Origin of the sequence: Enterococcus quebecensis (genome assembly GCF_001730365.1) — a bacterium.
Lineage (GTDB): Bacteria > Bacillota > Bacilli > Lactobacillales > Enterococcaceae > Enterococcus_L > Enterococcus_L quebecensis.
The window spans coordinates 173014-288356 of the sequence record NZ_MIKB01000016.1; the positions used below are offsets into that span (position 1 = coordinate 173014).

General features: G+C 35.9%; 99 protein-coding genes and 1 pseudogene (1 of these 100 running past the window's edge). 71 read left to right on the plus strand and 29 right to left on the minus strand.

Features of this window, described 5'->3' with window-relative positions:
- The 4 genes from BCR23_RS11990 to BCR23_RS12005 all read left to right on the plus strand — a co-directional run.
- Positions 1 to 1154, plus strand: the 3' end of a protein-coding gene (locus tag BCR23_RS11990) for a glycoside hydrolase family 65 protein (RefSeq protein WP_276205080.1). Its footprint begins 1186 nt before the window's first position; 1154 of the gene's 2340 nt are visible here — the last part of the coding sequence; its start codon lies off the left edge, out of view; it ends in the stop codon at positions 1152 to 1154.
- The gene (gene pgmB, locus BCR23_RS11995; RefSeq protein ID WP_069635722.1) at positions 1147 to 1830 is read left to right on the plus strand and encodes a beta-phosphoglucomutase; all 684 of its coding nucleotides are present in this window, start codon (positions 1147 to 1149) and stop codon (positions 1828 to 1830) included. The genes BCR23_RS11990 and pgmB overlap by 8 nt, the downstream gene beginning before the upstream one ends.
- 148 nt (positions 1831 to 1978) lie before the next feature.
- Positions 1979 to 2992 carry a LacI family DNA-binding transcriptional regulator gene (locus BCR23_RS12000; protein WP_069635723.1) on the plus strand — a complete coding sequence of 338 codons (1014 nt, stop codon included), beginning with the start codon at positions 1979 to 1981 and terminating at the stop codon, positions 2990 to 2992.
- Between the two features lie 206 nt (positions 2993 to 3198).
- Positions 3199 to 5664: a heavy metal translocating P-type ATPase gene (locus BCR23_RS12005; RefSeq protein ID WP_069635724.1), complete on the plus strand. Its 2466-nt coding sequence runs from the start codon at positions 3199 to 3201 to the stop codon at positions 5662 to 5664.
- Positions 5665 to 5764: 100 nt separating this feature from the next.
- Here BCR23_RS12005 and BCR23_RS12010 read toward each other — a convergent pair whose 3' ends face one another.
- Together BCR23_RS12010 and BCR23_RS12015 are read right to left on the minus strand one after the other, a co-directional pair.
- On the minus strand, positions 5765 to 6436 hold the full coding sequence (locus tag BCR23_RS12010) for an NAD(P)H-dependent oxidoreductase (protein WP_069635725.1): 672 nt from the start codon (positions 6434 to 6436) through the stop codon (positions 5765 to 5767).
- 116 nt (positions 6437 to 6552) lie between these two features.
- Positions 6553 to 6900 carry a winged helix-turn-helix transcriptional regulator gene (locus tag BCR23_RS12015; protein WP_069635726.1) on the minus strand — a complete coding sequence of 116 codons (348 nt, stop codon included), beginning with the start codon at positions 6898 to 6900 and terminating at the stop codon, positions 6553 to 6555.
- A gap of 279 nt (positions 6901 to 7179) precedes the next feature.
- Between BCR23_RS12015 and BCR23_RS12020 the strand changes: the two genes are divergently transcribed.
- Positions 7180 to 8376: a multidrug effflux MFS transporter gene (locus tag BCR23_RS12020; protein WP_069635727.1), complete on the plus strand. Its 1197-nt coding sequence runs from the start codon at positions 7180 to 7182 to the stop codon at positions 8374 to 8376.
- 156 nt (positions 8377 to 8532) lie between these two features.
- Positions 8533 to 9441, plus strand: a complete 909-nt coding sequence (locus BCR23_RS12025; RefSeq protein ID WP_083241964.1) for an AEC family transporter — start codon at positions 8533 to 8535, stop codon at positions 9439 to 9441.
- A 37-nt stretch (positions 9442 to 9478) separates the two neighbouring features.
- Here BCR23_RS12025 and BCR23_RS12030 read toward each other — a convergent pair whose 3' ends face one another.
- Positions 9479 to 10999 (minus strand): UDP-N-acetylmuramoyl-L-alanyl-D-glutamate--L-lysine ligase, encoded by a 1521-nt coding sequence (locus BCR23_RS12030; protein WP_069635728.1) that lies wholly within the window; start codon positions 10997 to 10999, stop codon positions 9479 to 9481.
- 449 nt (positions 11000 to 11448) lie between these two features.
- Between BCR23_RS12030 and BCR23_RS12035 the strand changes: the two genes are divergently transcribed.
- From BCR23_RS12035 to BCR23_RS12050, 4 genes are all read left to right on the plus strand, one after another.
- Entirely contained in the window at positions 11449 to 13098 is a 1650-nt protein-coding gene (locus tag BCR23_RS12035; protein WP_069635729.1) for a putative polysaccharide biosynthesis protein, read from the plus strand.
- Positions 13099 to 13162: 64 nt separating this feature from the next.
- Positions 13163 to 13885, plus strand: a complete 723-nt coding sequence (locus BCR23_RS12040; protein WP_069635730.1) for a pseudouridine synthase — start codon at positions 13163 to 13165, stop codon at positions 13883 to 13885.
- Between the two features lie 128 nt (positions 13886 to 14013).
- The gene (locus BCR23_RS12045) at positions 14014 to 14901 is read left to right on the plus strand and encodes an ABC transporter ATP-binding protein (RefSeq protein ID WP_069635731.1); all 888 of its coding nucleotides are present in this window, start codon (positions 14014 to 14016) and stop codon (positions 14899 to 14901) included.
- Entirely contained in the window at positions 14898 to 15719 is an 822-nt protein-coding gene (locus BCR23_RS12050; protein WP_069635732.1) for an ABC transporter permease subunit, read from the plus strand. The genes BCR23_RS12045 and BCR23_RS12050 overlap by 4 nt, the downstream gene beginning before the upstream one ends.
- 73 nt (positions 15720 to 15792) lie before the next feature.
- On the opposite strand, the gene BCR23_RS12055 is transcribed toward BCR23_RS12050, so the two are convergent.
- A complete protein-coding gene (locus BCR23_RS12055; RefSeq protein ID WP_069635733.1) occupies positions 15793 to 16644 on the minus strand; it encodes an NAD(P)H-hydrate dehydratase in 852 nt (283 codons plus the stop codon).
- A 153-nt stretch (positions 16645 to 16797) separates the two neighbouring features.
- On the opposite strand from BCR23_RS12055, the gene pepV reads away from it, so the two are divergent.
- From pepV to BCR23_RS12110, 11 genes are all read left to right on the plus strand, one after another.
- Complete coding sequence (gene pepV / locus BCR23_RS12060; RefSeq protein WP_069635734.1) at positions 16798 to 18213, plus strand: dipeptidase PepV; 1416 nt, start codon at positions 16798 to 16800, stop codon at positions 18211 to 18213.
- Positions 18214 to 18784: 571 nt separating this feature from the next.
- A complete protein-coding gene (locus BCR23_RS12065; protein WP_240482554.1) occupies positions 18785 to 19093 on the plus strand; it encodes a hypothetical protein in 309 nt (102 codons plus the stop codon).
- Positions 19093 to 19407, plus strand: coding sequence for a hypothetical protein (locus BCR23_RS14845; RefSeq protein WP_069635736.1), 315 nt, complete (start codon positions 19093 to 19095; stop codon positions 19405 to 19407). Before BCR23_RS12065 ends, BCR23_RS14845 begins: the two co-directional genes overlap by 1 nt.
- A 198-nt stretch (positions 19408 to 19605) precedes the next feature.
- A complete protein-coding gene (locus BCR23_RS12075; protein ID WP_083241968.1) occupies positions 19606 to 19926 on the plus strand; it encodes a hypothetical protein in 321 nt (106 codons plus the stop codon).
- Positions 19923 to 21134 carry a hypothetical protein gene (locus BCR23_RS12080; RefSeq protein WP_069635738.1) on the plus strand — a complete coding sequence of 404 codons (1212 nt, stop codon included), beginning with the start codon at positions 19923 to 19925 and terminating at the stop codon, positions 21132 to 21134. Before BCR23_RS12075 ends, BCR23_RS12080 begins: the two co-directional genes overlap by 4 nt.
- 20 nt (positions 21135 to 21154) lie before the next feature.
- Positions 21155 to 21466 (plus strand): hypothetical protein, encoded by a 312-nt coding sequence (locus tag BCR23_RS12085; RefSeq protein WP_069635739.1) that lies wholly within the window; start codon positions 21155 to 21157, stop codon positions 21464 to 21466.
- Positions 21467 to 21483: 17 nt separating this feature from the next.
- Positions 21484 to 21753, plus strand: a complete 270-nt coding sequence (locus BCR23_RS12090) for a hypothetical protein (RefSeq protein WP_069635740.1) — start codon at positions 21484 to 21486, stop codon at positions 21751 to 21753.
- A gap of 641 nt (positions 21754 to 22394) precedes the next feature.
- Positions 22395 to 26612, plus strand: a complete 4218-nt coding sequence (locus BCR23_RS12095; protein ID WP_069635741.1) for a WxL domain-containing protein — start codon at positions 22395 to 22397, stop codon at positions 26610 to 26612.
- Positions 26613 to 26806: 194 nt separating this feature from the next.
- Positions 26807 to 27760, plus strand: a complete 954-nt coding sequence (locus tag BCR23_RS12100) for an ABC transporter ATP-binding protein (RefSeq protein ID WP_069635742.1) — start codon at positions 26807 to 26809, stop codon at positions 27758 to 27760.
- 1 nt (position 27761) lies between these two features.
- The gene (locus BCR23_RS12105; protein WP_069635743.1) at positions 27762 to 29282 is read left to right on the plus strand and encodes an ABC transporter permease/substrate-binding protein; all 1521 of its coding nucleotides are present in this window, start codon (positions 27762 to 27764) and stop codon (positions 29280 to 29282) included.
- 97 nt (positions 29283 to 29379) lie between these two features.
- The gene (locus tag BCR23_RS12110; RefSeq protein ID WP_069635744.1) at positions 29380 to 29838 is read left to right on the plus strand and encodes a hypothetical protein; all 459 of its coding nucleotides are present in this window, start codon (positions 29380 to 29382) and stop codon (positions 29836 to 29838) included.
- A gap of 727 nt (positions 29839 to 30565) precedes the next feature.
- Here the strand turns inward: BCR23_RS12110 and BCR23_RS15030 are convergent.
- Positions 30566 to 30880 (minus strand): annotated as a pseudogene (locus BCR23_RS15030) (transposase); the annotation flags it as partial.
- Positions 30881 to 31236: 356 nt separating this feature from the next.
- On the opposite strand from BCR23_RS15030, the gene argR reads away from it, so the two are divergent.
- Together argR and BCR23_RS12125 are read left to right on the plus strand one after the other, a co-directional pair.
- Positions 31237 to 31692: an arginine repressor gene (gene argR, locus BCR23_RS12120; protein ID WP_069635745.1), complete on the plus strand. Its 456-nt coding sequence runs from the start codon at positions 31237 to 31239 to the stop codon at positions 31690 to 31692.
- A 37-nt stretch (positions 31693 to 31729) separates the two neighbouring features.
- A complete protein-coding gene (locus BCR23_RS12125) occupies positions 31730 to 33250 on the plus strand; it encodes a phosphohexomutase domain-containing protein (RefSeq protein WP_069635746.1) in 1521 nt (506 codons plus the stop codon).
- A 44-nt stretch (positions 33251 to 33294) separates the two neighbouring features.
- Here the strand turns inward: BCR23_RS12125 and BCR23_RS12130 are convergent, their stop codons facing one another.
- Complete coding sequence (locus BCR23_RS12130) at positions 33295 to 34155, minus strand: RluA family pseudouridine synthase (protein ID WP_069635747.1); 861 nt, start codon at positions 34153 to 34155, stop codon at positions 33295 to 33297.
- A 332-nt stretch (positions 34156 to 34487) separates the two neighbouring features.
- Positions 34488 to 35444 carry an endo-beta-N-acetylglucosaminidase family protein gene (locus tag BCR23_RS12140; RefSeq protein WP_069635749.1) on the minus strand — a complete coding sequence of 319 codons (957 nt, stop codon included), beginning with the start codon at positions 35442 to 35444 and terminating at the stop codon, positions 34488 to 34490.
- Between the two features lie 493 nt (positions 35445 to 35937).
- Here BCR23_RS12140 and BCR23_RS12145 point away from each other — a divergent pair, with 493 nt between their 5' ends.
- The 9 genes from BCR23_RS12145 to BCR23_RS12185 all read left to right on the plus strand — a co-directional run bounded on the left by BCR23_RS12145 (position 35938) and on the right by BCR23_RS12185 (position 46980).
- Positions 35938 to 38130: a PBP1A family penicillin-binding protein gene (locus BCR23_RS12145; protein WP_069635750.1), complete on the plus strand. Its 2193-nt coding sequence runs from the start codon at positions 35938 to 35940 to the stop codon at positions 38128 to 38130.
- Between the two features lie 68 nt (positions 38131 to 38198).
- Entirely contained in the window at positions 38199 to 38540 is a 342-nt protein-coding gene (locus tag BCR23_RS12150; protein WP_069635751.1) for a YlbF/YmcA family competence regulator, read from the plus strand.
- A 296-nt stretch (positions 38541 to 38836) separates the two neighbouring features.
- Positions 38837 to 39442 (plus strand): CDP-alcohol phosphatidyltransferase family protein, encoded by a 606-nt coding sequence (locus tag BCR23_RS12155; RefSeq protein WP_069635752.1) that lies wholly within the window; start codon positions 38837 to 38839, stop codon positions 39440 to 39442.
- A gap of 21 nt (positions 39443 to 39463) precedes the next feature.
- Complete coding sequence (locus BCR23_RS12160) at positions 39464 to 40333, plus strand: phosphatidylserine decarboxylase (protein WP_069635753.1); 870 nt, start codon at positions 39464 to 39466, stop codon at positions 40331 to 40333.
- Positions 40326 to 41456, plus strand: coding sequence for a metallophosphoesterase (locus BCR23_RS12165; RefSeq protein ID WP_069635754.1), 1131 nt, complete (start codon positions 40326 to 40328; stop codon positions 41454 to 41456). Before BCR23_RS12160 ends, BCR23_RS12165 begins: the two co-directional genes overlap by 8 nt.
- 170 nt (positions 41457 to 41626) lie before the next feature.
- Entirely contained in the window at positions 41627 to 42859 is a 1233-nt protein-coding gene (locus BCR23_RS12170; protein WP_069635755.1) for a metallophosphoesterase family protein, read from the plus strand.
- On the plus strand, positions 42856 to 45552 hold the full coding sequence (locus BCR23_RS12175; RefSeq protein ID WP_069635756.1) for an ATP-binding protein: 2697 nt from the start codon (positions 42856 to 42858) through the stop codon (positions 45550 to 45552). The genes BCR23_RS12170 and BCR23_RS12175 overlap by 4 nt, the downstream gene beginning before the upstream one ends.
- Before the next feature lie 2 nt (positions 45553 to 45554).
- Positions 45555 to 46499, plus strand: a complete 945-nt coding sequence (locus BCR23_RS12180) for a 3'-5' exoribonuclease YhaM family protein (RefSeq protein WP_069635757.1) — start codon at positions 45555 to 45557, stop codon at positions 46497 to 46499.
- 19 nt (positions 46500 to 46518) lie between these two features.
- Positions 46519 to 46980, plus strand: coding sequence for an ASCH domain-containing protein (locus BCR23_RS12185; RefSeq protein ID WP_069635758.1), 462 nt, complete (start codon positions 46519 to 46521; stop codon positions 46978 to 46980).
- 46 nt (positions 46981 to 47026) lie between these two features.
- Here the strand turns inward: BCR23_RS12185 and BCR23_RS12190 are convergent, their stop codons facing one another.
- The 3 genes from BCR23_RS12190 to BCR23_RS12200 all read right to left on the minus strand — a co-directional run bounded on the left by BCR23_RS12190 (position 47027) and on the right by BCR23_RS12200 (position 49149).
- Positions 47027 to 48037 (minus strand): peptidylprolyl isomerase, encoded by a 1011-nt coding sequence (locus tag BCR23_RS12190; protein WP_069635759.1) that lies wholly within the window; start codon positions 48035 to 48037, stop codon positions 47027 to 47029.
- 342 nt (positions 48038 to 48379) lie between these two features.
- On the minus strand, positions 48380 to 48721 hold the full coding sequence (locus BCR23_RS12195) for a YtxH domain-containing protein (protein WP_083241966.1): 342 nt from the start codon (positions 48719 to 48721) through the stop codon (positions 48380 to 48382).
- A complete protein-coding gene (locus tag BCR23_RS12200; RefSeq protein WP_069635761.1) occupies positions 48721 to 49149 on the minus strand; it encodes an HIT family protein in 429 nt (142 codons plus the stop codon). The genes BCR23_RS12195 and BCR23_RS12200 overlap by 1 nt, the downstream gene beginning before the upstream one ends.
- A gap of 135 nt (positions 49150 to 49284) precedes the next feature.
- Between BCR23_RS12200 and BCR23_RS12205 the strand changes: the two genes are divergently transcribed.
- The 5 genes from BCR23_RS12205 (at position 49285) to trmB (ending at position 53891) form a co-directional block, all read left to right on the plus strand.
- Complete coding sequence (locus tag BCR23_RS12205; RefSeq protein ID WP_069635762.1) at positions 49285 to 50022, plus strand: ABC transporter ATP-binding protein; 738 nt, start codon at positions 49285 to 49287, stop codon at positions 50020 to 50022.
- Position 50023: 1 nt separating this feature from the next.
- Entirely contained in the window at positions 50024 to 51241 is a 1218-nt protein-coding gene (locus BCR23_RS12210) for an ABC transporter permease (RefSeq protein ID WP_071870058.1), read from the plus strand.
- A 2-nt stretch (positions 51242 to 51243) separates the two neighbouring features.
- Complete coding sequence (gene dat, locus BCR23_RS12215) at positions 51244 to 52107, plus strand: D-amino-acid transaminase (protein WP_069635763.1); 864 nt, start codon at positions 51244 to 51246, stop codon at positions 52105 to 52107.
- Between the two features lie 234 nt (positions 52108 to 52341).
- The gene (locus BCR23_RS12220) at positions 52342 to 53121 is read left to right on the plus strand and encodes a phosphotransferase family protein (protein ID WP_069635764.1); all 780 of its coding nucleotides are present in this window, start codon (positions 52342 to 52344) and stop codon (positions 53119 to 53121) included.
- Between the two features lie 128 nt (positions 53122 to 53249).
- Positions 53250 to 53891, plus strand: coding sequence for a tRNA (guanosine(46)-N7)-methyltransferase TrmB (gene trmB, locus BCR23_RS12225; protein ID WP_069635765.1), 642 nt, complete (start codon positions 53250 to 53252; stop codon positions 53889 to 53891).
- Positions 53892 to 53945: 54 nt separating this feature from the next.
- Here the strand turns inward: trmB and BCR23_RS12230 are convergent, their stop codons facing one another.
- On the minus strand, positions 53946 to 54284 hold the full coding sequence (locus BCR23_RS12230; protein WP_069635766.1) for a PepSY domain-containing protein: 339 nt from the start codon (positions 54282 to 54284) through the stop codon (positions 53946 to 53948).
- A gap of 271 nt (positions 54285 to 54555) precedes the next feature.
- Here BCR23_RS12230 and pepA point away from each other — a divergent pair, with 271 nt between their 5' ends.
- From pepA to ytpR, 4 genes are all read left to right on the plus strand, one after another.
- Positions 54556 to 55632 carry a glutamyl aminopeptidase gene (gene pepA / locus BCR23_RS12235; RefSeq protein ID WP_069635767.1) on the plus strand — a complete coding sequence of 359 codons (1077 nt, stop codon included), beginning with the start codon at positions 54556 to 54558 and terminating at the stop codon, positions 55630 to 55632.
- Positions 55633 to 55642: 10 nt separating this feature from the next.
- A complete protein-coding gene (locus BCR23_RS12240) occupies positions 55643 to 55954 on the plus strand; it encodes a thioredoxin family protein (protein ID WP_069635768.1) in 312 nt (103 codons plus the stop codon).
- 42 nt (positions 55955 to 55996) lie between these two features.
- Positions 55997 to 56452: a universal stress protein gene (locus tag BCR23_RS12245; RefSeq protein ID WP_141706745.1), complete on the plus strand. Its 456-nt coding sequence runs from the start codon at positions 55997 to 55999 to the stop codon at positions 56450 to 56452.
- A 179-nt stretch (positions 56453 to 56631) separates the two neighbouring features.
- Positions 56632 to 57249 (plus strand): YtpR family tRNA-binding protein, encoded by a 618-nt coding sequence (ytpR, locus tag BCR23_RS12250; protein ID WP_069635770.1) that lies wholly within the window; start codon positions 56632 to 56634, stop codon positions 57247 to 57249.
- A gap of 85 nt (positions 57250 to 57334) precedes the next feature.
- On the opposite strand, the gene BCR23_RS12255 is transcribed toward ytpR, so the two are convergent.
- Positions 57335 to 58654 carry a S1C family serine protease gene (locus BCR23_RS12255; protein WP_069635771.1) on the minus strand — a complete coding sequence of 440 codons (1320 nt, stop codon included), beginning with the start codon at positions 58652 to 58654 and terminating at the stop codon, positions 57335 to 57337.
- Positions 58655 to 59077: 423 nt separating this feature from the next.
- Between BCR23_RS12255 and rlmH the strand changes: the two genes are divergently transcribed.
- The 6 genes from rlmH to BCR23_RS12285 all read left to right on the plus strand — a co-directional run bounded on the left by rlmH (position 59078) and on the right by BCR23_RS12285 (position 63281).
- Positions 59078 to 59557: a 23S rRNA (pseudouridine(1915)-N(3))-methyltransferase RlmH gene (rlmH, locus tag BCR23_RS12260; protein ID WP_069635847.1), complete on the plus strand. Its 480-nt coding sequence runs from the start codon at positions 59078 to 59080 to the stop codon at positions 59555 to 59557.
- 289 nt (positions 59558 to 59846) lie between these two features.
- Complete coding sequence (locus BCR23_RS12265) at positions 59847 to 60356, plus strand: hypothetical protein (protein WP_069635772.1); 510 nt, start codon at positions 59847 to 59849, stop codon at positions 60354 to 60356.
- A 508-nt stretch (positions 60357 to 60864) separates the two neighbouring features.
- Positions 60865 to 61311 (plus strand): hypothetical protein, encoded by a 447-nt coding sequence (locus BCR23_RS12270; protein ID WP_420809729.1) that lies wholly within the window; start codon positions 60865 to 60867, stop codon positions 61309 to 61311.
- 1 nt (position 61312) lies between these two features.
- Positions 61313 to 62671, plus strand: a complete 1359-nt coding sequence (locus tag BCR23_RS12275; protein ID WP_069635774.1) for a Tle-like phospholipase domain-containing protein — start codon at positions 61313 to 61315, stop codon at positions 62669 to 62671.
- Positions 62672 to 62690: 19 nt separating this feature from the next.
- Entirely contained in the window at positions 62691 to 63002 is a 312-nt protein-coding gene (locus BCR23_RS12280) for a hypothetical protein (protein WP_069635775.1), read from the plus strand.
- Between the two features lie 15 nt (positions 63003 to 63017).
- A complete protein-coding gene (locus BCR23_RS12285; protein WP_069635776.1) occupies positions 63018 to 63281 on the plus strand; it encodes a hypothetical protein in 264 nt (87 codons plus the stop codon).
- Positions 63282 to 63795: 514 nt separating this feature from the next.
- On the opposite strand, the gene BCR23_RS12290 is transcribed toward BCR23_RS12285, so the two are convergent.
- Entirely contained in the window at positions 63796 to 64620 is an 825-nt protein-coding gene (locus BCR23_RS12290; RefSeq protein WP_069635777.1) for a hypothetical protein, read from the minus strand.
- A gap of 812 nt (positions 64621 to 65432) precedes the next feature.
- Positions 65433 to 66257 carry a hypothetical protein gene (locus tag BCR23_RS12295; RefSeq protein ID WP_069635778.1) on the minus strand — a complete coding sequence of 275 codons (825 nt, stop codon included), beginning with the start codon at positions 66255 to 66257 and terminating at the stop codon, positions 65433 to 65435.
- Positions 66258 to 67204: 947 nt separating this feature from the next.
- Between BCR23_RS12295 and BCR23_RS12300 the strand changes: the two genes are divergently transcribed.
- Complete coding sequence (locus BCR23_RS12300) at positions 67205 to 67714, plus strand: DinB family protein (RefSeq protein WP_069635779.1); 510 nt, start codon at positions 67205 to 67207, stop codon at positions 67712 to 67714.
- A gap of 82 nt (positions 67715 to 67796) precedes the next feature.
- Here the strand turns inward: BCR23_RS12300 and BCR23_RS12305 are convergent, their stop codons facing one another.
- From BCR23_RS12305 to BCR23_RS12315, 3 genes are read right to left on the minus strand one after another with little or no spacing between them, the layout of a single operon-like run.
- On the minus strand, positions 67797 to 68567 hold the full coding sequence (locus tag BCR23_RS12305) for an ABC transporter permease (RefSeq protein WP_069635780.1): 771 nt from the start codon (positions 68565 to 68567) through the stop codon (positions 67797 to 67799).
- Positions 68560 to 69495, minus strand: coding sequence for an ABC transporter ATP-binding protein (locus BCR23_RS12310; RefSeq protein ID WP_069635781.1), 936 nt, complete (start codon positions 69493 to 69495; stop codon positions 68560 to 68562). Before BCR23_RS12310 ends, BCR23_RS12305 begins: the two co-directional genes overlap by 8 nt.
- Complete coding sequence (locus BCR23_RS12315) at positions 69492 to 69836, minus strand: ArsR/SmtB family transcription factor (protein ID WP_069635782.1); 345 nt, start codon at positions 69834 to 69836, stop codon at positions 69492 to 69494. The genes BCR23_RS12310 and BCR23_RS12315 overlap by 4 nt, the downstream gene beginning before the upstream one ends.
- A gap of 221 nt (positions 69837 to 70057) precedes the next feature.
- On the opposite strand from BCR23_RS12315, the gene truA reads away from it, so the two are divergent.
- Positions 70058 to 70795, plus strand: coding sequence for a tRNA pseudouridine(38-40) synthase TruA (gene truA, locus BCR23_RS12320; protein WP_069635783.1), 738 nt, complete (start codon positions 70058 to 70060; stop codon positions 70793 to 70795).
- A 162-nt stretch (positions 70796 to 70957) separates the two neighbouring features.
- Here the strand turns inward: truA and BCR23_RS12325 are convergent, their stop codons facing one another.
- Entirely contained in the window at positions 70958 to 71863 is a 906-nt protein-coding gene (locus BCR23_RS12325; RefSeq protein ID WP_069635784.1) for an ROK family protein, read from the minus strand.
- Between the two features lie 224 nt (positions 71864 to 72087).
- Between BCR23_RS12325 and BCR23_RS12330 the strand changes: the two genes are divergently transcribed.
- From BCR23_RS12330 to BCR23_RS12375, 10 genes are all read left to right on the plus strand, one after another.
- Complete coding sequence (locus tag BCR23_RS12330) at positions 72088 to 72741, plus strand: DUF998 domain-containing protein (RefSeq protein ID WP_069635785.1); 654 nt, start codon at positions 72088 to 72090, stop codon at positions 72739 to 72741.
- A 281-nt stretch (positions 72742 to 73022) separates the two neighbouring features.
- Positions 73023 to 76613: a GBS Bsp-like repeat-containing protein gene (locus BCR23_RS12335; RefSeq protein WP_069635786.1), complete on the plus strand. Its 3591-nt coding sequence runs from the start codon at positions 73023 to 73025 to the stop codon at positions 76611 to 76613.
- A gap of 13 nt (positions 76614 to 76626) precedes the next feature.
- A complete protein-coding gene (locus tag BCR23_RS12340; protein ID WP_069635787.1) occupies positions 76627 to 77106 on the plus strand; it encodes a hypothetical protein in 480 nt (159 codons plus the stop codon).
- A 297-nt stretch (positions 77107 to 77403) separates the two neighbouring features.
- The gene (locus tag BCR23_RS12345; protein WP_069635788.1) at positions 77404 to 78717 is read left to right on the plus strand and encodes an NCS2 family permease; all 1314 of its coding nucleotides are present in this window, start codon (positions 77404 to 77406) and stop codon (positions 78715 to 78717) included.
- Positions 78718 to 78894: 177 nt separating this feature from the next.
- On the plus strand, positions 78895 to 79263 hold the full coding sequence (locus BCR23_RS12350) for a MarR family winged helix-turn-helix transcriptional regulator (protein ID WP_069635789.1): 369 nt from the start codon (positions 78895 to 78897) through the stop codon (positions 79261 to 79263).
- An 85-nt stretch (positions 79264 to 79348) separates the two neighbouring features.
- Positions 79349 to 80452: an NADH-dependent flavin oxidoreductase gene (locus BCR23_RS12355; protein WP_069635790.1), complete on the plus strand. Its 1104-nt coding sequence runs from the start codon at positions 79349 to 79351 to the stop codon at positions 80450 to 80452.
- Positions 80453 to 80680: 228 nt separating this feature from the next.
- On the plus strand, positions 80681 to 81877 hold the full coding sequence (locus BCR23_RS12360; protein WP_069635791.1) for a DUF998 domain-containing protein: 1197 nt from the start codon (positions 80681 to 80683) through the stop codon (positions 81875 to 81877).
- Positions 81878 to 82385: 508 nt separating this feature from the next.
- Entirely contained in the window at positions 82386 to 86870 is a 4485-nt protein-coding gene (locus tag BCR23_RS12365) for a bacterial Ig-like domain-containing protein (RefSeq protein ID WP_069635792.1), read from the plus strand.
- 103 nt (positions 86871 to 86973) lie between these two features.
- Positions 86974 to 87579: a bacterial Ig-like domain-containing protein gene (locus BCR23_RS12370; RefSeq protein WP_069635793.1), complete on the plus strand. Its 606-nt coding sequence runs from the start codon at positions 86974 to 86976 to the stop codon at positions 87577 to 87579.
- A complete protein-coding gene (locus BCR23_RS12375; RefSeq protein WP_069635794.1) occupies positions 87580 to 89019 on the plus strand; it encodes a helix-turn-helix domain-containing protein in 1440 nt (479 codons plus the stop codon).
- Positions 89020 to 89142: 123 nt separating this feature from the next.
- Here the strand turns inward: BCR23_RS12375 and BCR23_RS12380 are convergent, their stop codons facing one another.
- Positions 89143 to 89730 carry a DNA-binding protein gene (locus BCR23_RS12380; protein WP_069635795.1) on the minus strand — a complete coding sequence of 196 codons (588 nt, stop codon included), beginning with the start codon at positions 89728 to 89730 and terminating at the stop codon, positions 89143 to 89145.
- A 447-nt stretch (positions 89731 to 90177) separates the two neighbouring features.
- Here BCR23_RS12380 and BCR23_RS12385 point away from each other — a divergent pair, with 447 nt between their 5' ends.
- The 6 genes from BCR23_RS12385 to BCR23_RS12405 all read left to right on the plus strand — a co-directional run bounded on the left by BCR23_RS12385 (position 90178) and on the right by BCR23_RS12405 (position 95558).
- A complete protein-coding gene (locus BCR23_RS12385; protein WP_069635796.1) occupies positions 90178 to 91719 on the plus strand; it encodes an ABC-F family ATP-binding cassette domain-containing protein in 1542 nt (513 codons plus the stop codon).
- 344 nt (positions 91720 to 92063) lie between these two features.
- Positions 92064 to 92900 (plus strand): GNAT family N-acetyltransferase, encoded by an 837-nt coding sequence (locus tag BCR23_RS12390; RefSeq protein ID WP_069635797.1) that lies wholly within the window; start codon positions 92064 to 92066, stop codon positions 92898 to 92900.
- Between the two features lie 349 nt (positions 92901 to 93249).
- A complete protein-coding gene (locus BCR23_RS12395) occupies positions 93250 to 93567 on the plus strand; it encodes a PadR family transcriptional regulator (RefSeq protein ID WP_069635798.1) in 318 nt (105 codons plus the stop codon).
- The gene (locus BCR23_RS12400; protein ID WP_069635799.1) at positions 93560 to 94147 is read left to right on the plus strand and encodes a DUF1700 domain-containing protein; all 588 of its coding nucleotides are present in this window, start codon (positions 93560 to 93562) and stop codon (positions 94145 to 94147) included. The genes BCR23_RS12395 and BCR23_RS12400 overlap by 8 nt, the downstream gene beginning before the upstream one ends.
- Positions 94144 to 94299, plus strand: coding sequence for a hypothetical protein (locus BCR23_RS14795; RefSeq protein ID WP_167352178.1), 156 nt, complete (start codon positions 94144 to 94146; stop codon positions 94297 to 94299). Before BCR23_RS12400 ends, BCR23_RS14795 begins: the two co-directional genes overlap by 4 nt.
- A gap of 197 nt (positions 94300 to 94496) precedes the next feature.
- Positions 94497 to 95558, plus strand: coding sequence for an acyltransferase family protein (locus BCR23_RS12405; protein ID WP_240482555.1), 1062 nt, complete (start codon positions 94497 to 94499; stop codon positions 95556 to 95558).
- Positions 95559 to 95633: 75 nt separating this feature from the next.
- Here the strand turns inward: BCR23_RS12405 and fabI are convergent, their stop codons facing one another.
- The gene (fabI, locus tag BCR23_RS12410; RefSeq protein WP_069635801.1) at positions 95634 to 96386 is read right to left on the minus strand and encodes an enoyl-ACP reductase FabI; all 753 of its coding nucleotides are present in this window, start codon (positions 96384 to 96386) and stop codon (positions 95634 to 95636) included.
- Positions 96387 to 96678: 292 nt separating this feature from the next.
- Between fabI and fabF the strand changes: the two genes are divergently transcribed.
- Both fabF and fabZ read left to right on the plus strand, forming a co-directional pair.
- Entirely contained in the window at positions 96679 to 97917 is a 1239-nt protein-coding gene (gene fabF, locus BCR23_RS12415; RefSeq protein ID WP_069635802.1) for a beta-ketoacyl-ACP synthase II, read from the plus strand.
- Between the two features lie 2 nt (positions 97918 to 97919).
- On the plus strand, positions 97920 to 98354 hold the full coding sequence (gene fabZ / locus BCR23_RS12420; RefSeq protein WP_069635803.1) for a 3-hydroxyacyl-ACP dehydratase FabZ: 435 nt from the start codon (positions 97920 to 97922) through the stop codon (positions 98352 to 98354).
- 177 nt (positions 98355 to 98531) lie between these two features.
- Here fabZ and hisS read toward each other — a convergent pair whose 3' ends face one another.
- The 7 genes from hisS to BCR23_RS12455 form a co-directional block, all read right to left on the minus strand.
- Entirely contained in the window at positions 98532 to 99824 is a 1293-nt protein-coding gene (gene hisS, locus BCR23_RS12425) for a histidine--tRNA ligase (RefSeq protein ID WP_069635804.1), read from the minus strand.
- Between the two features lie 105 nt (positions 99825 to 99929).
- The gene (gene hutH, locus BCR23_RS12430; protein WP_205688507.1) at positions 99930 to 101471 is read right to left on the minus strand and encodes a histidine ammonia-lyase; all 1542 of its coding nucleotides are present in this window, start codon (positions 101469 to 101471) and stop codon (positions 99930 to 99932) included.
- A gap of 522 nt (positions 101472 to 101993) precedes the next feature.
- Positions 101994 to 102926 carry a nitronate monooxygenase gene (locus BCR23_RS12435; RefSeq protein WP_069635806.1) on the minus strand — a complete coding sequence of 311 codons (933 nt, stop codon included), beginning with the start codon at positions 102924 to 102926 and terminating at the stop codon, positions 101994 to 101996.
- A 16-nt stretch (positions 102927 to 102942) separates the two neighbouring features.
- Positions 102943 to 104160 carry an L-lactate MFS transporter gene (locus BCR23_RS12440; protein WP_069635807.1) on the minus strand — a complete coding sequence of 406 codons (1218 nt, stop codon included), beginning with the start codon at positions 104158 to 104160 and terminating at the stop codon, positions 102943 to 102945.
- Positions 104157 to 105722: an acyl CoA:acetate/3-ketoacid CoA transferase gene (locus tag BCR23_RS12445; RefSeq protein ID WP_069635808.1), complete on the minus strand. Its 1566-nt coding sequence runs from the start codon at positions 105720 to 105722 to the stop codon at positions 104157 to 104159. The genes BCR23_RS12440 and BCR23_RS12445 overlap by 4 nt, the downstream gene beginning before the upstream one ends.
- 383 nt (positions 105723 to 106105) lie before the next feature.
- The gene (locus tag BCR23_RS12450; RefSeq protein ID WP_069635809.1) at positions 106106 to 107464 is read right to left on the minus strand and encodes a sigma-54 interaction domain-containing protein; all 1359 of its coding nucleotides are present in this window, start codon (positions 107462 to 107464) and stop codon (positions 106106 to 106108) included.
- A 50-nt stretch (positions 107465 to 107514) separates the two neighbouring features.
- Positions 107515 to 108759: a dicarboxylate/amino acid:cation symporter gene (locus tag BCR23_RS12455; protein WP_240482556.1), complete on the minus strand. Its 1245-nt coding sequence runs from the start codon at positions 108757 to 108759 to the stop codon at positions 107515 to 107517.
- Between the two features lie 538 nt (positions 108760 to 109297).
- Between BCR23_RS12455 and efp the strand changes: the two genes are divergently transcribed.
- The 3 genes from efp to BCR23_RS12470 all read left to right on the plus strand — a co-directional run bounded on the left by efp (position 109298) and on the right by BCR23_RS12470 (position 111706).
- Positions 109298 to 109861 carry an elongation factor P gene (efp, locus tag BCR23_RS12460; protein WP_069635811.1) on the plus strand — a complete coding sequence of 188 codons (564 nt, stop codon included), beginning with the start codon at positions 109298 to 109300 and terminating at the stop codon, positions 109859 to 109861.
- A 172-nt stretch (positions 109862 to 110033) separates the two neighbouring features.
- Positions 110034 to 111203, plus strand: coding sequence for a cation:proton antiporter (locus BCR23_RS12465; RefSeq protein ID WP_069635812.1), 1170 nt, complete (start codon positions 110034 to 110036; stop codon positions 111201 to 111203).
- Positions 111204 to 111436: 233 nt separating this feature from the next.
- Positions 111437 to 111706, plus strand: coding sequence for a hypothetical protein (locus tag BCR23_RS12470; RefSeq protein WP_069635813.1), 270 nt, complete (start codon positions 111437 to 111439; stop codon positions 111704 to 111706).
- A 138-nt stretch (positions 111707 to 111844) separates the two neighbouring features.
- On the opposite strand, the gene BCR23_RS12475 is transcribed toward BCR23_RS12470, so the two are convergent.
- Positions 111845 to 113314 carry a peptide MFS transporter gene (locus BCR23_RS12475; RefSeq protein ID WP_069635814.1) on the minus strand — a complete coding sequence of 490 codons (1470 nt, stop codon included), beginning with the start codon at positions 113312 to 113314 and terminating at the stop codon, positions 111845 to 111847.
- A 199-nt stretch (positions 113315 to 113513) separates the two neighbouring features.
- Here BCR23_RS12475 and BCR23_RS12480 point away from each other — a divergent pair, with 199 nt between their 5' ends.
- A complete protein-coding gene (locus BCR23_RS12480) occupies positions 113514 to 113897 on the plus strand; it encodes a YbgA family protein (RefSeq protein WP_069635815.1) in 384 nt (127 codons plus the stop codon).
- Between the two features lie 58 nt (positions 113898 to 113955).
- Here the strand turns inward: BCR23_RS12480 and BCR23_RS12485 are convergent, their stop codons facing one another.
- Entirely contained in the window at positions 113956 to 115056 is a 1101-nt protein-coding gene (locus tag BCR23_RS12485; RefSeq protein WP_069635816.1) for an NAD(P)/FAD-dependent oxidoreductase, read from the minus strand.
- Positions 115057 to 115343 lie beyond the last annotated feature (287 nt).

Below are 115343 nucleotides of genomic sequence, written 5' to 3' on the forward strand. Positions count from 1 at the left end.
TATTGAAATATCGTTACAACCAATTGGAGCAGGCTAAACATAATGCTCGTCAACAAGGGTTAGCAGGTGCCCTATACCCGATGGTAACATTTACTGGAATTGAATGTCATAATGAGTGGGAAATTACCTTTGAAGAAATCCATCGAAACGGTGCGATTGCCTATGCAATCTATAATTACGTGAATTATACAGGAGATCATGAATATTTAAAAAATGAAGGATTACAAGTTCTAGCGGAAATTGCACGTTTTTGGGCAGATCGTGTTCATTTTTCTAAACGTAAACAAAAATACATGATTCATGGTGTCACAGGCCCTAATGAATATGAGAACAATGTTAACAATAACTGGTATACTAACACGATTGCCGCATGGGTGCTGCAATATACACTAGAGAATTACACCAAGTATCAAACTGAAACACCCGTAGTTATTTCAGCGGAAGAACAAGAAAAATGGCAAGAAATTATTGAAAATATGTATTATCCATTCGATGAAGAGCTAGGTGTTTTTGTACAGCACGATACTTTTTTTGATAAAGATTTGATGCCGAGAACAGCACTTTCACCTAAAGATTTACCATTGAATCAACAATGGTCTTGGGATCGGATTTTACGTTCTTGCTTTATTAAGCAAGCAGATGTTTTACAAGGTATTTATTTCTTTAGTGAACGTTATACACGAGAAGAAAAAGAACGGAACTTTTTATTTTATGAGCCGATGACCGTTCATGAATCTTCTTTATCACCTAGTATCCATGCCGTTTTAGCAGCAGAACTTGGGATGGAAGAAAAAGCGGTAGAAATGTATCAACGAACAGCTCGCTTAGATTTAGATAATTACAACAATGATACTGAGGATGGGCTTCATATTACGTCGATGACAGGTAGTTGGCTTGCGATTGTACAAGGGTTTGCACAAATGAAAACCGCTAAAGAACAATTAAGTTTTGCACCATTTTTACCTAGTGCTTGGACAAGTTACGCTTTTCATGTAAACTATCGTGATCGACTATTGTACATCACTGTGGATCAAAAAAATGTACGTGTGCAATTAGTGTCAGGAGCTGAATTGTCCCTTGATTTATACGGGGAAAAAATGGTTTTAGAGGATGAATTAGTTATCAAAATGGAGAAGGTGGATAATGATGTTTAAAGGTGTCTTATTTGATCTAGATGGTGTGTTGACCGATACAGCCGAATATCATTATCACGCGTGGCAGCGTCTAGGTAAAGAGATCGGGATTACGATTGATCGTACATTCAATGAAGAATTAAAGGGAGTCAGTCGTGAAGACTCCTTACAATTATTGCTAGCTTATGGAGGGCGATCTGGAGATTTCACCCCAGAAGAATTTGCTGAACTGGCACAGCGAAAAAATGAATATTATGTAGAAATGATCCAAGAAGTCAGTCCGACTGATGTGTATCCAGGGATTTTGGAACTGTTGAAGACATTGAAAAGCCAAGGAATCAAAATATCATTAGCTTCCGCAAGTAAAAATGGACCGTTTTTATTGGAAAAAATGATGTTGATGGAATACTTTGACGGAATTGCAGATCCAGCCAAAGTAGTAAAAGGAAAACCAGATCCTGAAATTTTTCAATTAGCTGCTGAAGAAGTTGGGCTGACCGCAATAGAATGCATTGGGATTGAAGACGCCAAAGCAGGAATTCAAGCAATTATAGCGAGTGGTGCTTTACCAATCGGGGTTGGACGTTCAGAAGATTTAGGAGCGGATATCAGACTGGTTTCCTCCACAGAAGAATTGACAATAGATTTTTTAAGATCTGTGTGGCAAACAGCAAGAAATAAGGGGGAATTCAGTTAAACGCTGATTGTAGTTGTAATCGTTAAGTCTATCACGTTTTCTTGATTGAAAATGATAATAGCAACTAGGCATCAATCTGTGGTATTATTTTCTACGATAGAATTTTTTGATCATGCACGTATAAATAATTGTGAAAGGAGTGGAATAGATGACGATTACTGTTAAAGATGTTGCTAAAAAGGCCGGTGTTGCTACCTCTACGGTATCCAGAGTGATTAATGATCATTCTAGCATTTCAGATGCTACAAAGAAAAAAGTCTATAAAGTAATGGAAGAAATGGGGTATGTTCCAAATATTGCTGCACGTAACCTTGGCAAGCGTTCATCAGGTGCTGTAGGCGTGATTTTACCTCCTTTGGATTCTCGTGAGCGAATGGGAAATCCGTTTTATTTAGAAATCATTGAATCAATTAACGATGAAGCACGTAAACACGATATGACAACGGCGATCGCTACGGCACAGTCTTTTGAGGCGTTGATGGAAAATGTCCAGCTAATGCATCGTCAAAAACAAGTAGATGGATTTATCCTACTTTATTCAGATAAAGATGATCCAGTGATCGAGTATTTATTCAAAAATCACGTTCCTTTCTCATTGATCGGTCAACCCTATGTAAACGAGGATAAAGTAATTTATGTGGATAATGACAATCAATTATTAGGAAAACATGCAACAGATTTTTTGATTGAAAATGGGCATAAAAATATTTTATTTATTACTAATACAACCCATGAAAATGTCTATTATGAGCGTTATTTTGGCTACCAAAAAGCAATGATGTTGGCAGGATTAGCAGTACTGCCCTCAGTTGATATGGAAAGTCCAGAAGATTATGTGGCATTTGAAGAGCTTTTGAAAGAAACCAAGGCAACTGCGGCTGTTGTGATTGACGATATTTTTGCCATGCGGATGATTCAATTAGCACAAATGTATGGTTATCGTGTGCCAGATGATTTTTCTGTGATCAGTTTCAATAATTCGATTTATGCGACTTTAGTGCATCCATATCTCACAAGTATTGATATTGATATTGCAGAATTGGGCAAAATGGGCATGCAAAAACTGATGGAATCGTTGCAGGAAAAAGAAGCGACAGGTGTTCGTTTGGTCATTCCTCATAAGTTAATCAAGCGTGAGACGGTCCTTTCGTTGAAAGGGTAAAAGCTGTGATAAAACAGAGAAGATTTGAGTTTAATTATCGAATCCTCTCTGTTTTTTTGCATACTATATAAATAAAGCCAACAGTTTTTTATGTTGACAAAGAACTTATTCTATTTTAATATAAAGTAGAAGTTAAACGACTACAATTATAGTCGTGTAGGTTATATAAACATAAAAGGAATAAATAGACAAAGGAGATGGGGAAAGTGGAAACAAAAACGTTTGATATAGAAGGAATGACTTGCGCTTCATGTGCCCAAACCGTAGAAAAGGCAACTGCTAAACTCACTGGTGTTTCAAAAGCAATGGTCAATTTAGCGACAGAAAAACTAAATGTTGAGTATGATGAAAATAGATTGTCGGAAAGAGACATTCAAAAAGCAGTTGCAGATGCGGGTTATGAAGCCTTAAGCAATGTCCAACAACGAACATTTGATATAGAAGGAATGACTTGTGCCTCATGTGCCCAAACGGTTGAAAAAACAACAAGTAAACTAAACGGCGTTACAAAAGCATCGGTTAATTTAGCGACAGAAAAAATGGTTGTTGATTTTGATCCATCTGTTTTAAACATTTCTGATATTACAAAAGCAATTGCAGACGCTGGTTATAGTGCAGTTGAGCAAGTCGATTCAGTAGATACGGTGGATAAAGATCGTGAAAAAAAACAAAAACATATCAAGGATATGTGGCAACGTTTCTGGATGTCAGCTGTATTTACTGTTCCTTTATTATATATAGCAATGGGGCATATGATTGGACTGCCTTTACCGACATTTTTAGATCCGATGATGCATCCAGAAACCTTTGCGGTAGTTCAGTTGGTTTTGACGATACCAGTATTGTACTTAGGTAGAAGTTTCTTTACGGTTGGCTTTAAGGCGTTAGTTAAAGGACATCCCAACATGGATTCTTTAGTTGCGCTAGGAACAAGCGCAGCAGTTGCCTATAGTGTGTATGGCACAGTAATGATTTTTGCTGGAGATCCACAATTTACGATGGCGCTATATTATGAATCTGCAGGTGTGATTTTAACCTTAATCACTTTAGGAAAATATTTTGAAGCTGTTTCAAAAGGAAAAACCTCAGAAGCAATCAAAAAATTGATGGGCTTAGCACCGAAAAATGCGCGTGTTTTACGTAATGGAAAAGAAATGGAAATTCCTGTTGATAGTGTGCAGTTAGAGGATACGATCATTGTTCGTCCTGGAGAAAAAATACCTGTTGATGGCGTTGTGATCGAAGGTTCTTCTGCGATTGATGAATCCATGTTGACGGGAGAAAGTATGCCCGTTGAAAAAAGAGTTGGGGATAATGTTATCGGTGCAAGCATCAATAAAAACGGCAGTTTTCGTTTTAAAGCGACAAAAGTCGGCAAAGATACCGCATTATCTCAAATTATCAAATTAGTTGAAGATGCCCAAGGTTCAAAAGCACCGATCGCTAAAATGGCAGATAAGATTTCTGGTGTTTTTGTACCAATCGTGATGGTTTTATCTGTATTAGCTGGTCTCGCTTGGTATTTCTTGGGACAAGAGTCATGGGTATTTGCTCTAACGATTACTATTTCCGTTTTAGTTATCGCTTGTCCGTGCGCGCTAGGTTTAGCAACACCAACAGCCATTATGGTAGGAACAGGAAAAGGTGCTGAAAATGGTGTACTGATCAAAAGTGGAGATGCACTAGAAACAACTCATAAAATCCAAACAATCGTTTTTGATAAAACAGGAACCATCACAGAAGGCAAACCGAAAGTGACGGATATCGTTACAGCAAATAATATGGTACAAGATGAGTTATTACGTTTAGCGGCATCTGCTGAAAAAGGTTCTGAACATCCATTAGGTGAAGCCATTGTTAATGGGGCTGAAGAAAAAAATCTAGTGTTTTCCTCAACGGAAGCTTTTGAAGCCATTCCAGGTCATGGAATCGAAGTAATGATTGAAGGTAGCCGTTTATTATTAGGGAATAAAAAATTGATGACTGATCGAGAGATTATTTTAGGAGATCTAGGTGCAACCTCTGATGGATTAGCAGAACAGGGGAAAACACCCATGTATATCGCTAAAGACGGTGTTCTTGCAGGAATTATTGCAGTAGCGGATACGATCAAACCTAATAGTATTCCAGCAATCAAAAAATTGCACCAAATGGGTATCGAAGTTGCGATGATCACAGGCGATAACAAACGAACAGCACAAGCCATCGCAAAACAAGTAGGGATCGATCGTGTCTTAAGCGAGGTATTACCAGAAGACAAAGCCAACGAAGTGATGAAGCTGCAAAAAGAAGGGAAGAAAGTTGCTATGGTTGGTGATGGAATCAACGATGCACCGGCCTTAGCCCAAGCAGATATTGGAATTGCAATTGGTTCAGGGACGGACGTTGCCATGGAATCAGCAGATATTGTATTAATGAGAAGCGATTTGATGGATGTGCCGACAGCGGTAGAATTAAGTAAAGCCACTATCAAAAATATCAAAGAAAATCTCTTTTGGGCATTTGCTTATAATACATTAGGAATTCCTGTTGCTATGGGTGTGCTGTATTTATTTGGCGGTCCTTTATTAAACCCTATGATTGCAGGGGCTGCAATGAGTTTTAGTTCAGTGTCTGTCCTGTTGAATGCGTTAAGATTGAAAGGGTTTAGACCTTCAGTGTTAAAAAAATAAATGAGAGAAACAAGCTCATTATTAAGATAAAAAAATTGACTACGTTCTTAGTGATTTGAAGAACGTAGTCAATTTTTTATGTTTAAGCAGATGTTCGTTTCTATTCGACGATCGTTAGAATTTCATCCGTTTTTTGCCGTTTTTTTAGTGGTATTTCATTTGTACGATAACCTAGACCGAGCATATAAGAAACACCGAATTCAGTAGTATCTAACAGTCCTTTTTTACTCAAATAAGTTTCCACCTCAACTCGATTAAACCCTTCAATCGGACAACTATCAATTTCCAACAAAGCTGCAGTGGTCATCATATTAGCTAATGCTATATATGTTTGTTTAGACGCCCAATCGAATAATGAACGTTCGCTGTTTAAGTCGAAATCGTTTGTTTGAAACTGTTTAAACATTTGAGTTTGTGGAGCGTCTGGTGAAAATGGGAGACCAAAAACATCCTCTACCATATGTTTTACATGAGCGCTATCGGATACAACATTTTTACGAGCTAAAGCAATGATAAAATGACTTGCTCCATTTAAACTATTAACTGCTCCCCAAGAAAATTCTTTCAACTCTTCTTTTATTTGAGCGTTCTCTATCAATAGAAACGACCACGGCTCATATCCAAATGAGCTTGGTGATAAACGTGCTGCTTCTAAAATTGTTTCCCAATCTTCTGTTGGGATTTTTTTATTTGGATCAAAAGCTTTTGTAGCATGACGATGTTCAAAAGCTGTTAGAATTTCTTTTCGTTTGTCTTCTTTCGTTCTATTCATTTCATCTTCCTGCCTTCACATGATAGTTTATTGCGCATAGCAATAAGTGACTTTAGTGTAAAGGAAGTAACAATTGTTGTAAATCGGGGAATTTTTTTATACCTTCTCTTAAATGATTATTGAGAGCTTAATTGATGGGCATTAAATGCATTGCCCCAATGATACATTGATTCAATAACAGGAGCCAAAGTTCGTCCGTAATCAGTCACTGAATAGCTTACGACTATCGGTTTTTCCTGTAGGACTGTTCGACAAATTAGTCCATCTGCTTCTAAATCTTTTAATTGTAACGATAGCATTCTTTTTGTAATGCCAGGTACAAAGCGTTGCAATTCACTATAACGATAAGCACCTTCAAAAATTAAATGGTACAGCAACACGCTTTTCCATTTACCTGAAATTAGCTGTAAAGTTGACTCTACAGAACAGCCATCTAAACAATTGTGTATCTTTCGGTTTGCCATTGTGTCACATCCTAATACTTATGTTGTTTAAAAATGCTAGTGATGAATGATATATTATAGCATGAACACATTTAGGGATGAACTAAAATATCTTGAAACCCACGAAAGTGTTGTGTTACTATTTAAAAGATACGAAATGAGTGTATAAAATAAAAGAAAAGAAAAGGAAGTGATAAGCAGATGAATACATACAAATTAATATTGATTATGCTCCCGCCGCTTCCCGGATTTAGATGTTTTTTTTCAACCCTTTAGTATAAGTAATTAGGAGGAAGTATCTTGAAAAAAGACATCGAAACACGTGGACCATCTTTAGCATTACTGATCGTTTTAGTGGGTTTTCCACAGATCAGTGAAACGATTTTTACACCATCATTACCTGATATTGCTCGTGATTTTCAATCACCAATGGCAACGGTTCAGTTAACCTTGAGTATTTATTTTTTTGCATTTGCACTAGGCGTTTTTTTATGGGGGTGGCTGTCTGACTTTATCGGTCGGCGCAAATCTATGTTGTATGGCTTGTTGTTTTATGGACTTGGCAGTTTTCTATGTTTTCAATCGTCAACGATTGAAGTATTATTATTGTCTCGTTTCATTCAAGCTTTCGGTGCTAGTACAGGGTCGATTGTAACACAGACCATGTTGCGGGAAAGTTATTCTGGAAACCAACGCCACGCATTATTTGCGCAAGTGTCAGCAGCTCTTGCATTTACTCCAGCCATTGGTCCTATGATTGGCGGTATTGTTGATCAATATTGGGGATTTAGAACTGTTTTTCTTGTATTGGTATTGATGAGTGTCTTGATTTTTTGTTACGCTTTTTTACGCTTGCCGGAAACTTTCCAAGTGAGTGAACGAGCGCCAGTAAAATTAGTGCCCATCATTCAGAGACTTGTAGCTAGTCCAAAGGTTTTGACCTACGGATTTTTGATTGGTGCGATCAATGGTGTGTTATTCAGTTATTACGCAGAGGCACCATTTGTTTTTATAGAAGCGTTTCATTTATCCACAGCAACTTATGGTTTTTTAGGAATTGGTGTGGCTGGCGCTTCAATTTTAGGTTCGTTAGTATCAAAGCGGTTATTGCCGATTTATCAGCCAGAAAAAATTATACTTATCGGGATTAAAACGATGATGTTTGGAACGGTTTTCTTACTTTTAGCTAGTGCAGCAACGTTTCTTCCGTCTGCAGCTCAGTTTTGGCTGATGTTAGTTGGGATTTTTATTCTTTTAACAGGGACAGGAACAGCGTTGCCTAATTGTCTTAGTTTGGCGTTAACAGATTTTCAAGATGTGATTGGAACCGCAGGAGCAATTTTTAGTTTAGGGTATTACTTGTTGGTCAGTGTGTTTACGTTTGGGATGAGCAAGCTTCATAATGGAACATTATTAATAATGCCGCTTTATTTTCTTGTGATAAGTGGGGTGATGTTTCTATTGGCACGAATATATTTACTTACAAGAGATAAATAATCAAAAAAACATCTGCGCAATGCGTGGATGTTTTTTTGAGTGAACAGCGTGATGCAACTCTTAGAAGAAAACTTTTTTATGTAATCAAGAATACATAGTCCTTTTTTACAATAATTTATGTTAGTGTTATAAAGAGAGCAGTGAGGAGCGAGTGAAGTGAGAGAAATTTTGTTACAAGCGTTTGGGTTTTGTTTTATCATATTTTTGGGCTACTTGATGAAACGGATTGGTTTGTTGAGTAAAGCAGATGGTGGTATGTTATCAGTAATTATTGTAAATATTACATTGCCAGCCACGGTCGTTGTTAGTTTAGCCAGTATTGATGTTTCAGGAACGCTGTTTTTCTTGTTGGCAATGGGTATTGTATTGAATATTTTGGTTATTTTGATTGGTAGCCGAGTAAGTACAAAAAGACCTGTTTTGGAACGAGAATTCCAAATGTATTCAATGTCAGGATACAACATTGGCAACTTTAGCTTGCCTTTTATACAAGGGTTTTATCCATTAGCGGTACCGTTTTTGTTGATGTTTGATATTGGCAATAGTGTGATGTTAACAGGTGGCAGTACATTGTTGATTGATAAAATGGTGGGAACGAAAGAAGAAACGACGTTGAAGAAAATTGTATCATCTTTATTTAAATCAGCTCCTTTTACAGCCTATATGGTTATGTTGTTGTTGCGGATCGTTCATGTTGGTTTACCTGTAGAGCTATTGGGGATGTTAGAGATGATTGCCAAAGCAAATGGTTTTTTATCAATGTTTATGATTGGGTTGTATTTAGAACTGAAATTACCTAAACAAGCGTTGCGTTTGGTCAAAGAAGTATTGTTTTGGCGCTATTTATGTGGAGGGTTATTTGCGTTGTTGTTTGCCTTTCTACTTCCTTTAAATCCATTGCTAAGAGTTGTGTTGGTTGTATTGAGTTTGGCACCGATGCCGACATTTTCAGTAATCAATAGTGTGAAAGCAGGGATGCCAGAAGAAACGGTGGGGTTTACTTCTTCTGCAAGTATTTTGATCAGTTTGGTATTGATGACGCTAGTGATGATTTTGATGGGGTAATAAAAAAGAGTAGGGAAAAAAGCCCTACTCTTTTTTATTATTCGCGAATTAGACGATCAGCGATTTGATAATCTCCTTCATACGGCGTATCTACTCCGCCGACTTTTTGATATAAGTCAGCACCTTTACCAGCTAAAACGACAGCATCGTCCGTTTTACTTATAGCCAGAGCTTCTTTAATGGCAACATCACGGTCAACGATGATTTCAACAGGAATATCGGTTGTAATATGAGCTTTGATTTCTTCACAGATCGTAACGGGATTCTCATCAGCTGGATCATCCGTTGTCAAAATCGCAACATCGGCGAGTTCAGACAAAACTGTACCGAAGTCTTTCCGTCTAGAAATCGCTTTGTTTCCAGTACTGCCGATCACTACAAGGATACGGCCATTAGGATGTTCTTCTTTCACAAAAGTTAAAAGATTTTTTAAACTGTCATAATTATGGGCATAGTCGACATAGACTTTCGCACCATTTTTATTCGTCAACAATTCCATTCTGCCAGGAACGATCGTTTCTTTGATGCCTTGTTGACAATCACTGCGTACGGCACCAACTAAAGCACTAGTTAGAACAGCGCTTAAGGCATTTCCTTTGTTGAAATCTCCACCTAAACGTAAGTGATAGTCCCCAGTAATAGCTAAGGTGTCTTTTTTTGCTGTAATAGAAAATGCGAGAGAATCTTCAAGATTCGTTTGATAGATGTAATCTGCATCCGTTGCTTTTTGATCACCATAAACGATATAAGGCGTTTGGTGTAACTCAGCAGTTTCTTTAAGTAGTTTAAAATGATCGGAGTCACGATTTAAAATCATTGTTTTAGAATGTTTGATTAATTGTCGCTTACAGTAAAAATAATCGTCAAATGTTGGATGCTCAATTGGGCTAATATGGTCAGGTGTAATGTTTAGGAAAATTCCTACATCAAAGAATAAACCATACACACGATTGGTTTTATAAGCTTGTGAAGAGACTTCCATAATAAAGTGAGTCATACCGTTAGCGACCGCTTCTGCCATCATTCGATAAAGATCTAGTGATTCTGGCGTGGTCAATTGAGATTTGAAAAAAGTTTCGCCATCTAAGGTAGAGTTCATTGTAGATAGCATTGCTGTCTTTTTATGTGTTGTGTGGTCTAAAATAAACTTAGTAAAATAAGCAGCAGTTGTTTTTCCTTTGGTACCAGTAAAACCAATCAATTTCAATTGATTTTGTGGATAGTCATAAAAAGCCATACTCAATACAGCCATTGCCTTTTTGATATCAGTGACAATGATACCTAATGGTGCAAGTACGTCATCATAAGGCTGTTCTGCTACATAAACCTCAAGACCTGACTGAACGGCAGCATTTAAATATTCTGATTTGAAAGTCATTCCTTTACAGAAAAACAGAGTATCACAGCTGACTTTACGGGAATCATAAGAAATAGTATCGAATAGTTTATCTTTAAACGAGTCAGGTGGGGTCAAAGACCAACCTTCAGCGGAAATAAATTCTTTTAATAGATGCTCTTTTAGTAAACATTCACGGATTCTTTCTAAAGAAATAGTCATCATTGCGCCTCCAAGCGGTATCTAAAATCTGAATGTAAGATTTTTTGAAGTAAAAAGCTTTTAGAAATTCATCATACAATTTAAATGATAAAACTTCAAGGTGCGTGCTAATTGTTGGAGGAAAATCAATCACATAGATGTTCGTTTTTACGATGAATAAGTAATTAAATAACGATTATATAAAAAGCATATTTTTTTAAAATGCGAAAATAATTATAAAATAAAATAAATAAACTACGACTTAATGCTTAAATATAAACAAAAAACAAACAATTGGTAATGGTGTATTCATTTGGTGTTTATATATTAAAAAAATTCTAACTACTGTTTTTTTACAAAATCAATGAGGAAAACATAAATAAGTTAATTTATTCAAGAAAGTCGTTGCATATACTTGATTTAACAATTAAAATAAAGGAAGCATGTTTGAAGAAAGTTGGAGGAGTTAAATGATAAATCAACCAAATCCTGCTGATCAACCAATCTTAACAAATCAAGAGAAGATGGTTAAAGGATCGGCTTGGATGACAGCTAGTAATATAATTTCTCGTTTGTTGGGTGCGGTGTATATTATCCCATGGTATGCTTGGATGGGAAAACACGCCAATGAAGCAAATAGTTTATCTTCAATGGGATATACTGTGTATGCTCTCTTTTTATTAATATCAACGGCAGGCATTCCAGCCGCTATTGCAAAGCAGACATCTTATTACAATTCGTTAAATGAATATAAAATTAGCCGACAGCTCTTTTATAAAGCTCTTCAATTAATGGCTATCTTAGGTGGAGTTTTTGCGATTGTAATGTATCTTGCATCGCCACTTCTGGCAAAATGGTCAGGAGGCGGGGAAGCATTGATTCCTACGATGCGTTCACTGAGTTTAGCTGTATTAATTTTTCCATGTATGAGTGTTGTTCGAGGATATTTCCAAGGAAACCAAGACATGATGCCATTTGCATTATCACAAATTGTTGAGCAAGTTGCACGTGTATTTTACATGTTATTGACAGCGTTCATCATTATGAAAGTCATGGATGGCGATTATGTTAGTGCAGTCACACAATCAACTCTTGCGGCATTTATTGGGATGCTGGCTAGTTTAGTTGTATTGTTTTTCTACATTCGTAAACAAAAACCAATGTTTGACTATCTTGCAGAACACAGTGCCAATGAACATGAAGCATCTACGAAAGAATTATTGACAGAGACCTTAAAAGAAGCGATTCCTTTTATTATTGTTGGTTCAGGTGTAACGGTATTTAAATTAGTGGATCAGTTTACGTTTTCTAATTTCATGGGTACATTTACAGCCTATTCTGGTAGTCAATTGAGAACGTTGTTTGCGGTTTTTAACGCCAATCCGGACAAATTAACGATGGTTGTGATTGCTTTAGCAACATCGATTTCAGCCACTGGGTTACCGCTTATTACTGAGGCAATTACCTTAAAGAATTATCGCGATTTATCTAAGTTAATCAGCAATAATTTACAATTATTTATGTTTGTGATGTTGCCAGCAACTTTCGGTATGATTGTCCTGGCAAAACCATTATATACGATGTTTTATGTGCCAGATGCGCTAGGTGTATCGGTCTTGATCCAAGCTTGTTTTGCCGGTTTGTTTATGGGACTATATATGTTGTCGTCAACGATGTTGATGGGAATGTACGAAAATGAAGCAGCGATTAAGTATTTTGCTTTAGGTTTAGCGCTGAAATTGATTATTCAATATCCAAGTGTTCGACTTTTTGAAGTTTATGGCCCATTGATTGCTACGATGATTGGTTTTACATTATCATGTGTATTGATCATGAGAAAAATCAAAAAAGTTAGTCGATTTAATTTCGGATTGACATTACGTCGTGGTTTATTGATTTTCCTGATCACCTTGGTAATGATGCTTGCGGCGGTGTTGATGAGACAATTCTTATATCTGTTCTTAGATCCAACACGCAAATTCCAATCCTTCTTAATTATTATAATTGTTGCGGCATTTGGCGGAGCGGTTTATGGTTATATTACGATCAAACTTCGTTTAGCAGATAAATTACTAGGCGCAAGTGTTGGTAAAATTCGTCGTAAATTGAAAATAAAATAGACTTAGTAAAATAGCGGGACATAATGTTCCGCTATTTTATTAGATAAAAAACTAAGGAGAACCCATGCGATTAGATAAATTTCTTGCAGAAACCGGTGTTGGCAGCCGCAAAGAAGCAAAACAACTACTAAAAAAAAGTTTAGTCTCTGTAAATAATAAGATTGTAAAAGATGGAAAAACGCAAATTGATGAAAGCAAAGACATCATTACTTTTGCTGGAGAACAATTGAGCTATCAAAAATTTTATTACTACATGTTGCATAAACCTCAAGGAGTCATCTCTGCGACAGAAGATAAAAGAGATCAAACAGTGATTGATTTATTGCAGGATCAAGATTTTAGAGAAGATTTATTTCCTGTTGGTCGCCTTGATAAAGATACCGAAGGATTACTACTATTGACAAACGATGGTCAACTAGCACATCAATTACTGTCACCAAAAAAACATGTAGATAAAGAGTATTTCGCAAAAATTCAGGGAATTGTTACCGAAGAGGATGTCCGCCATTTTGCTTCAGGGTTTGCTTTGACTAATGGAGAACAAGTAAAACCAAGTAAATTAACGATTGTGTCACTAGATGAAGAAAATGAACTATCAGAAATACAGCTGATCATCCAAGAAGGTAAATTTCATCAAGTCAAGAGGATGTTTGAAGCGGTCGATAAAAAAGTTGTTTATTTAAAACGTTTGCGAATGGGTAGCTTATGGCTGGACGAAGAGCTGACGTTGGGAGACTATCGAGTATTGTCAGAGAGTGAACTTGAAAACTTGAAGGTGAGTAAATAATCAAGCAAGTGAGTATGTGATGGGAGTAGCTGTTATACGGAAGTTACAGCGATTATATATTTTTGACTAAAAGCTATTACAAAGATATACTTCTTTTGACTAGGGAGTCAATGATGAGGAGGAACAAAATGAATGCCATTGAACTTAAGGGATTGACTAAATTATATAAAAAACAACCAGCGATTAATCAAGTGGATTTATCTGTCGAAAAAGGTGAAATCTATGGTTTTATCGGTCCAAATGGTGCAGGCAAATCAACAACGATTAAGACTATGTTGAATTTTACTTATCCAGACCAAGGCACAGCTACCTTACTTGGTTTAGATAGCATAAAAGAAGCCAAAGAAATTCGTAAAAGAACAGGATATGTATCTAGTGATGTACGATTTTATCCGAATATGACTACTTTGGAAGTGTTAAAATATGTAGCTGAATTCCATCAACTAAGCAATAGCAAGAAGCAGATTGATTATTTTATTGAATTGTTTGATATTGATGCTCAAAAGAGGATGTCAGAGCTATCACTAGGAAATAAAAAGAAAATTGCTATTACCGCCGGGCTATTGCCGGCACCAGAATTATTGGTGTTAGATGAACCTACCAACGGGTTAGACCCTTTGATGCAGCATCGTTTATTTGAAGAGTTAGAAAAGCATAATAAAGATGGTATGACCATTTTTTTATCTAGCCATGATTTAAATGAAGTTCAACAACATGCACATCGGGCCGCATTTATTCGTGAAGGTGAAATTATTACGGTTCAAGAGGTATCAAAAGAAAAATCATTAGGGAAAGTGATTACATTGATTGGCGATCAAATCCCATTATCTGTGTTTGAAAAACTAGGTGCGGCGATTTTGAAACACCAAGGAAATGAAACCCGCTTATTGTACGAAGGAGATTTACGTGCAGTTCTACCATTGTTAGACGATGCCTCAATTCAAGATTTTACCATCACTAATCCAGAATTAGAAGATCAATTCATGGCGTTATATGAAGGAGGAACAGTCAAATGATCACAGCAAAAATCGAAGGAAAATCTTTAATCAAAAGCTTGTTTATTTGGTTAGCTATTTTTATCGTTGTAGTTTTTGGTTTTAGCGCTGTTTATCCACAAATGCATGACTCAGCCATGAAAAATATTATGGATGCTTCACTAAAAGGACTTTCTCCTGCATTGTTGAAAACATTCAATCTTAGTGTTAGCGGTCAGACAAGCTTTTTAGTTTCTACGGGTTTTTTTGCTTATTATTTTCAATATATGTTTTTGGCTGCATCCATTTATGCGATGATGCTAGGGAGTCAAGCCTTGATTAAAGAAGAAACCGATGGAACCATTGAGTTTTTATATGCTCAACCAGTGACTCGTATGGGAATCGTAAGTGGGAAATTGATCGCAAATATCGGGATATTAGCTATCTTTTGGTTGTTGTCGTTTGCTGCTTCTACGGGAGCGACATTGCTATTTAAACAATCAAGTGATTCGGCTGGGGAAATTATTTCAGGAATTGGTAAAATTTATTGGCAAGAAGCTGTGATCTTATTTTTCTTTTTAGCGTTGGGCTTTTTGTTTTCTACCCTTTTAACATCAAGTAAACAAAGTACAGGGATTTCTTTAGGGATCGTGTTTGGTTTTTATTTGATTGGTATTTTTTCTGATTTAAATACCTCGTTCAGCTGGGCGAAGAATATTTCTCCAATTCATTTGGGTATTCCTAGCAACATACTAGAACAAGGGCTTTCTATAGGGAATATAATGTCATTAGTTATCTGTGCTCTTGTATTTTTGGCAGGTTCTTATATGTTTTATCAGCGGAAAGATCTGAAAGTCTAGCGAAGAAAAAATCTTATCTTTAAAAGGTATTCTAGCGATATTATTTTAATAGAAAAACAGAGGAAAGTAAGTGTCATTTTTCCTCTGTTTTTCTGTCTAAATTTTCGAAGTATTTCATGTATTGTGGTAAATGTTTACTAATCTCAGTAGGCAAGACGACATAACAAGTTTTACTAAGCTCTTCTCCAATCAAACTATGAAGGTAAACTGCTGCCAAAAGAGCAGCTTTCTTATCTTGAAATTGAGCTAGAAAACCCGTGATCATGCCAGCCAAGGTATCACCCATGCCACCAGTTGCCATTGCTGGTGTTCCTAGTGGATTTTTATAGTTTTCATCTGGGGTATAAATTTCAGTTCTATGACTTTTTAAAACAATAGTTGCGCCTAATTTTTTCTGAAATAATTGGTTGTTTTCCTTTGTTTGATCAACGATGCTTAAACCGCTCAAGCGTTGCCATTCCATTTGATGAGGTGTAAAAATGACTTGTTTTGGATAATTTAATGAGCAGCCCATTTGGGCAAATAGTGTAATCGCTGATCCATCGATTATTAGCCATTGAGAGGCCTTTTGCTTTAGTAGTACTTCTCTTAATAGATCGTGACCCTGTTTACTTAGTCCAAGTCCTGGACCAATTAAAATAACATCGGAGCTAGCTAATACATCACTTGTTTCTTGTGTAAGTTCCCAGTGAAGTACCATCGCTTCTGGTAGACGGGCATGAAGAGCGCTGTGGTTTTTTTCAGCTGTAATGACTGAAACTAGACCAGCCCCTGATTTTACAGCGGCTTCTGCACTCATAATGATGGCTCCACCGTAAGTTTCATTCCCTCCAACCAATACTGCTCGTCCAAAGGTTCCTTTATGGGAGTTTTGCGGTCTAGGATGAATCACAGCAGTTAAATTTTTTTGCGATAATTCTTTCATCGGAATCTTCTCCTTCAGTGGTTTGCCTTTAGTATAAATCTGTTTTAAATCAAGAGCAAAATATTATAGAAAAAACTGTTCCTGCCTTTTTCTTTTAAGCAAGTTAGTGGTATGATGGGGAGGTAGAGAATAATGAATTGGAGTGACTAAAAAATGACAATTGATTGGCAAAAAGAAGTAGACGCTCGTAAAGATGCGCTATTAGAAGATTTACAAAATTTATTACGTATTAACAGTGAGCGTGATGATTCAAAAGCAACGCCAGAAGCACCATTTGGACCAGGACCTGTGGCTGGCTTAAAACATATGTTAGCATATGGCGAACGTGATGGTTTTGTTGTGAAAAACGTTGATAACTATGCTGGACATATTGAATACGGTGAAGGCGATGAAACATTAGGGATTTTCGGTCATATGGATGTTGTACCTGCTGGTGATGGTTGGGATACGGATCCGTATGAACCAGTAATCAAAGACGGTAAAATCTTTGCTCGTGGTTCAAGTGATGACAAAGGCCCAAGTATGGCGGCTTATTATGCATTAAGAATTATCAAAGACTTAGGTGTTCCATTATCTAAAAAAGTTCGTTTTGTTGTCGGTAGTGACGAAGAAAGCGGCTGGGGCGATATGGATTATTACTTCAAACATGAAGAAACACCTGATTTTGGTTTCTCTCCAGATGCAGAATTCCCGATTATCAATGGTGAAAAAGGAAACGTATCTTTATATGCTCGTTTTGGCGGATCAAGCGAAGGCGAATATATTTTAGAAAGCTTTAATGCTGGCTTACGTGAAAATATGGTTCCAGGTACAGCAACGGCTGTAATCACTGTTCCAACTGCCGAAGCTGCTGAAAAAATGCAAGGTGCATTTAGCGTTTTTGTCGATGAAGAACCAATTTCTGGTACGTTAGAAGCTAATGGTACAACTGTTACGATCAAAGTCGTTGGTAAAGGCGCACACGGCGCTAGCCCTCAATCTGGAATCAATGCAGCGACATTCTTAGCTGTATTCTTAAATAGCTACGCATTTGGTGGTGCAGCGAAAGAATTTATCCAAGTTGCAGCAACATTAGTACATGAAGATTTCTATGGTGAAAAATTAGGTGTAGCCTTTGAAGATGCGAAAATGGGTAAATTAACAATGAATGCTGGCTTATTTGTATTCAAGAAAGAAGCCGAAGAAGGCAACTTTATGAGCTTGAATTTCCGTTATCCTAAAGGAACAACTGCAGAAGATTTAGAAGCTGGTGTAAAAGCGACAGCAGGTGCGATCGGCGCAACTATTGTTCAAGGTGGACGTAATCAAGAGCCTCATTATGTACCAGCAGATGATCCATTGGTTGAAACATTATTACAAGTTTACGAAGATCATACTGGTCAAAAAGGCCACGAACAAATTATCGGTGGTGGAACATATGGACGTTTACTAAAACGTGGTGTGGCTTATGGCGCAATGTTCCCAGGTTATACGGATACAATGCACCAAGCCAATGAATTTATGGCATTGGATGATTTATTCCGTGCAACAGCTATTTATGCGGATGCGATTTACCGTTTGGCGAAATAAGAGTTCAAAAGATTTATTTTTAATCATTCCGAGTTATTTAAAAGCTAGTTGGAATAAGGGGTTCTGATTTTAGAAAATGATTAGGAATTATTTTGTGGTGTGATATTTTAAATGGGAAATAAAAATATCACACCAACTAAATAATGATAAAATAGGTGCAATAATTCACGAGAAGTGTGAGTTAATTGCACCTATTTTAATTCTCATTTGAAATAATTTCCTATATAATGTTCAAAAATATTTTTCAAAAAAGAACTTGCTGATAAGGGTGAGTGTTTCTATTTAAACGATAAAGTGCATTGAAAAAGACAAATATAAACCTTCCAAAGCATTATCTTTCACTATTGCTAGTTCATTGAATAGGGAAGTTATAGATATTTTTCCTTATTTAGAAGCTTAGGCAACAAAGGACAGCTATTTTTGATATTGAAAATCATTCCTTATTGTTGAGCAATTATATGTTATAGTTAATTTACTTTTACTAAAGGAGCTTATAATGAAAAAAAGAAATAGTATTATCATTGTAGGACTATGTTTGTTAGTGTTCCTAGGCGTCGGAGGAAAATATTATATGGGTGAGAAAGAAAAAGAGTTAATTGAAATAGAACGGCAGTCAATAGTTATATTGAAGCAAACCTTTAGTGACATTAAGGAAGTAAAGATAGAAAAAACTGGTCATAATAAAGCTACTGGATCATATAGAATGTTTGTAGAAGTTATTAATAATATTGGAGAATCTGTAAAATTCACTTACAGTTTTTGGAAAGAAAGGGATGAAATAGGGAGCTACGGTATTGTGAATACCAATGTCCAAAAGGAAGGGATAACAGATTCCAAAGTGAAAGTGACTTATTCGGATGGAAAAGAAGGTGAAATCTGATGGCAACTGAAAAAGAATATAATGAAGCAAGTGACATGGTTTATTGGCTTGATTCTAAGCATGAAAATTATGATCCTTCGATCACAGAAGGAAGTTTTCAAAATATTGGTGGACATAAATATCAAATACTAAAAATTAAAACAGAACCCAGTAACGGGATGCAAGCCATGGCAATTGCCTCATTAGATTCAAATGGCTATCCAGACACGACTCAGCTTGGATGGTGCCCAGGTCAAGCTGACTCAGCTCAAGAATTTGTGGATTGGATTGAATTGACATATCCTTTTGTTAGGAGTACATGTACTAGCAACTAGTGTTACATATAGCGAGTAATCATTTTAAATAACGCAGAATGTTAGAAAAAAATAGGGTTTTACTGATATATTGTTGTGCAATTATATGTTATGGTTAATCCATTATTACTAAAGGAGCTTACAATGAAAAAAAGAAATAGTATTATCGTTATAGGATTGTTTTTTTTAGTGTTCCTAGGAGTTGGAGGGAAGTATTTTATGGATGAGAAAAAAAAAGAACAAGAAAAAGGGTTAATTGAAATAGAACTGCAGTCAATAGTTATATTGAAGCAAACCTTCAGTGACATTAAAGAAGTAAAGATAGAAAAAACTGGTCATAATAAAGCTACTGGATCATATAGAATGTTTGTAACAATGACGGATATTCATGATCAAAAGGTTTCTTTCACTTATGGATACTGGAAGGAAAGAAATGAACTTGGAGATATTGGCATTGAAGATAGCAGCATACAAAAAGATGGAACTACCAATTCCAAGATAAAAGTTATACTTTCAGATGGTGGTGTTGAATATATATGACAATTAGAGATGAAGATTACAATCAGTTTAGCGATATGGTCTATTGGCTAGACCCAAAACATCCTAATTATGATCCTAGCTTAAAAGAAGGTAGGATAAAACAATATAATGGACAAAAATACCAGATACTAAAAATTAAAACAGAACCTAGTAACGGGATGCAAGCCATGGCAATTGCCCCATTAGATTCAAATGGCTATCCAGATACGACTCAATTAACAGTAGCTTTTGCAGGCACTAATTTTGGTGGCGATTGGCGAGATGTTGTAACGGATGGTCAAACTGTTGGTTTAAGCATGGAACAACTTGGTTGGAATCCTGGTCAAGCTGGCTCAGCTCAAGAATTTGCAGATTGGATTAATTTAACCTATCCTCATGCAGTCGTTACAACAACGGGTCATTCATTAGGTGAATATTTAGCTCTTATGATTGCTGCTGAGAATGAATGGCGTAACGTTGGCTTCAATGGACCAGATCCATACGGTATATTATCTACAGATGCAAAAAAATGGATAGAAAATAATCCCGGAATGCTTACGAACTATCGTAATTTTGCGGATTTGATAGGAAACTTAATGGGAAATGGAACCGGTGCGGAGATCATGATTGGCTATACTAAAGGGAGCCCTGCTAATCCTTTAGACGCACATGCATTGACCTTATGGAAATTTGATGAAGACGGACGATTGAGAATCCCTGATAACACATACGCATTAATGGATGGTCAGCAATTAGAACAAAACTTAATGAGTAAGTTTGTAACCAGTATGTATCTATTAAAAACGTTAGAAGCAAAACTAAATGCAAGTGGGGGCGGACTTTCAGGAACAGAAGAAATTTACCTAGATGCCACACTAGCTAGATCAATTGTAACAACAGCTTCTAGTTTATTGAAAGTAGCAATGAGTAAAGTGATTACGCATTGTCAGGAAGAGATGGATAAAGCAGAAGAGTTATGGAATAAGATTTTAACGAGTGCACGAGGAGCTTCTTCCGATTTGTCTGAATCTGAAATGGAGAGCCAATTATCTACAGTGGGATTTACAAAAGCACGCATAGTGAATACTCCAAATGAAAAATATCAGCAAAAAATTCAAGAAGCCAAAGAAGTTGGAGAAACTTTCGAAAGTTTAGCTTCTGAAATTAATAGTAAAATAATTGCGGTTGTTCAACAAGATCAAGATTTGGCACGGCAACTTCAGTTTTAATTGTATTGGAGGGTATTATTTTGGATGAGGAAGCAATTATAGAAACGTATCAGACAGCACGCAGACTACTTGAAGAGCAAGAGGATGAACTAAAAGTTGTGCGTAAAAAAGGCGAATATCTCCTAGATGATTCTTTAGAATATTTGTCATATATTTTGAAAGATTTGGCATTAGATGGCGAGCCTTTTAATCAAGCAAGGCGAGAAATGGAACAGGAAAATCATTATTTTTTGGATGAATTAGAAAAAGAAAAACGTATGTTGATGAAAAAAGAAGAAGAAGCAGAAAATACCTATCGTTCTCAATTGAGGAGGCTTAGGGAAGAACTATAAGATACAGGAGAAGTCATATGAATGAATTACTCGATGAATTATTAAAAAAAATGCGGAAAAGGTATCAAGAAGCAGCTGTTCGAGCTATAGGAATGGCTGGGGTGCAAAACAGTGAAAATAATCAAAAGAATGCTGGGAAAAAAGGGAAGGTCATTCTAGAAGAAGCGAAATCCTCACTTTCTAAAACAACTAAATCCTTAGAGGAATCAATCAAAGGACAATTTGGAAAATCAGTAAAAGAAGCTTTTGATAAGCAACAGAAAAAATTAGATAATTTTGATAATTAACTCAACAGGAGTTTTTTACATAGAGATTAAATTATGTATAATTAGAATCGAAAAATTCCCAAATTAAGAATAGATGAAGACTATCTGGACAAACTGTTCTGATTTCCTTCGTCTAGTGTGATAGTTGTATTTATTGATTTTAAAAAGCTGGTGTAACGGTGTTTGTTAACATCTGCGATTTACCGTTTAGCTAAGTAGTACAAATTTAAGGTCATCTGAAAAGCTTTTATCATCGTTTTTCAGTTGATCTTTTGTAAATGAAAATAGACAGAAATTTAAGCAAGTCTAAATAAAATTGATTACATCAAAAACAAGGTGGATTATCGCTATCAAGAATAGTGATGCTCCACCTTGTTTTTGATAGTGGACTTACTTATCTTGGGGGAATGAGCAGAAGGCTAGTAAAACTGTAATCACATCGAAACTACAGGGACAGTATATACTTATATGTCTTTTGATAGCGCTTACTTGTTGTTTTTTATGATGCTAAATCAAGGTATTATTAGTAAAGGTATCTTGATTAGGATACGTTGAAATGATTAAAATCAGAAACTTTTCTAATAAAAAAGTCGCATGAAAGAATATTGATTTCTTCTATCTCCCCACTAAATAGCTAAAAGAAAGAAGGATGTGTAAAGTTAATGAAAAAAAAATATCATATTTTAGGAGTCTTCCTTGTAGGAATAGCGATGATAGGTTATTTTCATTTGAATAATACAAGTATCAAAGCTGAGAATGAACCTGAGCAGCAGACACAAGTACATAGAAGCACAGGAACAAGTAGAGCAACATTTGAAGGTGAAACTAGGAAAGTTTCTACCGGAGAGGAAATGAGAGATGCTGTAAACAATGATAATGTATCACAAATAGAAATGCTAAATAATATAACCATGGGTTTCACTGTTAAACCTAAAGTCATAAGTAGAGATCTGGTCATTAGAGGGAATGGTTTTACTTTACAAATGACAGGCCACACTTGGGAGATAAGATATGGGAATCATACCTTTAGATTGGAGAATATGAAAGTAGGTTATAATCTTGACTCGGCAATGTTTGAGTATGCTGCTTATCCTTCTTCTCTTGCTAAAAGTTATATGGAAATGGAAAATGTAAGTGAGGCAGCAAGTAATAAGGGGGTCATCACGAATTTAGGTTCTTCACATGTTGTTTTTACCGGTGGAAAGAATGAATTTAAGTCTACCAGAGCTAAACCCTATTTATTTGCACAGACGAGTATGACACTTAAAGGTGGTGCGGAAGTTTATATAGAGCAGCCTGACATTACAATAATAAAAAAAGGTACAGGTACTTACGCAACGTCATACGATTTGAACATCACAGAAAATTCAAAGATGATTATCAATACAAAACAAAGTGCTACACCTAAATCACCTCTAACAGGGCTGAGATATATCAACGTAAAAACTAACTCTTCTTTAGAAGTCAATGCTTTAGCATCAGATACGTCAACTTCTGTGCCTGTTGTAGACTTTGATACCAATCCTATCGACTACAGTGGCTTATATGTGAGTGGAGACAGCGAAATATCTATTTCTGGAACAGGTAGTCGTATAGGGATCAATCTTCCAGGAGAAACATATGGTACAGCCGTTAGTGCTACGAATAAGTCAAAGCTGAATATGAAAACAAAACTGGGGTCTAATGTTGTTGTAGGAAACGGAAAGGATACAACAATTCAGGCGACTGGAGGAAGTCAAATAGAGTTTGAGGGGACAGGAGAAAAAGTAATAGATGTTACTGCAGTGTCACCTCAAATTAATGTTACACAGAATAGTAGAATCAATGTCCAACATAATACCAACACGGCAGGATCAAGTATCAACTTGTCTGGAAAGGGGACTTTATCTACACATAAAACAGCAATTAATGTAACCGATTCTAGTGAGTTGAATATGCAACGTAATGGAGGGGGCGCTGGATCAAATATTTATTTAGAAGGCACTCTTCCAACAATGAATGTCAAAACTGGGAGTAAGACTACTTTAAAAAATTCAGGTATAAGTTCTTTATGGATGAAAGGAAGTAATACTCAGTTTACTGTATCTGAAAGTGAATTTAATCAGGAAAGTACCTCACAAACTGGAGGGATGGCAGCTGGCGGAATTTACATGGTTGGAAATGCACCAAATATGATGGTAGAAAAGAATAGCTCTGTGAAGTTGAATGGATTAACTTCTCCAACCATTCAAATGGATGGAACTGGTGCTAAATTATCAGTCATTGGCGGGTCAAAAATGAGTAGTAAAGTTGGCGATACAGATAGTATACGCTTGCTTGGAAATCAGCCGCAGTTAACTGTTTCTGGGGTGGGAACATCGTTTGTGTCTGAAAGCAATCGTCAAAGATTCGTCGATGGAGCGGGTACGATTTATTTAGGAAATCCTGATGCTGAAAAACTGTCTACGGGTGCAGCTATTACGGTAGAGGATCAGGCGGAAGTAAACTTGATATCTAATTTATCAAGTGCAATGATCATGCAGTCAAGTTATGGCGTATTTAATCTATCCTCAGGTGCCAAGATAAACCTTATGTCTGGGCCTACGGATGGCTATGTTAACAATGCAAATGCAACCTTAAGATTTATGAGAAGTGGTTATGGAAGCAGTCAAAATGGTCATTATCTATTTAATATTGATAATGCAGAAATGAACATTGAAAAAAGTGGCGGAAGCGCTGCTGGTGTTAGATTGTTTGGTCATGGAAATCAAGTGAATGTAAAAAATAATGGGAAGTTCACGATAAATAATCCTGGAAAAGGCACTCCTAATGATGGTGGAACAGCGGAAGGAAATCAAGGGGTTCACTATACGAAAGCCACTGACGTATCTGGAGATAGAAATGAATTTAATGTAACTGGACAAGGTTCAGAAGTAAGGATTGCTGCTAATTCAGGTCCAGCAATTGATATGCATGATCAACCAGGTTTAATTACTGCTTCAGATGGAGGCTATTTTGAAGCTAGAGGGAAGACCGCTTCTACAAATACAGGGATTTTTAGAACATCAGATCGCTTAGAGGTTGTATTTGATAAACCATTATTCATGGACTTTACGAATACTCGAGGAAATGGTGGGAACATTTTCACGGTGAATAGTAGCTCAACATTAAAGGCTACTAAGAGTGACTTATCTTTATGGAAGAAAGGAACTGGCGTAGAGCAAGACCCGGACTTGAATTTTATTGATTTAAATTATGCATTCAAAGGCTCTAACTTTGATACGCTTGGTGCGACAAATAGACCAGGTGATTTCAATACCAATACAATTGGCACACAAGGATTAACGAATTATACTCGATTAAGTAGTAATAACGCTCGCTGGGCTGTGGCAGATGTCCTTAGGGTGCCGACGACTGCAGACAAAAAAATTCATGGTCGATTGAGTGTACCAGTAGGACTTAATCGGACAAGGCCAGCATGGGATAATGAAGTAGAGGCTACTGTAGAAGTACAGAGAGCAAATGGAGAAAAAGAAGTCTATGAAAAAGTGAAATCAGTAGGGGATAGCAAGGCGAAACCTGGTATTAGTATTTATGGAGAGAAGCCCCAAGGAGGACTTTTTGAAATTGATACAGGAAAATATTTTGAAGTTGGAGATAAAGTCACTATTACAAAAGTAAACTTAACAAGTGGAGAATTAACGCCAGGATTTGATAATCAAATTTTGACAAAGACAGTCGAACCATTCCAAATCATTCCACCAAAGCCTATCACAGTCGAGAGCAATGCGATTAACAATCAAGCAACAAGTATCAAAGGGCATGTGGAAGATCAAACGGTAGAAATTACAGCTACGTTAAACGGACAACCTCTGGATACATCTAATGTAGTTGTTGATGACATGGGGAACTTTGAGCTGTCTCTTGAAGCTATGACATTAAAAAAAGAAGATGAAATTCAACTCTTTGCAAGAGACCATGAAGGTTCAGCGTTAAAAGCAGGAGTAGTGAATCCGCCAACAACGAACAATGATACAGGGAATAGTAATCCTAGCAAAAAATTGAATTTTCATGATACATCATTTGAAGCGGCGCCCACAATTAATGTGAGTGAGCTTATGCCTTTAAGCATTCTATTCCAAGATGAAAATGGCCGGGCGATTCATAAGAGTTTGACAATGTTCAAAACACCAAATGAGTCTGTTGATTTAACGAAGGAAGAACAGATTACAAGCGCGATTCAGACATTAAAAAAACAAGAATACACTCTATTAAAAAAACCAAAACCAGAAGTAATCATAATGAACGAGGGAAAGACGGTCGTTTATCAATTTATGGGGCCAACAGAAGAACTAATTTCTGACAAAGAACCACAGACGGATGAATTTACGATTCGGGCCGTTTCCGACTTCAAATTTCCAAATGCGCCAATCGGGACAACGCGAGCAACCAAATTGGATAAAGTAACACCTGAACCATCAGAAGGTGCAAAAGGTTATAGTTCAGGAATTGAAGTGGTGGATATGTCAGGTGGAGGTAAAGGCTGGAGTGTGAGTGTAGCGATGACAACACCTCTGCAAACAACTGAAGGGAAAGAATTAAAAGGTTGGGAACTTTACATTCCTAGTGAGAAAGTGAAATCTGGTGGAGTAGAGACTCAGGAAGCAATTGGGCATGCGGTGACTGTGACTAAAGAAGGTGCAACCGGTTCGGTCTTTAGCGCAGCTGAAGGCAAAGGGAAAGGTCGATTTACAAACTTATTCGAATCCTATACAGAAGAAGCGACAACAGAAGAAGGACTTACTCGTAAAAAAGGTGTTCAGTTGACTATACCAAATGGTGCGTATAAAGGTGCATATCAAGGGAAGCTGACGTGGACGCTACAAAATGTGCCAAATTAAACAATTTGATGAAATATTTTTAAATCAACGATTAAAACCTGACAGACAGTTGTCAGGTTTTTTTCTGTACAATAGAAACAAGTCGTTAGAAACAAATAACATTTTCAAGTATACTTATAAACATACTTAAAAATAAGGAAGATTTTTCTAAAGCTAGATAGCAGAGCCATACAAGAAAAAAATGAGGTGAACAAATGATTAATTTTCAAAACGTATCCAAAAAATACAACGATCAATTCGTTTTAAATAATTTTGATGTCTCGATTGAAGACGGCGAATTTTTTGTATTAGTAGGTCCTAGCGGTAGTGGGAAAACGACCACCTTAAAAATGATCAATCGATTGATTGAACCAACCGATGGTGATATCTACTTTAACGACAAACGGCTGATCGATTACAATCTGAAAGAACTAAGGTTGACTATTGGCTATGTCCTGCAACAAATCGCACTTTTTCCAAATCTAACCGTTGCTGAAAACATCGAATTGATACCAGAGATGAGACACTGGAGCAAAGCGAAAAGACGGGAGAGAACGGAAGAATTACTGAGAAAAGTCAGCTTACCTCCAGAAGAATATCTACACCGAAAACCTGCTGAATTATCTGGTGGTGAACAGCAACGTATCGGCATTTTAAGGGCAATTGCAGCGAAACCAGATATTATTTTAATGGATGAACCTTTCAGCGCATTAGATCCGATTTCAAGAGGACAACTGCAATTATTGATCAAGGAGTTGCATAAAGAATTAGCAAGTACAGTTGTTTTTGTAACCCATGATATGAATGAAGCCTTACTTTTAGGGGATCGTATCTGCGTGATGAAGGATGGGAAAATCGTTCAAACAGATACTCCAGAAGCAATCAAAAGTCATCCTGCTAATAAATTTGTGGCGCAGTTCTTTCAACATGAACATGCCAATTTGGAAAATTACTGCGCAGAAGACGTATTAGAATCTGGGTTTATAGAAGATGGACAAGTGGATAGCGAAACAACAGTCAATTTAGACACAGATTTACCAACTGTGATTCGTTTACTTATAGAGGGGGAAACTGTTGTACTTATTGATGAGAAAGTACCTATCGGTGAAATCACAGATCGAACGATTTTACGCTTTTTAGAGACAAAGATAGAAAAAGGTGATCAATAATATGGGAAAACTAATAGAAACATTCGTTGCCCGAAAAGAAGATTTTATACAAGCTGTTGTTGAGCACATTCAACTATCTTTATTGTCATTACTGATTGCAATTCTTTTGGCAATTCCGCTTGCGATTTTACTGACGAATTATAAAAAAGCGGCTGAATTTGTCTTGCAAATCACAGGAGTTTTCCAAACGATCCCATCATTAGCATTACTCGGATTATTGATTCCAGTTATAGGCATAGGGAGTCCGCCAGCGATCGTTGCTTTAGTGATTTATGCTCTATTTCCGATCCTGCAAAATACCTATACAGGCTTGACTGAAATCGATCCGTCGTTAGAAGAAGCCGCAGAAGCATTTGGAATGAATAAAAAAGAAAAGCTAATTAAGTTTGAACTACAGTTAGCATTGCCGTACATCATTTCTGGGATTCGCACGGCGACAGTGATGATCATTGGTACAGCAACACTTGCGGCTTTGATCGGTGCAGGTGGGTTAGGTACATTTATTTTACTCGGGATCGACCGAAACAATGTGTATCTTATTTTGATTGGCGCCATCTCTTCGGCTGTATTGGCTGTCCTGTTTAACTTTGGAATTCACCTACTCGAGAAAGCCACAGTTAAACGGATCACAACGGCATTTATGGTTTTATTAGCGTTATTGGCGGGGTCATTTGTCTACACCCATCAAGAAGCAGAACAAAAACAAATCACAATTGCAGGGAAATTAGGGGCAGAACCAGATATCCTAATCAATATGTACAAAGAATTGATTGAAGCCAATAGTGACATCCATGTAAACTTAAAAACAAACTTTGGTAAAACGAGTTTCTTATTTAATGCATTAAAATCTGGAGAAATTGATGTATATCCTGAGTTTACGGGAACAGTTCTAGAAACATTTTTGAAGGATAACAAGAATACATCAAAAGATCCAAAAGCAGTGTATGAGTATGCACGTGACCAAATCAAAAAACAAGAAAATATGGATTATCTAGAACCTATGAGTTACCAAAACACGTATGCTGTAGCGGTTAAACGATCATTTGCGGAAGAGAATGGTTTGAACACGATCGAAGATTTGAAAAAAGTTGAAAATCAGTTAAAAGCTGGCTTTACTTTAGAGTTTATTGACCGTGATGATGGCTATAAAGGATTACAAAAATTGTATAACTTGAATTTAGATGTGAAATCAATGGAGCCATCCTTACGCTATCAAGCAATCAATAATGGGGATGTCAATGTGGTGGATGCATATTCAACAGATAGCGAATTGAAGCAATACGATTTGGTGATTTTAAAAGATAATAAACAACTATTTCCACCGTATCAAGGAGCACCGTTGTTGAAAGCTGAGACTCTTAAGAAATATCCGGAATTAAAGGAATTATTGCAGCCTTTAGTTGGTAAAATTACGGAAGAAGAGATGAGTGAGATGAACTACCAAGTCAATGTGGAGCAAAAAGATCCAGCGACTGTTGCACATGATTATTTGGTGAAACAAGAGCTGTTAGAGAAACATTAATATTTTCTTAAAAGATATAGAATCTTTTATTTTGATGTGGTACTTTTAATATTATTAGGTAAAAGGAGAGTCTAACTGAAAAAAGGAGGATGTTGGTATGTATGAAGAAAATATGGAGCAAAAGCTAAACTGTATTCAACAAAAATCATTTTGGGGATACTATAACATTTTGAATAGGAAATGGCGCACGATTTTGTTGCCAGTGCTGGTGATAGTATTGAACCTAATTATGACATTATTTGGTTCACCATTCCCGAAAAGTAGTTTTCTTCTAGTTCAGGTACTTGCGGTGATAGTAGCAGAAACCTTTGTCATTTACATGGAGTACCGTTTCTATAAAGATGTCTTTATTACAAAAGTGAAAAAATATAATGGAACATTATTTTTTATACTAGCTGTCGGATTAACGACTATGTTGTGGTTATCAATGATTGTTCCTGTTATTAGTAAAGGCGAGCTGCTTTCGTGGGCAATCGGCGGAGTGATTTTTAGTCTGATCATGGTAGGGATCGTGTTGCCAAGTATGAACGAATTTGCAAGGAAATATGCTGTTTGATTTTTTAGGCTTAGAGTAAAAATAAAACAAAGTACACAAGGTGAATGATCAACTTGTTGTACTTTGTTTTTTATTTATATTGGTAGGTTTGGAAAGGGTGATCCGTTTGATTTCTTGAGTGAAATCATGTTTTTTCCAAAAATCAATTCAAGGTTATCTAGTAGTTCATTTTCGCTAAGAGTCGAAGTCAGGGTACCTCTATTTTTCTTTCTTGTTCAGGTAGTTTTAGTCCCGTGGAAATCTCCTCCTCTAAATTATTCGTTTTATAGCCTTTTGAGAATGTGCGTTCAATTTTTGTGATTAAAATTTTTATTTGCAGCATCGAAATTGATTTGAAATCTTTTGTAGAATAACTAGGATAAGTTGTTTTTTGTATACTTTATAAGGTATAATAAACAAGAAGGTAATCGATAATCACTACGATTACAAAAAAAGCCAGTGCTGATAACACTGACTCTTTAGTTGAATATTGACTAAAGCTCGAAAGTGTACTACATTGCTACTATCTTACTTTAGCGGTTCAGATAGTGGTCTTTTTTTACTCAAAAATAGAAGTGACAAAGATTTTAATCACTTCGATAATATAGTAAGCTACAAGTGTGACTACTATCTTCGAAGCGATATCTTTTAGCAAATCTTTCAAGGATCGCTTTTCCTATGCAATAAAGCAGGACAAAAGCGATAATGGATCTAGGTCAATGTCTTGGGCCGTTTTTAGTAGAGACAATTAAGACAATTTAACTTTTTCCTGGTCTTCAAATTCCTGAGGAGTTAAATAATTGATAGAACTATGGATTCGGTTACGATTATAAAAACCTTCAATGTAACTAAATAATGCACGATTTGCCTTTTCAAAATCTGAGTACGTAGTCACATATACTTCTTCTTTTTTTATGAGGCGATAAATGATTCAATTGTAGCATTATTATAAGGGGTTCCTTTGCGACTGTAGGAATGCCTTATTTTAGCTTTAAGCCATTCCTCGACTTCTTTCTAAAGCTGTGTATTGGCTACCTAAATCGGTATGTAGAAGCATTCCTTCGCCAAACTTCGAACAGAACGTTCTGTTTCATTTAATTCAATGATCATTTCTTTAAAATCTTCTGTGTATCTGGTCATAGAAAATAATCCTCTCGTAGATAAGTTTAATATATTTCTGTCTCTACGAAAAGTTGTATAAGATTTGATATTAACACCAAAAGTAAAATAGCAAAAAAATACAACAAATTACACTATGAATTAAAGCTTCGAGCCTTCGGTCACAAGAGGGATCGAAGGCTTTTTTCATCATTTTATCCTTACTTTTCTCATAATAAAGTAATTTTTACCAAAAAGAAATGCAAATTTCCCAGACTTTCGCTATAATAAAGAAAACAACTAAAAACAGGAAGTGTTGACATGAAGAAAGCAGACCGACAGCTGTTGATTAAACAATTGATCACAGAAAATGAAATAGAAACCCAAGACGACTTGATTGCACTTCTTGAACAATCTGGGGTCAAAGCAACGCAAGCAACTGTCTCAAGAGACGTTCGTGAGATGAGCATTGTTAAAACCCACGGATCAGACGGTCGAGTGAAGTATGCCTTATTTTCTCAACAACAAGCGTCCAGTAGTGAGGAAAAACTAAAAGAATCCGTGAAAGATTCAGTGATTCGCATGGAACGTGTCCAATTTATGGTAATTGTCCATACTGATATGGGCGCAGCAGATGTTGTGACGAATTTTTTAGATGAAGTCAGTTATGAAGAAATTGCTGGAACCGTAGCAGGAGTAGATACGATTATTATCATTGCTCGTTCAGAAGATGACGCAATAGCCGTTGTTGAACGTTTTGAAGCGATGATGGATTAAGCCTAACCAATCAAAAAATGAAGGGAGATTTGGTTACATGGATTTGAAAGCGTTACAAAACGGGTCGGATATAAGAGGAATCGCAGTAGATCATGAAGAAAAAACAGCGAACTTAACACCAGCACAAGTCGGGAAAATTGCAGTAGGAATGGTTCATTGGCTTCGCGATGAAAAACATTTAGCAGAAAAACATCAATTAGGAAAATTAAAAATTGGTATCGGTCATGATAGCCGTATTTCAGCGGATCGTTTGAAACAAGCATTGATTGATAGCTTCGTTGAGCAAAACGTAGAAGTTTTGGATTTTGGTTTAGCCACAACGCCAGCAATGTTTATGGCCACCCAATTTTCTCACTATGATTGTGATGCAGCGATTATGATTACAGCCAGTCATCTACCTTATTATTTCAACGGATTAAAATTATTTACTAAATCTGGCGGAGCGGAAAAATCGGATATTGCCTATATCTTGACACATGCTGAACAACCTGCACTTCAAAGAAAAGGCTCAGTCAGGAAAACTACAATTTTAGATGACTATTCCGCTGATTTAACGGATAAAATTCGTAAAGGTATGAAAACAACAGAAGAAAAACCACTAGCAGGCTTTCATATTATAGTGGATGCAGGTAATGGAGCAGGTGGCTTCTTTGCTGAAAAAGTTTTAGCGACACTTGGCGCAGATATCACAGGTTCTCAGTTTTTAGAACCAGATGGAATGTTTCCAAATCATATTCCCAATCCAGATAATAAAGAAGCAATGGCAAGTATTCAGCAGGCAGTATTAAAAAATAAAGCGGATTTAGGTGTGATTTTTGATACTGATGTGGATCGATCAGCAATAGTAGATGCGTCTGGTGAAGTGATCAATCGAAACAATTTAATTGCCGTCTTAGCAACAATCGTTTTGGAAGAGTTTCCAGGCAGCAGTATTGTGACAAACTCACCAACGTCAAGTCATTTGAAAGATTTTATTGAATCCATTGGTGGTAAACAAGTCCGCTATATTTCCGGCTACCGTAATGTAATCAATAAAATGATTGAATTAAATGAAGAAGGAATAGATACGCAATTAGCGATCGAAACAAGTGGTCACGCAGCTTTCAAAGAAAACTACTTTTTAGATGATGGTGCCTATGTTATTGCTAAAATCTTGATGCTACTGCCACGCTTAAAGAATGAAGGGACAACAATTGGTGAGCTGATTAGTTCATTAAAACAACCCACTGAAACCCAAGAACTACGTTTTGAAATTTTGGCAAGTAATGTTCGTGAGTATGGTGAACAAGTCGTTCGAGATTTAAGTGGTTTTGTGAACAGTCAAAGAGGGATGAACATCGATCCTGAAAATCATGAAGGCATTCGAGTGAATGTTTATGATGATTATGGAAGTGGTTGGTTTTTACTACGGATGAGTTTACATGAACCATTATTAGTTTTACAAGTTGAAAACGATCAAGCTGGAATGAATCAAAACGTTTTAGAAGAACTAGCTAGTTTCTTTGAAGGGTATAAACAGTTGGATTTAGCTAGATTACATGAAGCACTGAGTAAATAATAAAAGCTAGGAAAGAACAAAAAGTTCTCTCCTAGCTTTTTTGCTTACCATAAACTAGGTTCAGCAATTGCTGTGATTATTTCTCCAGTAAATGGATGGGTTAGGTGCAGTTCATAAGCATGAAGCATCAAACGTCCAATAGAATTAGGATGATACAATGGATCACCAAAAATTGGATGCCCAATACTTGCTAAATGCACTCGAATTTGATGGGTTCTCCCAGTTTCCAAAACGCAATAAACAGTGGTCTGATTGGTCTTTTTTAAATATGATTCAACTTCAATATGAGTAACAGCTACATCACCACGGCGCTCATCAATCACTCGTTTCCGACGATCATGTCGGTCGCGACCGATTTTTTTGCGAATGGTCAAAGATTCTACTAAGTTCCCTGAAACTACAGCTTGATATCGTCGATAGATTTTTTTACTTTCCAATAAACGACCTAAAATTGGTAAGACAAAAGGATTCTTGGCGAATAAAATTGCCCCGCTCGTTTCTTTATCTAAACGATGAACTACATAAGGTACTTGATTTTTAGGTGCTAAATAAGCGGCCAAATGGTTAAGTAGCGTATCCTTTTCATCTGGTTGGTTGGGATGGGTTTTCATTCCAATCGGTTTATTCAAAATAATCAAGTGTTCATCTTCAAATAGTACATCAATTATGGATTTATTTCCTAAAAGGATTGCAGGAGTTGGATAATCTTCTGGCTCAAAAAGCAAAGTAATAACATCACCACTTTTTACAGGGAAATGGAATAAAGCAGGTTCTCCGTTGATTGCCACATTTTTCCGAGTTCGTAAAAAGTGCCGTACTTTACGTGGAACTAACCATTCTTGTTCCAACAGTTCTCGAACTGTCTGTTCCTTAAAATTCTTGGGTAACTGGATGGATAATTCCATTCTTTTTCCGCCTTTTCAATAGAGTTCTATCTTTAGTTTAACAAATTGGGAGAGAGAATTGAAGGGAGAGTTATTTGCTTTTTGAGAAGATGGTTCTAGATAACTGCGCTCACTTCTACTCTGACGAAGCCGATCGCAGTGAGTCGCAAAAAGAACCCGTCCTTTGGGGAAGGACGGGAAAGGAGTTAAAAATGAAAAAGTGTTTTGTTAGGGTTGTTTGTTGGTATGTTTATATAATACAAAGTAAATATGAATTTTTTGTGTATTAATTTATTCAAAACTGTAAATTTTTTCTAAAGTAGTGCTTAAATTTCGCACAATCATTCTAGCGGTTAGTTATTTTTCAGAGTATTGATTAAGCGTTTTGTCCAGTTGAAATCTGTTTTTGTGATAGTATCATCGCCGAATTGTTTGCCATCTCGATCAATTGCGTAAGCAAACATTCCACCTTTTGGTCCATCTTTTGGATTCCATTTAGCGTATGCATAGGCGCGACTGGTTTCATAAGGTCCTACAGTATCGTTCCAGCGATTATGGTCTTGTTCTTCTGGGAAAGAGATACCAGGAAGAAATTGTTGGGGCGTGATCGAATTTTTATATGTGTTCCATGTGTTGTCTAAAGAAGTAGCTGAACGTCCGTAAGCTTGGATAAATAGATAGTCAAAGTAGGGAGCAACTTTTTTAAATAAAGAATGATTATCTTTATTTGTATCATAAATCAATAGCTTTCCGGTATTGGAATTGGGGCCTAATTTTTTAGACAAAGCTTTAAAGGTGCCCGCAGCCATTTCTTCTTGTTTAGCAGTTAAACTAGATTCCATATCAACATCCAGTCCATCTAAATTCCATGGTGTAAGATAGGTATCAATTAGTTTTTGTGCATATTGCTCATACTCAGCTGTTGTTGGAGTAGTCCCTACATGTGGAACATTCCAAATTTCTCGGATATCAATTGTTCGTATAACACGGGTTCCTCTGGCGTGTAAAGTAGGAACGTAGCTATCTTTCAATGTATCCCAGAATTTCTGTTGATTTGTTCCAGGATTTACATAATGAAAGACAGAGACGATATCTACACCTTCTGGAATATCTGTCATAGCAGTGACGTTTTGATCAGGTAATGTGGAATTTGCATCATGAGGCATAGTAACATCACGCCATGTACGATAATAAGCCATCATGATAGGCTCTTTTTGATTTGTTTGTGTCGCATGGGATTGATTAGGTAGTAAGGCAATACTCAGTAAAAAGAAAATCGGAATAAGTAAAAATGGTAACTTTTTAGACATAAAAACACTCCTCTGTTGTTTTTTTGTTAAGCGTTTACAATTCGAGTTAAGTGTAGCATAAAATTGTTTGTATTGACAATTAGAGAGGGGCTAGTCAACGTTAATAGGTAGAAATTTTCCGAGAACAAAAAAAGTCCCACTCTTTGGGGAGAGTGGGGAAAGGAGTTAAAAAATGAAAAAGTGTTTTGTTAGGGTTGTTTGTTGGTATACTTATATAATAAAGGGAAGATATGAATTTTTTATGATCAAAGTTATGTGAAATCAGCACTTTTTTTTAACGGAAATAAGAATGGACGCTCTATACTACTAATGTAATGAACAAAATCATTGATTTCTTGATGCTTTCTTAAGTTTTTCTATATAAAAATAAAAGAAAAGCATGGTAAAATAGGCAAAATAAGAAGTATAGGAATTTTTCATGCTAAAGCCGTATGAATAGAGACGATAATCTATGTTAAAATGGCTTAGAAACTTTTACATAAGAGGGAGTACTATGGACACTAAAACAATTATAGAAAAAATCAAAGCTGGATTTAAAAGCTTTTGGACTTGGGTTAAACCATACTTGATTCGTTTTCATCATTGGAGAAAGCGAATTTGGAAGAAATATCAAATCAATAAAATTGTTTTACTTTTGAGCTTAGTTGTCGTTTTGGTGACTAGTATCTATTTATTTACATTAGCTAAATCGGCGAATGTGGGGGCTCTAAAAAAAGGGCTAGAGGAATCTACTGTAATCTATGACAAAGATGGACAAGAAGCAGGGAAACTGTTTGGACAAAAAGGAACAGTGGTCACCATCGATCAAATTTCTCCATATGTCAAAGAAGCCTTGATCTCAACAGAAGATCGAAACTTTGAAACCCATCATGGTTACGATATCAAAGGTCTTTTTCGTGCGGTTGTCGGGAAATTAAGCTTTGGAAAAATTGGTGGCGGAGGTGGAGGTAGCACGATTACGCAGCAGCTAGCCAAAAATGCTTATTTAACGCAAGAGCAAACGATGACTCGTAAAGCAAGAGAGTTATTCTTAGCGATCGAAATCGAGAAAAAATACGATAAACAACAAATTTTAGAAATGTATCTTAACAATTCTTACTTTGGTAACGGAGTTTGGGGGATTGAAGATGCATCTCATAAATATTTTGGTGTTAGTGCCAGTGAATTATCAGTGGGTCAAGCCGCCACTTTGGTGGGGATGCTGAAAGGTCCAGGTATTTATAATCCGATTGACTATGTTGAGAATGCGGTTAATCGTCGTAATACAGTGTTACAGTTAATGGTAAATAATGGAAAATTATCTCAAGGTGAAGCAGATGCCCAAGCTGGTGTTGATATGGGTAGCATGTTAGTTGACAATTACTCAGATAAAAATTCAGATTATAGATACCCGTATTATTTTGATGCGGTCATTGACGAAGCGGTTAATAAATATGGCTTAAAAGAAGAAGATCTATTGAATAAAGGGTACAAAATTTATACAGCATTAGATCAAACCTATCAAGAATCTATGCAGCAAACTTATGCAAATGATGCATTATTTCCGCCAAATGCAGAAGATGGGGCGATGGTTCAAAGTGGTTCAGTTGCACTTGATCCAAAAACTGGCGGTGTGCAAGGTGTTGTAGGAGGACGAGGGGAACATGTTTATAGAGGATTTAACTTTGCCACACAAACAAAACGTTCACCAGGATCGTCTTTAAAACCGATCTCAGTTTATACACCAGCTTTGGAATCGGGTATGAAACCAAACAGTATTTTAGAAGATAAACCACAAAGTTATTATCCAGCAGAAAACTATAGCCGAACGAGTGCTGGTGAAGTCCCAATGTATCAAGCGCTAGGAGAAAGTTTAAACTTACCAGCGGTTTGGACCTTGCATAAAATTGGTTTGGATAAAGGCTTTGAAAAAACACAGAAATTCGGTATTCCTTTAGCTAGTGAAGATAAATATTATGGTTTGGCTTTAGGTGGATTGAAAACAGGTGTTTCACCATTGACTATGGCTAATGCGTATAGCCCGTTTGCAACAGGTGGATCTCAGTCAGAAGCACATTTAATTACAAAAATTGTTGATTCAACTGGGGCTGTGATTGAAGATAATACCAACGCTAAAAAGAAACAGATTATTACTAAAGATGTAGCAGATCAAATGACTAGCATGCTTTTAGGTGTATTTAGTTCTGGAACAGGAGTCAACGCCGATCCAGCTGGTTATGTGATGGCAGGAAAAACAGGAACAACTGAAACCAATTTTGATACAGATAAAACCAACGATCAATGGGTGGTAGGTTATACACCAGATGTAGTTATTGCGACATGGTTAGGTTTTGAGCAAACAAGTGAGAGCCATTATCTACAAGGAAGTAGTGCTACTCACGCTTCGACAGTTTTTAGTAGTCAAGCGCAAGGGATTATGGCTAATACTCCACGAACACCATTTACTGTAGCTGATGCTTACGCTACAGGAGGCGAAATGCAGGCAGCTAGTGAAGTGTCGTCTGGAAACAATGATGAATGGAAAGACAGTATGAAAGATATCGGCGGTCAAGTCAAAGACGGTGCTAAAGATATTGGTGGGAAGATCAAAGAGGGTGCTGCAGATATTGGCGGCAAAATCAAAGAAGGTTGGAACAATACCAAAAATGGACTAAAAGACATTTTTGGCGGTTTAACTGGAGAATAATCGGTTTGAAAACGAATCAAAGAATGGTACAATCAAAGAGAAGAATTTGTAGAAATGAGGGAGATTGAATGAGCAATATTTATGATACAGCCAATCAAGTAGAACGTGAAATCCGTGAGTTAGCAGAATTTAAAGCCTTGGAACAAGCCTATGATGAAGTGAAGGCAGATGAAGAAGCCTACAAATTATTTAAAGAATTCCAAGCCTTCCAACAAGGATTACAAGAAAAACAAATGCGTGGAGAAGAATTTTCAGATGAAGATGCTGAAAAAGCACAAACATTAGCAACTGAAGTTCAAAAAGCAGAAGTAATCAATCAGCTAATGCAAAAAGAGCAAGCATTTAGTTTAATTGTGAATGATTTGAATCGCATTATCATGACACCGATTCGTGATTTATACAACGACTAGAAAATAAATTACAATATATCTTAAGAATAGGACAAAAACAGAAACTTCAAAAGAAGAGCTGTTTTTGTCCTGTTTTTGTATACTTATAGTGGGAAAGTAGTTGTCTTACGTAACATTGAATAAAACACCAGATTTTTTCTATTCATCTTTAAAAATCAGTTATTGATGCAATAAAGGTGTTCTTTTTTCTATCAAATTTTCATAAAAAGTCGCAGATTCTTTCAAAAAACCTCCCAAATTCCCCTATTTTAATGATATAGTAATAGTAAAGAAAAAATGAATGGGGAACAAAAAGCATGATTGGTATTTATGATTACACCGTGATACTGACCTATGGAAATGCAATTTTTTCCGTAGTTGGTATGTATTTAGCACTTACTCAACACCTTGTCGAAGCTATCTTTTGTTTGGTTCTTTCTGGTATTTGTGATATGTTTGATGGCTTTGTTGCAAATCTTAAAGAGCGTACAAAAAGTGAAATGAACTACGGCATTCAGATTGATTCGTTGGCTGATTTGATCAGTTTTGGCGTGTTTCCAACAGTTTTAGGCTATGCATCTGGATTGACACAAGGAATTTATTTGCCATTATTTGTATTTTATATTTTAGCAGCCTTGATTCGGTTGGCTCACTATAATGTGACTGAGATGGAACGGAAAGAACAGTCTAGCAGCTGTCGTGAATATTATGAGGGGCTGCCAGTAACTAGCAGCGCAGCATTGATACCATTGCTATTCTTTATTGCAGGACGCTTACATATTGAGATTTCTTTGATCTATCCAGCAGCGTTATTGATTATTGGTTTTTTGTTTATTTCAAAAGTAAAAATCAAAAAAGTCGATCCTCGAAAGTTGATTTTTGGAGCATTTCTGGGAGCTGTTTTGGCTTTTATTATTCGTTAGATTCTTTAAAGGAGTAAGTACATGGAGAAACGTTTCAAAACGAAAGCGATCACTGAAAATGATAGTTGGTCATTACATTTTCTATACAAAAATCCTATTGGGCGTCTTTTTTTAAAAGGCATGATTCAGCCACCAGTTACAAAAATTGTTGGGGCTTATTTAAATAGCTCATTTTCAAAAGGAATGATTAATAATTTTATTAAAAAGAATGATCTGCAGATGGAAGAATATGAATCCACAATCTACAAATCATTCAATCATTTTTTTATGCGAGAGATAAAAAAGGACGTACGCCCATTGCCGCAAGATGAAACATCTTTAGCAGCACCTTGCGATGGGAAAGTTACGGTATATCCGATAAATGAACAGAGCTGTTTTAAAGTCAAACGTTCAGAATATGATCTTTCAGAGTTACTTGATAGCACAGAACTTGCTGAACAGTGGCAAGGTGGCTGTGCTGTCATTTTTCGTTTAACACCAGATGATTATCACCATTATTATTTTATTGATGAAGGAACCATTCTTGAGCATCAAAAAATATCGGGTATTTTTCATACGGTTCAACCAATAGCCATTCACAATGAACCAGTATTTTCCAGAAATGCACGAGAAGTGACGGTCATTGAAACAAAGAATTTCGGGAAAATTGCTCAAATTGAAGTCGGTGCTTTAATGGTTGGCAAAATTAAGAATTTGAAAGATTCAGGGGACTGCAAACGTTTTGAGAAAAAAGGCTGGTTTGAATTTGGTGGGTCAACAGTGATTGTATTATTTCAAAAAAATCAAGTGACAATCGATCCTGAAATTTGGAAGAACACAGCGAATAACCAAGAAACAATTGTGAAATTTGGACAAGTTGTCGGCGAAGTGCTGGGGGAAAAGCATGAATAAACTAGCATTTTTGATTATTATGGTTTTGTTTCTTTTAGGGAATTTTTATATCGGTAGAAAATTTCTCTTTATTCTAGGGCGGATTTCAGCTTTTAACTACTCATTTATACTATGGGGTATTATCAGTTTGTTTGCTATCGCATCAATTCTGACGTTGTTATTATTCGATGTAAATGTAAGTGGTCTTGTGGGTAAAATCGGTACTTATTGGTTATCTTTTTGGTTTGTCTCTTTGGTTATTTTTGGATTAACGGACATAATACTCAAGGTTACAAAGAAAATTATGATCCTTCAAACAAAGACAGAACTGGTTATTTGGCTAGGTTCAACTGCGTTGATTATTATTTTATTTTGCTATGGCTCGTGGCAGGCACAGCAAATCAAAACGATGAATTATCAAGTAACACTGAATAAAGCTGGCAATAGCGGACAGAAAAAAATAAAGGCTGTATTGATTAGTGATGTGCATCTGGGCTATGTGAACAATCTAAAGAAACTGAAAAAAATAGTGACGCAAATCAATCAAATGAATCCTGATATTGTTTTTATTTCTGGTGACTTATTTGATGGCAATTTTAATGCATTGCAGGATCCTGAGGGGATAAAACAACAATTCAGACGACTTTCTTCTACGTATGGAACATATATGTGCTGGGGGAATCATGATGCGGGTGAGACCTTTGATCAGATGAAAGAATTGGTTGAATCAGGGAATATCACATTATTGGAAGATGAAATGACGGTTGTTGCTGATGAGATTTTAGTTGTCGGAAGAAAAGATAGCCGACCGATTGGTTCTCAAGAAGGTAACAGAAAAAGCATTCAGGAGCAGTTCACGAAAGTGGGGAATCAACTTCCTAAAATCATTTTAGATCATCAACCATCAAATATAGATGAATATGAGTATGCAAATGAGCTGATTCTTTCTGGACATACACATAAAGGCCAGATTTTTCCCTTTAATTTAGTAACAAAGGCGTATTTTACAGTGGATTATGGTTATTATCGTAAAGATAAAAATAGTCCGCAAGTTATTGTCTCTTCGGGTGTTTGTACGTGGGGACCACCGATGCGTCTGGGAACGCAGAGTGAAATCGTTCAAATAGATATGACAATAGAATAAATGTGCTAAGAGAGGCTAGAATGAGATGTTTAACATTGAATTTCTGCCTCTTTATTTTTATATTCTCAAAAAAAATGAAAAACGAACAAATTTTCGTATATTATTACTGACCAAATCTTCATAAAATGATATGATTAAGTAAGAGAATTAGGACAAAAGAGGAGGATCTAATGAAAGTATTGCATACGGCAGATTTACATCTGGATCGGTCTTTTGAAGGCCTAAAAAACATTCCCAAACAAATCGCTGAAAAACTACAGCTAGCTAATCAGAAAGTAGTCACAGCGATTGTTGACATAGCGATAAAAAATCAGGTGGATGTTGTAATTTTTGCAGGAGATACCTTTCACCAAAGTCGGACATCAATCCGGACGCAAGCCTATTTTATTGAAGAAATGAAACGCTTGGAACAAGCCAAGATTCCTGTAGTCATGACATTTGGTAATCATGATTATTATGTAGCAGAGCGGTACTGGTTTGATTTTCCAAAGAATCTATTTCTTTTTCGCAGTGAACAAGTTGAGACACATTATTTTATGACGAAGAATCAAGAAAAGGTAGCAGTCTCAGGGTTCAGCTATGAGCATCCATGGATGAATGAGGATAAATTGTCTGATTTTCCTCTGAAAGATCCTACAGCAGATCTTCATATCGGTATTTATCATGGGGATACGTCCAACAATGGGACACAAAATTATGCACCGTTTTCATTTAGTGAAATGAAGAGAAAAGGCTATGATTATTGGGCTTTAGGACATATCCATCAGCCGCAGATAGTGAGTGCGGACCCATTGATTGTATACCCTGGAACTCCGCAAGGACATACAAAAAAAGAGCGTACTGTTCAAGGTGTAGCCATGGTTTCAGTAGAAGCAGGGCATGCGACAGTCCATTTTGAACCTGTAGCGCAAATTACTTGGCAGGTGGAAAAGTACTCATTGAGCGAGGCTAAAAGTTTACAGGAAGCGCTCATCATTCTTACAGATTTTCTTTTAAATGATATGAAAGCCCCACAACAAGTTCTTTTAAAAGAAATCAAATTGATTGATACGGAGCAACTTGGTGAAGAGTTTCAGACCGCTTACGAAAATGGAGAATTACTTCAATACCTTCAAACAACGTTACTACAGCAAACCAATCATCTGCTATTTTTATTTCAAGTGGAAGTATTAAATAAAGATATCGATAAAAAAGTAATGATTGCAGCAACACCAGAGTTGTTAATACAATTAGAAAAAAACTACTTACAGCAAGATATCTTCTCAAACACGTTACAAGAACTGGTACAGAATCCGTTATTTTCTTCTGTTGTAAAAGTGAATGAAGAATGGCGTGAACGTAGTATTGAGCAAGCTGATCAAAAGATCAAGGAAGATTTTGTTATTCAGGAGGGTCAGCCATGAAACTCATTGCGATAGAACTTGTTGGATTTGGCAAATGGCAACAGCATAAAATTGAGTTTCTACCCAAGAATCAATTATTGTTTGGGACAAACGAAGCAGGCAAATCAACGATTTATCAATTCATTCAAGCAATGCTTTTTGGGTTTCCAGCAAAAGGCAAACGAAAAAAAGACTATCAACCCAAAAATGGTGCAGCGTATGGCGGACGTTTATGGTTTGATCATCCGATTTATGGAGAAGTTCAAGTAGAACGTTTCAAAGGACAAAACAAAGGGCAAGCCAAAGTCTATTTTAATGAGCAGATAGGTGATGAAACAACACTTGAAAAGATGATTTATCCACTGACTAAAGAGTTGTTTCAATCAGTGTTTACCTTTCAACAAGAACAACTGAGCCAACTAGAAAAATTAAGCGAAGAAGAACTGCAAACGTCTCTACTTTCGTTAGGTTTGTCAGGAAGTCAACAATTATTACTTAGTAGAGAAGACTATTTTAAGACTGCTCAGACGATTTACAAAGGCAAAGGAAGCCAACCACCCTTAAATCAGAAACTGAATGCTTATCAAAGCTTACAACAACGTATCAATGAAAAAGAACAACAAGAACGTCCGTTCCAACAATTACTTGCTGATTTATCTGATACTGAGAGACAAATTACAGAAAAACAGCAAACAATTCAAGAAACAAAGCAACATCTAGCTTTGGTGGAAAAACAAGTAATGAATTTACCACTGTATGAAGAGTTACAGACAATCAATCAGTCAAAAGAAAAACCTGTGTTGGGACGAGAAGATCAAGAATCATTGCTTTCGATTTATCAGCAACACCGTTTTTTGAATGAAGAATTAACACGCTTAAACCAAAGTATCGCAACACAAAGTGAGACAGAGGATCAAAGTGAGGACTACCAATTTTATTTAGAAGAAGAGGAACACATTCAGCAATTACTTAATCAGCGATATGATATCGATAAATTACTTTCTGAAGTTGACTGGATGACACAATCTTTACAACAGAATCAACAAGAGATGCTGCCTTTAGAAAAACAATGGGGATGGAACTCAGTACATCCGCCTCAATTATCTTTTGAAGAACATACTGTTAATGAGATGAGAGAAGAGATGGTTGGACGGGCAGTAAAATTACAAAATGCTAAAACAGACTTGCACTTGCTAGAAGAAGAGATTGCCACTCGTGAAGAAAATTTGAGTACCTTTGAAACGATGAATAAAGAGATGTTTCAAAAAAAACATCAACAAAAAAACAAGTCAATCAATCTACTGTTTTGTGGAATTGCAGGACTCTTTTTACTACTTAGTTTCTTTTTGCCAGTACCGATTCGATATGTGACATTCGTTCTTAGTGCAGGAAGTCTTGTTGTTGGATTATTGCCTCTTTTCTATCAACCAAAAGATACCTATAAAAATGAAAAAAGGCAATGGCAGGAAAAGTTGTCTCAGTTAGATTATTTAAATGATCAGTTACTAAAGATAAACACTGAAATACAGAAGTTAAAAGAAGAAGAACAGGAAATGTCTCGCTTTATTTCTCAAAAAGTTAAAGAGAACCATTTAGGTCGGATGGATCAAGTTGAATTTTGGTTGACTCATCGTACAGATATTACTCGTTATTTGATTTTAATTAATACAAACCAAGAGCTTGAACATCAATTACGGGAAGATCAAAAGCGTGCAGCAGAATTGGCTGAACAAACAGAGCGTTATACGGCAAGATTACCAATTGCTGGAACCTCCTTAGGAGAACGAATTCGTGTAATTGGCCGTTTTGCTGATAAGATGGAGAAAGTTCGTTTTGCTCAAGAATATCAAGCGGATGCATACACACGTCAGACGATTCGAGAAGTTAAAGAAAAGCAGCAACAAGTACTAGATCAAGCACGTCCATTGCTGTATCGTTTTCAAATAGCTTCTATAAATGAGATTCCAAGTAAACTTCAAGGCTATCAAGAAGCGAATGCAAATCATAAACGAAAACAAGAATTGCAAGGGATGTTGGCAGGATTGTATACAGAGTTTAGCGATCCAAAACAGCTGCAAGCAAAACAGTTTGAGTTATCACAAGCAATCAAAGAAATAGAATCCAGTATTCAAGAATTGCAGAAAAAAGAGCAGAAATTACTGTATCAACGTCAACAGATGTTGGCTGATGGGACACTAGATGAACTTTATCAAGAACAGGCTGTATTGAAAACTGAAATTGAAGAACTTGCTTTAGAGTGGTCAAGTCATCAATTAGCTGGACAGCTATTGATGGATCTGTTAACAGAACTGTCAGAACAACAATTGCCTAACTTATTAAACAAAGCGACAGACTATTTCCAACTCTTAACACAAAAAGCCTATCGATCTATTCAATTGCATGAAGAACAATTAATGATCATTCGTGAAGATCAGCAACGATTTATGCTTCATGAACTATCCACAGGAACAAGAGATCAAGTAATTATGGCTGTTCGCTTTGCTTTTCTTTATCTACAAGAACAGCGTAGTTTGTGTCCAATTATTATTGATGATGGCTGGTTGCATTATGACAGTAAAAGAAAAGAACAATTGGCGCAGTTATTTGCCGTTTTTTCTCAACAACAGCAAGTCATTTGTTTTTCTTCTGACAATGAAATGGTAAGCTATTATAGAAAGCTAAATCAACCGATTATAGAACTAGAGGGAGCGTAAGTATGAAAAAAATCCGTGAGTTAACTGTAGATGAAACGTTTGAATTATACCTTTTGATTAAAAATGCTGATGTACGTATAGCAAAAAACGGCAAAAAATTTATTGCGTTTACTTTCCAAGATACATCAGGCACAATTGATGGGAAATACTGGGATGCTTCAGAGGAAGAAATTAGTCGCTTTACAGCAGGCAGCGTAATCCTTTTAAACGGGAAAAGAGAAGTGTATCAAGGGAATCCTCAAGTTAAGATTATCCATATGCGTGTTGCACGTTCAGACGAGCCAAGTGAACCTTCTCTCTATATGGAGCGAGCACCATTAAAACGGGAAGATATGGTTGAAGAGATCAATCAAACGGTTTTTGAAATAACAAATGCCCATTGGCAACGAATCGTTCGTTATTTATTAACACAATACCAGAAAGAATTCTTCGATTTTCCAGCAGCGAAACGAAACCATCATGCATTTGCCAATGGTTTGGCGTATCATACAGTTTCTATGCTTCGTTTAGGAAAAGCAATCTGCAAAGAGTACAATGAATTGAATGCAGCGCTATTATATTCCGGAATTATCTTACACGATTTAGGGAAGGTAAAAGAACTTTCTGGGGCAATGGCTACTGAATATACCTTAGCAGGGAATTTGATTGGTCATCTGGTGTTGATAGATGAAGAAATCACAAAAGCTTGTATTGCATTGAAGATCGATGAAAATGATGAAGATGTCGTTGTTTTACGTCATATGGTTTTAGCTCATCATGGCTTATTAGAATATGGTTCACCTGTTCGACCACGCATCATGGAGGCTGAGGTTTTGCATCAAATTGATAATATTGACGCCTCAATACAAATGATGTTAAGCTCAGTTCGCCAAACAGAACCAGGAGAATATACGGATCGAATCTTTGGATTAGATAATCGTAGTTTCTACGTACCAAAAGATATTTAAATGAGCTAGGGGTAAAAAAATGAATCAGTCGGTGAAAGATTTATGGGGACAGTTCAAAAAAGAATGTTTGATTCCACATGATAATTATGAAGCATGGTCTTTTGGGAATTCACCAGAAATGGCAGATGAGCTGCTCATGCATGTGCTTAAAGGGGAGAAGACGGGAACGTCTTCTCTTCATATCCTATATGAATTAAGCTCTGAAGAAGAAAAACTGCCTGAAGTAGGAAGTTATAGTGTACTTCTAGACGGAAAAGCTCAAGCTCAGGCCATCATTTGTACAAAAGTAGTAGACATACTATCTTATTCTCAAATATCGGAAGTACATGGTTATCTTGAAGGAGAAGGGGATCGTACACTAGCGTATTGGCGAAGTGTACACCGTCCTTTTTTTGAGCAAGAATTGAAGGAATATCAATTAACTTTTACAGAAGATCTGTTGGTTGTGTATGAACTATTTGAACTTGTTTTCCAAAAATAAGGCAAACAAAAAAAGAGATGACAGCATCTCTTTTTTTGTTTACACGTTATTTAGATGATTCTTCTGTCTTGCTTGAAGAATCTTTAGATTTTTCAGAGTCTTTAGATTTAGAATCTTTTTTCTCTTTTTTAGAAGAGTCTTTAGATTTTTCAGAGTCTTTTGTTTGGATTAAATTAGACATCAAACCACTAAAGGCATCGTCTTTCATCTTAACATTTGCTTCAGTTAATTCATCAGAAATTACTTTTTGTGTAAATGTTTGATCGCTTAGTTTGTTTGTTTCAGCAATTTTCTTCAACTCTTTTTTGTAAGGAGCCATGTCGTTGCCTTTTTCTTTGTTTTTAACCATTTTTACAATAAAGTAAGATGATTGGTAACCAGTTGCATCAGTTGCTTGGATTGGTTCAGAAACTTCACCATCTTTTAATTTGAAAGCTGCTTCTTTTACTTGAGCTGGAACTGTTTCTGTTTGAGAGTCAAATTTCACTTTTCCGCCGTCTTTTTTAGACGCTGCATCAGTTGATTTTTCTTTAGCAATTTTAGCAAAGTCGCCACCATCAGTTAATTGTTTTTTGATTTCTTTTGATTCATCTTCAGTAGCAACTTGGATGATTTGAGCTTCTACTTCTGGATGGAAGGCTTCCCAAGCTGTTTTCAAATCAGCATCAGTAATTTTCACGTGTGCTTCTAGGCCTGCTTGATAAGCTAAGCCTTGTTTGATTTGTTCTTTGTAGCTTTTTTCAGTAAGACCAGCTTGTTTTAATTGATCATCGAAGTTAGCACCTTGATCTGTAATGCTTTTCTTTGATTCATCATATTTAGCTTGAACTTCTTTGTTTGAAACGTCTTTACCATATTTTCCATCAAAAACTTTGTAAACAATCATTTGTTGAACAATTTGTTGGCTTTGTTGGCTTGATTTCACTTGGTTATAGAAATCATCAACAGAAATTGTGCCACCTTTCATTGTTGCGATGTCTTGTGAACCGCCTGAACAAGCAGCTAATGCAAAAACGCTGAATGCGCCTGCTGCGGCTAAGATTAATTTTTTCTTCATTTTGTTAGCACTCCTAAGTTTGTTTTATTTTTTATTATGTAGAAATTAATTCTCACGGTTATAACTATACCACACTATGTTTCATAAATGAAATACTGAAGTCATAGTTTCAATAAATTTTCGAATTTAGGACACAATTTCATCGATAAAAATAGCTGATTTCACAAAATTTTTTCTAAAAATAGAAGCTTAAAAGGCTTGGGTTACTTTAGCTAGCGCCAAAAAAAGCAGGAAAAAGACCTTTTTAGTTAAAAAATTTCTGATTTCATATTAATTATTTATATTTAAATAATTAATATAGGCGGATGAAATTTTTTTAGCTATTTCATCCGCAAAGTTTTTTTAGTCAGTTTCTGGCATTTCAGGTAATTCAGACTGGATTTTTTCAACTTGTTCTTGGATTTGCTCTAGTCTTGGTTCTGCTTGGAACTTAAAGTTTTCAACATCTTGAGTCAAACCTTCAATAAAAGGATCAATGTATATCTCTGCTGCTTCTTGCAAGGCCGCTGCAGATTCCTTAAATTGATCTAGTTTATCAGTGAAGTCTTCCTTTAAATCAGACCAGTCATCTAGTTCATCCACAAATTTTTGGCGTGTTGCTTTGCCGCTTCTTGGAGCAAACAATAGACCACTTGCAGCACCGACAACGGCACCAAATAAAATTCCTTTAGAAAATTTTCCCATTATTGTTCCACCTGCTTCGCTATTTTTTCTGCAATTGCTTGCATTTCTTCTGAAGAATAAGCTTCCTGATTGTTTCCAAAATGAATAGAAAAATCGTCTGATTTTCCATATCGAGGAATCAAATGGATATGAGAATGGAAGACGGATTGATAGGCTAATTCTTTATTGTTATTGATAATATTCAATCCTTGCATCTCTGGAAAAGCTTGTTCCAAGGCACGTGCTACTTTAGGGACACGTGCAAAGACTTCACCAGCTAATGCTGGATCATAATCGAAGATGTCTGTCACATGTTCTTTTGGCACTAATAATGTATGTCCTTTGGTTACTTGGGTAATGTCTAAAAATGCATAAACATTATCATCTTCATAGACTTTATAGCTAGGAATTTCTCGATTAATGATTTTGCAAAAAATACAATCTGTCATGGTATCACTTCTTTCTTTTACTCTTTCTTTTACTTTACCATATCTTGAATTTTATTTGGGAGAAAAAGTTCATGAAACCTTCAAAAAGTTCGTGGTATAATAGATGAAAGATAAAAATGAGTTGGAGGGAACAAAATGAGTTTAGTAATTGAACACTTAACAGGGGGTTATGGTCATATCCCTGTTTTAAAAGATATTAACTTTGAAGTGAAATCAGGTGAAATGGTTGGATTGATTGGGTTAAATGGTGCGGGAAAAAGCACAACAATCAAAAACATCATCGGTTTGTTAACACCACAAAAAGGCAAAATTTCGATTGACGGAGAGACGTTGAAACAACAACCAGAAAATTATCGCAAGAAAATCGGTTATATTCCTGAAACACCTTCTTTATATGAAGAATTAACTTTACGGGAACATATTGAAATCACGGCGATGGCTTACGATATTCCCATTGAAGAAGCTTTTAGACGGGCTGATACTTTATTAAAAACGTTCCGATTAGAAAATAAATTAGACTGGTTTCCTGCTAATTTTTCAAAAGGGATGAAGCAAAAAGTAATGGTTTTATGTGCTTTTTTGATTGAACCAAGTTTGTATATTATTGATGAGCCCTTTTTAGGATTAGACCCCTTGGCGATTCATGCGTTATTAGAATTAATGGATGAAATGCGTAATCAAGGAGCTGCGATCTTGATGTCTACTCATATTTTGGCTACGGCTGAACGATATTGTGATCGATTCGTGGTTTTACATGATGGTGAGGTTCGAGCAGTCGGATCAATGGAGGAGCTGCGTAAAGAATTTAATTTGCCTGGTTCTTCATTAGACGATATTTATATCGCACTAACAAAAGAAGAAAAGGTGGGTTAATATGTCTGGATTTTTTGGCATTCGTTTAGCACGCCATTTGAAAAAAATGATGAAGTATATGCGCTATGTGTTTAACGATCATTTTATTTTGGTCTGCGTGTTCTTGTTAGGAGGTCTGGGATTTTACTATTCTCAAGTGCTGAAGACACTACCAACAAATTTTGTTTGGGGACGACCGATCATTTTACTTCTTTGGTTGGCTTTACTGCATATTGGTCGTATTGCTACATTAGCGCAAGAGGCGGATAAAGTATTCATTTTACCAAAAGAACCTGAGATGAATGCATATTTGAATCGTGCGATTCGTTATTCTTTTTGGTTACCACTAGTGGCATTATTCTTGATGGGTGGTATGTCAATGCCGCTTGTAGTCGTTTCAACAGGTTGGGCATTTTCAACATTTTTCTATTTTATTGTTATGCTGGGGATTTTAAAGGCTAGCCATTTACGTTTGCAAAAATATGAGCTATATCAGATATCCTCAAATGAGCGCCTTCGTTGGTTTACTCTTTGGTTTGTCACTAGTTTGTTGATTATTGCTCTTAGTTTATATGTTTTGCCATGGGCAGGAGTTCTTGGAGCTGCTGTACAAATGGTATTTTTCTATCTGATATTAAAGAAAAAAGAGCAAGTTGTATCTTTAGACTGGGAGACAATGATTCAAAAAGAAAAAAATCGGATGCATCGTATTTATCAATTTATCCATTTATTTACAGATGTACCGGAAATTTCTAGCAGCGTCAAACGGCGGAAGTTCCTCGATCCACTATTGAGTAAAATCAAGAAAAAAAATCAAAATACTTATTTGTATCTTTATGCTCGCAGTTTTTTAAGAGGATCTGAGTACAGTGGTTTATTCATTCGATTGGTATTGGTTGCTGGAGTGATTTTATTTTTCCTAAAAGAGTTTTGGATCTCATTAGGTGTGTCAGTTTTATTTGTATATTTGATTGGATTTCAGTTGATTCCGATTTATACGCAGTTTGACTACATGGTGATGACACATTTATATCCTGTGCCAAATGGACAAAAGAAACAAGCAGTTAGTAAACTCGTAACGGTATTATTGTTTGTAGCAGCGATTCTGTTTAGTCTCTTTGTTTTGATTGCGTTACCTAATATTAAAGACGGATTAATCGTTGTGGCTGCATTGATTGTTGAAGTTTTAGCATTTGCTAAGTTTTATGTTCCTTATCGTTTGAAGAAAATGGAGGCTTAATGATGCATATTTTATGGAATGATCAAATCGTTGAACGTGAAGAAGTAAAGATCGATATTGAAGATCGTGGCTATCAATATGGTGATGGATTGTATGAAGTTGTTCGTGTGTATAATGGTCATTTATATATGTTAGAAGAACACTTGAATCGTTTATGGAGCGGTGCCGAAAAAATCAGAATGACGTTGCCTTTTTCAAGAGAAGAACTAATCCTTAATTTGAAAAAATTAGTTAAAATTGAAGGGATTAATGAAGGAAAACTATATTTCCAAGTGACACGCGGAATTGATTCACCTAGAAACCATGCATTACCTGATCCTGAGAAAGTTAAAGGCGTTTTGACAGCCAATATCATTCCTTATGAACGACCTGTGAAAAAGATGGAGACAGGACTCACTGTTGCGGTTGTACCTGATACACGTTGGCTTCACTGTGATATCAAGTCGTTGAGTTTGCTAGGAAATGTGATGTCACTGGATGATGCTCGTCGTAAAGGCTTTGATGATGCAGTGCTAGTACGTGATGACAAAGTTACAGAAGCTTCGGCAGCAAATTTTTGGGTAGTAAAAGATGGTACGCTTTATACTCATCCTGATGGAAATTTGATTTTATCAGGAATCACAAAAATGAAAATTTTAGAATTGGCAAGAGAATTGAATATTCCGGTAAAAGAAGAAGCTGTTTATGAAGAAGAATTATTTACCGCAGATGAATGTTTTGTTTCTGGATCACTGACTGAAATCGTGCCTGTTGTAAAAGTGAACGATCATATCGTTGGAACTGGAAGACCTGGAAAAATTACGAAACAGTTAACAAATGCTTATATCGCTGCTGTTGATAGAGTGTGTGGAACTTCAGAAAATTAGTTTAACTACTAAAAGAGCAAGAGAGATGCTTGACGAAGTACGTTATGGAAGCTAAAATGATAAGTACTGTAAATGATGTAGTAACTTGGCTTCACGGGTTAACCCTTCGGAAAAAAAGATGACTCATTCAGGTGACAAAAAGCGTCACAATAATGATTCCCTATTTTTCAATCGAGACAAAACGAACCCGTTCCGCTTTTATTTAAATTGTATTAAGAATAGGAGATAATTTCCATGGCATTTCAGTTGGATAAGGAATGGCGCTTGCAGCCAATAAAAGGCGCAACTGGCCAAACTTTCATGGGTATACGTGCGACTGAAAGAGTATTTATCAAAAGAAATACTTCTCCTCTTTTAGCTGCTTTGTCTAAAGAAGGGATTGCTCCAAAGTTGGTTTGGACCAAACGCACAGTGACAGGGGATATTTTAACTGCACAAGAATGGTTGGACGGACAGGTACTGAAAGCCCAAGAGATAGGTCAAAGAAATGACGTGGTGGATGTATTGTATCATCTGCACCATTCACATATGCTGAAAAATATGTTGGAAAAAATCGGCGGACAAATCCAGACTCCTGCAATGATGCTTCAAGCGTATGCTGAAAAATTGCCAGCGGAATTGCAACATAATACTTATCTTGCCAGAGTGTATCTTTATTTGCGAGAAAACATACCAAACTACTCCGTTCATAACTATATGGTGGTTCATGGGGACGTAAACCATCGTAATTGGATCGTATCTAATAATTACTTGTATTTAGTTGATTGGGATTCAGTGATGATTGCAGATCCCGCATTAGATCTAGGCATGTTATTAGGCCATTATGTTCCTAGAGGAAGCTGGAATAAATGGTTATTGTCTTACGGTATGCGTCCAAGTGAAGAGGCACTGACCCGAATTAAGTGGTATGCTTTATTTAATTTTTTACAAGAAATCCTTCGGCACTATCAATCAGGAGAAACACGAGAAATGAATGCAGAGATTTTGAAATTGAAACAAGCTTTTGGGTATTAAAGAGGTTGGGAAAAAACAAGTAGTTGCTTTTTTCCAGCTGCTTATTTGAATAGTAGAGGGCAGCACAAAACATTAGCGTTTTGTACTACCCTCTTAAAATTTGTTATACGAGGAAGGAAACATAAAATATGCGAATGAGAAAAAGACATGGAGCAGCTGAACTTTTGGCTAGTCATCCTGAATTAGTTATAGATGAGCCAGCTAAATGGCAAGGCCGTTGGGCAGAACGTTTTGGAAATGATCATCCTATCCATATTGAAATCGGTTCTGGTAAGGGACAATTCGTGGTAGGAATGGCAAAAGCAAATCCAGAAATTAATTATATTGGTATCGATATGCAGTTGAGTGTGCTTTCGATTGCTTTAGAAAAAGCTTTGGTAGAAAATTTACCTAACTTGCAATTACTCCATGTGAATGGAGAAGAGTTGACGGAATATTTTGCTGAAAATGAAGTGGATCAAATTTACTTGAACTTTTCTGATCCTTGGCCAAAAACGAGACACGAAAAAAGACGCCTGACATATAAAACTTTTTTAGAAACAGATGAAAAAATTCTAAAGCCAAATGGCGAAATTCACTTTAAAACAGATAATCGTGGTTTATTTGAATATTCACTAAGCAGTTTTTCAAAATATGGTATGATTCTTGAACAAGTTTGGTTGGATCTTCATGACAGTAATTATGAAGGAAATATCATGACAGAGTATGAAGAGAAATTCTCTGCTAAGGGTCAGCCAATTTATCGTGTGGAAGCAAAATTTCAAGCTTAAAAACAGAAAAAGCGTTAGATTTTTTATAAAAATCTAACGCTTTTTCTGTTTTGATTATTTTAATCGTTTCACATCAATCACAGTGCCTGTATATGCATCAGCAGTGAATTCGTATTGCACCATAACACCATCTTCTAAGCGTGAAATTCCGCCATTATAGGTTTTTGAATGGATGGCAAATTTTCGTAATGGCTTTTTCTCAAATTCAATCCATGATCCTTCAATCGGTCCTTCTTTTAAAAATGCGTCCTTCACGTTTTCTAACACCAGATCAGCGTCTAATGTACGTTTTTTGTGATACCATAATGTTGAAGCGATTCCACTTAGGATACCGATACTAACACCGATCGCTAAGCCACCTTTAAAATAGCTTAATTCATTTTCTTCATTCATGGGGAATAACCTCCGAGTATTTTCAAATGCTTGCTAAAAACCTTCAGCGTTACCTCTATTCTAACACAATGTATGAAAATATCGAAAAACAAAAAACGTGGGCAATTGAAAAAATTTGCGTTATAATGAAAATGAAATCATATGAAAGGAGTATCTGCCGTTTTTGTTTGAAGATAATGTTATTTTTTAGCAAAAAAGAAGAGTTAATTCTGAGTAGTAAACTAAAGTGATCTAACTTTAGTTAGCAGGATAACTGGCAGATAATACAACGATGGAAGAAAAAACATTTCAACGCATCAAAGAACTAACAGAATTACAAGGAACAAGCGGATTTGAAGATGATATTCGTGCGTATATGAAAAAAAATATGGCACCATTAGTAGACGAGATTCAATATGATGGCCTAGGCGGAATTTTTGGTTTGAAGAGAGCCAAAGAACTAGATGCACCTCGTGTTATGGTTGCCGCACATATGGATGAAGTTGGGTTCATGTTAACTCAAATCAAAGATAACGGACTGTTCCAAGTAGTACCCTTAGGTGGATGGAATCCATATGTGGTATCTGCTCAACGTTTTACATTAAAAACAAGTAAGGGAAATTATCCGTGTATCTCTTCTTCTGTTCCACCACATTTATTACGTGGCACAAGCGGTCAAAAACAATTAGAAGTCACAGATATTCTTTTTGATGCTGGTTTTGAATCGAAAGAAGAAGCGGAAAGCTTTGGTGTTCGTCCAGGTGATTCGATTGTTCCACAAACAGAAACGATCAAAACGGCCAATGGTAAAAATATCATCAGTAAATCATGGGATAATCGCTATGGTTGTACGTTAGTTTTAGAAGCCTTGGAAGAATTACAAAATGAACAATTAGGTCATACTTTGATCGCTGGGGCGAACGTGCAAGAAGAAGTTGGTTTACGTGGTTCTAAACCATCTGTGCATAAATTCAATCCTGACTTATTCTTTGCAGTGGATTGTTCAGCGGCAGATGATATTCAAACCAAAAAAGGGACTTACGGACATCTTGGGGAAGGGACATTGTTACGCATTTATGATCCTGGTATGATCACATTACCTCGTGTACGTGAATACTTATTAGATACAGCTGCAACTCATAACATTCCTTATCAATATTTTGTATCTAAAGGCGGAACCGATGCTGGCGCTGCTCATACAACAAACAATGGTGTGCCGAGTACAGTAATTGGTGTTTGCGGACGTTATATTCATACGCACCAAACAATGTTTAATATCAAAGACTTTGAAGCAGCACGTGAAATGTTGATCCAAGTCTTAAAAGGTTTAGATAAAACAACCGTTAATACGATCATTTACGGAAAGTAGAGGGGAATTTATGATTATTCCAACATCTTATGAAGAGTTGGCAAGTTATGTATCCGAAGGGAAAAGTGTTTTCTTTTTTACCGCTGATTGGTGTGGTGACTGCCGTTTTATTAAACCAGTGATGCCTGAAATTGAAGCGGATTTTCCAGAATTTCGCTTTATTGAAGTGGATCGGGATAAATTTTTAGAACTTGCTTCTGAGTGGAATATTTTCGGTATACCAAGTTTTGTCGTTACAGATCAAGGAAAAGAATTAGGCCGTTTGGTTAACAAAGCCCGAAAAACAAAAGAAGAAATCACGACATTTTTAAAAAGCATGTAGTTTCAGTCGGAATCAAAATAAATCAATCGGGAGATGAGTACTGTGCTAACACAATCATATAAAAATATTTTAGTGGGTGTCGATGGCAGTGATCAAGGAAATTTAGCGTATCAACAAGCAGTAGAAGTAGCCAGAAGAAATAATGGACGGGTGATTGTAGCTCACATTATAGAAAATAAAGTCTATACAATGATGGGTTATTCCTCTTTGAATGATGGATTGTTAGATCAAGAAACAGAAAGTGCAAAAGAAATACTCGCTGAGTGCAGCGAGTATGCAAAAAAGGTTGATTTTAATCAAGTAGAAACAGTTTTGACTTACGGCGTGGCAAAAGAAATGATGTGTAAAGAGTTACCAGAAAAGTATAGCGTTGATCTAATCATGGTGGGTCAAACAGGATTAAATAAGGTTGAACGCTTAATGATTGGTAGTATCAGTAGTTATATCATTCGTCATGCACCTTGTGACGTATTGATTGTTCATCCTGAGAAAAAATAAATATTAGACTAGATAAAATAGGTGAAACAAGACGTTAACCGTTTTGCTTCATCTATTTTTCTTAGTTATGATAGCCAAAAGAAAAATAACCCTGCAGTAAATCCATTTTTTTGTTAAGATAGGACAGGAGATATTTTGTTTAGCATTTTGGAAAAAAGATAAAATGGAGTGAGGAAAAAATGATTTTTGCTTATAATAAGGAACATGTCGGCGATGTTTTAATGATCATCGTGGCTGACGATAAAGGACAAGAAAATCAAGTAAAACGTAATGGAAATGTGGCACAAGTAAGTGTTGCAGAAGACGGACAAGTGGTTGCTTGGAATATTTTTGATGCATCAACGGTTTTAGGTGAAATTGAAGGCAGTGGCCAGGTAGACTTAACAAAGGAACAACTAACTAAAATAAATCAAGAAATGACCAAAGCTGGTTTTTCTGAAACCTTAGTTGAAGATAACGAACCTAAAATCGTCATTGGTTTTGTAAAATCTTGTAAAAAGCATCCTGATTCTGATCATTTATCGATCACTCAAACAGAAGTAGATAATGGCAATGTTTTACAAATCGTTTGTGGCGCACCTAACATTAAAGCTGGACAGAAAGTTGTTGTGGCTAAGCCTGGTGCAATGATGCCGGATGGTTTGATGATCTGGCCGGGCGTTTTACGTGGTGTGGAGAGTTTTGGAATGATTTGTTCTGCAGGAGAACTACGCTTGCCGGATGCACCAGCGAAAAAAGGGATTTTAGAGTTGCCTTTTGATGCGGTTGTAGGGGAAGCATTTCCAGTTGGAAAATAGAAACAAAGGTTGAGATAAAGTATTGCTACTTTTATCTCAACCTTTTATTTTTTTATCACTTCAAAATTGAAAGAGAAGTTTTGGGTTATGGATTTTGTTGATTATTTGAGTTAGATGAATTTTGTTTAAGTGCTGACTGATCAATTGTTAAATCAACATCTACGCTTTTTTCTTTTCCATCACGATAGAAGGTAACCTTCATTTTGTCGCCAACTTTTTTCTTGTATAGAGTACTTTGTAAGTCAGTCACAGAGTTGATCTCTTTATCATCGATTTTAGTGATAACATCGTATCGTTCGAGTCCTGCTTTATCAGCTGGAGTGGCTGTTTGAACACTACGAACAAGAACACCCATTTGAACTGACTCAGGAAGGTTCAAGATTTCTTTTCTTTGTTGAGTTGAAACATTTGTTAATTCTTCCATTGAAATTCCAAGCGCTGGGCGAGTCACTTTGCCTTCTTTTTCTAATTGATTGATGATATTCACAACGTCATTACTTGGGATTGCAAAGCCCATCCCTTCAACACTTACTTGGCTTTCAGATTGAACGATTTTAACAGAATTGATTCCGATAACTTGACCTTCAATATTCACTAACGGACCACCAGAGTTCCCTGGATTGATCGCTGCATCTGTTTGGATTGCATTGATGTTGATTGCTTGGCCGTTATTTTCATTTTGGATATTTCTATTTAATGAAGAGATAATCCCTTGTGTTACGGAATTGGCATAAGCTGAACCTAATGGAGAACCCATAGCTAGAGCTGGTTCACCGATTTTTAGATTGTCAGAATTACCAAATTCAGCAATTGAGTCTACTTTGTCAGATGAAATTTTAATTACAGCGAGATCCGTATAAGAATCTGTACCAACTAACTCGCCTTTGACTTTTGTACCATCATGTAGAACAACTTCTAATCCTTTTGCTTGATCTACCACGTGATTGTTAGTTACAACATAAGCTGTTTTTCCATCTTTCTTATAAATTACGCCGCTTCCTTCGCTAGCAGGTTGTAAATCACTACCATCAGATTTAGAACCGTCAGTTTGGTCACCATTATTTCCGCCGAATAATCCACCAAAACCGCTAGCATCACTATTTTGGCTAGGGCTTTGTAAATTGATAACAGAAACAACAGAGTCTTTCACTTTATCTACAGCCTTAGTGACATTACTATTTACATCTAAATTAACATTCGTTACTTTGGTATCACCTTTGTTATTTTTTACAGAATTTGTCGTTGTTGGTGCGTTAGATGAAGGGGAATTTTGACCCATGATAGCATACGCACCACCGAAAGCCAAGGCTCCGCCTAATAATCCTCCAGCCAATCCAATTCCAAATTTTTTGAACAAACTATTTGTATTTTTATCTGAGTCAGGTGTAACATCTTTTCTTTGCATACAAGCAACCTCCTAAGTTATTATCATTATTTATTATATTAAGTATAGTCTTTCAAGACAACTTTAGTCTACCCAAGAGCTTTGAATTTTTTATGAACAAGTTAGGGAGAAAAACAGATATAAATAATGAAAAAATGAGATGACCGAAATACTTATACACAATAAAGTGTGAAAAACTTTTGGAAAATAGAGGAAAACCTCTGTGAAAAAGTTATCCACAAAATGTGGATAATGTGGACAAATAAACGGGAATATGTGTTTGTATCTCAAAATACTGTAAAATAAAGGATTTTATGGCATAGATCTGTGGATAAGTCTGTGCATATGTGTATAACTTTGTGGGAAAGTATGTGGAAGAGTCAAAACATTCATGATAAAATTGTTAACAACTAGAAGAATAGAATAGGAAGAGACGTGAAAACGATGAAAATAAAAATCATTACTGTGGGGAAATTGAAAGAGAAATATTTGGTTCAAGGAATCAATGAATATATGAAACGCCTTAAAAGTTATGCAAAAGTGGAAATTATTGAAGTAGCTGATGAGAAAGCTCCTGAAAATTTGAGTGATTTAGAGATGATTCAGGTTAAAGGAAAAGAAGGTGAGCGGATCTTAGCGAAAATTTCAGATCAAGATCATGTCTTTGTTTTGGCAATTAATGGAAAACAATTTAGTAGTGAGGAATTTTCAAAAGAGATTGAACAATTGGGGATCAACGGGAAGAGTCAGTTGGCTTTTGTGATTGGTGGTTCATTGGGGCTAAGTGATGAAGTATTGAAGAGAAGTCAACAGCAGATGTCATTTGGGAAGTTGACTTATCCGCATCAGCTGATGCGGTTGGTGTTGGTAGAGCAGATTTATCGTGGGTTTCGGATTATGCGGGGGGAACCGTATCATAAGTAGGGGGATTTTTAGTCTTTTTCGATTGTTAAAAGTAAACATCTACTATTATTTTTTTCTGATAAAGTATAGGTGTGTTGTAGATAAAACAAACAGATTAATAAAGCAAAAGACACAGATAGGAATAGTAGTACAAGTTAAGAAAGGTTACAGTACGTAGTGATGCTACTTTGGTTAATCGAGATTATGGTAACTAGGTGATTAAATAACGAATTTTCAAAAATAGAAGGGTGATTTTATTCTTTTAATGACTGTGTTATAGTCAACTTACTCTTACGTTAAGGAGAAAACAATGGAAAAAAAGAGACTAATAGCTTTAGGTATACTCATTTTATTCATTGGAGGTGCATGGTATATGAAACGAGAAAAAGATTTAGCAGAATTACATGATATTCAAACAGATTTAGCTAATTATTTATATAACAACTATCGGTTATATACGAGAAAAACATCTGAAAGTGATGAAGTAAAGAAGTTGTATAACAAAGGGAATGGAAGTTTATCCCAAGAAGAATATTTAAAAAAAATGAAAGAGACTCGAGTTTACTCGGATATAGAAAAAGTGGAATTTACTAAATTTTCTGTTGGACCAATGAAAGATTTAGTCGTTGATTTTAAAATCAATGATGTGTACTCAGACGATACATCATTAAGTATCATTTCTGCAGAAACAGGGAAATGGTTGTACAGCTTCAATTCTATGAATAACCGAAATGGGTATGTTTTAGAACGAAAAGAAAAAAGCACTGACAAAAAAATGGCTGAAGAAAACATTATCTACAACAATAAAGGGGTAGAATAATTATGGCTAATATAGGAAAACCACCACAAAAAGAATTAGACGATTATAACAAATTATCAAAAGAGTCTTATCAAGTGAAACATAATAATGTTCAGACAGGTGATTGACTAGTAGACGATAAATATTTAGTTTTGGAGACCATTAACACAAACAAAGATACCTTAAAAGCAGAATATACCCCAAGAGAAATCAGATGGGGAGTAAATTCACCACGCTATCGAAAGAAACTATGGTCAAAATAGGCGAGTTAGTCCAACTAGACCAAGACTTAGAGAAACAACTCGCTTAAATTCAAAGGGAGTGAACCCAACATGAGGAATGAAGACCAGGCACTAGCAGAGTACCACCAAACAAGGCGACAACTTGTTAACGGTTATTATTACGTGGTTTTATGAATCTAATCTCTATGTTATGATTATCTTACTCTTACTTTAAGGAGAAAAAAATGAAAAAAAAACGCATAGTTATAGGCATAATAATTTTATTAGTAATTGGAGGAACATGGTATATGAAAAGGGAAAAAGATTTAGCAGAATTACATGATATTCAAACAGATTTAGCCAATTATTTGTATAACAACTATCGACTTTATACTGTAGATAAAAGGAAAGATGAACAGTTAAATTCAGAATACAACAAAGGGAAAGGAACGCTAACCACTGAAGAATTTCTGAAAAAATCAGATGAACTTAAAGAATACTCCGATATAGAAAAAATCGAATTTACAGGGTATGAGATTAGTCCAATGAACACCTTGGAAATAAAATATAAAATAAACGACAAAATCGAAAAAGAAACCTCTTTAGATACGATTTCTGCTGAAACGAATAAACTGTTATATCGTGTAGGAGAACATGATGGGGAAGGCCCGTTCTATCTTGAAAAAAAAGAAAATACTACGAAATTAAGTACACCAGAAAATTTAATTGTTTATTACGAAGGAGGGATTAAATAAGATGGATCAAAAAAGAGTTTTGTCAAAAGAAGTATATGGAGTAGAACAGGGAAAAGTGAAACAGAATACACGTATTAAGGATACAGATTATATTGTCTTAGACACTATAGACACAAATAAAGATAGTTTGAAGATAGATCAAACACCTCGAAAGAACAGTATGCAAGCCATGGCTGTAGCGGAAATCAAAGATGAGTATAAGTCATACAAAGATGGAAAATTAAAAGAAATTGACGGCTACCCCGAATCGGTCGTAAAAAAAGACGTCACAATTGTTTATGCTGGGACATCAAGTAAACGAGATTGGCAAACAAACGTTGGCGAAATTTTTCTAGGGGCAAAAGCACCCGAAGGGGCTTTTGATACCTCTTTAGAATACGCTAGAGAAATCGAAAGAAAATATCCGAAACAAGAAGGGTTTACCATTGGTACGTCTGGACATTCATTAGGTGGTGCAGAAGCCATTTATGTTGCGGTATTACTAGGATACAATGCTTTTACGTATGGTGCTGCTGGATCAGGTTTAACGGATGAACAGATTAAACAGTATAAAGGGACGATTGTGAACCTTTTCGATACAAGGGATGCCGTGACGAGTGGTGTGTTGACAGATGGTCGGAAAAAAATACCTTTTTTGAGTATGGGTATCGACAATCCATGGTGGAGAACAGCGGGTCATTCATTAGATCAGTTTAAAGTCGATAAAAAAGGGAACTATATCAACAAATACGGCGATATTGTGGTTTATTCAGATTTGAATGGCGGGATTTCGATTGAACAAACCCTTTTAGCGCAAAGTATCGTTGAAAATAAGATGCAAATGCGCAGATTAGAACAGTATGGTGTACATAAAAGTGGTAGTAAAAAAGAGTACCAACAATTAAAAAAAGAAAATGAGTGGCTTCAAACTCAAATTGATAGTTTTACCAAATTGAACGTCTTACGTAAAAAATTTACTGCTAGTGGTGGCGGTTTATCTGGAAATGAACAAATCTATTTAGACGATAGCCAAGCGCTAACCATTGTAAAGCTTGCATCTTCAAAATTTGACATGGCAATGGAGAACGTCGTAAAGCTCTATAGAGATGCCGTTAGGGAATTAGAAGAAATGTGGCAAGAAGGACGTTCGACGATTCAACGTAATTGTCCTGACTTATCTTATGGCGAAGTTTTAGATGCTATGCAGGCAATGGGTTGTACGGAACAAACAATGGTGACGATCCCTTCACAAGAATTTCAAGAAAAACTAAGTTTAGCACATCAAATGAGTAGTAAATTTAGTATCCTAACCAAAGATATTACTGCAAAAATAGGTGAATTAGTTCAACGAGACCAAGAATTAGCGAAACAACTCGCCTAAAAAAGGGAGAGATACGAGTATGGATCAAGAAGAGCAAGCATTAGCGGATTATCAACAAACGAGACGACAACTTGAAGAAGAATCTGACGCATTGACAAGAATTAGGCGACAAGCGGAACAAGCAACGAATGATACCTATTCTGAAATGCAACAGCAAGTACAACGATTTGGTGAAACAAATGAGCCTATGGAATGGGCAAGGCGTGAACTATCACGTCTTGAAGAAGATTTTTTCTCAGAATTAGACAGAGAGAAACGGACCCTTTCGTTAAAAGAAGACGAAGCAGAACAAGCCTATCGTAAAAAACTTCAAGAACAAACTAAACCGTAAAAGGAGTATGATTACGTGTTAGAAGCAATCGAAAAACTGTTAAAAGAATATAAAAAGAATTTACAAAAAATGAGCGCTCAAGCCACTGCAATGGCACTTGTTCAAAAAAAAGATAGTCTTGTGAAAAAAACAAAGAAATCAGGAGAAACGGAATCAGAAAGTGCAAAAAGTTCCATTACTTCTGCAACAAGCGGTCTAGGGGAAACAGTAAAAGGGCAGTTTGGAAAGAAAGTAACACAAGTTTTAGATGAACAAGGAAAAATGCTAGATAAATTTTAATTGAAACAGAAAAAGAAGCCAAGAAACACTTTGAAGAAATAGAGAGAACTTTAAAAGAAATGCAAAAAGTGGTTGATTCCTGGGATATAAAGTACGAGAATACGCCTGAAAAAAGAAGGACGGAATTTCATGTCATTAAGGAAACCGATGTAAATCAGTTGTAAGGAATGTATCTAGATTAAAAATAACTATATATTATATTCATGAAGATCAATCATCTTAATCGGTGGTTGGTCTATTTTTGTGTTTTAAGGAGGAAATAAAATGTTTGGTAACAAAGAAAATCGTTACATCACGAAGGGAGTGAACGAACAAGTTCCAAAAGAAATCCAACTCTATTACTAGAATTTGGTCGACAAAAAAAGAAGTGATGCTGAAAAAAATTAGACTACTAACAAATCTTTGAATTTAATCAAAATGATCAGAACCAGGTCGTGACGATCATTCATCAACAAGAAGATAGAAAAAAACATTGGTGATTTCACCAATGTTTTTTTCGTACTTTACTTGATTCTTAGAATATATTAATTGGTGTAAATTTAGCAAGGATAGAAACTTCACCAGTTTTTTTAGATTTCGCAGTAACTGTATATTCTTTTGCTAAAAAATTCTTCCCTTTTGGTGAATTTACAAACAGGTATTCCATAAAAGGTGATACTTTTCCAGCAACTTTACCTGAGGAATCAGTCAAGGTATACGTATAACCATTGTTCATTTCCGACTTAAAGTCAAATTGTATTCCGCTAGTTTGCGTAGTTATGCTACCGTCTTCTAAAAGATGATCTCCAGCAACTTCTTTTTTGTTAAAGAAATTATTGAAAGAACTTCCTTCGATGACATTAGAGATTGTTCCAACATTTCCGTTTGCAAGAACATTACCTAAAAAGTGATGATTCAATAACTCGTTTTTTAAGTCTTGATTTGTAAACTTAGTTGCTACTGGTGGCACGTTGACAGATAAAGTAAAACGATGAATATATAAGGAATCGAAAAGTTGTTCTCTATCTGCAACAGTAGGGTATTTCTTGACTAAATCATCAAGTTTAAAGTCAAATCCAATATATTTGCCGTTTTGTACTACAGCTGTCGCCTTAGGGAACAAGTCCTCTGCTCCAAGTGCTAGGTAGTATTTAGTTGCAGAAACAGGTGTTTTTAATTTTGCTCTGAGCACATTGTAATGTACGTATTGTACTGAGCTGATTTCTACTAGACTATCAGAAGCCTTTTGAGTAACTGCTGAAGTTGAGGTTTGTGCATTCGCTGTTTGAGTAGTTAATACAGCTCCTGAAATCAGACCAACAAATACAGCAGCTGTTGATAAAATGTGTTTTGTTTTCATAATGTAAATCTCCCTTATTCTATATATTATGAATCCGCTGAGTTATTAATTAGAAAAAATGATTTTTTCAAACGATTAACTTGCGGAGTTTCATCTAATTAACAAAAATATATTATTCGATTGGCTTTTAACGAAGATGATTTTGGACTATAGGCATCAAAGTTTGAATATGTATCAAATGGAAAATCTATTTAAAGCATTGCCCCTAATTATCATTCACTTTGCTGACAACTTTTGTTACATGTGAATTATAACATCTGTATCACATGGTTTGATTTCCGTTTTTTGTTATTTTTATCAAGTTCGTGAAAACTAGGGTAGAAAAATTTTTATTTATTTTAAATTAATATAGTTAGTTGTTATAAATAGATTTTTTGAGGGAATATTACTGGTTTTCGGAGGTCTTTGTTGATGCATATTTGAGGAAGAAGAGTGCGTAAAAGTGAGATTTATATATACTTAAATTGTTTTGTTTTGTTATTTTAAAATGAGTGGGGTTTTTACTTTGGTATGATGCTATTTCCCGCCGTTTATATGGAACTAACATTTATTCAAGAAATTACAGAGATGAATAACTCTTTTTTCAAATGATAAAAAGAGTGAGAATGGAAGATAACTCTGCGAGTCATCTTCCATTCTCGTGGAATCCAGTTAAACGGGGTTGAAAATCAGCTCATTGCTAAATGATTTTGTTTCAGCTTCAATTTAGGAAATTGCTAGAGCCGTCAATTCTTAGCATGTTCCATTTTTAGAAATTAATGCAGTTGAAACGCCGTTTAGCGTCTGTTTTTTTCATACCATTTATATGATGTTTAGAATATATTAGTCGGTGTGAATTTAGCAAGAGTATAAACTTCACCAGTTTTATCAGATTTTGCAGTAACTGTATATTCTTTCGGTAAGAAAGTTTTTCCTTCTGGTGAGTTTACAAAGAAGTTCTCCATAAAGGCCCATGCTTTTCCAGCAACTTTACCTGAAGCATCCGTTACAGTATACGTGTAACCATCCTTCATTTCTTGCTTAAAGTCAAATTGTACTCCACCAGTTTTTGTAGTTATACTACCGTCCTCTAGAAGGTGATCTCCATAGATTTTTTTTTCGAGTAAGAATTTATCGAAAGAGCTCCCTTTTACAAGATTAGAGACTGTTCCTGCATATCCATCTTTAAGAACGGTACCTAAAAAATGATGATTTAATAACTCGTGTTTTAAGTCTTGGTTTGTTAATTTAGTTGTTACAGGTCGTTCGCTACCATCTAAAGAAAAACTACGAATAAATAAAGAATCGAAAAGTTTTTCTCTATCTGCAACAGTAGGGTATTTTTTGATTAAGTCATCCAGTTTAAGATCAAATCCAACGTATTTGCCGTTTTCTATCACTTCTGTTCCTTTATGATACATACCTTCTGTTGCAAGTGCTAGATAGTAGTCAGACGCAGAAACAGGTGTTTTCAATTTTGCTCTAAGTACATTGTAATGTACGTAGTATACAGAGTCGATTTCAACTGTGCCCTTAGATGCTGTTTGAGTAACTGCTGAAGTTGTGGATTGTGCATTTGCTGTTTGATTTGTTAAGACAGCTCCTGAGATCAGTCCAGCAAATACAGCAGCTGTTGATAAAATGTGTTTTGTTTTCATAATGTAAATCTCCCTTACTTTTTATATATGAACCCGCTAGTCAATAAATTAGAAAAAACAATATAAAGGAACTATGTTTTTTTTAAAGATTAATTTGCGGAGATTCATCTAGCTACCAAAAATATGTTGTCCGATTATTTTGTATTAAAGATAATATTGGACTCTAGGCAACAAAGCTAAAGTATTTAGAAGAAAATTTTATCTAAAACATAAGATACTTTGTTAGCAGCTGTTGTTGCATGTGAATTATAGCATCTATATCACAGTACTGTATTATCATTTTTTTGTTATTTTAAGTAAAATAATGATAATAAAAAAATATAATTATGGTTTGGGGAAAAATTATATATCTGATTATTATAAACCGTTTATTTTAGAAATTTCTGTACTTTTCGTGAGTTCGTTATTGTATTGATAATGTTTGTTAGTTTGTGTATGAAAAAAGAAAATCAGGTGAAAAAAAATATATTTTCATCTGATTTTCTGTTATTCACGATTTAGGATAAAATTTACCAAAAAAATATTATTTTGTTTTTTGTTATTTTAAATATAGAAATTTGTTTTTACTTTTGAAATGAGGATGATTTTGGTAATAGTGACAATCTAATTATTAATGTTGATAAGGCTGGGAATAAAATCATACGGTTGAAAATGCTTGATATTTTGATAAGAACAATCCGCTTATTCTACAGATTAAATAAGGAAGGCAACTTTTGGATTGCTTAGTGGTAAATTTAACAATCTGGATTGAGTATAACGATAGGATAAACTTAGCTGACAAAGATTTGGGGATTTAGATAAAAGGATTCAAAGAAAAGCTGCAGATAAACAATAGAGGAAAACTCTCAAAAGGAAGTTTAGAAAATTTGATGCTACATAATCACTGTAGTAAAGTAGGTAGTAGATAGATTAAGCTGATTCATTTCAAATACCAAAGGAGGTCCATCATGAAAATTACACAATTATCCATAGATACTTTAAAACGCGCCCAAGAGCGTTTAGAAGAGACTCTTGGTCAAATGAAGGTAGATGAGGCAAATACTATGCCAGCACCGCTGATTAAATCAGTTACGTGGCTAATTTGGCATACTGCACGAGAACTTGATTACCAAATTTCAGAACTTAACAACACGGAACCTTTGTGGCTGGAATCGGGTTGGAGTGGAAAGTTTGCTCTGGATTTGCCTGATGATACAGAAGATTGGCATCATACACCAGAACAAGCAGCTAAAGTTGTGGTGGACGATAAAAAATTACTAAGTGATTATTTAGCAGCTAGTGTTGATTTTACGAATACTTATTTAGCAACTCTTGATGAACAAAAACTTAATGATGTGGTGGATACAAATTGGACACCAGTCGTTACACGGCAGGCTCGAATTGTATCTGCCATTGATGATGCGGTAATGCATTCAGGACAAGCAGTTTATACAAGGAGATTAGTCATTGGTAAATAGTACTCATCAATAGAATTAGATAGTATTGATTCATAAAAAAGCTTGTTTTGAGCAATAAGTTGCTCAAAACAAGCTTTTCAGTTTAACTTCTCAACCCGCGTCCTCTATCAATCAAATACCAACAAACAGCATATAGTACAGAAATGAAAAGAACTAGAATAATCATAGAAAAGATGATAGGGACATCAATCGTTCCAAGAAAACCATATCTAAATCCTGAAATCATATAAACAATCGGATTGACTTTTGAAATAGTCTGCCAGATTGGCGGTAACATGGATATTGCGTAAAATACACCACCAAGATATGTTAACGGCTGTAAAACAAATGTCGGCACAATGGACACATCATCGAATGATTGGGCAAAAATCCCGTTTAACAACCCTGCTAATGAGAATAAAATGGCTGTCATAAGAAGTGTGATGATGACAATAGACCATGAATAAACATGAAGTGGGACAAAGAACAGCGATATCATAGTTACAAGTGTACCTACTAGAACGCTTCTACCCAGTCCGCCAATAACAAATCCCCAGATAATGATATGTGTCGGCACAGGTGCAACTAACAATTCTTCAATGTTTTTCTGAAACTTCTGAGAGAAAAATGAAGAAGAGACATTAGCATAAGAACTTGTGATTACTGACATCATGATCAACCCAGGAACGATAAATTCCATATAGGAGAATCCTTCCATTTGACCGATCCGTCCGCCAATTAGATTTCCGAAAATAACAAAATATAGTGAGGTGGTAATGACTGGTGGTACTAAGGTTTGTACCCATATTCGCAGATAGCGATTGGTTTCTTTTACAGCAAGACTTCTTAAAGCCGTGAAATATAGCTTAAACATTTTTATCCTCCACTTGACGTTTTTCTTCTGTGATTTTTAGGAACAGCTCTTCTAAGCGATTCGATTTGTTACGCAAGGAAAGGACCTTAATTCCCTGGTCTGTAAGCTGTTTAAATAGTTCGTTGATTCCTTGATTACGTTCAACTTCTACAACAAGGGTCCGCTCATCTTCAAAACTACTATTATAGCCTGTGATTTCCGGCTTATTATCAAAATCCTCTAAATCAAAGATAAATGTTTCGAACTGAAGTTTTGCTAGAAGAGACTTCATGCTAGTGTTTTCAATTAGCTCACCAGATTGAATGATACCGATATTACGGCAGAGCATTTCTGCTTCTTCAAGATAATGAGTTGTTAGGATGATCGTCGTACCATTCTCATTCAATTCTCTTAGGAAATCCCACATTTCCCGTCTTAGTTCAATATCGACTCCTGCCGTAGGCTCATCTAAGATAAGTAATTTTGGTTCGTGCATCAAAGCTCTAGCAATCATTAATCTACGTTTCATCCCGCCAGAAAGCATCCGTGCTCTGACATTGCGTTTTTCCCATAAATTCGATTGTTTTAGGTATTTTTCGCTGCGTTTTAGTGCTTCTTTTCGTGGAACACCGTAATACCCAGCTTGATTGACAACGATTTGTTCTACTGTTTCAAACGGATTAAAGTTAAATTCTTGCGGAACTAAACCAATTTGTTGTTTAGCAAGGACTAAATCGTTGTCGATGTCGTAGCCAAAAATCTTCACTTTTCCTGAAGTTTTGTTGACAAGAGATGTGATAATACCGATGGTTGTTGATTTTCCAGCACCATTTGGACCTAAAAGAGCATAGAAGTCACCTTCTTCTACAACCAAATTGATCCCTTTGAGCGCTTCAACGCCTGATGCATATACTTTTTTTAAGTCTGTTATTTCAAGTGCATAAGTCATTTAGTAAATATCTCCTTATTGGTATGATTTCTTAGTTTATCATTCTGTTGGCAAAGACCATCTTCATCACTATCAGACAATAATTGTGTCATGGAGTCCATAAAGTCTCTTACAAACTCTTCTCTTAATGTGTAGTAATGCCATTGTCTTTGTTTACTGACGGAAACGATCTCGGCTTTTTCAAGAACTTTCATATGATGAGAAAGAGTTGGTTGAGTAAAGTCAAAATGTTCTAATACATCGCAAGCACACATACTGCTGTATGAGAGGAGATCGATTATTTTCATTCTTTTAGGATCAGCCATAGCCTTTAGCACCAATGAAATTCTTTCATAGTCCATATCTATTTCCTCCTGTATATAGATGGTTAACTATGTTTAATATAGATTAGTGTGAATGTAATGTCAATAGAACTGCCATTGAAATAAATGGCAATAGTTATATTAATTGTAGTTATAGGATAGGTTCTCTATATTCAGTTATCTAAGAATTAGGTATAATGTCTGTGAGTCTAACTGAAATAGCAACCGATGTAACAAATGTGTTGTAAGAGGAGAAGAATATGAGAAATATTAAACTAACAATTGAGTATGATGGTACAAGATATCTTGGATGGCAAAGACTTGGGAATTCGGAGAAGACGATCCAAGGGAAAATCGAGAATATCCTGACACAGATGACTGGAACAAAGATTGAAATCATCGGTTCTGGTAGGACAGATGCAGGAACACATGCAAGAGGGCAGATTGCTAATTTTAAAACAGATAGCAAGATGATGTTGGCTGAGATGATTGATTTTCTTAATCGTTATCTTCCACGGGATATTGTTGTAAAAAAAGTAGAAGAGGTTCCTGAGAGGTTTCACGCTAGGTATAATGCAACTGGGAAAAAATACAGCTATCATGTCTGGAATAATGAGATTCCGTCTGCTTTTGAACGTCATTATAGTTTTCAATTTTCTCAAGAACTTGATATCGATTTAATGAATGAGGCTTGCCGTAAATTGATAGGATCACATGATTTTATTGGTTTTTCTTCTCTTAAAAAGACGAAAAAATCAACGGTTCGAACAATTGATGAACTTTCTATTCAACAAGAGGGAAGTATGCTTCACTTCACGTTTGTAGGAAATGGATTTCTGTATAAGATGGTTAGAATCATTATGGGGACACTCTTGGAAATTGGAACTGGAACGTTGGAATTAGGTGTCATTGATGAGGTATTTGAGAATAAAATCAGAAGTGATGCTGGGATGACAGTACCTTCTCAAGGTCTCTTTCTTGATGAGGTTTATTATTAATAGTAAAAACTAGAAGAAGAACGAACCAAAACCGTCCAATATCATCTTCAACGGTTCCCTTCCTGTCAGATCAAAATGACAGGAAGGGAACCGTTGAAGTTTTCTCGTCTGCTCTGATATTTCGCTGCAAATTGTTTTGAATCAAACAAAATAAATATTTGGTTAAACAATCTTATTATCGATTTCAACAAGTAAATGATACAAAGCCCCCAACAGATTTGATGAATTTCGGAAAGCACAAGCTTCAATAACAAGTGGGGCAAAGGTTTGATCTAACATCATTTCTTCTTGGCGAATGTTGAGGTATTGCTTTTGGATCGTTTCAATTAAGCTATCCTGTACGCTGATTCCACCACCAATCACGATTTTTTCTAGATCCAATAAAACTTGCATATCAATCAGAAGAATCGCAATGTCACGGCAGTAATTTTCAAATAAAGCAGTCAAGTCCGTTGATGATTGGTTTACTATGGCTGTAAAAACAAGTTCATGGTCATCTTCAGAAGCAGCTAACAGTGTGGCCGCTTCTTTCATAAATTTTACTGCTGAACCATAAAAACCAAAAATTTGCGGTTGTTTAGGATTTGGTGATTGTCGAATCAGAAAACTTAATTCACCAGCTTGAAAGTTAGGACCTTGATGTAAATGGTTATCTAAAATCAATCCGCCACCGATCCCAGTCCCCAAGACAACTGCTGCACCATTTTCGATTCCTTTTAGATTGCCGATCCACCACTCAGCTAGAGCAGCTGCCTTTCCATCGTTGATAACTGCAAATGGCAAATCAGTAATGCTGGCAATCCAGTCTTTCATAGGGAAATTATATAGAAATAACAAGGCACCGCCAGTATGGATGTAACCTTTAGTTGAATCTACTCTACCTGGGCAGCTCATGGCTATGCCTTTAATTTGTCCTATTTGTCCTTCTAATTCGGAAACAATCATCTCTTTGAATGTCTCTAAGGACTTTGGTGTCGGCTGTCTCCAAGTTTGGATAAAAGTACCTGCTTGATCAACTAGGCCCAATTTGGTGTAAGTACCTCCGATATCAATACTTAAATAATGCATCTTTCAAACCTCCAAACTCTATTAAGAATCGCTTATACGTTCATCTTAAAGAAAACGCTTTAAAAAATCAACTCCCTCATCATCACAAAGTTTAACAAGCGTATTTTTTTGTTTATAGGAAGAAAATTTTTTTAGCTTTCGAATCATTAAAGTTATCAAATTCTCCCTCAGTTACGTATAATTATAGTGGAATAAAGCTAAAAAATTAGCTTGGGAGGATAAGTATGAAATTTCTTGAAAAATATGGATTTTATTTTCTATTATTAGGAGTAATGAGTGATTTTTTGACGCCTTATATTTTAGGCATCTTTTACCCAAAAATGAACCAAATGACTATGGTGATCAGTGTGTTTGGTGATGTAGGTAGTCCAGTTCGGCAGGCATTTTTGATTTGGTCTGTGATATCAGGGCTATTCATGGTTCTGGCAATACCAGCGGTGTATCAAAGGTTTTACCGCACTTCCTCCACATTAGCTATTCTACTAGTTTCAGCAATTGGCTTATATGGCGTGGGAGATTGTATTTTCACGGGACTTTTTAGTATTAATACGGAACAAGCAACTTGGAATTTTTCTACTTGGGTTCATAATATTGGTTCTGGTTTGGGGTATATTGGTTTTTTACTATTCCCGCTTTTTTTATTTTTACTTTATAAAAAAGAAAGTAAAAATAGGTATAGTCGTCTTTATCTGATCTTATTGATTATTAGCTTACTATTGGCTAGTGTCTATGGTTTGGCAAGGATTCCTGGCGTCAATCAACTGCCGATTTTGAACCAACTTGGATTATTCCAGCGGATTAGTTTCATTTTCAATTATTTACCAATGGCGATCTTTGCATTGGTTCACATTAAGAATAAAAAAATGAGACTAAAATAGTAAAGATGAAATAAAATTAGTAGTAATTTTTCTACATTTTCTGACTAATCATCAATAATTGGTGGTTAGTCATTTTTTTGTTTATGATGTTTAGTGGGAAAAGGAAGCATTACTGACTGTAGATTCAAATTTGATACGAAATTAGTTAGATTAAAAAAATCTATATATTACAATTTTCTATAAATTTGCTTTTTTTTTGAGGGTATGTTTTGTGGTATAATATATTTGTTCAACTACTATATACATCTTCGAAAAAAACATAGAAATAGAGGAGCTTTATAATGGAAACAAGTTTAGAATCAAGAAAGTACATAAAACTGCTAGCATTCGTTGCGGTAGCATTGAGCATGACGGTTGTTACTCTAGCTTTTGGGTTAGAAGAAACCCAAGCAGCTAATGCAGTCAATGATTATGTTAAACAAGGAATTACGAATAAAAAATGGGTATCGCCTGTGGAGCAAAATCGCACAGGGCAGATCAAATATAAGTATCCTTATGAGGGCGGTGTCGGGAAGCCTACCAAAATTATCAATCATGAAACAGCCAACAATACTTCTACAATCGAAGGCGAAATTTCTTACATGATACGAAATCAAGAGAGTGCTTTTGTTCATGAATTTGTTGATGCTAATAATATAATAAAAATTGCGGATACAAATTATCTATCGTGGGGTTCAGGACCGATGGGGAACAAAACTGGGATTCAAGTTGAACAAGTTCGTATGCATTCAAAAGATGATTTTGCTAAAGAAATTATGAATTTAGCTACGTTTAATGTCAATATGCTGAAACAATACGGATTAAAACCAACACTTGGTCAGTCAAATGGGACAGGAGCTATTTGGACACATGCAATGGTCACTCGCTATCTTGGAGGAACAGATCACGTAGATCCAGATCAATATTGGGCAGATCGTGCCAGCCGTTTTTTTGGCACGACATATACTATTAATAACTTTCAAGAATTAGTGGAGGATATGTACTACAATCGTATTACAGATAAGACACCGGCAAATGTTGATGCAACATCAAGTGTAAGACAAGAAAATGGCGATTTTATTGTCGATGTGACAGTATCAGGTGATACAAGCCGTATTATAGAAGTGCAGGTTCCCACTTGGGCGCTTAATAATCAGCAAAAAGATTTAAAGTGGTATCAAGCGGTACAAATCAATGCGAATACGTATCGTGCCACTATCCCAATAAGCAATCACAAATTAGTCGATAATTATCTTTTCCACACGTATGTCCGAACGAATGATGGGAAATTTGCATTTAAAGCAGCAAGCTCTTTAGAGTATAAACCAGCTGTTACAACTGCTAATACCACGTATGATCTTATTAATGATAAATTAGTGATCACAGCTAAACTAACTGGTGATACCACACGTGTCTCACGTGTCCGTTTTCCACTTTGGCGTGATCCAAAACAAAAGGATCTTGTCTGGTACACAGCTACTAAAAAGTCAGATGACACCTATGAGTATATTTATGATTTAAAAAATGTTCCTTATGGAGCGATAAATGTTCATACCTATGTACAAACAGATGGCTGGCAAGAATTAAATAAAGCAACTAATGGTTATAATTATAAAGAACCAACAGTACCAAAAGGTAAAACCACAGCGAAAATAGAAGGTGGTACAGTAGTTCTAACATCAACGTTTGAAGGAACAAAAGAGGAGTTAGCTTCTGTTGCCAAAGTAGAGTATCCAACATGGTCAGTAGAAAATGCAAGTAATAAAATTTGGCATTTAGCAACAAAAGTAAATCAAACGACATACCAAGCACGAGTAGACTTGAAAACGTACAAACGTTACGGTAATTACATGACCCATAGTTATATAACGACAACTGATAGTCGTCTAGTCAACTTTGCAGCAACGAGTTACGCTTATAAGCAACCAGCGTTGCCAAAAGGTAAAACGACAGCAAAAGTTGAAGGAAGTACAGTAGTCTTAACGTCCACCTTGGAAGGAACAGGAGAGGAGTTAGCTTCTGTTGCCAAAGTGGAGTATCCAACATGGTCAGTAGAAAATACGGGTAATAAAAACTGGCACCTAGCAACGAAATTGAATAAAACAACGTATCAAGCACGAGTAGATCTAAAAAGCTACAAACATTATGGTGAATATATGACACACAGTTATATCACGACGATAGATAATCGCTTAGGGAACTTTGCAGCAACGAGTTATACCTATAAGCAACCAGCACTACCCAAAGGTAAAACGACAGCAAAAGTTGAAGGAAGTACAGTAGTTCTAACGTCAACTCTTGAGGGGTCAGAAGAAAGCTTAGCCTCTGTTGCCAAAGTGGAGTATCCAACATGGTCAGTAGAAAATGCAGGGAATAAAAACTGGCATCTAGCAACAAAAGTAAATCAAACAACGTACCAAGCACGTGTGGATTTGAAAACCTACAAACGTTATGGCAATTACATGACCCATAGTTATTTAACAACAACGGATAATCGCTTAGCATCGTTTGCGACAACTGGATATATGTATAAAGAACCCACACTACCAAAAGGTACGACTACAGCAAAAGTCGAAGGAAGTACAGTAGTCTTAACGTCAAGTCTGGTAGGAACAGAAGAAGAACTGGCTTCTGTTGCCAAAGTGGAGTATCCAACATGGTCAGTAGCAAATGCAGGGAATAAAAACTGGCATCTAGCAACAAAAGTAAATCAAACAACGTACCAAGCACGTGTGGATTTGAAAACCTATAAACGTTATGGCAATTACATGACCCATAGTTATTTAACAACAACAGATAATCGCTTAGCTTCGTTTGCCGCAACGGGATACACATATAAACAACCAGCGTTGCCAAAAGGTAAAACCACAGCAAAAATAGAAGGAGATACAGTAGTCTTAACATCGACCTTAGAAGGAACAGCAGAAGAACTAGCTTCTGTTGCCAAAGTGGAATACCCAACATGGTCAGTAGCAAATGCAGGGAATAAAATCTGGCACCTAGCAACGAAACTAAATCAAACAACGTACCAAGCGCGAGTAGATTTGAAAACGTACAAACGTTACGGTGAATATATGACGCACAGTTATATAACGACAATAGATAATCGCTTAGCTTCGTTTGCCACAACGGGATACACGTATAAAGAACCAACACTACCAAAAGGTACAACAACAGCGAAAATAGAAGGAAATACCGTAGTTCTAACGTCAATCCTAGAAGGAACAGAAGAGGAACTAGCCTCGATAGCCAAAGTGGAATATCCAACATGGTCAGTAGCAAATGCAGGGAATAAAATCTGGCACCTAGCAACGAAGCTAAATCAAACAACGTACCAAGCGCGAGTAGATTTGAAAACCTACAAACGCTACGGTGAATATATGACCCATAGTTACCTAACCACAACGGATAATCGCATAGCCTCTTTTGCAACAACAGGCTATACGTATGCACAACCAGCGTTGCCAAAAGGTAAAACGACAGCACAGATTGAAGGCAATACCGTATTATTAACTTCAACATTTGAAGGAACGGAAGAGGAACTAGCCTCAATAGCCAAAGTGGAGTACCCAACATGGTCAGTAGCGAATGCAGGGAATAAAATCTGGCATCTAGCAATGAAGTTAAATGAAACAACGTACCAAGCACGTGTAGATTTAAAAACCTATAATAGGTACGGTGAATATATGACACACAGTTATATAACGACAATAGATAACCGATTAGCTTCCTTTGCTGCAACGAGCTATAATTACTTGCAACAAAAGATAGAGGGGAAAACAGCTATAGTTCCTGCTGAAAGTGACGTTACAGATACATCTAGTAGTAATCTGCCGTTGACGCCAACTGTTGAAGAGGAGTCTACGATGTCAAGTTCTGCTACTATTAATTAATTGGAGGTTATCTATGATGAATAAAACAAGAAGATCACTTGTTATAGGGCTGGTCATTACAGTTGTTTTAGTACTTGGAGTGGTATGGGCTGTAGGTAAAAATAATAAAACCGCCGAAGAAGATAATTCAACTAAATCGTCAATAACTAGTAAAGAGAAAGAATCTCTTCCTGAAAAAGATAGTACGGATAAAACGACAGATATGTCAGTAAATTCATACAGTCAATCTATGACTAAGTCAGAACAAAGTGAATATGATGAGGCTGCTAAAGAAGGAGAGAATAAAGAAAGTGCATTTGATGTGAAATTAAAAGATGGCACAACTGTCGCTGCAGAAGATATTGCTAATGCACGACATGCACTCTCTCAAGCAGGAATCAATGATACATTTTATTCAGATAAAGATATTGCGGATCTAATTCAAGAGTCATCGAATAGTAGTTTGGATATCGTAACTGTTGTAAAAGATCGCGAAAAAGGAATAAATGATTAAACCTGAGATAATCTCTAATTGATTATGGAAAAAAGTTCATTTTGAACGTTTAAGGCGGGAACAATACTTATTTAGTATTGTTCCCGTCTTTTTCTTATTTAGCGAAATCAATCGTAAGAATAGGTTAGATTGATTTTCTTTGGTTCAATTATTTATTAAGTGAATACTGTTGTGTATTCAACGTTTGTGTTTACTTATCGTTTTGTTTATTATATGATTAAACACGTTGTTTGAATGAGCTTATTGCACTTTTTACGAACGATTTATTTATCGTTCGGACTTTTAGGAGGATATTTGATGAAAGAAAAAATTGTTTCTTATTTTGAAATTGAAAAATTGAATACAACGGTTAGGCGCGAAGTTTTAGCTGGTTTTACGACGTTTATTTCAATGGCGTATATTTTATTTGTAAATCCAACGGTATTGGGTGCTTCTGGAATGGATGAAGGAGCAGTCTTTACTGCAACGGCATTGGCCAGTGCTTTAGGCTGTGTTTTGATGGGGATTTTTGCTAAATATCCGATTGCAACTGCACCAGCTCTAGGGATCAATGCATTTTTTGCTTACTCAGTTTGCATAGGAATGGGCGTTCCTTGGGAAACTGCATTAGCAGGTGTTTTTGTGGCTTCGTTGATTTTTATTTTAATCACTATTTTCAAGTTACGTGAATTAATTATTGATGCCATACCTGCAGATTTAAAATATGCTATTTCTGGAGGAATTGGGTTATTTATCGCTTTTCTGGGATTAAGTGAAGGTGGAATTATTGTATCTAATGAATCGACACTTGTAGCATTAGGACCTTTGAATGTAGGAACGACTTGGCTAACTATTTTTGGCTTGGCGATTACAGCTATTTTATTAGTTCGTCGTGTTCCAGGAGGAATTTTTATTGGAATGACTGCAACAACTATTTTAGGATTGGGAACAGGTCTGATTCAAGCACCTGCTAAGATCATTTCTGCTGCACCAAGTCTTAAACCAACTTTTTTAGTTGCCTTAAAACATGTAGGTGATATTAATTCGTTACAGTTATGGGTGGTGGTTTTAACATTTTTATTGGTTACGTTCTTTGACACTGCTGGAACATTAGTAGGATTAGCAAATCAAGCTGGTTTTATGAAAGACAATAAAATGCCTAGAGTTGGAAAAGCCTTAGCTGCTGACTCAACAGCGATGCTTGCAGGCTCACTTTTTGGAACTTCTCCAGTCGGAGCCTATGTAGAGTCTTCAGCAGGAATTGCTGTAGGAGGACGTTCTGGTTTAACAGCTGTAACAACCGGACTGTTTTTCATCGTTGGGTTATTTTTCTCTCCATTGTTATCGGTGGTAACATCACAAGTAACAGCACCTGCGTTGATTGTTGTCGGTGTTTTAATGGCACAGTCACTTCGTGAAATCAAATGGGATGAAATGGAAATTGCGATTCCTTCTTTCCTAATTCTTTTAGGTATGCCTTTGACTTATAGTATTTCAGATGGGATTGCTCTTGGGTTTATTTTCTATCCAATTACAATGGTTGCTGCTAAACGTGGCAAAGAAGTATCACCGATTATGTATCTACTCTTCTTTGTTTTCGTAGGATTTATGTGGATTTTAAACGTTAATTAAGTATGAATACCTAATAGCCAGCGGCTCCTTTTTGGATGTGCTGGTTATTTTTTCTTATTTAGAGATGATGGTGAAGTGGCTGATAAAGGTAGGGGATTCTTAAAATTTTGACTTTTATACTAAAAACACGCAAAATATAAGTAATGAAAAAGACAAGTTAGCGAGGAATGATCAAAAATGGAAACACCTCTTATGTCAGAGTGGCTGGATTATACAAAAAAGAAGTCCGTGGTTGAAAAAAAATTAGAAGATATGTTAAAGAAAAATGGTGATCTGACAACAAGTGAATATTATGCATTATACCAACTCAATCAAAATGGCTGCCATATGCGGTTAAATGATTTAGGTAGCTATTTATGTTTAAGCCAAAGTGCATTATCGCGTTTGATTAAACGATTGGAAGATAAAAATCCACCTTTTATTGAAAGAAGAATTTGTGTTGATGATAAACGAGGCATCTATATAGATTTGACTGATGAAGGGTTGCGAGTTTTATTGTCGGTTGAAAAAGATGTAAACACAATTCTAAAAGAATATTTTATTTAGAAGACTAAAAAGTTGCTTTTTGGTCTTTTTTTCGTTAGTATAAAAATAGATGCATGTGCATGCATGTTCAAGAGGAGGAAATTAAATGAATATTGTAGAGACAGGTTTAACTTTTAAAAGAGGGTTGCACTTAAAAAACAGAATAGTTATTGCACCTATGACAACGAAAATGTCATTTTTTGATGGTGTCGTAACGAATGATGAGATTGAATACTATGGTTTACGTTCTGGTGAAGCTGGGGCATTTATTACTGCAGCAGCCAATGTTCATGAAGGAGGCAAAGGTTGGGATGGTGAGCTAGGTGTCTACGATGATCGTTTTATCCCCGGACTTTCTAAACTGGCAGCGACTATTAAGAAGAATCATACGAAGGCAATTCTCCAAATTTTTCATGCAGGGAGAATGACAGATTCTAAAGTGTTGCAAGGTGTTCAACCTGTTGCGCCAAGCGCAGTTGCAGCAGAGAGACCAGATGCACAAACGCCGAGAGAGTTGACAGGACAAGAGATTATTGACATTCTGGAAAGCTTCAAACAAGCTACAAAGAGAGCAATTCAAGCTGGATTTGATGGCGTAGAGATTCATGGAGCAAACACGTATTTGATTCAACAATTTTTCTCTCCCCACTCTAATCGACGCACAGATGACTGGGGTGGCTCATTAGAGAAAAGATTCAAATTTATCAATGATTTGGTAGATGGTGTTACGGAAGTTGTTGATCAATCCGGTGTTAAAGAATTTATTGTTGGTTATCGTTTTTCTCCAGAAGAATACGAAGAACCAGGGATTCGTTTAAATGATACATTGTTTTTAGTGGAACAATTATCCAATAAACCCTTGGATTACTTACACTTATCAATGCCTAATTATAGAAATCATTCAGTAAGTGATGCTTTTAAAGATAAACCAATCTTAGACTATATAAAAGAAACTATCAATGATCGCCTACCTTTGATTGGTGTGGGAGATGTCAGAAGTCAAGAAGATGTGGAAACGATTTTAAATACTGCCGATTTAGTTGCTGTAGGTCGTTCAGTTTTGATTGATCCTCATTGGACGCAAAAAATTCTAGATAAAGAAGATCACTTGATTAGGACAGAGTTGTCTCATTATGATCGAGAAGATCTAAGAATCAGCAACGGTGTTTGGGGATTTTTAGAAAGTATGATGCCTGAACGACTTAAATAATTGTTTAAAAGATAGGTTATTGTAGAAGGCACAAAGGAATTTAAGGAGATAAATAAGATGTTATCATCTTATTTATCTTCTTTTTTTCAATATCGAGTTATTCGCTAAGGAATGTTTCATCTGATAAACTATCAAGAAGAGAGGTTCGTAAAACAAAATCTTTTTTATTGCTTTTACAGACATTAAACCTATACTATTTATAAGATGTTAGATAAAAGGAGAATGGGAATGGAAGAAAATCAAGTGAGTATAACACTACCTGAAAAAATAGTTGAAGAATTTCATTTAGAAAATGAGACGGAGGTTATTGTAAGTATTAAGGATCAAAAAATAGTGATCGAACCTAAAAATAAAGTTGTAGGAAATCAAACAATTTCTCTTAGATGGTTTTTGATTCCAACGTTAGTTATCAGTGGTCTATTTTTGTTTTATTTATTTTATAGTGATAAAAACCAGATTGCTTTGGTAGGCCCCTATTCGATTGCTAATTTTGTTCTTTCGCTAGGCGTTTTAAGCGGTGTTTTTAGTTTTATCTTTTTTTTCATTAAAGGAAAAAGAAATCAAATCACTACCCAATCAAAAGATATTTATTGGCGCAATTTTCCAGCAATTTTACTGTCCTTTATTGTTATCTTGGTGTTTTCTTTATTGGTATTTTTTAAAGTGATTGGGTTGGTATTTATTGGTGCCACGCTTGATCGTTATACGGCTACATTGCTATTTTTCGTGTTTGTTGGGCTCGTTAATTATTTTATGATCTATTCAGCACTGTCTATCACACCGACAAAGTTGACCAATTTGTTGATATTTGTGATCATTGGGGGAGTCTTACTTTCAATGATTACCAATAAAGATTATCAGTGGTGGCAATTCAATTTTAGTTTTTTAGGTACTATCGAAGCCAAAAGTAGTTGGCAGTTCAATGTTACGTTAATGTTTTCTTCATTATTGATGGTGGCGTTGATCGATAGTTTGTTTGTAGAGTTGCAAAAAGCGATACCTCATAGTAAACAATTGACTATTCTAAGAGTTCTTTTGACGTTAACGGCATTGGATCTTGGAGCTGTAGGATTATTTCCTTATACAGAAACAGGTTCTTTTCAAGGTATTCATAATCAAGTTGCAGGTTATTTAGTTTATCTGATTGTTGTTTTAATTTTGGGAATCAAGTGGTTATTACCTAAGGTATCAAAAGAGTTTTTAACGATCTCATATCTGATCGCAGTGACTTTGGTGGCAGTTGTTGTACTTTTTCAGGTGGTTGGTTACCTTTCCTTAACGGTTTTTGAATTATTAGCGTTTATGCTAGCTTTTAGTTGGATCGTGTTGTTACTTCAAAATCTGCAGAAAATGGCGCAGAATATCAATAACACGTTTCAGGTCAATGTTGAACATATCCCCAAGAAAGAATCAGACGAAATTTAAAAAAAGGTTGAGACTAGAGTGAGCATTCGTATGCTTTTCTAGTCTCAACCTTTTTTCATCTCATTTTATGGAAGTGTTTTTGAATCTATGAACGTACTCTGAACATTTAATTCTTCTTATCGTTATATTTTGTTGTATAGATTCCTATACAATCTCCCAAAGTCTTTATTCTCATTCGAAATTCTGTTTAATCCATTAAATAACGTACGTTTTGAAAGGTGGAGGTTTTTAATTTTTTTAGAGTAAATATTAGAATAATATTTTTATTTGAAAATGGAACTCATTATTTTATATAAATAATGAGAAAATTTCCGAATTTTTTTGAATTTAAATTCACCCAATTTGTGAACCAATATAATGGTTTTGTTGGGGGAGTAGGTTGGTTTTGTTAGGCAACAATTATTTATATGTTTTTATTTTTTTATAATATATAAAAAAATAATCATAATAAACTAAAAAAAGGAGATATTATAAGATTATATGAAATTATGGGAAAGAGGCGTTGTTCATGAGAAAAAGAAAGTTACAGATCGTTATGTTAGCAATACTAGTCTTACAGAGTTTTGGTTCAGCTGCAAGTGCGTTTGCAATTACTAGTGACTATGTAGAAGAACCTTCTCAAAGTAAACAGCTAGCTGATACAACAACAGACGGCGATTCAAGAAATAAAGAATCTCGTGATATATTGAACGAACAGATAGACAATAATGATGTCAACAAACCCGATGAAGATAAGGTGGAAAATGAATCGGTAATAGGAAAGTCGACCAACAATCAGATACAAGTGACAGACTCTTCAATATTAGAAACGGTTCAAGGAACTAGAACGAAAAATTCTATTCTGCCTACAACGATTGAAGATGAGATTTTAACAAGCATGACAGTTACTAATATGGAAGGTGTTGAGTACAGTCAGAGTACTTTAAATCGAGTACTAAATACAACACCAGTAACCTCTAAGATAAGCTTTGTGATTGAGGATAAAGATTATGCGCCAGGTTCACAGTACACGGTAGCATTGCCTGAACATCTTGGATATTCTGATGTCAGCGGAGATGTAGCTAATGTTGGTGCTAAGTGGTCAGTGGATGCTCAAAATAGAAAGTTGACAATCACATTCAATCAACGAATCACTGACGCAGAATTTAATTTAGACTTAAAAAGTTATGTGTACACAAATTCAAATCCATTAGTAACAATTGAAACACCTGGACAAACAAAGAATCTTTACAATTTTGACTTGTATGAAGAGGTTCTGCCTATTAAATACGAAGAGACTAAAAGTAATTATGGAGTGAGTGGGAACCTGTATTATAATCTGGACAGAGGGTTGTCTGGTAGTCAGACAGTAGAGTTATTAATGTCAGATGTACCAGGAGCAACGTTCTCTAATGCCTCAAAACAACCGATTGTTGCTTTCTCATATGATGTCAACATACACGGAGATGTGATCCCAGAGTCCAAACAGCTTTTAGAAAAAGATAAAGATTATACAATCAACGAAGATAGTGTCTATCGAGGCGCTGTGACGTTTACTAATATGGATCAACAAAAAGCTTATGCCGTATCGATTGATCGTGCGTTAGCTTTAGAAAGCGTTTTAAACTATGATTACAGTTTTTACAATCAATATCCTACAACTAAATTAGGATCAGTCAGCTTAAATCGTTCAACTGCACCTTACGGCGGACTTGAGTTTACGGCAAAAACAAGTAAAGATCATACATCAGTGAAAGAAGTAAGGGTAGGAACCCTTACAAGTGCGAATTTCCAAGAAAAAGGCGATTATTATGTCTACATTTACAATATTCCTACACAAACCAAAATAGGGGAACAAATCATTTTAGAAAGTACAAATGGCCAAGCTATCGATGAGTATAAGTTTTCAGCTTACACTGGAGAATATCAAGAAGCCAAAATTACCGATTTTTTTGATATTCGTAAAGACAAGAATAAACTAATTTTAACAGCAATTAAAGAGAGTGTTTTACAATTAAGAGCAGATAAAATTACGATTCCTTTTGAACAAAAAGATATCAATATTTCCATTAGTACCCCTGTGGTCAGTAGTGGGAAAGCAATGATGATGGTTTCAGATCAATACCTTCAAACTGTTTCAATCGTCAATCCTAACAATGTAGAAACGGCATGGGGAAACTATGATCAAAATGGTGCTTACTTTGGTCGTACAACTGTAGCAATAGAAGGTAGTACTCAAAAACCCGCAAAAAATGTAGCGATCAAAATTGAGCATCCCAGTTATTTACAACTAAGAGCACCTAAAGGAGAATATTCTTATTACAAACTAAATAAGGATTATACGATTACAGCAATTGAAGGCGGCTCACTTATAAAATTTACAACACCTGTCACACATTCCTTCAATCTGCCTCTAGGGTTTAATTATGTACCAGATGGTTTGGAAAAAAGTAAAAGTATCCCTATAGATACACTTTTAGTCACACTAAGTGCAGATGACTATGAAACTGTGGAAACAACGGTTAAAACAGGTAGCAAATCTTATTCAGAACGTACATTACAAGCCAGCAAAAACCAATTTCTAGTTAACGCTAGAAATGATTCATTCGATTCCTTAAGTGTTTTAACTAAAGTTCCTGCTGGGACGGATGTTGTTTTTGATATTTATGATGTTTCAAACGATCAAGTTGAATCAATCTACCCACAATATTGGGATCGCGGCTACTATTTTGATAAGCCATTAGCTTCAAATGATCCAGCATACCCAAAAATTACTACTAATGAAACAGATAATACTTATAGATTTGATTTTGGAAAAACATCAAAGCGTTATATCATTGAATATAAGTATGCCAATGGCTGGATCGATACAAAAAAAATCAATGTAACTGGAAGTACGGCAGAACCATTATATGACAATCAAGTAATATCAGCCGCAATTTCCGTAAACAATGAGGGGACGGAGATTTTATCTGCCCAACAAACAAGCTATGACTCTTTAAAAAATGTAACAAAAAATGAATTAAAAACTACAAATATCAATAACCGAACACGTAAAGTTAAAAATCCAACATTTGATATCACGATAAAAGGAACAACAAATGCTGGAATCGATTTGAATTCTATCGATATTCCTGGGATACCTCAAGATGTTTACACAATCAAACAAACGGAAAAAGGGATGCAAATCGTATTTAAAGATTACACGTTGACGGAAAATATTACGATTACTTATAATACTGTTTCTAAAAATGCGGGACAAATTTTTACAGAAACGATCATTACTGCTGATAATTTAGAGCAAATGTCAGAATCTCGTAGAACTACTGTAACCTCATCAACTGTTTTACGTTTTTCAGATGGAGAAGCAGAAGGAGTGGTTTATTTAGCTCAAGCGCAATTTCATACGTATAATGAAACAGATAAAGCTATAAATGTACCTGATGTTCATTTTGAACTCGTTGATAATGTTACCAATAATCGTACGGAGTTTGACACAAATGATGAAGGTTACTATAAACTAGATTCGATCATGTCAGGAGAATATACGCTAAAAGCAACCGATATTCCAGTAGGCTACACGCTCGCTGAGGAATATCTTGATGGCAAAGTGATCAAACTAACAAAAGGGACAAATTCAATCGACATCCCTTTGACAGAAAAAAATGATCAAACCAGCATTAGCGCAAAAAATTCAACCATCTATGTTGGAACAAATTGGAAACCAGAAGATAACTTCACAGGAGCGACCGATAAAGAAGGGAACGCTGTTTCATTTGATCAAATTTCTGTGACTGGAAGTGTGGATACCTCAAAAGTTGGTGAGTATGACATTACCTACCATAATCAAGGGAAAGAAATTACAGTAATCGTTTATGTAGTATCAAATCAAGAAACATTAGTAGTGAAAGACTCTACATTATATGTGGGAGATCCTTGGCAAGCATCCGATAATATTTTGTCGGCAACCGATGAAACAGGAAAAAGTATATCGGTTGAAGTGATGACTGTTTCTGGATCCGTAGATACAACAAAAGCTGGTGTTTATGACGTTACGTATAGTTACTATGAGCTAAAAGAAACAGCTAAAATCACTGTGTTACCAAATCAAGCAACTGTTAGCGGGAAAGATTCTACCATCTCTGTTGGGACAAACTGGAGTGCAGAGGATAATTTTATTGCTGCAACTGATCGAGATGGCAAAACTGTTGAGTTTGATCAAGTAACGGTAATAGGAACAGTGGATACAGCCACTGTTGGAGACTATGAAGTCACCTACCAAAACCAAGGCAAAGAAGCTAAGGTAGTGGTACATGTTGTAGCGAAACAAGAAACTATTGCAGTCAAAGACTCCACGATTTATGTAGGAGATCCTTGGCAGGCGGCAGATAATTTTCTATCAGCAACAAATGACAACGGCGAAAATGTTCCAATTGAAAAAGTAACAGTAAATGGAACCGTAGATACAACAAAATCAGGCATCTATGAGGTTGTTTATGGATTCGGTAACCAAAAAGAAATAGCAAAAATTACCGTCAAAGAAGACCAGTCTACCTTAGTAGTGAAAGATTCTACGATTTACGTAGGAGATAACTGGGATGCTAAAAATAATTTCATATCAGCAACTGACCGAGCAGGGAATATCATTTCTTTTGAAAAAGTGAAGGTTACTGGAACTGTTGAAACAAAGGAAAAAGGAACCTACCAAGTATCCTACAAGACTCAAGCAACCCAGAAGCCTGAACCCAGAAAAAATAAACTATCTTTAACAAACGCTGCAAGCCAAAATGAAAGACAACAAACGGCTACAGCGAATATCACAGTTCTTGAAAGAAAATCTCCTAAATCGAATGAAACGAATAAGAATCAAACACATCTTGTTAAAACAGATAAACCAGGAAGTTACCCCAAAACAGGTGAAAAACCATCAGGTTATTTCACGTTGATAGGATTTTTGATTTTATCAGCTACATTAATTGGAGTAACTATGTTGAAAAAAAGAAAACCAGACTAACTGAATACTAAAAGAGATTGTGGCCGGAATAAAAGCGGAGTTCGATGTGCTTTTATTCCGCCTTTTATTCAATTTAAATAATACTTTGGAGGCGTAGTCATAGGTGAGAAATAAATCTTTATTATTGAGTACAGCCTTACTATTTTCATCTGCATTTTTTGTTTATTCTGACGTTTTTTACGGAGAAGAAGCCACTACGCCAGGAAAATATAAAATGACCTACGAAGTAGATGGAAAAGTAAAGACTGTTATCGTTGAAGTAAAACCAGATAAGACAGAGATGGATCTTAAGGATGTAATTATTGGATTAAACGAAAAATGGACGCCCTTGGACAACGTGGTGTCATTAAAAGACAAGGACGGGGAAGCGTTAGACTTAAAACAAGTAAGGATTAAAAGTAATGTAAATACACAGGAAACAGGTATCTATTATGTGAAATTCTCTTATAAATCCTATGTTTCAGTTGCTAAAGTAGTGGTCACTCAACTCACTAGCTCTTACAACAAAAAAAGAGCAATGAATAATGATTCTTTCAATAATTATCAAACGAAAATAATATTGAACGATGAGCTGTTAAAGGAAGAACCCATTAAGCAAAAAATGAATGTAAAAATTTCCGGCGGATCTGATCTGTTATGTCCTACAAATTTTGGAAATATGTTGAGTTTCCTATCAGGTACACTGCTGTATGGAACAAGGAGAGTATAGATGGATTTTTTGTTATTAGATGATCGTGCGAATTTAAAATTAGCCATTATTCGCAAATTAGAACAACAATACTCGTTTTCAGAACGCAAGGATACCTTGTGTGAGGAATTAAATATCTCCCAATATCTTCTGGAACGCAGTATTTTGGAACTAAATGAAGATTTGAAAAAATTTGAGTTGATTGATGAAATGGAATTGATCGAGCAAAGCAATGAAATTATGCTTTTTCAAGGGACTAAAATATCCTCAAGCATTGTAGAAGAAAGATATTTAAGGGACTCTTTGGAATTTACATTATTGAAAACGATATTTTTTAAGCAATTTACTTCGATCAAAAAATATGGAGAAAAACATGGCATGAGCCGCACAGTTGTTTACAAAATTGTCGATAGGATTCGAAAAGAACTTGGACAATACGGCATAAAATTATCCAAAACATTTCAACTAGTGGGAAATGAGATGAAGATTCGTCAGTATTTTACGATGCTCTATTATCGAATTTATAAAGATTCAGACGAGTTGTACAACCAAATGGATATTTTATCCGTTAACGAATTATTTTCTGCTATTAAACCTTTTTATGGAGAAGTAAACACATTTTTTCTATTCAGACATTATTTATTTGTTATGTTAGAAAGAGTGAAGAGAAAACAACAGTATTTTTTACCGAGTAATTTTCAGTCAGTTACGTTTGATAAAGAAGAGCGTATCTATCAAACGATCAGTCAATGGATGGACTGTGCAATAAATGGAACAAGCCGAGAGTTAGAAGTTGAAGTAAAAGGGCTTTTCAGTAATCTATCCGTCTATCGAATCGAGTTTTGCGATCTTACAAATGAGGAGATTGAAAATAGTGTGCAACAATTAAAGCAGGAGTTTCTTAAATTTGCTCAGCTGGATGGATTTGAAGAAGAATTTTCGACGACGCTCCATCAGACGATGTACCAACATAAATTTATTACACCTTTAATTGATCTTACATTACGAGTGATGGATTTAGAATTCTTTCACGAGCGTTATCCATTTATATTTGATGTTTGTCATGCATTTATTCGTCAGTTGGACGTGGAAGAATTTCGATTTAGTAAAAAATCCTTATTCTTCAATTTATTGTTAGTTCTTTCCAAACAATATGACCAAGAAAATGAGCAAAATACGATTAATATTCATGTGAATTTCACGCAAGGGAAAAAATATAATCAATTTATCAAAACACAAATCAGTATCTTCGATTCATTCAGCATTAATTTTCAGCCAATGATTCGACCAGATACAGATCTCATTATCTCCGACTATCTTCCTGAAAACTCTTTTTCAGCACGAAGTTTGATTTGGCTAGCGCCACCTAGAGCAACCGACTGGCGTAATTTTGGTAATGAAATTGTACAAATTAATAAGAATTTACAAGTGAATAAGAATAGGATGTCAGAGCGCAATTGAAACAGAATTTCGACTAATAAAGAAGCTACTTTTGCACCACTATTTATTTGAATTTCAAGAGCAATATAATGAAGGTTGGTTAAGTGAGATAGAAAAAAGGCACTTTCGATTTAATGAGAATGACTACTGAATCATAAAAGCAGTAACTTCAGAGATAGGTGCCTCTTTTTGATTACTTACAAATCGTATAATAGCTGAAAAATAGATGATATTTCCTGTTTTAGTTGTAATTATTCCATGAGTGGAACCTTCTTTTCCATGGGTTAAAATGGATTGAATATGAAGGGTGCGTATCTCTTTTTGCTCTTTGAGTATAGTTCGAATAAACATTTCTTTTCCGTTCAAGGTGTTTCTTCCCGGAATAATCAAACGAAAGGAGTCGGCAAGGATAGAGTTTATAAATTGCTGATTTCCTGATGCTAGGGCAATCAAATAATCACGAATGAGTCTTCGTTTTGGAGCATTGTCACAGTTTAATGAGCAGATAACTTCAAAGTCAGATTCCAGCATTGTTTTATTGAGAGAAGAATCTTGAAAAGTCCAATTATGCTCAGCTAATGCTTTTTCTAAAATCGTTATTGCTTTAGGACCTACCCCGTGCATTTTTAATAGAGTTGCTTTATCTAATGTACGAACTTGTTCAAGTGTTGTATAACCATTTGATTTCAGCGCATTAGTTGCTGGTTTGCCAATAGACGGTAATTGCATCATAAGTATCCTCCTAGTTTTCTAGAGACAGAAAATATTGCTAGTACTAGTATATAACTATCAGGATTTATTTTAAACTTTCTAAAACTAAGAAAAGCCAATCAGATACAATAAATGGTCTGAATTTGACTATTTTTTTTCAAAATGGTAGAGTAACACCTGAGGAAGGTGTTACAAATGTACGTATTATTCATTTCAACTCTTAGCTCCCTACAACTTATTTTTGATGAAGTGTTGTATGGAGCTTAATCGAGAAGCTTGAGAGCTTTTCTTATTCATCAGTAAATTTAGTATACTAAAAAAATAGCATTAATTTGCTATGTTTTTGGCGTACCTATTTACTGAAGGATATATAGATTAAAAAGGCCCTAGACATTTTGTCTATGGGTCTTTTTTGTATGTTCTTTAGTAAAAAATCACGAAACTAACTATATGAAAGAGGAAAATAAAATGGAATTATTACAAGTCAAAGAGTTAACATATGCAGTGCCAGATAAACAGCTATATGAAAACAGTTCATTTGTTCTAAGAAGTAAGGAACATATGGGAATCGTCGGTAAAAATGGAGCAGGTAAAAGTACATTGTTGAAGATGCTTTTAGGGAATGTGTTGCCAGATGAAGGGACGATTTCGTGGAATCCAGCAGCGACTTTAGGTTATTTAGATCAGTATGTAGATATGGATCAATCACTGACAATCAACGAATTTTTAAGATCGGCCTATCAAGAATTATTTGCCACAGAAAAGGACATGATCAAACTTTATGAAACATACGGCGAAACTGGTGATGAGCAATTATTGACAAGAGCCGCAACCTTTCAGGAGCAATTGGAAATCAAAGGGTTTTATCAAGTAGAAAATGATATCAGTAAAGCAATCACAGGACTTGGTATCAATGATGCAGATCAAACGTTAAGTGCATTAAATCGTGGCGATCAAATCAAAGTTATTTTAGCTAAACTTTTGTTGGAAAAACCATCTGTTTTGATTTTAGATGAACCAACCAACTATTTAGATCAAGAGCATATTGAGTGGCTGACAGATTATTTAAATGCTTTTGAAAATGCCTTTATCATTGTTTCTCATGACACAGATTTTTTAAGTAAAATTGCCAATTGTATTTGTGATATCGATTTTGGCTCAATCAAAAAGTACCACAGTAACTACACGGATTTCTTAAAACAAAAAGCACATTTGGCAGAAGCATACCAAAGTCAATTTGATGCTCAACAACGAAAAATTAAAGAAACCGAAGCTTTTATACAGAAAAATATTGCTGGTATCAAGACCAAAATGGCACAAGGTAGAAGAAAACATTTAGAAAAAATGGATAGACTGAAGGAACCTGAAAAGAAAGTCAAATCGAATTTTTCATTTAAATTAATGCCGCAAAGTTCGCCAAACGTCATGACCATCGATGAACTGACTATTGGCTATAAAGAACCACTACTAACTGTGCGAGATATACAAGTGAAAAAAGGGGAAAAAATAGTCATCACTGGAGCGGATGGTTTAGGTAAATCTACTTTAGTGAAAACACTTCTTTCGATGGTACCAGCGATTTCTGGTAAAGCTCAATTTTCACCTCAAGTGGTTGTCGGCTATCATTCACAAGAAATCGAATGGGAAAATACCGAATGGACACCGATTGAGGCTTTAGCTAATAAATACACGAAGCTTACCTATGAAGATGTCCGTCGGGAATTGGCAAAATGCGGATTGAAACGGGAAATTGCATCCAAAAATATCTATATGTTAAGTGGTGGGGAACAGTCAAAAGTGAAGTTATGTGATTTAACGATGCAGCCAAGCAATTTCCTAATCTTAGATGAACCAACGAATCATTTAGATGTCGACTCAAGAAAATCTCTTCAAGATGCTTTAAAAGCCTTTAGAGGGAGTGTCTTATTGATTTCAAATGATGAACAGTTTTATTCAGCTATTGCAGATCATGTTTATACTATTGCTGATAAACACCTGATTAGACAATGATTTTTTCTGGGTAGGAAGAGTATCAGAAGTACTGGCTTTCAATGGTAGAGCAAGAGACAATGGAAGTGGTAGAAAATCAGTTTGGTGAATGTGTTTTAACCATGCCTGATTGCCATTGGTTTAGCTAGTCAAGATAAGAAAGTCACTACCTTAGAAAGTTTGGATGAGATTCTTTTTGACAGTTTAGCATCACCGAATAGGACTGAACGTATGGAGAATTTCTTAGTAACATCTTTTATGAAGAAGTAGTCAAGCCAGTTCTTAACATTGATAATGTAATTTTTCCGAAATGACTAGGAATATTCTCACATTCGTTTATAGTTAAAGTAAAAAGGAGTACGAGTATGTTTATACCTATCGACGAAGTAGATTTTCAAAAAGTAGTAGACACATGGAATCAAGGGTTCAGTGATTATCTATTACCAATCAATGTGGACAAAGCTGGATTAGAGCATAGAATTCAGTCGCTAAAACTTTCAAAAAAGCTATCCGCTGTTTTTTCCATTGATGGAGAACTTGCAGGGGTCATCTTATTAGGAATTCAAACTTTTCAGAAAACTAAAGTAATGTGGATTGGTGGGATGGCTGTGGTTCCTAAATATCGCAGAAGCAAAGTTGCTTCTAAATTGATTGATTATGCTGAAAGATTGGCAAATGAAAATCAATGTGAACAACTGGTTCTTGAAGTGCTTGCCGCTAATGAACGGGCGAAACAATTATATGAAGTAAAAGGGTTTCAGCTTGTGAATGAGTTAGCGGTAGGTTCAGTTGTTTTACCAATTACGATTAAAGTAAAAAATGATCTTGCGTTTAAATCCGCTTCGAAAAAAGAACAATCACTAACTGAAAATCAATGGACACCGTGGCAAAATCGCTGCATTTTTTCAGATAGAAACTACGAGATCTATCATGAAGAATCAAAGATTGGTTCAATCAGTTTTAATTTAGTTGAAGAATCCTCTGAAAGAACGCTAATTCTCAGACAACTGCATGTATCTCAGAGGGAAGATAGATGGTTAGTAATCGATATTTTGCTTAAGTTAAAAGAACAAGAAAATATTGATACTATCAAAATAGCCAATTTTGATATGGCAATACCTGAATATCTTGAGTTGGAAAAAATAGGCGTTATATTACAACTTACGCAATTTCAATTAGCTAAAAAATTGTCGGAAGAATAGTTTGTTGTTTGCTTTAAAACATCTCTGCTGCATTTTTTGACCAAAATAAATGCAATAGAGATGTTTATTTTTTTATTTAAAAAAGGATTGATATAGCAGATTAAATAAGTCCAATTGATTTCTAAATGGGATATAAGAAAAAAATCTTCCAAGTTTAGAAACTGTCGTTTATTTTATGGAAATACAAACTAGTTAATGGATCAAAGGATTTTAGCAAAATAGCCGTAAGTGATGTAAATTAGTATATGCAGATAAAAAGAACGATACTTGTCGTTCTTTTTTTTAGTAAAAATACCTCTTGACGCATTATACTATGTAATGTATAGTAATGTGTGTCAGGAGGTATAATATGGATTCACAATTAAAAAAAGGCTTACTAGAATATTGTATTTTAGCTATTTTAAAAAAATCTGATTCTTATGGTTATCAAATAATTAAAGATTTATCCAATGTCATAACAATTTCCGAATCAACATTATATCCAATCTTAAAACGTCTAGAAACGAAGGAAGAATTGGAGACGTACTCAATGGAGCATAATAGTCGTTTAAGAAAATATTACCGAATTACAGATAATGGTAGAGATAAAATAAAATCTTTTATCCAAGAATGGGACGAAGTAATGAAGGTTTATCACTTTATTGAAATGGGGGAGAAAAATGAATAAGCAAGAATTTTTATATCAATTAGAACAAGGGTTAATTCACCTGGATGAGGTGGAAAAAGGTCAGTATATTCACTATTATGATGAACTGATTGAAGATTATTTGGAAGATGGTGCTAGTGAAGAAGAGGCCGTAAAAAAATTAGGAAAACCATCGATTATAGCTAGAAAGATTTTAGAAGATGCTTTTGAAGAAGGAAATATACCACCGAAAAAGGAGCTTAGCCCATTAATAATTGCATTATTGATTCTAGGTTTTCCTTTATGGGGGAGCTTGTTATTAGCCGTAATTGGGGTTGTTTTATCTGGGTATGTTGTTATCTGGTGTCTGCCATTTTCAACAGGTATTCTTGCAATTGCTAGCTTAGGAGCTTCGGTATTTAGTGTGTTTGCCAGTATTTTTGCATTGCAAGATGGTGTTTACATTGCGGTTACGCAGTTAGGTGTTGGTGTCTTGGTATTAGGAATAGCAATACTTAGCGGATTGCTAACTGTTAATATGACAACCTATTTTATTAAAATTTCAAGAAGTTTTTCTAGTAAAATAGTTCACTTTATTAAAGCTAAGGAGTTGTTAGTATGACGAATAAGAAAACGCTTTTCAAGTTGGGGCTTGGTTTGACACTTATTGGTTTTATCATTATGCTGATTGGGTTTACGATGGCTGGTTGGCAAATGGATAAGTACCACCAAGAAACGCCTTCACCTTGGTATCGAACAGTTCATTTTAATTAAAGAGATAGAAACATTCGACAGAAGTGATTTTGTTCAATGTTTCTCTTTTTATACTAGAAATGAAACTAGGGCTTAATAAGTAGAAACTGACACTATAAAATCAGCCTTAATACCGATAAAAATTAAAATAAGCTTTGTTATAATTAATTTGAAAGTAGTGCTGAAAGGGGTGGGGAAATATCGACAGGTCAGTAAATGTGCAGAGAGTAAGTAACTATGGAATTGATATAATAAAATATGCAGCAGCGATTTTAGTTATTTGTTTTCATTGTGAAAGTGTATTCCAAAATCCTGAAATTAACCATTTATTTAAAAATGTGCTGTGCCGAGTGGCAGTCCCGTTTTTTTTGATTTCTAGTAGTTATTTTGTTAGAAAAGGACAAAAGCATTCATCAGATTACATAAAGCGGTATCTACAATCGTTGACGAAATCCTATTTGTTTTGGAGCCTCGTGTACTTACCTGTTGGTTTTATGTGGATTCAACAGAACTATTCACTGAGTCCTACCCTGTACCCAATAGCCTTGGTGGTTGGTTTGTTTTATACAGGAACCTATTATCATCTGTGGTATATTCCAGCAACGATTTTTGGTATCTTTTGTGTACATTGGCTACTGAAAAAAATAAGCTATGTTGTTTTGTTTGGCGTAGCAACTGCGATGTATCTGTTTGGCTCATTGGAAACATATTATGGCTACATTGAAAATGAAGGATTAAAGCTATTTTTTGATCAATATATGAACATGTTTATAACGACTCGTAATGGTTTGTTTTTCGCAGTGATATTTGTAGCTATTGGTTTCTTTTTATGGGATTATCGAGAAAAAATACTTGGCTATCAAAAGTATTTTGGATTACTTGTCATTCTTACTGGAATTGTTCTAGTGGGTGAAGGAATTGCGGTATATTCGAATGTGGGGATTGATAAGAACTTTATGGTAATGCTCATTCCATTTACGGCGTGCCTGTTTTGTTGGAGTTTGCATATAAAAATGAACGTGAAAATTAATATCAAGCACTTACGAGATTTAGGGAAATATTATTTTTTCATTCATCCCTTATGTATTTTATGGGCAGCAAACCTAGTCAATAGCTATGATTTCTTTGCGAATGCATGGCTTCAGTTGATTGTGACGTTGATTGCTACACATTTATTAAGCACTCTTGTGATCACTCTCAGCAAGCAACTACCATACTATTATTTTGATTTAGGGCTTATGTTGAGAATAAATGGATTATATATGCAACAGCTTATTTAAAAATTAAAGGTTAGATAAAAAAGTATGAGGTTGAGACAAAATGCAGATGATTTTGTCTCAACTTCATCTTTTATTTTAAGTAAGGTGAACCCCTTTATCTACATAAATAATATCTCCTACAATACCACCAGCTAGTTCGCTGACTAAGAAGGCACAAGTATTACCAACTTCTTCAATCGTAACACCTGCTTTATCTGGTGTGCGGTCTTCTGAAAGTTTAAGTAATTGATCGTAATCTTTTACACCAGTTACTGCAAGAGTTTTAATAGCGCCAGCTGAAATTCCATTCACACGGATTTTGTCTGCTGCGAATTCGTAGGCTAAATATTTTACAGCTGTCTCTAAAGAAGCTTTTGCGATTCCCATCATATTGTAATTTGGGATGGCTCTTTCAGAACCTAGGTAAGTCATGGTAACAATACCTGAACCTGGGTTTAACAGTGGTTTAGCGTAGTGTGCAACAGCTAAAAGTGAGTAACTGCTGATATCTTGAGCTAATAAATAACCTGAACGGCTGATGTCACTGACATTGCCATCTAATTCTTCTTTGTTGGCAAATGCAATTGCATGAACTAATCCGTCGATTTTATCGAATTTTTCTTGAATGGTTTGGAAGGCTTTGGCAATTGATTCATCAGAAGATACATCACATTCTACTAATAGATCAGTTGGTTCAGCTAATTTGGATAATTGTTTTTTCATGCGATCGTTTTGGTACGTATAGATAATATCAGCACCTTGCTCTTTTAACGCTTTGGCACATCCCCAAGCAATACTTCTTTTGTTAGCTACGCCCATTACGACGACTTTTTTATTTTTTAGAAACATATGATTTTTTCCCCTTTGATAATTATTTTAGTGTCTTATGTCTTAATAAAATCTAAAAATATGATCTTATTTAAGTTGACGGATAAAATTGCAACTGGTATTATCTGTTGTGAGAATGATAATAAAATTCTCAAACTTGATAATGACAAATCGACAGACATTTTATCGGATGTCTGAATTATTAACCAAAATACTTTGAAAGTCAAACTATTTTACTTAAATTTAAACAAAAAAGTGTTGGTTAAGCAAGTTTTTTTTAATTTGATCGTCAAAACAATGGTGGAGGTGCATGATGAAACGAGTTGTAATAACGGGAATGGGAGCGGTGACTCCTCTAGGAAATACAGTAAAAGAATACTGGCAAAATCTAGTTAATGGAAAATTAGGAATTGATAAGATTACTAAATTTGATTCAGAAGATACTGGTGTTGCATTAGCTGGTGAAGTAAAAGAATTTGATCCAAGTGATGTGCTTGATCGAAAAGAGCAAAAGCGAATGGATTTATTTTCTCAATACGGATTAGTTGCTGCGATGGAAGCATGGAATATGAGTGGATTAACACATGAAACAATTGATCCAAAACGCTTTGGTGTGATTGTCGGCAGTGGTATCGGTGGTATGACGACTTTGCAAGATCAAGTAAGAGTCATGGATAAAAAAGGTGCCAAACGAGTAACACCTTTCTTTGTACCAATGGTCATTGCTAATATGGCATCTGGCAATATTTCAATTAAATTAGGTGCAAAAGGTCCTTCTCAAACAATCGTGACGGCTTGTGCGTCAGCGACAAATGCAATCGGTGAAGCCTTCCGTACAATCAAGTACGGTTTGGCAGATGTGATGATCACAGGTGGTACAGAGGCAACGATTTGTGAAATCGGGATTGCTGGATTTGCTGCTTTGAGTGCATTGAATACGACAGAAGACCCTTCAAGAGCATCCATTCCTTTTGATAAAGAAAGACATGGATTTGTGATGGGTGAAGGTGCGGGTATGTTGATGTTGGAAGAACTGGAACACGCTCAAAAACGTGGTGCAACTATTTTAGGTGAAATCGTTGGTTATGGCAGCAATTGTGATGCTAGCCATATGACAGCGCCTTTAAAAGATGGTAGTGGAGCTGCTGATGCGATTGAACTAGCTTTAGCTGAAGCGTCAATCGATGCGTCAGCTGTGGGGTATGTTAATGCCCACGGAACCTCAACACCGGCCAATGACGCCGCTGAAACTGCAGCGTTAAAACGCGTATTTGGTGAACGTGCTTATGATATTCCAATTTCTAGCACAAAAAGCATGACAGGGCATCTTTTAGGTGCTGCTGGCGGAATTGAAGCAATTGCTTGCGTGAAGACGTTACAAGAAGGTATTGCCCATCCTACAGTAGGATATAAAGAAGCTGATCCAGAATGTGATTTAGATTATGTAACAGACGGTTCCCGCAACGTTCAAGCAGAATATGCGATTAGTAATTCGTTTGGCTTTGGCGGTCATAATGGTGTTATTTGTATGAAGAAATGGGAGGAAAAGTAAAAATGACAAGATTAATGAATGCAACAGAAATTATGGAAATGATTCCAAATCGTTACCCAATTTGCTATATTGACTATGTGGATGAGATTATCACAGATAAAAAAATTATCGCAACAAAAAATGTAACGATCAATGAAGAGTTTTTCCAAGGGCATTTCCCTGGAAACCCAACGATGCCAGGAGTTTTAATTATTGAAGCATTAGCTCAAGTTGGTTCGATCTTAATTTTAAAAATGGATCAATTTGAAGGTGAAACAGCGTATATCGGCGGAATCAACAAAGCTAAATTCCGTCAAAAAGTTGTGCCGGGCGATGTATTGAAATTACATTTTGAAATCGTAAAAATCAGAGACTATGTAGGAATCGGAAAAGCAACTGCATTTGTTGAAGATAAAAAAGTCTGCGAATGTGAACTAACATTTATCGTAGGTAGATAATAAAAAAGGGTAAGACAGAGGCATTAAATCCCAAGAACCAAGTAGGTATTCTTCAAAATTTTGTGAATTTCGGCTTATTTTTGAAGAGATTGCTTCTGTTTCCACCGTTTATTTACAGTTAAAGTATGAGGCAAAAGTAATTTTTTACTTTTGCCTCATACTTTTTTTATTTAGGAACTATTGGTGTTCTAAATTTTGAAAGATTTCAGCGGGATTTTTATAAATATCCTTCAAGTCGTATTGCGTTTCATAGCCAGTTTCCATCTGTTTAACCGTTACTTTTCCAATAGCTAGCTCATCATCACCGATAATGACTGAAAATTTCGTTCCTAATTTATTTGCCTGTTTAAACTGAGCTTTTACTTTTCGGTCCAAATAGTCCCGCTCTACTGAAAGACCAATTTGGCGTAGGTGTTCTACTAGTTTTAGTATTTCAACAGCTGATTTTTCGCCAATTCCAATAACATAAACATCAATATTTACGTCTATTAATTCTTTTTCTTGTTCTGCTTCTAATGCTAAAATAAGCCTCTCGATCCCACTCCCAAAGCCAAATCCTGGAATATTAGGTCCACCAATTTCCTCAACTAAACCATTGTAACGGCCGCCAGCACAAATCGTTGTATTCACACCGGAAAATGCTTTAGAATCGCTCATGATCTCAAAAATTGTATGATTATAATAATCCAGCCCACGAACCATATTACTGTCGACTTCAAAAGGGATTTTTAACGTATTCAACATTTCTTTAACTGTTTCAAAGTACGTTTTTGATTCTGGGTTTAAATAATCTAAAATTGATGGGGCATCGGCAACGAGTGGTTGGTCTTGTGCTTCTTTACTATCTAAAATACGTAGTGGATTAGTTTTTAAGCGGCGTTTGGAGTCGGGGCTTAATTTATCCGCTAAAGGAGTTAAATAGTTTAAGAGAGCAATCCGATGAGCTTCTCGACTTTCTTTATCTCCTAAGCTATTGATTACTAATTTGAATTTTTTTATCCCTAAGGAAGAGAATAGTGCAAGTGCTGCAGAAATCCCTTCTACATCAATAGCAGGGTTGTCTGCTCCTAAAACTTCGATACCAATTTGATGGAATTGACGCAAGCGACCTGCTTGAGGACGCTCATAGCGGAACATCGGACCAATGTAATACACTTTGTACGGATTTTGGTGTTCTGGTCCATAGAGTTTATTTTCTACGTAGGCTCTAACAACGGGGGCTGTACCTTCTGGGCGTAATGTTATATGACGGCCGCCTTTATCCTCAAAATCGTACATTTCTTTAGTAACAATGTCTGTCGATTCACCTACGCTGCGGGTAATTAATTCTAAATGCTCAAAAATCGGTGTTCTGATTTCTTTGTATTGATATCGTTTGAACACCTCTTGTGCTTTTCGTTCAATGTATTGCCATTTTTCACTTTCGCCTGGTAAGATGTCGCGAGTTCCTTTGGGTCTTTGATAGATCATTCTTGCCACTCCAATCTTTTTTTATGTTAAAAAATCCAATCCCGCTATAAACAAGATTGGATTTCAAAAGTAAGAGGTAATAACAGAAGGGTTAAACCACTTTTTTTAATAATCTATAGAAACAACATTTTCCACAGCATCGATAAATTCATCACTCATAATCAAATGGGTAATAACATCTAATTCTTTATACATCTCAATATTTTTATCTTCTTCTAAGAAACCACAATGTTTACGAACAACGTCATAAGCGGCTTGTGTTCCTTTTCCTAGTTTGAAGCTTGGATCTTGTGCTTTTCTCATATCGATTGCCTGACAAGCTGCTAAAACTTCAGTTGCCACAACACGAGAAGTATTTTGATTGATACTTTTTGCTTTACGAGCAGCGATGGTTCCCATGCTGACTAAGTCTTCCTGATTTTCACATGAAGGGATTGAATCAACAGAGGCTGGGTGAGCTAGAATTTTATTTTCTGATACTAAAGCTGCTGCAGCATATTGTGTAATCATAAAGCCAGAGTTCAGTCCGCTTTTTGCAACTAAGAATGAGCTTAAACGATTGTGGGACGCATTAACTAAACGTTCTAGACGACGTTCTGAAACATTGGCAATCTCAGCAACTGAAATGCCTAAAAAGTCAAATGGAAGCGCCATTGGCTGCCCATGGAAATTCCCACCAGAGATGGCTTCTTTATCACGAGTGATAATTGGATTATCTGTGACAGAATTGATTTCAATTTCTACTTTGTCTTCAACAAAACGAATCGCATCTTTGCTTGCACCGTGAATTTGTGGAATACATCTTAGTGAATAAGCATCTTGCACACGTAATTCTCCTTGATGAGTAACGAACGTACTACCGTCTAATAATTGACGCATATTTGCAGCTGTAATCACTTGTCCAGCCTGAGGACGAATGACATGTAATGCTTCCTTGAAGGCATCGATAATACCATTATGAACCTCGATAGATAAAGCTCCTGCAACATCACTGACTTTCAATAAACGAATCGCATCGTAAACCGCTAATGCACCTGTTGCAGTTAATGCTTGAGTTCCGTTGATTAAAGCCAAACCTTCTTTAGAAGCTAAAGCCATTGTAGTAATACCAGCTTTTGCCATTGCTTCTTTTCCGTCACAGATTTCGCCGTTAAACTCAGCTTCGCCTAAACCAAGAATAGGTAAAACCATATGAGAAAGAGGAGCTAAATCCCCAGAAGCACCTAATGATCCTTTTTCTGGAATGATTGGATGAACATGCTTATTCAACATTTCAATCAATTTTTCAATAACCTCTAAACGAATACCTGAATAACCTTTCGTTAATGAATTTGCACGAATCACCATGATCCCTCGAACAATATCAGTTGAAAAAGGATCGCCATATCCACATGCATGAGTACGAATCAAATTTTCCTGCAATTGAACAGAATCTTCTTTTGAGATAGAGACATTACATAAAGAACCAAAACCAGTATTAATACCATACGTTACACGCTCTTCTTCAACAATCTCATCAACAATTTTACGAGAACGCTTCACCTCTACAACAGCTTCCTCACTAATTGATACAGTTGCGTTGAACCGTGATACAGCTACCAACTCATCCAACGTTAAATCATTTCCAGTTAATACTACATGTTTAATTGTTTGTGCTTTTGACATAATTCTTCCTCCTAAATTTAAAAGCTGAACAGGCTCGTCCAGCTCCGACAGAAAAATAGGAAAATATGAGGGTGGCGTTTTTTGCCACAATCAGATTTTATCTTTTTTCCGAGGAGCTAGCCTGTGAAGCTAGATAATAAAAAGTGCAGTGTGCTCGTCCAGCTCCGACAGAAAAATAGGAAAATATGAGGGTGGCGTTTTTAGCCACAATCAGATTTTATCTTTTTTCCGAGGAGCTAGCCTGTGAAGCTAGATAATAAAAAGTGCAGTGTGCTCGTCCAGCTCCGACAGAAAAATAGGAAAATATGAGGGTGGCGCTTTTAGCCACAATCAGAATTTATCTTTTTTCCGAGGAGCTAGCCTGTGAAGCTAGATAATAAAAAGTGCAGTGTGCTCGTCCAGCTCCGACAGAAAAATAGGAAAATATGAGGGTGGCGCTTTTAGCCACAATCAGAATTTATCTTTTTTCCGAGGAGCTAGCCTGTGAAGCTAGATAATAGATAATTAAAAATTCACTTCAACATTTTTAATTGCTGTTCGTGCCTCACTTAAGACATCTTCAATCAATTGTTTAGCTGGTTTCACTTGATGAAGTAAACCAGACACTTGACCGGCCATAACAGAACCATTTTCGATATCGCCAGCGGCTGCTTTACGAGCAGACCCCATTGTTAACTCTTCTAACTGTTCACGTGGCATATTGTCTTTTTCCCATTGAATATATTGTTCAATCATTTTATTTTTTAAACTTCTAACGGGAGCACCGCCATTGCGTCCAGTAACTGCGGTATCCATTTCTTTCGCATTAGCAATAAAGTCTTTAACGTTAGCTGGAATCGGACATTCTTCAGCTAACATAAACGCGGTTCCCATTTGAACACCGCTAGCGCCTAATACGTACGCTGCCGCCATTGTTTTACCAGTACCGATACCGCCCGCTGCAATAACTGGAATTGAAACAGCTTCAACAACTTGGGGTAATAAAACCATCGTTGACAATTCGCCAATATGTCCGCCAGCTTCTGAACCTTCAGCAACAACAGCTGTTGCCCCAATATCTTCCATTTTTTTAGCAATTACGGCACTTGGGACAACTGGGATCACTTTGATGTCGGCTTCATCAAAAATAGGCATATATTTTTTAGGTGTCCCAGCACCTGTGGTAACGATTGAGACGCCTTCGTCTACAATGACCTGAATCAATTCTGGTACATTAGGTGCCATCAGCATTAGATTGACAGCAAAAGGTTTATTTGTTAACTTTTTGCAATTTTGGATTTCTCCTTTTAATTGTTCGGCGCTCATACCACCAGAAGCAATGATACCAAGTCCACCAGCATTTGAAACGGCTGCTGCTAATTGGTATTTTGAAATTTGCGCCATAGCTCCTTGGAAAATCGGATATTGAATACCTAAAAGTTCTGTAATACTCTTCATCTTGTCGACTCCTTTTCTAAGTTAATACTTGTGTACTTTTTAGTTTTTTATAAATAAATGTAAAAATGATTCCTGCAATTGCTAAAGCTAATCCAATAATAAAAGCTTGTGTGAAGTTTCCGTTATTATTTTCACCGATCATCGCTGACAGTCTTGGAGCGACCATCGAAGCAATCGAGTATCCAGCAAAGACAAACGAATAATTGACTCCTTGATTTTTATTTCCAAAGCTTTCAATTGTAATCGGCGGCATAACGGCAGCAACACCACCTTCGCAAAGTCCTAACCCAATCATTCCCACCGCAAAACCAACAACTGAATGAAGAAAAATAAAAGCTAATAGAGATAAACTTATACAAGCGAAAATTAGCATCATGGTATTGGTTCGATTGATCTTATCAGATAAACCGCCCCAGATAACACGACCTAAGCAATTACTTAAGGCATAAACACTAACGAATGTTGCTGCAACGATAGGTGTTAATTCAAACATATTTTGACCAATATCAGCAGCGTTTGACGAAATCATCAATCCTGAAAAACCGCCAGCAGCATACATCAAGACAATAATATAAAAAAGTGGATGCTTGATCATTTGCCGCCAGGTATAATTTTTTTCTGTTGAGCTATTTTCAAGTTGTTCGGATTCTTCTTCGATAGGTGCATTTTGAATGATCAGTGAACAAACAAGAGAAATACCCGCATAAACGATACCTAAAACCACAAAGGTCATTTTGATGTCAAAACGTTCGATCATCCAAGCGGATAAAGGAGCAAAGACTGTGGTTCCAAGTCCAATTCCTGTAATCACTAATCCTGAACACAACCCCTTTTTATCTGGGAAAAATCGGATCGCATTGTTGATACAAGCAATGTAGCCAAGGTTTAATCCGAAGCCGCCTAACACGCCGTACGTGAGATACAGCATCCATTTGGTTGTTACGAATCCTGTTAAAATAAACGCGGCTGCCAATAACATTGAACTAAAGAGAATCAGTTCTTTTGATTTTCCTTTGTCTGAAATTCTGCCACCAATCACCATTGGAATTGGCGAGATGGAAATAGCTATAGTAAAAGCGATCATAACGTCTGCAACGTCCCAGCCATGTGCTTTGGCTATGGGTGTTGCAAAGACACTGAAGGCATAAATCCCGCCTTGGCAAAAGATGATTCCCACAGAAGCAAATAAAATGGCCCAACGGTTAACTTTTGGGAGTTTTTTTTCTATACTCATGCTTTTGCCTCCATTATTTCTGCTAACTTACCCCAACTTTCTTGGAAAATTTCTGCAGACATTTCTTTTAAGTCAGCTGAAATTTTTACGGGAAATTCCATTTGAGCTAAGATATCTTTTTCTAAATCAATTCCTGGTGCGATTTCAATTAAAACAAGCTCTCCGTTGTTTAATTCAAAGACCGCTCGTTCAGTTACAAAAAGTACTTCTTGATTATTCTTAGCTGAAAATCCGCCGTTAAAAGTGATTTGATTGACGTGTTGAACAAATTTTTTGTTTCGTCCTTCTTCTAAAATAGTTAATGCTCCATTCAATACTTCCGTTTTTAAACCGCCGGCTGTAAATGTTCCTGTGAAGACTAACTTCTTAGCTGTTTGGGAAATATTGATAAAACCGCCGCAGCCAATGACTTGGTTGCCTAACTTACTAACGTTCACGTTCCCAGACTGATCCGCTTCGGCTAATCCTAATACAGATAAATCAAGACCTCCGCCATCGTAAAAGTCGAATTGTGAATGATGATCGATGATCATTTCAGGGTTATAAGCATGACCGAAGTCTTTCAATCCAGCTGGAATTCCCCCAATTGTTCCAGCTTCTGTTGTCAAAATAAATTGATCACTGACATTTTCTTCTGCGGCAACTGTAGAAACATTGACTGGAATCCCAACCCCTAAATTTAGAACCATGTCAGGTTTCAATTCCGTTGAGGCTCTCCTCGCTATTACTTTACGAGCATCTAAAGGTAAGGGGGGGACATCTGCTAATGGGATTTTTACATCACCGCTAAAGGCTGGTTCAAATTGAGTCGTTCCTGTTTGAAAATGATTTTCTGGTTCTGATACAACAAGATAATCAATCAAAATGCCAGGTACACGGACGTCTTTAGGATTGAGAGTCTCGTTTTTAACGATTTTTTCAACTTGAGCAATGACGATCCCGCCGCTATTATGGACAGCTTGTGCAATCGGGAGAACTTCCATATGCAGCCCTTCTTTTCCTAACGTTAAATTACCGTGTTCATCAGCATAGGTTCCTCGAATTAATCCAACTTGAATCGGGAAAGAAGGATAGAACATCCATTCTTCATCAAGCAGATCAATCACTTGAACGAGATCTTCAGTTGTGACCTCATTCATTTTTCCTCCTTCCAAACGTGGATCGATGTACGTCTCCAAGCCTATCTTTGTGATTAAACCAGGTCGCTTGGCAGCAATTTCCCTATAAAGCTGAGCTAAGACACCCTGAGGTAAGTTATAGGCTTCGCATTCATTGTTTTGAATCATTTCGGATAATGCAGGGGAAGATGCTTTAACAATGCCCCCAATCCAACGTTTTAATAACTTTTTATGGGATAAGTGAGACATTCCTTTTTGTTTGCGGTCACCCCAACAGCTTGAGTGCATCACAGTCAAATTTTTAGGAGAACCAGTTTCTAAAAAACGTTCCTCCAATGCAATTGCAACTTCTTCATTTGCGCAAGCTAATTCAAAACCACTAAAAGCCAGTGTGTCGTTGTCTTTAATTAGTTTTGCTGCTTCTTCTTTAGTGATTGCTTTCACATTAAACTTCCTTCCTTTAATTAATTTTATAAGGGTATGGTAACTTGGTGAATCAGTTGTTAATTCGTGTTTATACAGAGAGGTAAGCAACCTAACTTAACCTCTTTATATAAAAGTATGACTATTTTATCAGTAGAAAAACAATCTATAGTGAATTTAATCACATGTATTCTTTTACATCATTCTATAAAGCAATTACCATGCCAACTATAGGAAAAGGACTCTGATATTCAGAGTGCTAATTCGTTTTTCTTGATAAATCCTTGTTAAAACAGTATTTATTAAATTATTTATTTTTCTATCTTATGAAAAAAACAGAAAAAGACAGACGAAAAGAAAAATGCTCAAGTGTAATTTTTGTTTACACTTGAGCATTTTTTTTATTAAAGTGTATTGTTTTGTTCCAATTCTAAGTCTGAAATTTTTTTATAGATAAATGGGCGGCTAACGTGAGTTGCTTCTGCAGTTTGACTGATATTCCAATTATTTTCTTCTAAATGATAGTCAAAATAAATTTTTTCCACATGTGCGATGAATTCTTGATAATCGGAGGTTTGAGCCGCTAACTGAAGCGTATGCTCATCCAAAATGGTGGAATCAGTATTGTCTGGGTGAGCAATGTTAGGTAATTTCAGATCAGCTGTAACAACGATATATTCAATATAATTTTTTAATTCCCTAACATTTCCAGGCCAAGCACATGTAATTAGGTGTTTGGTATGCTGGTTTGTTAAGGTCATATTATGGTTGTAATAAGAATTGAAATATTCAACAAAGTGGTTTGCCAAAGCAAGTACATCTTTTTTTCGCTCTCTCAATGGAGGGATGAAAACAGGGATAGCGTTGATTCGATAATAAAGATCTCGACGGAATTTTCCTTGCTCTACCAAAGAAAGGATATCTTGGTTTGAAGCAGAGATTAATCGGAAAGAAACAGGGATTTCTTCAATTCCTCCTACCCGTCGAATCATCATCGTTTCCAAGACTCGTAATAATTTTGCTTGTAATTCTAATGGCATTTCCGAAATCTCATCAAGAAACAACGTTCCGCCATTTGCTGCTTCGATCAAGCCGATTTTATCTTCTTTTGCACCAGTAAACGTTCCTTTTTCATAACCGAAAAATTCAGATTCAAACAAACTATCTGGAATTGCTGCACAGTTGACAGCAATAAAAGCATTGTCAGCTAATGTGCTGTGTTGATGGACATAATTAGCAACCACTTCTTTACCAACACCAGATTCGCCTAATAATAAAATTCGGCTATTATACTTAGACACTTGTTTACAAACTCGTAAAACCCGCTTCATTTCCATGCTTTCCGCAATGACATTTGCCATTTTTTCTGATTTTTGAGCATTTTCTTCTGCGATGATCGGGCGTACATTTTCAGTCCATTGTTTGACTTCTTCTTCAGTTAACGGATCTGATTTTGTTACAACTAAATGCAAGGTACCGTCTGGATAAAAAATAGGATTAGATTTTGAATTAATTTGGTAACCTGCTTTGGTCGTTAAGGTAACATGGGCATTTTTATGTGTTTTTAACGTTTCTATTGTCGCAGATGTATTGTAAATATCTGTAGCAACTAGGTCGTAAACATTTGAGTTCAGTAAGTCATTTAAGGTCATACCTAAAGTCATAGCAGTAAATTCATTTGCAAGTAAGATATTCCCTTCGCCATCAGTCACGAAAAGAGTAGTAATATCTTCATTCATTAGTTTTGTTACGGTCTTAGTCATATCAAATCTCCTTAACTTGCTAATATTGAGCGCTAGAAAAAAGACAGCATTTATTTTACTGGTAATTGTGTTTGCTTATAGTACGTTTTTTCAACCGCTCGTCTAACCATCATTCCGCACGTAATATTACTTGTTGAGTTGATTACAGTCGCGGTCATATCAGTAATCGTAGTGATCACAGCGAGTACAGGGATGACTTCTACAGGGAAACCAAAGAGTGAAACTAAAAGGACTTCCGCTGTAAAACCACCACTTGGAATCGAGCCCATAACGACACCAACCAAAAAGCCGCCGCCGATAATACAAAGTGCCGCTAAAGGTGTATCTAACTCTCGATTAAACAAGGTGAACAATAAAACTACCTGTAAAACGCCACTCATTGCTGACCCATCTTTATGAATATTCGCGCCTAAAGAAATCACTGTTTCTCGAATATCTTCAGGTACACCAATTCTTTCCAACGCTGTTAGATTAACAGGGATACAAGCTGCACTGGAACTTGTCCCCAACGCCTGCAAAGACGGATTGAAAATGTTTTTCCAGTAACATTTCAAACCACTGGTACCGCCTCCAATATAGGCGTAAATCGAGAGGATAAAGACATAATAAATGACACAAACAATGACAAATAGTATAAGGCTTTTAAAGTAACCACCAAGAATTTTAGAACCCAAATTACCTAAGGTATATGCAAAATAAGAACCCAAGCCAACTGGAGCAAATCTCATTACGAGAGTGATCATTTTCATAATCACATGATTTACAGAGGTAATTACTCTAGTCAAAGGTACGGCTTTTTCTCCAACAGAAGAAATTGTTAAACCAAAGAAAAGTGAAAATAAAATAAGGGACAATAAATGACTCTTATCAAATAAGTCTAAGAAATTACTAACAGTCAGTGTATCAACGATAACCATAGCTAATGATTGTGAATCAGCATTTAAGGTTTGATCCATTAGTTCTGTGAATTGACCAGTATCGATAGTTTCAAAAGGATTATAAATCAATGTTGCTAGATACATTAAAACAACAGCTGTTAGAGTGGTTAGTAAGAAGGATACTAAAGTAAATCGTAGTATTTTTTTGATACGGTCTAGTCCTTGGTTGTTAGCAACCGCCAAAGTCATATTGCAAAAAACTAAAGGGACGATCAATACGAAAACAACGTTTAAAAACAAACGTCCAAGGGGTTCTAGTAAAAGGGCGAAGTCACTAAAAAAAATACCTATGATAGCACCAATGGCAATCCCAGCTAAAAGTTTTAGTGAACTCTGATAGTTTTTTATGAATTTCATCATTCTTCCTCCAGTACTGGTTTAGAATCAAGTGAATCGTAATGATACTAAAATCAGTTTATAAGTTGTTTATTTCTCAAATCAGCGGATTAGGTTGGATCCGTCATTTGAAGGAGTAAAAAAAAATGTGATCTAATTCACAAGTAGTTGTGATGTTCTACTGAATATTTTCAAATACACAGTCAATATAACATGCTAGACGAACTTCGTCCATATCTTTTAAAATTTTTAAGGAGAGAGTGAAATAAGAATTAGTGAAGTAACACTTCCTAAAATAATAAATCTATCAGTGAGAGGAAGGGCTTTAGCTAAAAAATTAGAGAATCCCCAGATTTACCTCAAAAAAATGAACTGGAACAGCGTATTCTCTAGAATATCCGTAAGTAATCTGCTACAATGATTGAGAAGATTTTTTTTCATGATGACTCTCTATTCTAAGAAGTAAAGCTACATATACAGAAGGAGAGCCTACACTAATGTTCGATCATACGATAGTAGATTAAATGATCGAACTTTAAAGAAAGAGGAGAATAATAACATGATAGCAGTAAGTGATCTTAAAGCAGGTATGACTTTTGAACAAGATGGAAAATTAATCCGCGTAATGGATGCTAGTCACCACAAACCTGGTAAAGGCAACACAGTTATGCGTATGAAATTGAAAGATGTTCGTACAGGTGCAACTACTGATACAACGATGCGTCCAGATGATAAAGTGAAAAAAGCCTTTATCGAAAGCAAACCAGTTCAATACTTATATAGCCAAGATGATACAGCCAACTTCATGGATTTAGAAACCTATGAACAATATGAAATCCCAACTTCTGTAATCGAATATGAATTAAAATATCTTTTAGAAAATATGGAAGTAAAAATCCAATTTTACGGATCAGAAGTAATTGGTGTAACATTACCAACAACAGTTGTGTTGAAAGTTAAAGAAACACAACCATCAATCAAAGGTGCAACTGTTTCAGGTTCAGGTAAACCTGCTATTATGGAAACTGGCTTAGTTGTCAACGTTCCTGACTTTATTGAAGCAGATGAACTATTAGAAATCAATACACAAGAAGGTACGTACTTAAAACGTGCAGCAAAATAATTAAACTGAAGTAAGGGTTATTCGGATTTAGAGTGTGAGGCAAAACTGATTATTCGTTTTGCCTCATATTTTTTTAAGAAATCCATCGTTTTTTGTAAACTTTTTATGACCATCGGAGTCGACTGCATGGTATAATAAGTAGTGAATTTTTTGTTAGAAAGGGAGAGGAAATATGGTCTTTTTATTAACTTTGTGTCTGGTATTATTATTTACCAAACTTGCTGGGCATTTTTGTAATCGAGTGGGGATTCCTTCCGTAATAGGAGAATTATTAGTAGGTATTTTGATTGGTCCAGCGTTATTAGGCTGGGTTCAGCCAGATGATTTTATGCATTATTTTTCTGAAATTGGTGTTATTATTTTAATGTTTATTGCAGGTTTGGAAAGCGATTTGGAATTACTAAAAAAATATTGGCGACCAGCCCTTGCAGTGGCTTTGTTGGGAATTGTTTTCCCAGCTTTGATGGGCTTTGGCGTGGCAGAATTATTTAATTTTTCTGTATCAAATGCTATCTTTTTGGGTGTTCTTTTCAGTGCAACATCTGTTAGTATTTCAGTTCAAGTATTGAAAGACCTAAATAAAATAGATAGTGAAGAAGGAGCGACGATACTCGGCGCTGCGGTCGTTGATGATATTGTTGTTGTCTTGATATTAGGTGTCATGCTAAGTTTAATGAATCGTTCGGAACCAGGTGAAGGATTACCGATGTGGGAAGTTTTATTGTTGAAAGTTTTCTTCTTTATTGTTATCTTTGCGGCAAGCAAATGGCTTGTACCTTGGGTATTAAATTTAAGCAAAAAACTTATCGCAGTGGAATCTGTTTCAGCATTCTCATTGGTTATTTGTCTAGGATTTGCTTATTTTGCTGAGTTATTGAATATGGGAGCGATCATTGGAGCTTTCTTTGCGGGTGTGGCAATTGCTCAAACGGATTACCGAAAGAAAGTAGATGAAAAGTTAGAGCCCATTGGTTACGCTGTTTTTATTCCGATGTTTTTTGTTTCGATTGGCTTGAATATGACTTTTTCAGGTATGGCAAAACATATTGTATTTATCTCGATATTGACAGTAGTAGCAGTCTTATCAAAATTAGTCGGTGGTGCACTCGGTGCTCGAATGACAGGATTCAAAGGAATCTCTACATGGATTATCGGTTCAGGAATGGTATCAAGGGGAGAGATGGCATTGATTATCGCTAAGGTGGGATTAGCTTCAAACTTTCTCTCAGAAGACTACTATTCTTCTGTGATCGTTGTAATCATTGCTACGACAATTATTGCTCCCTTATTTTTAAAAGCAACAATTGTTAAACAGGAATCATTAAACTATGAAAAAATGTAGTTGAATAGACTGCTTGTTTTGATTAACCTATAGAAATAAAACCTTAAGTATCAAGTCGATGAAGACGATGCTTAAGGTTTTTTTTGAAATTGCACATTACTAAAATAGATGATAGAGTTAGTTATTTTATTTAAAATGTACAAAAATCCATAAAAACTACAGATTAGATACAAATAGAATCCATGTAACTTTGGTAAATTAAGAGTATAAAAATAAACAGGGGGTATTTACTCATGAAAAAAAGAACAATTGGAATTTTTGCTTTATCAGCTGTACTAATGACAGTAACATTAACGGCTTGTGGTGCTAAAGAAAAAGATGCAGGAGATAAAGGTCAATTGAGCGGTAAAAAATTTGACAAAAAAGAGTCAGATGTCGTTAGTGAACGTAATGAAGTCATTGATGGGCAAGAAATGACAGTCAAAACATTCAGCGATGGAACGGAAATGACGTTGCCAAAAGGTATTAATCTTGACGACTCAGAAATACAAGCACTTGAGTAATCAGGTAGGTTGCGTAGAAAAAAATTTAGAAACATCATTTTTTCATAACTAAGTCTACCAAATAGTGTTAATGAAAAATGCTGGATAAAGTTAGGTACTTAAACCACTTTATCCAGCATTTTTTAGTTTGTTTTTTATTTAGTGAATGGAACCCATCAATTTTTTGATAGGATTTTTAAAAAGGAGCAATATAATACCTGCAATCACAGCTACCGTTCCAACGATTCCGAAATAAGCGGACTCGGTTTGAGGTGTATAAAAACGTGCGATTTGCGCATTGATTGCTTGTGAAGCAGCATCTGCCAGTAACCAGATTGCTACTGTTTGTGATTCAAAAGCTTTAGGCGCTAATTTAGTGGTGATAGATAGACCGACAGGAGAAATACACATTTCGCCAACAATCATAACAAAAAAGCTAAAGAATAACCAAAGCGGACTGACTCTTCCATTTGTGCCGTACAGTAGTCCAGGCAACATTAAAAGAACGAAAGAAAGACCCGCAAAAACTAAACCTAACGAAAATTTCACGACTGTTGAAGGCTGTTTTTTTCCTAACTTTGTCCATAAAGTAACAAAAATCGGGGTTAAAACTACCACAAAAATTGGATTCAATGATTGGAACCAACTAGGTGCAATTGAGAAGCCAAACAAGGTATCATTTGTCCGCTCGTTAGCAAAGAGAGCTAAAATAGAAGAGCCTTGTTCTTCCAATGACCAAAAAACGATACCAGCCAGAAATAAAGGGATGTAACCAAGAACTCTTGGTTTCTCTTCTGCTGTTACGTTATTAGATGTCAGCATTTTTATGAAATAATAGACAGGCAATAAAATGCCCAAAATACTGACAGTGTTAATAAAGAAATCGATTGTTAAATGACCCAGAATAAATGCACCGCCAAAAAGCACAACAGCAAAGATAAGGGCAAGAATTAACGAGCGAATGAATAGTTTACGTTCCTTAGAATTAATGGGGTTGGTCGGTTTTAAACCTATTCCCTCCAATGATTTTTTCCCTTGTAAATAGTATTGTAGTAAACCGAAAAACATACCAAAAGCTGCAACTGAGAACCCAACGTGATAATTATACGTTTGACCTAGTGTGCCGACCACAAATGGGGCGATTAATGCGCCGATATTGATTCCCATATAAAAAATAGAGAAACCAGCATCACGACGTGAGTCTGTTTTGGAGTAGAGATGTCCTACCATGCCGGAAACATTCGGTTTTAACATTCCTGTACCGATTACGATTAGAAAAATAGAAAAAAATAACGCTGAGATACCAAATGGTGTCGCTAGAACAATATGACCTAGCATGATAAATATACCACCATAGAATACGGTTTTTCTAGCACCTAGCACCCGATCAGAAATCCAGCCGCCAATAATACTAGACATAAAAACTAAGGACCCATAAATCGACATAATCGCCAAAGCAGTTTCTTTAGGTAATCCTAATCCACCGTTTGATACCGTATCGTAAATATAATAGAGTAAAATTGCCCTCATGCCGTAGTAACTAAATCTTTCCCACATCTCAGTAAAGAAGAGTGTAGACAATCCTTTTGGCTGACCCAAGAATGATTTGTCTAACTGCCGCTCATTCATAAATAGTAACCTCAATTCTTTTTTTAATATTCAGAAAATTCATTCAAAATAGATTTTCCAAAAACTGTACATATTGATTGTAAACTGTTACCATTTTAATCATCAAAAATTTTAATGATTAGACTATAAGAAAAATATAAAATATACTCATTCAATTCTCATTATCATGTGAAGACTGAATAGAAAAGGGAGGGTTACATTGAAGAAAATCACTGGAAAACAACAAGAGTGGGCATCATTGAAGTATTTGGTGCTATCAAAATCCCAACAAGATTATAGAGGGATCAGAAAATTATTTGCAGATGATACATGGAATGAAGAAAAAGAACAGGCATTTCATAGCTACCTTCATCATGCGTTAGCTGAACCTGCTAAAAAAGAAAATCTTCTGAATGCCTATCAACATGTCTGGGGTTACTTTAAAAAGAAAGCAACCGAGGATGAACATGAACAATACCAAAATTTGATTGACACATTCTCTTTAGAACAAGATGAACTATTGCCTTTTTTAAAGGGACTAACAGTAAAGTATCAAGAATCATACTTACTTCAGTCAAAATTACTTTTTAATGAGGTATTTTAAAAAATAAAAAAACCGGTTAGTTTCCCAAAGTAAGGGGATCAAACCGGTTTTATAGTAATTATTTCAAATAATGATCAATCGTTTTTTGATACTCTTGCCACTTACTTTTTCCTGAATTAAAATAGTCTGCCAACAGGAAGCCAATGTAAGGCCCCGTTGTTAGACCAGAAGAACCTAAGCCGCTTGCAACAACAGCGGTGGGATCATCTGGTAGGCAGTTGAAAAATGGTGCGAAATCCGATGTGTATGCTCTGGTTCCTACGCGATATGCAGCTGGATAGTCTTCAAAAAAACTTGACATAGCAAGAAAAGGTGCTGTTTTTTGTTTGAGTATGGAAAAAGCTTCTTTTGTTGGAGATAAGTCAAAACCAGCGTCATTTTCATGGGTCGCGCCTACTAGAATTTTTCCGTTTTCAAAAGGAATCAAATCACTTTCTCCATCGAGCATGGCTACCGGCCAATGACTACTTTCTTTAAATGGTGTTTCAAAAGCTAATAATTGTCCCTTTTGCGCTCTGATATCTGTCTTATAGCCTAACGGTTCTAATAAAGAAGGCAAACCAGGACCAGCACATAAAGCGATCTCGTCAAAATGTTCTGTTTCAATGGGTGTATGAACAATCCATTTATCTAGTGTGCGGTTAAGTGTAACAGACCCATTTTTTAAAGTGATATGTTGTGTTAAAGCGCGTTGGCGTAGCGTTTCTAAGTAACTAGCACCATCCAACTTTCCGCCGCCGGTTACAAAAAGAGCTGGGGATGGGGCCAATAAAGGCAATTTTTCAGATACTTGTTGTGGTGTTAATAAGTGAACATCGCCAATTTCAGGAGCTGCTAGTTTTCGTTCTTCTGCTAAACTTCTTAATGGTTCAAGTTCGCCGTCTTTACGAAGAATCAAAGTTCCAGTTTGCTGATAAACACTCTCTGTTAAGGAAAAATCTTTTACTAATTTGGGGTAAAAAGCTGCGCCATCTTTCGCCAACTGATACCATTTTTTATTGCGACGTTTAGAAAGCCATGGTGAAATGATGCCAGCACTAGCTTTAGTAGCTTGTCCAATTGGGGTGTCGTAAATTGTGACAGTGTATTTTTTTAAATCAATGTAGTTGGCTAAGGTCATTCCAATGATTCCGCCGCCGATAATTGCTAATTTTTTCATAGGTAACTCCTTTGATAAACTTCTAGAATCAAGTAATTTATTTTTACATAAGTTAATGAAGGTTGCAAGAGAACTTTCGCTCATTGTTGTAGTATTATAGATTGTTTATGTTAAGGTATCATAAATATTTCTCAATACGGTGCTAGAAAAAGTAAGATAAAAAATGATATTAAACAAAAAGTGTGTAAAATAGATGGATTTTTCATTGATTCTATAAAAAAAGGAAATAATGAGAAATACCTTACTTTTGCTATGATATGCTTGAACATGAGAGTGTGTCTGAACAT

Coding starts and splice junctions, on each gene's coding strand:
- pgmB (WP_069635722.1), top strand. CDS start 1,147: ATGTTTAAAGGTGTCTTATTTGATCTAGATGGTGTGTTGACCGATACA.
- BCR23_RS12000 (WP_069635723.1), top strand. CDS start 1,979: ATGACGATTACTGTTAAAGATGTTGCTAAAAAGGCCGGTGTTGCTACC.
- BCR23_RS12010 (WP_069635725.1), bottom strand. CDS start 6,436: ATGAATAGAACGAAAGAAGACAAACGAAAAGAAATTCTAACAGCTTTT.
- BCR23_RS12015 (WP_069635726.1), bottom strand. CDS start 6,900: ATGGCAAACCGAAAGATACACAATTGTTTAGATGGCTGTTCTGTAGAG.
- BCR23_RS12030 (WP_069635728.1), bottom strand. CDS start 10,999: ATGACTATTTCTTTAGAAAGAATCCGTGAATGTTTACTAAAAGAGCAT.
- BCR23_RS12035 (WP_069635729.1), top strand. CDS start 11,449: ATGATAAATCAACCAAATCCTGCTGATCAACCAATCTTAACAAATCAA.
- BCR23_RS12040 (WP_069635730.1), top strand. CDS start 13,163: ATGCGATTAGATAAATTTCTTGCAGAAACCGGTGTTGGCAGCCGCAAA.
- BCR23_RS12045 (WP_069635731.1), top strand. CDS start 14,014: ATGAATGCCATTGAACTTAAGGGATTGACTAAATTATATAAAAAACAA.
- BCR23_RS12050 (WP_069635732.1), top strand. CDS start 14,898: ATGATCACAGCAAAAATCGAAGGAAAATCTTTAATCAAAAGCTTGTTT.
- BCR23_RS12055 (WP_069635733.1), bottom strand. CDS start 16,644: ATGAAAGAATTATCGCAAAAAAATTTAACTGCTGTGATTCATCCTAGA.
- pepV (WP_069635734.1), top strand. CDS start 16,798: ATGACAATTGATTGGCAAAAAGAAGTAGACGCTCGTAAAGATGCGCTA.
- BCR23_RS12065 (WP_240482554.1), top strand. CDS start 18,785: ATGGGTGAGAAAGAAAAAGAGTTAATTGAAATAGAACGGCAGTCAATA.
- BCR23_RS14845 (WP_069635736.1), top strand. CDS start 19,093: ATGGCAACTGAAAAAGAATATAATGAAGCAAGTGACATGGTTTATTGG.
- BCR23_RS12075 (WP_083241968.1), top strand. CDS start 19,606: ATGGATGAGAAAAAAAAAGAACAAGAAAAAGGGTTAATTGAAATAGAA.
- BCR23_RS12080 (WP_069635738.1), top strand. CDS start 19,923: ATGACAATTAGAGATGAAGATTACAATCAGTTTAGCGATATGGTCTAT.
- BCR23_RS12090 (WP_069635740.1), top strand. CDS start 21,484: ATGAATGAATTACTCGATGAATTATTAAAAAAAATGCGGAAAAGGTAT.
- BCR23_RS12095 (WP_069635741.1), top strand. CDS start 22,395: ATGAAAAAAAAATATCATATTTTAGGAGTCTTCCTTGTAGGAATAGCG.
- BCR23_RS12100 (WP_069635742.1), top strand. CDS start 26,807: ATGATTAATTTTCAAAACGTATCCAAAAAATACAACGATCAATTCGTT.
- BCR23_RS12105 (WP_069635743.1), top strand. CDS start 27,762: ATGGGAAAACTAATAGAAACATTCGTTGCCCGAAAAGAAGATTTTATA.
- BCR23_RS12110 (WP_069635744.1), top strand. CDS start 29,380: ATGTATGAAGAAAATATGGAGCAAAAGCTAAACTGTATTCAACAAAAA.
- argR (WP_069635745.1), top strand. CDS start 31,237: ATGAAGAAAGCAGACCGACAGCTGTTGATTAAACAATTGATCACAGAA.
- BCR23_RS12125 (WP_069635746.1), top strand. CDS start 31,730: ATGGATTTGAAAGCGTTACAAAACGGGTCGGATATAAGAGGAATCGCA.
- BCR23_RS12130 (WP_069635747.1), bottom strand. CDS start 34,155: ATGGAATTATCCATCCAGTTACCCAAGAATTTTAAGGAACAGACAGTT.
- BCR23_RS12140 (WP_069635749.1), bottom strand. CDS start 35,444: ATGTCTAAAAAGTTACCATTTTTACTTATTCCGATTTTCTTTTTACTG.
- BCR23_RS12145 (WP_069635750.1), top strand. CDS start 35,938: ATGGACACTAAAACAATTATAGAAAAAATCAAAGCTGGATTTAAAAGC.
- BCR23_RS12150 (WP_069635751.1), top strand. CDS start 38,199: ATGAGCAATATTTATGATACAGCCAATCAAGTAGAACGTGAAATCCGT.
- BCR23_RS12155 (WP_069635752.1), top strand. CDS start 38,837: ATGATTGGTATTTATGATTACACCGTGATACTGACCTATGGAAATGCA.
- BCR23_RS12160 (WP_069635753.1), top strand. CDS start 39,464: ATGGAGAAACGTTTCAAAACGAAAGCGATCACTGAAAATGATAGTTGG.
- BCR23_RS12165 (WP_069635754.1), top strand. CDS start 40,326: ATGAATAAACTAGCATTTTTGATTATTATGGTTTTGTTTCTTTTAGGG.
- BCR23_RS12170 (WP_069635755.1), top strand. CDS start 41,627: ATGAAAGTATTGCATACGGCAGATTTACATCTGGATCGGTCTTTTGAA.
- BCR23_RS12175 (WP_069635756.1), top strand. CDS start 42,856: ATGAAACTCATTGCGATAGAACTTGTTGGATTTGGCAAATGGCAACAG.
- BCR23_RS12180 (WP_069635757.1), top strand. CDS start 45,555: ATGAAAAAAATCCGTGAGTTAACTGTAGATGAAACGTTTGAATTATAC.
- BCR23_RS12185 (WP_069635758.1), top strand. CDS start 46,519: ATGAATCAGTCGGTGAAAGATTTATGGGGACAGTTCAAAAAAGAATGT.
- BCR23_RS12190 (WP_069635759.1), bottom strand. CDS start 48,037: ATGAAGAAAAAATTAATCTTAGCCGCAGCAGGCGCATTCAGCGTTTTT.
- BCR23_RS12195 (WP_083241966.1), bottom strand. CDS start 48,721: ATGGGAAAATTTTCTAAAGGAATTTTATTTGGTGCCGTTGTCGGTGCT.
- BCR23_RS12200 (WP_069635761.1), bottom strand. CDS start 49,149: ATGACAGATTGTATTTTTTGCAAAATCATTAATCGAGAAATTCCTAGC.
- BCR23_RS12205 (WP_069635762.1), top strand. CDS start 49,285: ATGAGTTTAGTAATTGAACACTTAACAGGGGGTTATGGTCATATCCCT.
- BCR23_RS12210 (WP_071870058.1), top strand. CDS start 50,024: ATGTCTGGATTTTTTGGCATTCGTTTAGCACGCCATTTGAAAAAAATG.
- dat (WP_069635763.1), top strand. CDS start 51,244: ATGCATATTTTATGGAATGATCAAATCGTTGAACGTGAAGAAGTAAAG.
- BCR23_RS12220 (WP_069635764.1), top strand. CDS start 52,342: ATGGCATTTCAGTTGGATAAGGAATGGCGCTTGCAGCCAATAAAAGGC.
- trmB (WP_069635765.1), top strand. CDS start 53,250: ATGCGAATGAGAAAAAGACATGGAGCAGCTGAACTTTTGGCTAGTCAT.
- BCR23_RS12230 (WP_069635766.1), bottom strand. CDS start 54,284: ATGAATGAAGAAAATGAATTAAGCTATTTTAAAGGTGGCTTAGCGATC.
- pepA (WP_069635767.1), top strand. CDS start 54,556: ATGGAAGAAAAAACATTTCAACGCATCAAAGAACTAACAGAATTACAA.
- BCR23_RS12240 (WP_069635768.1), top strand. CDS start 55,643: ATGATTATTCCAACATCTTATGAAGAGTTGGCAAGTTATGTATCCGAA.
- ytpR (WP_069635770.1), top strand. CDS start 56,632: ATGATTTTTGCTTATAATAAGGAACATGTCGGCGATGTTTTAATGATC.
- BCR23_RS12255 (WP_069635771.1), bottom strand. CDS start 58,654: ATGCAAAGAAAAGATGTTACACCTGACTCAGATAAAAATACAAATAGT.
- rlmH (WP_069635847.1), top strand. CDS start 59,078: ATGAAAATAAAAATCATTACTGTGGGGAAATTGAAAGAGAAATATTTG.
- BCR23_RS12265 (WP_069635772.1), top strand. CDS start 59,847: ATGGAAAAAAAGAGACTAATAGCTTTAGGTATACTCATTTTATTCATT.
- BCR23_RS12270 (WP_420809729.1), top strand. CDS start 60,865: ATGAAAAGGGAAAAAGATTTAGCAGAATTACATGATATTCAAACAGAT.
- BCR23_RS12275 (WP_069635774.1), top strand. CDS start 61,313: ATGGATCAAAAAAGAGTTTTGTCAAAAGAAGTATATGGAGTAGAACAG.
- BCR23_RS12280 (WP_069635775.1), top strand. CDS start 62,691: ATGGATCAAGAAGAGCAAGCATTAGCGGATTATCAACAAACGAGACGA.
- BCR23_RS12290 (WP_069635777.1), bottom strand. CDS start 64,620: ATGAAAACAAAACACATTTTATCAACAGCTGCTGTATTTGTTGGTCTG.
- BCR23_RS12295 (WP_069635778.1), bottom strand. CDS start 66,257: ATGAAAACAAAACACATTTTATCAACAGCTGCTGTATTTGCTGGACTG.
- BCR23_RS12300 (WP_069635779.1), top strand. CDS start 67,205: ATGAAAATTACACAATTATCCATAGATACTTTAAAACGCGCCCAAGAG.
- BCR23_RS12305 (WP_069635780.1), bottom strand. CDS start 68,567: ATGTTTAAGCTATATTTCACGGCTTTAAGAAGTCTTGCTGTAAAAGAA.
- BCR23_RS12310 (WP_069635781.1), bottom strand. CDS start 69,495: ATGACTTATGCACTTGAAATAACAGACTTAAAAAAAGTATATGCATCA.
- BCR23_RS12315 (WP_069635782.1), bottom strand. CDS start 69,836: ATGGACTATGAAAGAATTTCATTGGTGCTAAAGGCTATGGCTGATCCT.
- truA (WP_069635783.1), top strand. CDS start 70,058: ATGAGAAATATTAAACTAACAATTGAGTATGATGGTACAAGATATCTT.
- BCR23_RS12325 (WP_069635784.1), bottom strand. CDS start 71,863: ATGCATTATTTAAGTATTGATATCGGAGGTACTTACACCAAATTGGGC.
- BCR23_RS12330 (WP_069635785.1), top strand. CDS start 72,088: ATGAAATTTCTTGAAAAATATGGATTTTATTTTCTATTATTAGGAGTA.
- BCR23_RS12335 (WP_069635786.1), top strand. CDS start 73,023: ATGGAAACAAGTTTAGAATCAAGAAAGTACATAAAACTGCTAGCATTC.
- BCR23_RS12340 (WP_069635787.1), top strand. CDS start 76,627: ATGATGAATAAAACAAGAAGATCACTTGTTATAGGGCTGGTCATTACA.
- BCR23_RS12345 (WP_069635788.1), top strand. CDS start 77,404: ATGAAAGAAAAAATTGTTTCTTATTTTGAAATTGAAAAATTGAATACA.
- BCR23_RS12350 (WP_069635789.1), top strand. CDS start 78,895: ATGGAAACACCTCTTATGTCAGAGTGGCTGGATTATACAAAAAAGAAG.
- BCR23_RS12355 (WP_069635790.1), top strand. CDS start 79,349: ATGAATATTGTAGAGACAGGTTTAACTTTTAAAAGAGGGTTGCACTTA.
- BCR23_RS12360 (WP_069635791.1), top strand. CDS start 80,681: ATGGAAGAAAATCAAGTGAGTATAACACTACCTGAAAAAATAGTTGAA.
- BCR23_RS12365 (WP_069635792.1), top strand. CDS start 82,386: ATGAGAAAAAGAAAGTTACAGATCGTTATGTTAGCAATACTAGTCTTA.
- BCR23_RS12375 (WP_069635794.1), top strand. CDS start 87,580: ATGGATTTTTTGTTATTAGATGATCGTGCGAATTTAAAATTAGCCATT.
- BCR23_RS12380 (WP_069635795.1), bottom strand. CDS start 89,730: ATGATGCAATTACCGTCTATTGGCAAACCAGCAACTAATGCGCTGAAA.
- BCR23_RS12385 (WP_069635796.1), top strand. CDS start 90,178: ATGGAATTATTACAAGTCAAAGAGTTAACATATGCAGTGCCAGATAAA.
- BCR23_RS12390 (WP_069635797.1), top strand. CDS start 92,064: ATGTTTATACCTATCGACGAAGTAGATTTTCAAAAAGTAGTAGACACA.
- BCR23_RS12395 (WP_069635798.1), top strand. CDS start 93,250: ATGGATTCACAATTAAAAAAAGGCTTACTAGAATATTGTATTTTAGCT.
- BCR23_RS12400 (WP_069635799.1), top strand. CDS start 93,560: ATGAATAAGCAAGAATTTTTATATCAATTAGAACAAGGGTTAATTCAC.
- BCR23_RS14795 (WP_167352178.1), top strand. CDS start 94,144: ATGACGAATAAGAAAACGCTTTTCAAGTTGGGGCTTGGTTTGACACTT.
- fabI (WP_069635801.1), bottom strand. CDS start 96,386: ATGTTTCTAAAAAATAAAAAAGTCGTCGTAATGGGCGTAGCTAACAAA.
- fabF (WP_069635802.1), top strand. CDS start 96,679: ATGAAACGAGTTGTAATAACGGGAATGGGAGCGGTGACTCCTCTAGGA.
- fabZ (WP_069635803.1), top strand. CDS start 97,920: ATGACAAGATTAATGAATGCAACAGAAATTATGGAAATGATTCCAAAT.
- hisS (WP_069635804.1), bottom strand. CDS start 99,824: ATGATCTATCAAAGACCCAAAGGAACTCGCGACATCTTACCAGGCGAA.
- BCR23_RS12435 (WP_069635806.1), bottom strand. CDS start 102,926: ATGAAGAGTATTACAGAACTTTTAGGTATTCAATATCCGATTTTCCAA.
- BCR23_RS12440 (WP_069635807.1), bottom strand. CDS start 104,160: ATGAGTATAGAAAAAAAACTCCCAAAAGTTAACCGTTGGGCCATTTTA.
- BCR23_RS12450 (WP_069635809.1), bottom strand. CDS start 107,464: ATGACTAAGACCGTAACAAAACTAATGAATGAAGATATTACTACTCTT.
- BCR23_RS12455 (WP_240482556.1), bottom strand. CDS start 108,759: ATGAAATTCATAAAAAACTATCAGAGTTCACTAAAACTTTTAGCTGGG.
- efp (WP_069635811.1), top strand. CDS start 109,298: ATGATAGCAGTAAGTGATCTTAAAGCAGGTATGACTTTTGAACAAGAT.
- BCR23_RS12465 (WP_069635812.1), top strand. CDS start 110,034: ATGGTCTTTTTATTAACTTTGTGTCTGGTATTATTATTTACCAAACTT.
- BCR23_RS12470 (WP_069635813.1), top strand. CDS start 111,437: ATGAAAAAAAGAACAATTGGAATTTTTGCTTTATCAGCTGTACTAATG.
- BCR23_RS12475 (WP_069635814.1), bottom strand. CDS start 113,314: ATGAATGAGCGGCAGTTAGACAAATCATTCTTGGGTCAGCCAAAAGGA.
- BCR23_RS12485 (WP_069635816.1), bottom strand. CDS start 115,056: ATGAAAAAATTAGCAATTATCGGCGGCGGAATCATTGGAATGACCTTA.